The sequence below is a fragment of the Chloroflexus sp. genome (assembly GCF_034434295.1).
Classification (GTDB): domain Bacteria; phylum Chloroflexota; class Chloroflexia; order Chloroflexales; family Chloroflexaceae; genus Chloroflexus.
On the sequence record NZ_DAOTZQ010000055.1, the window covers coordinates 1 to 115,343 of the forward strand.

Consider the following 115,343-nt stretch of genomic DNA (forward strand, 5'->3'; position numbering starts at 1 on the left):
AGCGGTGGCTATGCATTACCCATATGTCACGCTGCGGTAGGCTGGGCTGCACGCGCTCCCCGTGGCGCAGGCTTTCGGCCTGCGTGGAGGCATCATCGCCACCGCCGGCAGGTGCTGGCCGTGGCCGCTGGTGCACAGGCACGAACCTGGTATGACCAAATATCTACGCACAGGTAGCGCCTGCATGCCGGACCGACGCGATGATCGGCAGGATCCCATCCAGCACCCCCGTGACCAGGATGGGGAACGATGCACCACACGCCGGATCGTGAGCGCGGCTAGCGCGGCAGCATGGCTGCCGAACTCCAAACTACGCGACATGCGCATGACGTGCGGGTACGGCAATCCATCCCGCACGTTCCGGCACGGCTGGAGCGGCACACTGCCACCGGGTCAGTCGCCCACAACAGCACTCATGGCGATCATCCCCGCTGATGCGCACGTGGTTGACACCAGTTGTGGGTAATGCATAGCGCTAAGGGTGGGAGAGGGGGGAACAGAAGTTTGATCCAAGGCTTCCTGATAGGGTAGACGTTATGTTAGATCATCTCTCATGTCCTTGCTTGAACTCCGCTCGAAACGGGAACAGGCTCTGATCTCCTCCCCCCAGCGGGGGAGGCTGGGAGGGGGGCCGGAATTGAGGTGATCGGGAACCATGATGGTGCACGCCCTTCCTCACTCCCCTGCTCCTCGCCTGCAATGGGAGCGGAGTGGGGCGGGGAAAGGCTTGCACCCCCGGCCCCGCTCCCGCTGCGTGGGCGAGGGGAAATTAGACGTGCGCTCTCGGTCTCTACACCGCATCACACCGTGAACGAAATGGTAAACGCTTCACCGCGATTGGCAAATGTCGTTCGGCCATTCACAAGCGCCTGGGGCGTCCCATTCACCACCGCCATCGCCGGATTCGCCCCGTGAATGACAAGCGTGAAGGATGTACGGTTACATTCAGCAAAACCATCACCGCCCGTCGAACCGCTGATTGTGAGTTCGTGACCACGGCGTTCGACCCGGAATAGGGTACGGTAATACGCACCCTGTTGAAATGCCAGGGTCAACCCATCGTCCTCGTGTAACTCTGAGGTGTAGACACCATCGTGCGTTGGGATGAAGAGATGTAACTCGATGGTATCCGGGTAGTAGCCCATTGTTGAAGCCGGTACATCCGGCCAGAGCGGAACAATGGCCCCGCCACGTGCGAAGAGGGGCAGGCGGTCGAGCGGTGCAGGCACCACCACAAATTGTTCACCGGCGTACCGCGTGTCGGTGTGCCAGTCGTACCACTCACCAGCAGGCAGATAGAGCTGTCGGGTTGTTGTGCCTGGCGTATACACCGGCGCAGCCAGCAGGTCGCGCCCCACCAGAAATTGATCGTCTATCTCGCGGGTTAAGCGGTCGTATTGATAGGCGAAGACGAGCGGTTGCTGTACTGGTTCACCGGTTTCCACAGTATGCATGAAGGCCGTGACCAGATAGGGCATAAGGCGATAGCGTAATTCAATCGCGTTGCGGGCAATCTGCTCGATAGCCGGCCCAAATGACCAGGGGTACTGATCGACATGGCCGTAGGCGCTGTGATTGCGACAGAATGGCGTCAACGCGGCACACTGCATCCAGCGGGCAAAGAGTTCGGGTTGGGTATCACCGGCAAACCCGCCAATATCAGCGCCGATAAACGCCTGCCCGGACAGCGCTGTTCCCATTGCCATCGGCATACTCATCCAGAGATGATCCCAACGCGCACAATCGTCGCCCATCCAGTTAGCGGCGTACCGCTGAATGCCAGCGAAACCAGCCCGTGACAGCACAAACGTGCGCTGGTTGGGGAACGCGGTGTGTAATCCTGCCACCGTCGCCATCGCCATCAGCAATGCGTACTGATTGTGATAGCGTTCGTGCGGTTCGCGGCCACCGTTGAAGCGCATCGCATACGGTGGAATATCACCGGTTGCTGGCTCGTTCATATCATTCCAGATACCGGCAATACCCAACTGCGCGTGACGCGCATTCTGCTCGCCCCACCAGGTACGTGCTTCCGGTTTCACAAAATCAGGGAACGCCGTGCGGCCGGGCCAGACCTGCCCAATGTACAACTCACCACTGGCCGCTCGACAGAACAGATCGTTTGCCACTCCCTCACGGAACAAGGCAAAATCGGGATCGACCTTCACGCCGGGATCGACAATCGTGATCAGGCGAAAGCCCTGCTGGTGCAACTGGCGAGCAAGGGCTGCCGGATCAGGAAACAATTCGTGATTCCAGGTGAAGACACGATAGCCGTCCATATGCTCGATATCGAGCCAGAGCGTATCGCACGGGATGTGTCGTTCACGATACTGTGCAGCGAGGGCCAGGATGTCAGCCTGACTGTAGCGATGCCAGCGACATTGATGGTAGCCAAGCGCCCAGATTGGTGGCGGTGCCAGCCGACCGGTCAACCAGGTGAATCCTTCGAGAATATCGGCAATCCGTGGCCCGGCCAGCACATACTCTGTGTATTGACCACCCAACGCACAGATGCCGTAGGTTTCGGCAGGCGAAAAATCGACATGCACCCGGTATGGATTGTCAAGAAAAAAACCGGCAGCATTCCCGGTCTGATCGAGATGGTAGAAAAACGGAATAGAGATGTAGTAGGGATCGAACTCGGTGCTGGTATTCTTTGTGCGCGGATCGGCGGGATCGCGACCGACAGCGAATTCGGCTTCACCTTGCGGACTCAACACATCATTATTCCACAAGATAAAATCTCGCCCCTTCCGATTCAGGCGCCCGGTCTTCTCACCCAAACCGAGAAAGGCATCATCACGGGCACAAACTCGATGCAACGCGAAGGCATCATTGAGCGTTGCATACGCCCATGGTCGTCCATCAGGACCAATCGCGGTGCTCATCACTAAACTACCATCGCTCCGTAGGATAGTGATCGTAAACGGATCACGACTGATGATCACCTCCAGACGCGCACTGCGCAACACCAGCGACGTCGTTGTTTCGGCGACGGTAAATGGCGGAATCGGTGTGTGATTTAGATCAACACAAACGGCATACGACGGATGCTCATCAAAATGACCGCCGCGACTGATCTTCAAGCGCACAATATCTTCGCGAATCCATTCCACCCGTAGCCACTCTTGGTCGAGTGCGGCAAGAACACCTCGTTCAATGGACTGGACGTTACCAAGCCGGGATAACGGCATGAAATAGCGGGTATCGGTCAGGCCTACCCGTGCCGGGGCTTGCGACATGGCGAACTCCTCAAGGTGCAAGAAGCGGTATCGAGGGATGATTGTAGCATAATGAGGTGAGTGAGATGGAGAGAGCTATCTTTTGCCAGAGCAATTGCTGAAGAGAGCTACGGCTGTCTGTGTTCGTAGATGGGGCTGAAATCTTGATCGTTCCGCACACTTGACGAGGATGGTCAGACTCAGGTATTCACACCTTCTGGCAGGATGTAGAATGCCCTTTCGACATAGCTGGCCAGATAGTTGACCCTCCTGGCAAACTGTGCTACAAACCATTACAATACTTCATACATCACGTTTAGGGACCTGTGAGGCACAATGACGACGCCAATCAATACCGATCATCTGCAAAATACATTGCGTGCGCTGGAGGCGGCATATGCCATGTATCAGCGTGCCGTCGTGGATCGTGAACCGACGACGCAGGAAGTCTTGCGGATGGCGATCATCAAGGGTTTTGAACTGGCTCAGGAGGTCTCGTTCCGGCTGATCCGGCGCCGCCTGCGCGATTTCGGCTATGGTATTCGCCGACTTGAAGCAACGCCGGTGCGAGAGCTGCTCCGCCTCGCTGCCCAGCATTCTCTGCTCTCTATCCCTGAAGTTGAGCGTTGGTTTACCTATCGCGATAATCGCAACAGCACGGCTCACGATTACGGTGATGCCTTCGTTCAGCAAACGTTGAAACTGTTGCCTGATTTCATCCGCGATGCGTATGCACTGGCAGAACGTCTCCGTACCGGCACAACTATTATCGAAGATGACCTATGACCACGCCACACCTTGATCTACCCGCCGAATATCTCACCCAGGTGCGCACAATTTTGCAAACATACGTCCCCGAATACGAGGTCTGGGCTTATGGCAGTCGGGTGCGGGGTGAGGCATTTGCCGCCAGTGATCTCGATCTGGTGGTGCGAAACCCTCGTCATTTGTCGCAGCCGTGTGACCGTATCGTTGCGCTGCGGGAAGCATTTGTTGCCAGTGATCTCCCGATTCGGGTTGATGTGGTGGATTGGGCACAGATTCCACCGTCATTCCATCATGAGATTGAACGTGGATATGTGGTGGTGCAATCGGCGACGAGTGCCGACGACGTCCGGGAAGATTGAGACGCGGAATGTGGTGATGCTGATGGCTACTCAACTGGTCGGGCGCGTTGGGCAACCTCCAGAATGGCGTTAAGAACCTGCACAATTTCGGCATCGATTGCTGGAAGGGGAACGTGCTGCGCCAAACCGTGAACATTGGTCTTGCTCATCAGATTGGGCCGCTGGAGAATGGCGTAAAACCGTTGGAATAGTGGTGTGAGGAACTCATCACTGGCTTTACTATCGTCAGACCATGGGTCTTTGCCTAACATACGTAGGGCCTGTTCGACATCATTGATCGCCTGTTCCATGGCATAACGCTATGCCTGAGCGAAGAGCGGTCCTGCTGCCCGTTCGCCTTCGGCTAACGCATACGCCAGAAGTGTTTCACGCTGACACACATAATTCTCTAGCTCGCGTTTCCGCCAGGTGTATTGTTGTAGCGACGGGTCTGACGACAACTGTTTCTCAAGACGGTCGTAGATCGCAATCCCTACCAGAGCGGGTTTTGCTTCACGCAAGCCGTAAAAGTGTTCAAGTGCTTTACGTGGCTGATTGGCAACATCATGCACAAATGGCCGGGCCAGATATTCCTGAGTCTGATGGTTGAGTCGTTGGGCAAATGCACTCAGCAGGGCCAGGTCGGTTGAACCTTCCAGATACAGCACCCAGCCAGTCTGCTCGGCCAGATAATAGTGATCGAAACCAATTTCCCGGAGCGCTTTTAAAACCTGCGCACCACGGTCATTGATACGGTGTGGTTTGCCGACGAAGGCAACAACGACATCGCGGTCGGCTGCTTCGGCGAGTAGTACTTCTGAATGACTGGCGGCGATGATCTGACTCCCCATCTTTTCTGCCTGGTCTGACAACACCGTGTAGATCTGCCGTTGACGCAAAAGCTCAAGATGTGCATCAGGCTCGTCCAACAGAAGGATGGCACCCGGATGCACAGCCATATGCGCCAGGAGGAGCAATGTTTGTTGCTGTCCCCGACCACTGGAAGAGATGTCCAGGGTTGTCCCTGAGCGTGCGGAATACTCCATCACAATTTCGCCCCGTTCAGGAATGTATTTTGGTTTATGCAGCGTCGCCCCAAACAAACGACGAATGGAATCGCAAATTTCCTGCCATTTGCTCTCGCCATCGTTACTCTGCAACACCTGCCAGCACAGATTACGCATCACTTCAGCGGTGCGACCCTCTCTTACACGGACGCGAATGGAGCCTATTTCCGGCCGATCTTCGCGGGCAGCCAGGCCGGACATTGGTGGCAGGTAGGCGATCTGAAGATGTTTAAGATTCTCTGGTACGTTCATCCAGACCTTTTCCTGATCTGACAGGGGTGGTCGGCAGTAAAATGACTCTTCGTTTGCGTAGTAAAACTCCAGGCGGCACTACCAGGGAACGTCATTGACGCCTTCAACGCCAATTTCAATCAGCATATTGCGGATCGCTGCTTTATGGTCTTGCCTGACGCTTTCACGAACGTGCAAATCACGCCAGAGGAGATTCGCAGCCGGGGTTGGAATTGCAATCAAATCCTGGCGACTAATGGTAACTCCAGGGCGTTTGGTTGGAACGGTACCACCGCCACGCCGTTCCAGTCAGCGTTTGACGCCAATATCCCACAGTGCCAGCGCCTGTAATGCTGATGTTTTACCAGAGTTGTTGGGACCAATGAAAATAACTCGTTCACTCAGTTCTATCTCAGCATCTGTGAAGAGTTTGAAATTACGAATGGTCAGTTTTGTTAGCATTGTAGATCACCAAAACGGGTTGATGTCGTTTTTATCGGGATGTAAGGGTGTGAGGTATATGCAGTCTATCTCATGCTTACTAACCAAAATGCCGCCCCTCGTTTTACCCGCATATTGACCGGTGCTATGTTCAGGATTCCAGTATCGTTACTGTGCGACACTGTTGCTTGATGAAGATTGTACCATACTGATTTCATCTCAAGCATCTCTCACAATGATGACGAAGAAGCCGTAGCTCATGCCACGTTCCCTGCACCGGCTATGACATTTTCTTCACTACAATCCATTGCAAATCGCGCTATGGTACCATGAGAAATGGATCATTGGTCTGGATACGTTATCGGTATTGCTCGCTATGACACGGCGTCCGCGTCCACGTCTACCACGCTTTCGGCGGCGAAAGCCACTACCACCACCATGGCCGGTTCGGGGCCTGATCTTTGTTGGGCGTTGGCTCAATCGGCTCTTTTTTACGCTGCTGGTGCTGGCATTGATGGGAATGATGGGGCTGATTGGCCTGTATTTCTACTACGGTCGCGATTTGCCGCCACCGGCGCTGATCGATCAGTACCGTAGCTTCGAGAACACGCGCATCTACGCCCGCGATGGCGTTACGCTGTTATACGAGGTGATTGGGCCAGGAGTACGGATGCCGGTAACGCTGGAGCGCATCCCCTGGATTTTACGCGATGCCACAGTGGCAATTGAAGATGCGAATTTCTATACCAATCCTGGGGTGGATTTGCCGAGTATTGTGCGGGCTTTCTGGCAAAATGTGAACGCCGGTGAGACCGTTTCAGGCGCCAGTACGATTACTATGCAGTTGGTGCGGGCGATTTTACTGACGCCTGAAGAAGCTCAGCAACAGACAATTGAACGTAAAATTCGCGAAGCAATTCTGGCGATTCGGGTTGGTCAGGAGTACAGCAAGGAACAGATTCTCGCGCTCTATCTGAACGAAGTATATTACGGTGCGCAAGCATATGGGGTTGAGGCAGCAGCCCAACGCTACTTTGGCAAGCACGTCTGGGAGCTGAGTCGCGGTGAGGCGACCCTGCTGGCCGGTTTGCCGCAGTCACCCTCGAACTACAATCCGTTTGAAAACCTGCCATTGGCCCGTGCCCGTCAGCGCATCGTGCTGAATCAGATGGTTACTGCCGGTTTTATCAGCCCCGCCGAAGCCGAGTCGATCTTTGCCGAGCCGATTCGGTTAGTGCGCCCCACCGTCTCTATCCAGTCGCCCCATTTTGTCTTTTACGTCTACGACCTGCTCGTCGCGCAATTCGGCGAGGAGATGGTGAATCGTGGCGGTCTGCGCGTGATCACCACGCTTGACCCGTTCTGGCAGGCGCAGGCCGAACAGGTCGCCGCTGAACAGATCGCAACCCTGCGCGCCCGCAATGCCAGTAATGCCGGTGTGGTCGTGCTTGCTCCTGATGGTCAGATTCTGGCGATGGTGGGAAGTGTCGATTACAACGCGCCTGATGGTCAGGTGAATGTGACTCTGGCCCTCCGTCAGCCCGGATCGACACTGAAGCCGTTTATTTATGCTGCTGCCTTGCAACGTGGGTGGACAGCGGCAACCGTGCTTTGGGATGTGCCGACGCGCTGGCAGATGAATGGGGTGGTGTACGAGCCACGCAATTATGATGGCCGCTTCCGTGGGCCGGTACGTTTGCGACTGGCACTGGCGAACTCGCTCAATATCCCGGCGGTGAAGGCGCTGGAGTTTGTCGGCGTAGAAACGTTTGTCGATTTGATGAGCCAGTTTGGGGTGAGCAGTTTTACCGATCCCGGCCGCTACGGCCTGGCAATGGCGTTAGGGAGTAACGAAGTTCGCTTGCTGGAGCTGACCGGTGCCTATGCCGGGCTACAGGCAGGTGGGCGTCAGGTGCGACCGGTAGCTCTTTTGCGCGTGACAAATAGTCGGGGTGAGATATTGCATACCTGGCAGTCACCCCCTGCCAAGCCATTACTCGGCCCGCAGAGCGAACAAATTGCGTTTCTGATCAGTGATATTCTGAGCGACAATGCGGCGCGCTGGCTGGTCTTTGGGCGCAATAATGTGATGGAATTGCCCGGCATTCAGGCCGCAGTGAAAACCGGTACCAGTAATGATTATCGCGACTCCTGGGCAATTGGCTATACCAGTGCTGTGGTGATCGGGGTGTGGGTGGGGAATAACGATAATCAGCCCATGGCGGAAGTGGCTGGCGCCAACGGTGCCGGTCTGATCTGGCGCGAGTTGATGTTACGCTACCACGCCAATCGGGAGGCGAAGCCCTTCGTACCGCCTGCCGGGATCGTCGAACAGCCGGTGTGTGCCGAGACTGGTGGCCCTCCTACTCCGGAGTGTCCCCAGGTCATTACCGAACGTTTCGTTGCCGGTACCGGGCCGGTGAGCAATATCACCTATCAAACGGTGCGTGTAGCCGGTGATGGCTCATGTCTGGCAACGACATATACCCCACCCGAAGAGGTGCGCCTGGTGACGTTTCCCATCTATCCAACCGAAGTCGCCGATTGGGCACGCCGCAATGGCCGGACAGCGCCGACCGGGTACTGTCCGCCACCCCGCGAGCCAGATCGCGCCGTTGCCATGCTCGACCTCGCCGCAAATAGCGTGATTACCAATACTCTGGTCTTTATCCAGGGTACCGCTCGCGGCCCCTTTATTCTTGATATTGGCAGCGGTAGCGCTCCAACCGACTGGCAGGTGCTGGGGCAGAGCAGCCAGCCGGTTGAGCAGGGGTTGCTTGGAATGTGGAATGCCGGTGCCTGGCCAACCGGTACATACACTGTTCGGCTACGAGTGACCCTGGCCGATGGGGTTGTGATCGAAGATCGCCGACAGGTGACTTATGCGCCGTGACTGGCGACCAACGCCTGTTGCCAGGCCGCTTCAACCTGAGCACGTGTACGCGCCTGCGAACCGCTGTTGTCGATGATGACATGGGCGCGGCTGAAGCGACTCTCTTGCGGGGGTTGAGCGGTGATCCGGGCCTGCGCTTCAGCCAGCGACATTCCCCGTGTCGTCATCAGGCGCTCAATCTGTTGTTCAGGCGGGCAGGTGACGACCCAGACCTGATCGCACTCGTCGGCCCAACCTGACTCGATGAGCTTGATGGCGTCAATCACCACAATCGGACGTTCGACAGGTCGCAGGCGGGTGGCATACCCACCCGCATTGGCGACCTCGGCCAGAAAACGTTGTATTTCGGCGCGTACTGCCGGATGGACGATAGACTCTAACCGCTTCAGTGCCACCGGGTCGTTAAACACGATGTTACCTAACTTGCGGCGATCAATTGCACCGCCGGGTGCGGTCAAAATCTGGGGGCCGAACGCTGCGATAATGGCCTGATACACCGGTGTCCCCGGTTGTTGCAGACGGTGGGTTACCCGGTCAGCATCAATAGTGCGTGCACCGAGGGCGGCCAGCATCGCCAGGACGGTGCTCTTGCCACAGGCGATGCCGCCGGTCAGGCCGATCAGAAAGATGCCGGGATGTTTCATGCCACCAGCTCCACATATTCCTGCAACACCAGGGCGTCATCGCTGATACCGATCAGTTCCAGCAATTCACTGATCAGTTCTGCTCGTCGCTCGGCATCACGGCGGCTCCAGGTGCGGCTCTTGATTTCGAGGAATGGGCCTCGATCTGCCTGACCGATGAGCGTATCGAGATTGATCGCGAAATCATGATCGCGGTAGAGAATGCGCCAGCGCCGACGCTGTTTCTCAAGCTCCTCGATCCGGTCGGGCTGAAAGTATTCGCGGTAGAAGCGCACCGTGTGATCGGCAGGCGCGGTATACCGCGCCCGTGAGAGCATCATTGCCTTGGGGTGCTCAAAACGATGGGCCTCGGCCATGAGGGTGAGCGTGTACTTGGGCTGGGGGCGGGCACCCGGATCGGTACGGTGATCCTCACGAATTCGAATGCGCTCACCATTGGTGAAGATGAAATAGGTGTCGTACTGGGTGCGTTCACTGGTTTTCGCGACGGTGATTGCCGGATGGTTGAGGACGGCCAGTACTCGCTCGACGTCCGCCGGATGCAGCCGGGCTTTCACCTGTATCTCGAAGATTTCCGCCTGCTGCACACCGCCGAGAGCCAGAATCTTGGCCAACAGATTCCGTTCGCGAGTGGCAAGAAATTCGTTGATGCGTGTCGCAATTGCCTGTGCGCGAGCAATAATTGCCGTCTCGTCAATGGTCTGTAACTGACGATCACGGAGCAGGATGTTGCCATCTACCAGCACATCACGCACATCGGCAGCCCGACTACTGTAGACGAGGTGGGAGTAGATGGCATCGGGAGCGTAGGTGTAGCGGGGTGCGCTGTGCAACCGGTGCAGCTCAACAACGGCAATATCGGCGCGTTTCCCTGCTTCCAGTGAGCCGATCAGATGGTCAAGGTGAATCGCACGAGCACCCCAGCAGGTGGCCAGCGCGAAGGCTTCACGTGCAGGAACCGCCGTTGGATCGCCGCTTAAGCCTTTCGGAAGAAGCGCCGCCAGTTGAATCTCGGTAAACATATCCTGGTCGTCATTGCTCGCCGGGCCATCAGTACCGAGACCAACCCTCACCCCGGTTTCGATCATTCGACGGAAAGGTGCCACGCCACTCGCCAGTTTGAGGTTACTGGTTGGGCAAGGCACGGCTCCGGCCTGAGCTTCGCGCAACAGGCGCAGATCATCTTCGGTGGCGTGAACACAGTGGGCTGCAATGCAGGGTACATCGAACGCGCCCACCCGCTTGGCATATCGAATTGGAGTCACTTCACGATCACGGATGCTCTCTTCAACCTCGCGTGCGGTTTCAGAAAGATGCGTAATCAGTGGTGCACCAAACTCAGCACACAACGCTGCCGCCTGGCGGTAAATCTCATCGGTGCAGGTGTACGGCGCGTGGGGGGCAATAGTCGCAATAATACGGGGATGACCGCGCCACTCGGCCATAAAGCGCCGCGCCCGCTCGATCCCGGCGTCGAACGAATCGGCATCAGGGGTGGGTAGACGCATCACCGTCTGACCACAAATCGCTCGCATCCCGGCCTGATCGGCAGCCCGGGCGACCTCTTCTTCAAAATAGTACATATCGACAAAGGTCGTCGTCCCGCCACGGATCATCTCGGCGCAGCTCAAGAGGGTACCGGTGAAGCTAAACTCGGCGTCAACAAACTGACTCTCGACCGGAAACATATAGCCGAAGAGCCAGACATCGAGCTGCTGGTCGGCAACCAGGCCGCGTAAAAGGCTCATCGGCACATGGGCGTGACCATTGATCAGCCCCGGAATGATCGCACAATCGCGGCAATCAATCGTCTCAGTAGCCGTATACCGTTGGTTTAGTTCAGCGGCTGGCCCCACCTCTACAATAACCCCATCACGAATAGCGACGGCACCATCGGAAAAGATACGCCAAGCTGCGTCCATCGTAACGACTGTGCCGCCGGTGAGTAGGGTGTCAACATGCTCCATGAAAATGCCTCCTTTGTCACTCACCTTATTCCTTTCATTGTACGAGAAATCGGGCAAAGGTGCGATCCACCAAAGTACCGATGTCGGGTATACTGACGGAGATGCAACCAGACATGCTTTCAATCGAAAACGAAGAGACCACAATCCATCATGCCCCGTCGCACCCCCAACTGGAGAAGCGCGTCTTACGGCTGGCATGGCCGGTCATTGGCGAAAACCTGCTCCAGACCATGCTCGGTGTCGTTGACACGATCCTGGTCGCCTCGTTAGGGGCCGTTGCTTTGGCCGGGGTCGGCGCGGCATTGCAGGTCATCTATGTCACGACAGGCGCACTGAGCGCGTTATCGGTTGGCGTGGCGGTGCTGGTCGCGCAGGCATACGGCGGCGGGCGTCTGAAAGATGCCAGCTTCCTGGTGCGCCAGGGATTGCTCTGGAGTGTACTCATTGGCTTACCGGTGACCGCCATCGGATTGCCGCTTACCCCCACGCTGATTGGCCTCTTCGGCCTGGCTCCCGATGTCAGTCAGGTTGGGATTGATTATCTGGCAGTGACCATGAGCACCATCACCACACTGACGATGATGTTCCTCATCGGCGGTGTCTTACGCGGAGTCGGTGACACACGTACCCCCATGATCATCACTGCGTTTGCCAACGTGATCAATGTTATTGCCAGTGCAGCGTTGATCTTCGGCTGGCTGGGCTTACCGGCGTTGGGGGCGGTTGGTAGTGCCTGGGGATCGGTCATTGCCCGCTTTGCCGGTGCCATCCTCCTGGTCGGTGTGCTATGGCGGGGACGCAATGGTGTGCGGGCCGGTGGACGTGGTGGGTGGTGGCCACGCATGCATGTGTTGCGCAATATGTTGCGCATCGGAATGCCGGCAGCACTGGAAGAGGTGCTAATCATCGGTGCGATTGCCACATTGACGCCGGTGGTAGCCACGCTGGGCACGGTGCCACTCGCGGCCCATCGCGTGGCAATCAATGTGCTTTCGCTCTCCTTCCTGCCCGGCATCGGCTTTGGCCTGGCCGCGACGGCGCTGGTTGGCCAGGCGATTGGTGCGCAACATCCGGCAGAAGCCCGTCGCATTGCCCACATCGCAATGCGCTGGGCCTTGATCTGGATGGGTGGACTGGGCGTCTTATTCATCATCTTCGCCGAGGGGCTGGTACGGCTGTTCAACAGCGATCCGCAGTTGGTTGCCGAGGGAGCTGCTGCGGTGCGCGTGGTCGCCCTGACGCAGCCGGCGTGGGCGATTACCTTTGCCCTCGGTGGTGCCCTGCGTGGTCTGGGTGATACCCTCTCGCCACTGGTGATCAGCGGTTCGGCGATCTGGATTTGTGTCGGGCTGGCACTGGTGATTGTGTTGTGGTGGCTGCCGGCGTTGTGGGGCATCTGGCTGGCCTTCCTGATCGTCGGGCCATTCGAGGCGATGGTCTTCTGGCGGCAATGGCAGCAGCGGATCGCATCCTGGCGGCCAGGGTCGGCCTGACCTGCCTGCAGTGCGCACGGTGATTGCGAGAGCGTCGTAACCGGGGAGACCTGGCTGAGCTTCCGGGTCATGAACCATTCGAGGCGATGGTTTTCTGGTGGAGATCGCAGCAGCGGATCGCATTCAACCTGGGAGCGCGAGCCTCCGGCTCGCTTATCATCTGCCACAGCCCGCCATGTCTGCGTCTTGCAGGGCATTCCCACCCTGAAGCAGGGTGCACAAGCGGGAGCCATACTATACTGCCGGTTCCCGCCCCCAGCGGGGGCGGGTGAGGGTGGGTGCGTGTCGCCGTGCATTGCTGGACGTAGTACCACCGTCACGTGCTCACCCCATTACGCTGGCACTGCTCCTGCTACCAACCGCATTTGTTCGTCTGTGCTGGCCCATCAGCGCCTCACCGGTGGCACGCATAGTAGTGCGCCGGTAAGGTTCTGATAACCTGAATGGCACACAATCTAAGCCGGGATTCGCTATAAGGTGTATCATCTGGCAGCGTGCGATCCCGCATTTCGTGCTATGAGTGTATACGTAAATCAGAGTCGCAACGGACGTTTACTCATCAGAAAGCGTTATACACCAGGTTTGTTACACCTGCTCTGCTGACGTATGGCGAGGAGCTTGTCTGAAACTGGATAGATCTCGCCCTATTATTGCCATATAATGGGGCGCCACTTGCCCGCCGGGCAGCATGGTTCTCTGTTCACGGCCAAGGCAATCTTGTTTGGATGCACACAATCGGTGCTTTGAAGTTTGAAGTCAGGGAATACAGACTATGGATCATTTTGTTATTGAAGGCGGTCATCGTTTAGCGGGTTCAATTCGACCGGCTGGCAACAAGAATGCTGCACTACCATTGCTTGCAGCCAGTCTATTGACCAGTGAGCCTGTAACGTTGCGGAATATTCCTGATATTGGCGATGTTCGTACCAAACTGGCACTCCTGGCACATCTCGGTGTATATGTTGATCGACCAGAGGCAAATGTTGTTCATCTGCGCGCCGATCAACTGGTGGCGGGTGAACCGGATACCACGTTGGCCAGGCGCATCCGCACCTCGCCGCTGCTCGCCGGCCCACTCCTGGCCCGGCGAGGGTATGTCACCCTGCCGCGTCCTGGTGGCGATGCCATTGGCAGACGCCGGCTCGACACACATCTGTTAGCACTTCAGGCGCTGGGAGTGCAGGTAGAGGTTACGCCCGCCAGTTATATCCTGACTGCTAAAAGGTTGCGTGGGGCCGACATCTTTCTTGACGAGATGAGTGTCACCGGTACCGAACAGGCAATTATTGCAGCCTGCGTTGCCGAAGGCCATACTACAATTGCGAATGCCGCATCTGAACCACACGTCCAGGATTTGTGCCACTTTTTGAATCGTATGGGCGCACGGATCAGCGGTATCGGCACCAATCTGCTTGAGATTGAGGGGGTGACCAGCCTGCACGGTGCCGATTACACGATTGGTCCTGATTTCATGGAGGTAGGTTCGTTGATTGGCCTGGCCGCCGTGACCCGTAGTGAATTGCGGATTGTTGGTGCCCGTCCACGCGAGCATCGCATGACCAAAATTATGTTTGGCCGGTTAGGAGTTACCTGGCACGAGGAAGGTGATGACATTTTTGTTCCGGCTGATCAAGAGCTGGTGGTGCGCCATGATCTGCACGGTGCAATCCCCAAGATTGACTCGGCGCCGTGGCCTGGTTTCAACCCGGATTTGATCAGTACGGCGATTGTAGTAGCAACGCAGGCGCGTGGTACAGTGCTCATTCACGAGAAGATGTTTGAAAGTCGGCTCTTCTTTGTTGACCGGTTAATCGGCATGGGAGCGCGCATTGTGCTCTGCGATCCGCATCGAGCAGTGGTGGTCGGGCCATCGCAACTGTACGGCGAACCCGATGGCTTGCCCAGCCCTGATATTCGGGCTGGTATGGCGTTGGTGACGGCGGCGTTGTGTGCAAAAGGGCGTAGCGTCATCTACAACATCGGGCAGATTGATCGTGGCTACGAGCGCATTGAAGAGCGGTTAGCAGCACTAGGTGCACGGATCGAGCGGGTGCGGGCTTCGTAGCGGTTTCCAGCTACCGACTCACAAAAGATCCTCCTGACAGCGTATAAGCCCCTGTGGAGCAGTGATCATGGACGAGCGGGAAGTAAGTGCTACCGGAGTCTGATCAGTCTCGCAGGGTCTTACTGTCTCTGACGGGCACCTTGCCTGACCAGCATACACGCCCCACCGGGATGTATATCAAATCTTGCGCGATACAGTGCATCACGGCCTGTTACCAGATATGCGGTGCACCGTGACCATTTGTCTCCGCCTCGACGGTAGGGGCGGGTTCAAAACCCGCCCCTACCAGTTCACATTGCCATACGAGAGATACGACAGAGGGAGCGAAAGGGTACGTTTTGGATCGCCTGCCGGGCATTGGTCATAGTCGGATTCACGGCATCGATGGTGATATGATCGTGATGTCAGGCATGTGCGTTGTCCTGGCGGACATTAGAAATCGGACAAACCGATACGAGTCACCCAATTCATTGCCCCTTCCTGGCGATCACTTATATTGTGCTTCTTCCTGTATTTATTGCCGCAACGAAGAGCCTTATCCCAAAGTGACGCTACTGTACGGCTGAATTAACGCCTCGCTATCGTTACGCACTTGATTCACAGCCGGACTAACCGGATAGCAGTGGAGAGCAACCGGCGGTGGTGTGCGACAGAGATCATAAAGCTGACCGATATCCGCTGCCGGATCGAGCCAGAGTGCATCGAGATCGGGAGGGAGAATCACCGGCATCCGTTCGTGAATGGGCGCAACGATCTCGTTCGCTGCCGTTGTCAGGATGGTACAACTCTCCACCACCGTGCCATCAGGCGAGCGCCACTGTTCCCACAGACCGGCAAATGCCATCAGATCGTCATCGCGTAACGTGAAGTAAAACGGCTGCTTCCCGGTCGGTAACGACTGCCATTCATAGAACCCGGAAGCGGGGATCAGGCAGCGGCGCTGCCGAAAAGCAGTCCGAAATGAAGGTTTCTCCAGCACCGTCTCGCTGCGAGCGTTGATCATTCGGCTACCGATGCTAGCATCTTTCGCCCAGGACGGGATCAAGCCCCACCGCAGCGTAGCTAACTGGCGTCCCTCTATTGTCTCATGTACAGCAATGACTGACTGCGTTGGCGCAATGTTATAGCGTGGTTGGAGATCGAGTGGCGGGGTTACGGAAAAACGGGTCGCCAGTCTGGCCGGATTCACAGTCAGGGTATACCGTCCGCACATAGCTGCTCCCTGCCGGTGCAGCGTTGGGTATGGGGCGATAACATGAATACCCGACGCTGCCGGCGCTTGTTAAGACTCGTCCTTGTCGAGTCGAGTGGTTTCGCCGGTAGCGGGAGGCGGTGACTGCATCCGCTTGATGAGTTCGGCAAGTTGTTCATTAAGCTGAGCAATTCCCCTGGCCAGGGTTTGTTGCAGGTCGTGGGCAGCCTGACTCTGCTGAAGCTGATGCAGCGCCTGTTGACCACGTTCGGCCAGCTCTTGCACCCGTGGATTTTCGGCAATCATTTTGGTGGCTGTTCGTACCTGCTCATTGACTGCCCGCAGTCCATTCAGCAATTCCTGCTGTAACTGTCGTGCCCGCTCACTTTCGAGTGCGCTCCGCAGGGCAGCCTCGATCTGTTGCCCCAGTTCGCGCAGTTCTGCTGCCAGGTCGGGTGTTTGATCGGGTTTTTGTTCCGGTTGACTCATCGTCTTCCTCCTTACAGGTTATGGATATACACTGCCAGCATTCGACAGTGATAAGACGACCATTGGCGGGAGAATGTTGTAGATCGAGGCCACGAAGCTGGTGATGGAAGATAGCAACCTGTTTTCGGGGTGCTGCCGTTGTACTTATCGTAAGAGCTGATATGACTACCGACAGTGGCAGATCAGCCAGAGATGGGCGGTTCCGCGGTATAACCACCTCTCGACATTACCGTACCGTTTCATCAGTGCCTACCGTCGGCGGCGGAGAAGTAGCCAGAGACTACCGATAACGGCCAGGACACCAAGCGTAGGACGTGCGCCACGGGCCGGACCTTGCCCGATGAGGGCTGCCAGATCGGCGAGACTGGTACGATGGGCAGCAGTACTCTGCGCAGGCAATGCGATCTGATTGATCACATACCTGCGCCGGCGAGCAGCGGCATACAGGTGCGCCAGCGGTGGAGCCAGTTCACCGTCGCCGGGAAGCAAATCGATCAACTCGCTGCGAAAGAGAGCTAATGGCAAGAGTGGATCGCTCTGGTCACTACCCAGCACCTGCCGGAGGAGGGCCGTGTGCACCTGTTGGAGCATATCGGTCGGGACAGGTGTACGTACTCCCACCAGCATATCTTGATTGTTGTACGCGGCCAGCAATCGTTCAAGCGCTAACGCTGACATTGGACTGGTTGCGTCTAACGCCAAAACCAGATCGCCGCTTACCAGCGTACAGGCATCGCGGAGCAGATAGGACGTGCGGCGGGGTTGGGAGTGGTAGGTGGCGCAGACCAACGGGCGGGTTGCGGCAAGACGGGCAGCACTATTTGTGGCAGCAGGGCCGGCAGCGATGATGATCTCATAACTGGGGCTATAACGTGTTGCTGCGATCTGAGCAGCGTTGAGTGCCTGTTCAAGGTGGTTGTCGTTAGGAGCGCAAATAACGACTGATAAGGTATTGATTGTAGACACTGGAATCCTCCACCGTGAGTGATACTGTACATAGTATAGCATAGAGTAGATCCCAGCACCGAACCACATCGTTTAGAAGAGGTACAGCTCCGGATAACGTACCGCTAAAGGGGGTAATATGAGAAGTTTTTCATCTGGCGGTTTAAAAATATAAATGTTTTGTAACCTGCTGCCTGCGATAATTTGCTTGACAGATTCGTTTAGTCGGCTTAATCTTTTGCTCGCAAGCTTCCCGACAACCTCAGCTCATCCTACCAGCATCGTCGCTGCTGAGAAACAACGCACCTGACACGCTTCAATGCGTAAGTGTTCGCCTTGTTCCCATCACTCTGCCTGCGCACCGATGTTGTGGGAAGCCTGATCGTGTTTGAGCGGAAAGGAGGAGTGTCTGGTCTGAAGATTGTCGTGACGGAATAAGGTGCTAACTCTTTGTTCAGTCACAGTACCGACATAGTGTATTATGAGCTGAGGAGTCTATGAGTTTACCAACAAAACGTCACTTCCTTGCTGTTATCATCAGCATCGGTCTTACGATTGCCTTGATTGCGCCATCGGCTGCGCAACCTCCACGTCCACTTCCGAACCTGGAATCGCTGCGCCTTGCGGAACCGGTAACGCTAACAAGTGCTCCTTCTGCCCTCTCACCCAGTTTGATGGGAGTGAGTGGCCGGCAACAAGTCGTGATTCGGCTGAGCGAGAATCCGACGGCACGGGTACCTGAAGGTGTTGCCCAGGTAGCCCAACTGCAACGGATTACTCAGCAACAGGATCGGGTGTTGAGTCGGTTGCGGGCTATTGATCCAACCCTGGTTGAAGTTGCCCGCTTGCGGGTCGCTTTGAACGCGGTGATCGCTGAGGTTGATGGCACTGCATTACCTGCCCTGGCCCGCGATGCTGAAGTGGTGCGGATCAACCCGGTTGTGAATTACGAACGAGCAACCCAACCACCGATGGAGACGGTACCGTACATCGGTGCGACCCCCGATGTGCAGGCCGCCGGCTACCGGGGGAAAGATGTTCGGGTTGCGGTGCTTGACAGCGGGATCGATTATACCCACGCTGCGTTTGGTGGACCTGGCACGCTGGAAGCATATCAGGCAGCTTACGGAACAAGCACCTCCGATCCGCGTAATACGACCCTCGATGGTCTGTTCCCGACTGATCGGGTGAAGGGTGGCTACGACTTTGTAGGTGAGGTCTGGCCCAACGGCCCGCTGGCACCTGATCCAGACCCAATCGACTGTGGTGCACCTGGCTTGAGCAGTGGTACCTGTGCCGGTGGTCACGGCACGCACGTCGCTGACATCATTGGTGGCGAGCAGGGTGTGGCACCAGAAGTCGATCTGTTTGCGGTGAAAGTTTGTTCGGCGGTGTCGTCGTCGTGCAGCGGTGTGGCAATCCTCCAGGGGCTGGATTGGGTTGCCGATCCGAACGGTGACGGGATGACCGATGATCGGATGCATATCGTCAATATGTCGTTGGGCGCATCGTATGGCCAAAACTACGATGACGACTCGGCAATTGCCGTAGATAACCTCCAGCCGCTGGGTATTCTGGTGGTAGCTTCGGCAGGTAATAGCGCTGATCGGCCTTACATTACCGGCACGCCAGCCGGTGCCCGCACCGCGCTTTCAGTTGCCCAGACGGCTGTGCCTAGTGATGCCTCGTATCCGATCACGGTACTAAGCACCACGGTGTACGGTGTTGCCCAACCCTGGGCACCAATTCCCAATACCCCAGTAAGTGGAACGCTGGTCTATGGTGCGTCGTTGGGTAATGCGCTTGGATGCACAGCGTACTCGGCTGGCTCATTGACCGGGCAAATCCTGCTGGTTGATCGTGGTACCTGCGCAATCAGTATCAAAGGCTCGAACGGTGCTGCTGCCGGCGCAGTAGCGGTGATTGTTGCCAACAACGTGGCTGGTGCGGTACCACCTACCTTTAGCTTCGGTGGCGGGACTCCCACTGTGCCGGTGCTGTCAATTACGCAGGCGGCCGGTAATGCGCTGAAGGCGCTGGTTGGCAATGCCACGACCATCGGTTTCGATACGCCAGCGACAAACGCCGGTAGTGTGGTAGGTACGTCATCACGTGGGCCGACGCTGGGGCAGATGACCTACGGCAACCAGATTATGTACGGGCAGATTATCAAGCCCGAAATCGGTGCACCGGGTGCCTCACTGTCTGCGGTGGCCGGTAGTGGTACCGGCGTTGAGCCGTTCGGTGGCACGTCAGGCGCTGCGCCGATGGTGGCCGGTGCTGCAGCCCTGCTCTACAATGCGGTTGACTGGAGCTTTGCACCGTGGGAATTGAAAGCGCGTCTGATCAATACCGCCGAGACCAATATTTTCAACGGGCCACCGGTATTCGTTGGGCCGGCATTGGCTCCGATCACACGGATCGGTGGCGGTGAAGTACGCATTAATCGGGCGATTGCTGCACAGGCCAGTGCCTGGGAACTTTCGAACGGTACGGCCACGATCTCGTTTGGCCTGGTTGAGGCGACCCGTAATCCGACTACGCTTCGCCGCACAATCGTGATTCGGAACTATGGAAATTCGCCACTCACCTACACGATTACGCCTACCTTCCGCTTCGCCAATGATGCAGCTACCGGCGCGATCACTCCCAGCACCTCGGTGACAACGATCACGGTGCCACCACGCAGCCGACGTACCTTCACACTGACGCTGCGCATCGATCCGACGAAGTTGCCGGCCTGGGTATTGAATTCAGGGCCAAATGGCGGGAATGGAGCAGCACTGACGGCGGTTGAATTTGATGGCTATCTGGTGCTTGATGCACCCGGTACCACCAACGACCTGACGATGCCGTGGCATGTGTTGCCGCGAGCGTCGGGCAATGTGCGGGCACCAGCCTCGGTACGAGCGACGACCAGCACTCCGGCAACAGCCCGTCTGACGAATAACGGTGCCAACCCGGTTTCGGTTGATCCATTTACACTGATCGGTGAGAACCCGTTTGTCTCCGCCTCGCCAGGTGCCGGTATGCAGATGCCGCCAATGGATCTTAAGTACGTTGGTGTGCGTGCCTTTGATGGAACCGGTTTCTGCCCGGCTAATAGCCCTGTCATTCAATTCGCTATCACGACCCATCAGCAGATCACCCATTCCAACTATCCGGTCGAGATCGATCTGCTGTTTGACACTAACCGTGATGGTACGCCTGACTATGTCGGCTTTACGGCTGAGCTGAGTCTGCCGTCGGGTGCATTCGCGGCTGATGGTCGAAACGCTTTCTTTGTTGGCCCGCTGAGTGGCCCGTACAGTGCCTTCTTCTTTACCGGCCATGCTACCAATAGTGCCAACACGGTAGTGACTATGTGTGGTAGCCAGATCGGGGTTAACACCATCGGTCAGCAAATCAATGTCGATGCGTATACCTACGATAACTACTTCACTGGCTTCGAGCTGAGCAAGATCGAAGGTATGAGCACCGTGTTGGGTGCGCCACGCTTCGATATTGACGTTGGCAGTGGTGTGGTACCGGCAAATGGATCGCTCAACACGACGATCTACCGCTTCAATGCACCGGCTGACGTGACCGACTTCGGCATTCTGCTGCAATACTCCTTTGCGCCGGGTGGTCGCGAGGCCAGTGCGATTATCGTCCGCTAATCGGTTGTCTGTTGCATAACTGCCATAACCGGTTGACGGCAGGCAACAGATTGCCTGCCGTCAAGAGTTTTGGTGAGGCTGTGTCTTTGTATATGATGTCAAAACAGTAGGGGCGACGCATGCGTCGCCCCTATACCGACGGCTACCTAGCGACTTTTGATGTCAAAACAGTAGGGGCACGGCATGCCGTGCCCCTACCGCCTTGCCGGTGGCAAACCCGAACAATCCACATTCTCGAAGATACAGTATTACTCCGGCCAGCGGTAACGCACTCCCGGCGGTAGGCGAAGCGTCTCATCACCCAACCGCCCCAGGCTAAAGGTTGTTCCGTCAGGGCTGCGTTCGAGACGGGCAAATTCCGTCCATTGTACAATCCAACCGTTGCGCCGGATTTCGCCGCTGAGTGCCTGGCCCAGTGTCGCGCCAAACGCTTCCGGTACGATAAAATCGGTACAGATAGTATACGCCGGGGAACCTCCCTGACACTGCGTGCTGCGTAGGGTTTCCGCCAGGTATAATTCAGTACCGAGCGGTCGCATATGGACGCTCCCGTCCCGCCATTCCAGGCATGTCCGTTCAAAGCATTGAAACCAGCCCCAGGCGAAGGGTACCGCAGGTGTAAGCGGGAACCCACTCCGTTCGAGTGCACCTGTCTCGGCCCAAAAACGCATAAAGGTTGCCGGGACGAAATAGCCGGTTTCGGTGAAGAACATGCCTCCCTGGGGTTCGACATACAGGCCGGCAACCGGTTGGGGTGGGAGTACCTCATTGCCGTTCTGGTCGCGCAGTCCCACGGCGATCTGATAGTTGCCGGGCAACAGTTCTACCGGTAGTTCGATTGGTTGCAGGTGGTCGATAGGGTTGACCGCCGGCCAGCGCGATGGCGGCAGGGCGCCGTAGATCAGACGACGCTCACTCTCGATTGCCACCCGATCACCGGCAAAGCGTAGTTGCACCACCACACTGAGATCGTCAGTAGGACGGGGATCGAACCGTGCCCATCGCAGATTGATCACCACCAGGTCGCCCGGCTCGTACTGCGCACCGGGTGGTGGAGTAAGTTGCACGCCAACCAGTTGGATACCACCCCCGCTCAACGGCTGCAACGGCGGATGGGTGGGGCCGGTGGCAATTGGGCGGTAGCGGTCAATGATCCCAATCGAGCCGTCCTGGGCATAGCGATGGCGAATAATGGCGATCATCTCCGGCGTCAGCCAGTTGCCGAGATAGTCGAGCAGGATGAGCGGCGGATTACCGTTGGCTAGCTCGTACAGAATGGGTGTCTGATCGGCTAAACCCTGGTCGAGTAGCTGCCGAAATTCAAACACCGGGATGCGGGCCAGCCTCCCCGCCCCGCTGGCCAGGCCGGGCAGATCGGTAAAGATGACGTCGCCCGCGGCCTGGGCTTCAGCAGCCAGCACCGAGTTGGTTCGACTCAATGCTGCCAGCACCGCAGTCTCACGTTGGGCATCGTCCCACAGCCCGTAGCGCCCTATCGCCAGGCGCGGTGGGGATGGTTCGAGTAATCCCGCCGGTCGCAGGCGATTGGCATCCCAGCGTGGTGGATAGTAGAGGAGACTGATGATCATCAGGACGGGCAGACTAAGCTGGAGCAAAGGTTGTTGCGTAGAGCGGGTGGATACGACTGACCAGCTCAGGCCGCTTAACCAGATCAGCCCCGCATACCACTCGAAGAAGTAATTGGCATAGGCACCAACCTTACCGACGCCGATAGCGCCGACGGTGCCGGCGAGGAGGTAGGCCAGCGCCGGCAACACCTGTCCCCGTTGGTTGCTGTGCCATGCCACACCACCACCGATGAGCGCAGTGATGAGGAGCGGCCAGCGTAGCGTCAATTGCTGACGCCAGAAATCGGTAGCCAGGGTTGGTTCCCAGCGGTTAGCATTCGCGGCAATAACGTGCAGGAAGAACCAGCCATGGGTTAGCCACAACAAACCGACAACGATACCGCCGCCAGCTATCAGCACCGTCGCGAAAAAGGTGATTGCTGCTCGAACGGTGGGTGCTGTTGGTTGGGAACGATGCCGAATCCATTCAGCGACGAAATAGACCCCGGCAGCGGTCGGCCCGGCGATCAGCGATGGTTTGGTCAAGAGGCATCCAACTACCAGTAAGCCGGCTCCTATTCCACGTGCTACTGCCGGAAGGCGCTCGTGACGGGCCACCCACACTGCCCACAAGCCTAGCGCCACCCCAGGCAAATCGACCCGCATAAATGGCATCCATTCAATCACCACCGGAATAGTCAACCAGATCAGAGCCATCCATGCGCCGCGGCGCCCGATCAACGCAGCCAGCGCAGCCGTGCCAGCCAGGGCACCGCCGAGCGCAACGAGACGCCCGGCCAGCAACGGGTCGTTGGTGACCCATGCCAGCATAGTGCTGAGGATCAGGAAGAGTGGTGGATAATTGACAATCAAAAATGGTTCCTGGCCCGGATCGGCGTACAACTGCCAGATCGGTCTGCCGGCTAGAAGCTGATCGATCTGGGCCAGCAATGGCCCCTCGCCGTAGTCGATAGGGAAGGGAAAGCCAAACAGCAGGCGTACATGATCGAACGCATACCAGAGGTACACCACGACCAAACCGATCAAGATTATCATCAAAAGCCGGCGACCAATGAGCAACGTAGAGCGCATATGGTAAGATTAAACACGCTGAGCAATGGCGCTCAGACATGTCACAAAAGGAGAACTATTATGATCAGCCAACGCATTGCTCGCCGCATTCGCGCCGTCCCACCATCAGGCATTCGCCGTTTCTTCGATATTGCCGCCACCATGCCCGATGTCATTTCGCTCGGCGTTGGCGAGCCTGATTTTATCACGCCTGACCAGATTCGTGCTGCCGGTCAGGCATCGATTGACCGTACAACGGCTTACACCTCAAATTCTGGTCTGCTGGAGTTGCGGATTGCCCTGGCTGAACATCTGGCCCGCCGCTATGGTGTGCAGTACGATCCCGAAACCGAACTGCTGATTACCGTCGGTGTCAGCGAAGCGATGCTAGGGGCGGCTCTGGCGCTTCTCGACCCTGATGATGAAGTGTTGGTGCCTGAACCTTGCTTTGTGGCGTATCCGGCCTGTGTCACCTTTGCCGATGCGCATGTCGTCTATGTACCGACGAATGTAGCCGATGGCTTTCAGGTGAGTGGATCAGCACTGGAAGCGGCAGTGACACCACGCACCAAAGCTATTCTGATCGGCTATCCCAACAATCCAACCGGTGCTGTGCTCAGTCGTGAACGGTTGCTGGAAGTCGCTGCGGTTGCCGAGCGGCACGATCTGATCGTCATCTCCGATGAAATCTACGACCGGTTAGTGTACGGCGTCGAACACACCTGCTTTGCCGCCTTGCCGGGTATGCGTGAACGGACGGTCTTGCTAGGCGGCTTCTCGAAGGCATACGCCATGACCGGTTGGCGACTGGGTTGGCTGGCGGCGCCGGCTGAGATCACCGCTGCCGTGCGCAAATTCCATCAATATGCGATTATGTCAGCCCCGACAATGAGCCAATATGCCGGGCTGGAAGCATTACTGCACGGTGAAGAAGCGGTGCAGGCCATGGTACGCGAATATGATCGGCGGCGAAAAGTTATCGTCTCCGGCTTAAACAGCATTGGTCTGCCGACATTTGAGCCACAGGGAGCATTCTACGCCTTTCCCCAGGTTGGGCATCTTGGGCTAAGTAGTGAAGCCTTCTGTGAACAATTGCTGCACAGTGAACAGGTTGCTGTTGTACCGGGTGATGCCTTTGGGCCGAGCGGCGCCGGCTTTGTACGTGCCTGTTATGCTACTGCACTCAACAAGATTGAAGAGGCACTCGAACGCATCGAGCGCTTTGTGCGTCGTATTGCCTGAGGAGACAGGTTATGTCATTGCACGAGAATGAATCAACAACTGAGCTGCGCTGTGCACTGACCGGACGCCCACTAACACCCGAAGAGGCGTACTGGGCACCGCCGTTGATCACGGCGCGTCAACTGATTACTGCGTTCTTCAAGACCCTGTTTACCAATCCCGCCGCATTGGGTGCTATCTTCCTGAGTGAATTGCCCAACGTGCCCTACGCTCCTGAAGCCCGGCCACTGCTTGCCCGGCGTCGTTCGGTTGAGCAGGCAAAACTGCTCGGTCTCCTGCTGGTGATTGCGGTGGTCGTCGTTGGTTTAATCTTCTGGCTGGTGGGTTAGGTTGCGAGAGGCTTCGGCAGGGAGATGAGCAGGTAATCAGTAAAGCGCCAGCGTCATACGGATGCTCAGAACGCTTCAACTGAATCAGGGAGATGCGCGTCGCGTCTTACGAAGTGCGGAAGCCATCCTTCCGCACTTCCCTTGCCTGGCACTGCCGGTATGAAGGAGCAACAGTCTATTCATCACTGGCGGGTAGTGTGTACTCATACCACATCTGGTAAGATGCAATGAATAGCACCTGATTCTCCGTTTCCTGTGCTTATGAAAAATCCGCGTTTATCCGTGTCCCGTATGTGATGACCACGGATACGTGCGGATGCGGCGGATGCACCCGGATGACCTCATACCCGGTGATATGCTGTAATGCACCGTATTGTTCAAGAACAGAAGCCAGGTTTCTACCTATAGTCTGATTCGAGCTAGCCACATGGTTCACCAGGAATAGCTATGCGGATAAGTATCACCTCACCCGCCAGTCTGCTTGCCCGCTGTTCAACCGGCCAACTCTGGTTGATCGGTATGTTGAGCGCAGCGTTGATAGCAGGCTTTTTTCCAACCGGTAGGGTGATACTGGCAACCGGCTTTTGGTTGATGGTTACGGGGTATCTGCTTGAACGTCGGATGCCTGGAGAGCGTCCGCACTGGCTTCTGCGTATCGCTATCTGGAATGGCCTGGGCTTGAGCCTTGTGCCGCTGCTCTATCTGTGGGTAACGGCGCTCGGGTCGGCGATACCGGTATGGCTGCTGATATGTGTGGGGATACTGCTGGCCGTTGTTGCGCTGTACGATGCCTGGCGTGATCTGGCCCCCGTTCAGGTGCATCCATCGGTCACAGTCTGGTTGTTGCTGAGTGTCCTGGCGATCAGTGCCTGGCTGCGGGCTATGCAGATTGCCGATCTGGTATTTCCGGCCTGGGTTGATTCGGTTCACCACGCCCTAATGGTGCGGGTTGCCGCCGAAACCGGACGGGTACCCTGGACGCTGACTCCATATTTGCCGGTTACCGAAATGCCATATCACTGGGGCTACCACGTACTGATCGCGGCAGCATGGCATCTCGGCGGGAGTGACTTACTGGCAATGATGTTGTGGAGCGGGCAATTACTCAACTGGGTACAAGGGTTGTCTGCTGCGGCACTGGCTTTCCTGGTTTGGCGGCGACCGCTGGCAGCAGTGATCGCCGCCGCAATCGTGGGCTGTATTTCGTGGATGCCGGCATACTACGTCTCGTGGGGGCGGTATACACAGTTAAGTGGGTTATTACAGATTGTCGCGCTGGCAATAGGCTGGCAGCAATGGTTGGATGCCAATACGCGCCGTGAACGTTTGGGCTGGCTTTTCCTGAACATGCTGATCATCACCGGGTTAAGTCTAGTGCATATGCGCATGTTTGTGTTTGGCGGTGCGCTCATTGCTGTGCAGTTCACAGTTTGGGCATCACACCAGGCACGCCCGGCAATTGTTAGCCGCATGGTCGAGGCGATGGGAACCGGTATGGTCGCCCTGATCCTCGCCGGGCCGTGGTGGCTCGTGCTGGCGCGGCGGATCTTGCTACCGGCAGCAACCGGTGCGCACAGTCTAACGAGTGGTGGCTCGTATGTTCAACTGAGCGACAGTCTGATGTGGATCGGCCCGAACGAATGGCTGGTGGCGCTGGCGTTATTTGGTGGCGCGATAGGGGTGCTGTATCGGCAACGGGCTGCTACAGTGATAGTGCTTTGGGTGGGGTTGTTGGTTGTGCTGTCAAACCCCTGGTTGATCAGCTATCTGGCGCCACCTGTCGGTCTGGTGTTGATCTTATACGCCGTTGTGCAGCGCACGTGGTTTGCAGGTGGCGTGGGTATGCTATTGCTGGCTGTAAACCCATTGACAGTACGCCTGCCCTTTCTCTGGCTACTACCGGTTGATATTACAGCGATAAGCCTGTTTTTGCCACTCAGCAATCTGATCGGTGGTAGCGTTGCCCTAATCTGGCCGCGGCCTCGTTGGTCGCAGATGGCCGCTATCGCGGTGCTGCTGGGGTGTACGCTGTGGGGGGCGTATCAACAGCGCACAATTGTGAACCCGGTAACCGTCCTGGCAACCGCAGCCGACCGGGTTGCCCTGGAGTGGATTGCCGAACAGACACCTCCTACGGCCCGGTTTTTGATCAATGCTGCGCCCTGGTTGCCCGGTGTGGCGCGGGGAACAGATGGGGGGTGGTGGATTTTGCCCCTGACCGGACGCTGGACAAGTACGCCGCCGGTACTCTTTGTTCATGGTGAGGCGGAATATGTCCAGGCTACACAACAACGCAGTCAGCGCATCATTGACTTCGGTAACGGGCAAGCAGTTGATATAGCGAGTCTGATTGCTGCCGAGCGGATTGATTATATCTACACCTCACCAAAGGGGCCATTGCGTCCTGAACAGTTTGCCGGACAGCCAGGTTATGAAGCGGCTTTTGCCCACGATGGTATTGTTATTTATCGGGTAATCCGATGATCAGATGCCGGGTGAGGGTAGCCAGGCGATCCGCCAGGGAATATACTTCTGAGTAATTGTCGCCTCTCTCCTGTAATACAAGAAGCGATGTTATGGGTGGAGTAGAGCGAATTGCGAGTCCGTCTTCTCGACGGGATAATATCAAATCTGAAACATACAAAATGTATGGTACGCGATCCGGGACGTGTCCTTTCGCCATACCCTCCTTTACTACATCCTTCGTATGGCAGGGTGAATCGGCACATGCACCGTTCGTAGGGGCGGGTTCCAAACCCGCCCCTACACACACATCTGCCTAGCTCCTCTCTCCTACCCCCTATTTTCTCCCTTCTAACCGTTCAACGTAACGCTGCACTCCACCATTCACGTTCCGAAAACATCACCATCAGATAAACCACCAGTCCAATCAACCAGAACGTATCAAAGCGTTGCCAGCGGCGGGGCAAGGGACGGGCAAGAAAGCTGGTCAGACCAAAGATTAGCCATCCCACAAGACCGCTGCCGGCCAGGTAAGGTTGGTGCAGCGGTACAGTTCGCTCGATAGCGCCGTGGGTGATCTGGAGCAGCATATCCAGGTTATCTGCAATCGGTCCATCGAGCGGGAAGGCTGGCGCCAACGGTGCGACCAGGGCAGTCAACGGGTTGAAGGCTGCGATCACCCGTGCCGAAGCAGGGGGGACAGCGTTAGTGGCAATGAGCAGAATCGGCACGATCAACCATACCAGAGTCGTACCGTATGTTGCAAACAAACCTGCCGGTGGTGTTCGGGCCAGGGTAAGCCAACAGATGCATATCGTACAAAGCAAGAGATTCGTTACTACGATCACGATCAGCACCCAGATCATCTCGGCCAGACTCAGACTCCCAAAGAGAGGTAGGATGCTGAGGAAAGGCATGGCAATGATGATGATGATCAACATCATTCCCCATAACGCCAGTACGTGAGCCAACAGTTGCACCGGTGATACAGGTATCGGTTGCGCAAATACCGGATACAGCCGTAATGCAAGCGATGGGGTGATCGTGAGCAACCAACCCTGTAAAACCAGACAGAGACTGGTAGCGAGGAGCCGACCAACTTGCGCGTTGCGCAGGGGTAACTCAATGTTGATGCCGATATTCGTGAGTTGGATAGAACTGAGCATTGCTAACCACATCACGAATACGGTACCCATCACGCATACGCCCACTCGTCGGCTTTGCACGAGCTGCTGCCATGCATTCTGGAATGCTGCTATCACGGCACAACCCCCTGCACCCCACCGGTGACAACAATGCACGTTGGTTGATCAAAAGAATTGCTGAAACGTAAGCGCAATTCACCATTGCGCAGGTAGGCAGCCGCCGACTCGATAGTAAAACGAGTCGGGTCGGTAGCCATTACCGGGTTCCAGTTCGCAGTCTGCCAGTTATAGGCCTGAATAACAAGTTGGCGATCTGCAAGAGACTCAACCGTTTTCACTTGTACCTGAATCGTTTCTGCCTGTAATTGAGCCAGATTGGCGGGTAGCCGAAGATGCACATCATCATCAGCACTGCTTATCAGGATGCCATTATCATTCAAACAACCGGTGGTTTGTGTACTCTTCGGATCAATGCGCAGCCAGCCCACAGGTAAAATCAATTGTCCCTGACCGACAATGCGGGGGCGCATTACCAACAAGGTTTCACTCCAACCATCTGGTATGGTTGATGTAGTCGGATCACGATCAAGCCACGCGATAAGAAAAGGTCCTGGATCAAACTGTTCCGACACCGGTCTGACTGCGGCATCGATGAACGTTGTGCGCAGAAAGGCAAGCTGTTCGATGTTGCGATTCGGGAGTAATCCGTTTTCGCGTAAATCATTGATGATAAGCTGGCCGGGTGAAGTATTTACCGGTACTTCGGCGAAAACGTCCGGCCAACGGGCTACCGAACGGGCACCAGGCCGAAGAGTACCGAAGAAGATTAATTGGTCTCCATACATAATGTAGGAGTCGCGCAGTGTCACTGAACTGTCATTCTGCAGATCGACCCGCAAGCGCTCTTGATCAATGACCAGCGTTGCCTGGACTGGCAGCGCTGGGATTTCCATAGACGCCAGCAGGCTTTGCCGCTCCCACGGTGACAGTTGCACCGCAATCTGCGTTGTCTCCTGAAACAGTGGATTATTCAGTACCATTGCATCCCCGTTCGGTTCAGCATCGGTACTCAGTGGCCGCAGAAAAGCCGGACTGGTAAATGACAACGTCTCAGCCCGTGGCATTGCCGATAGCATCACCAGTGCAGTACTGGCAATCGCCTGTCGATTATCAATTTGTTCGATTAGAGTCAGGCGTAACGATGTATAGGCTGGCGCAGCGTTGGCATTAGCCCACCAGAGGCCACTCCCACTGCTTATCACCGCTACTAGAAACAGGATTGTCACCGGTAGAACGCGATGACGCCACCACCATATGCCGACCAGAAATGGGATAACAACCAGAGCGTAGATGGTGAGGGCCAGGAAACTCTGCCCGAAAACCGGGAGGTCGATAGCCGGCAGGATGCTTAATGCCGGACGCAACACCTCAAGCTGGCGGCTGGTAAGCTGAGCACTACTGCCAATAGTTGTTTGTGCCAGCAGTACCGGTTGGGCTAAGGCCGACCAGAACAGGTCACGTCCGGCCCAGGTGTTCAGGCTATCTGGGGAAAATGCGAGTTGGGTGACCCGTCCGTGACCGACTGGATGCTCGATCCAGGGTGGTTTTATCGGGTCACCAATCGGGTAAGCGCCATTAACCGGTTGTAGTTTGAGGCCGATCAAGGGGTTGGGCAGTTCCACTTCAGCAAGTTCTGCCAGTGGTTGCTGACCAAGGGCAACCACTCCGGCAATCTGTGCCGCCTGCAATGTCGATGGGAGACTGGTTTGCAGCGTAATGGCATCTGGGCCACCGCCGATAATTAGGTGCCCACCATCGTATACCCATCCCAGCAATGCCGCCTGTTGCGAGGGTGACAATGGTTCACTCAATGTAAAAAGAGCCAAGACGCTGAGATTGCTCAGACCGAGCGCGTGATCGGGAAGATCGGCTACTTGCAGGCTACCGGTAGCAAAAAGGTCGCCACTGACCGGCGATTCTCCTACCACAGCCCGCATACGATCAGTTGGCCGTAAGAGAAGCGGTAGCTCCTGCTGGGCCAGGATTACATTATTGGCAGTCACCGTGATAGTGACGGCGCGAGTCGGTTGACGGATCCAGACGTAGAGCCAGATCGTTTCCTGTCCACCAGTTGGGATGCGGATAACACGAGCGTACTGCGCCGGATCGTCTGCCGGGCTAACGGTGATTGTTGCCGTGATCGTGGCACCGGCGTTGCGCACAGTTGCTCGTACCGGTAGCCATTCACCAACGACATACTGACCTGCGAATGGCGTAAACACTTCAAGTGAAACACCTGATTGGGCATATATTGGAGATGACCAGACCCACTGAATTATGTGCAAACTCAGTGTGGCACACAAGACGAGGATAGCAAGTCGCAATCGGCCAATCATCATAGAAGCTGTTACAACGCAGGGATAACTATCAATATATTATACGGGAACCTCCCGGTTGCTGTCACAGATCATTCGTATCATGAACGAAAGCAGGCAGAAAATAATGATTTATGGGTAGAAGCTCTTTTGCACATGTATCGCACAATCACGCGCCGGACAGGAAACCGTTCATGTCCGGTAATGCCCATGTGGTATTGTCTGGAGCGCGGAGGCCATGCTTCCGCATCGTCCGTGCTCTGTTTCGTAGCTCAATCTACCGATCAAAGGTACAACGTGCGTTCACGTCGCGATTACCTGGCTTTTCAATGATCACAAGTTGAACATTGTTACCTACCTCTTCCGTGAGCATAACCGTTACATGACGCTTTCGGGCATGTGTTATGATCAACGTGAAGCAGTTACGATCTGGTATATCGCCATATGACGAATGAGTCTCAGATCAGTGAGCGCGAGCGCGAGATCCTACGTCTCGTTGCCACGGGTGCCACAAATCAGCAGATTGCGATTGCGTTGAACATTAGCGTCAACACGGTCAAAGTTCATCTGCGCAATATCTTCGCGAAGATCGGCGTTGAGTCGCGCACCGAGGCAACCGTTTATGCTATTCGCAACGGGATTGTGACCGTTGGCGAGACTGGTCAGAATGCTATCGACGAATCAAAAGCAACAGCACAAAGCGATGAGTTAACAGCGGTAACGTCTCCTCCTGTATCTGATGTGGCAGCATCAAATGTGGAGTCGACTGAACCGCTTGTTCTCCATACCGAACCGCCAACCGGATCAGAATCAGCAGATACTGTGTCCGCTACTCTGGTTGAGGAACCTGTTGCCAGTACAGCACCCTTGCCCGTCCCATCGGCGGCAAAACCGGTTTGGCTGCAATTACTCCTGTGGCTAATCGGTGGGATTGTGGTTATCGCTATTGCAGTAGCAACTCTGGTTATCAATGCACGATCCGGCACGACACCGGTGACTGCTGCGCCAACCTCGTCGCCGATTATCAATGCTCAGCAGCGCTGGTTTCTTCGTCAGCCACTGAGCGAACCTCGCGATCATTTCGCGCTGACCGGTTATGACCTTGAACGCAGATTGTACGTCATTGGAGGACAGCGCAACGGCGTTGTTAGCGCTGCCGTTGATCGCTACGACCCTGAGATTAATCGCTGGGTGCGACTGACCGATAAGCCGACCGCTGTGAGTCATGCACGAGCTGTTACGCTCCGTGGCCTGATTTACGTGCCTGGAGGTGAAGATAGTAATGGTACCGTGCTTGATCGGCTCGAGATCTACGATCCCCGTGAACAGCGCTGGTACTCCGGGCCTTCCCTGCCAGCTCCGCGCAGTCGCTATGCACTCACAGCCTGGGAAGGTCAGCTCTACCTGATCGGTGGCTGGGATGGCACCTCAGTACGGAGCGATGTCTTTGTCTACGATCCGGTACGTGAGCGTTGGGAGTCGGCACCCGCACTCCCGCAACCACGGCGTGATGCAGGGGTTGCGGTTGCCGGTGGTCGCCTCTTCGTTATTGGTGGCGAAGGTGAACAGGGGCCGCTGCGCGATAGTCATCGTCTCGAACCGGGGAATGATCCTAACCGCCGCTGGGCGGCAATAGCTCCACTCCCACAGGCGATTGCCCGTCCCGCAGTGGTTGGACTAGCCAGTACGTTGCTGATCTTTGATAGCGAGCGGCGTGAGGGGTTGACTTACGACATTGTGGCCGATGCCTGGAGCAGTACTCCACTGCCGGCGGAAGCGAATATCGCTACCGATGCTGTCCTCCTCGATTCCAACATCTACTTCGTCGGTGATAGTCGTACACAAGGTATGTTGAGCGAGTATCGGGCGCTGTACGTCATCTTTATTCCGGGGCAGTAGTGACCTCTTCCAGTATTCGCTGCACCGATCCCTCTCACCCCAATGATAATAACCCAAGTTGCTACCTATGCTATGAGCAGGCCACGTGAGGCTGACTGTCAGGATGAACAGCAAGACGCTACACGCAACATCGTGCGATATACCTGTATGAACGATGTGCGTAGCAGCCAGTTCCGTAGCCGCACTCCGTCACGCACGCCGCAAGGTAGCAACTCGGGTTACACCCATCCTCTATGTCCTCCGTGCCTCTGTGGTGACAGAGGGAGCAACTTGGGTTAATATTATAGTTCTGGCTACGGGGTGCGTGATACCAGGTCATAGATCGTTGCCCAACGTTTAGACAGCAGCTCCCAATCGTACCGTCTTGCCTGTTCCAAAGCTGCGGCAGCCATTGCTGCCCGGCGCCCTGGGTCGGCCAGTAGTTCGGTGATGCCTTTAGCCAGTGCTGTGACATCACCCGGTGGTACCACGATCCCGGCTGCACCGTAGCCCAGGATTTCGGCTCGATCCCCAACATCACCGGTCACTACCGGTACACCCAAGGCCAGACTTTCCGCGATCTTGAGTGGCCAGCGAGCACGCGCAACGGCATTATCGTACACGGGATCAACACTGAGATCGGCTAATGCCAGTAAAGCGCGTACCGTCCGATGCGAAACATGACCGGTAAAAAGAACCTGTTTGCACCAGGGTTGTTGTGATACGAAGTGTTGAATTACCGGCAAATCCTCACCGCCACCGATGATCAATAATCGTGCCGTTGGATACTGGACGATGATCTGAGCAAATGCCTGCAATAGAAGATCAACTGGATGGTTGTGGAGGGCAAGGGTTCCTGCATAGGCAATCACCGGCCCTGCGGGTAATTCCAAGGCGTGTTTGAGTGCTATACGGATTGGTTGTGGTGGCGGGGCAAAATCACGAGCCACACCGTTGGGCACAATGACGCAGGGACGTTGCAGTTGGGCCATTTGATCTGCCAGATAGCGGGTATTGACGGTAATGCCGGCGGCTAGCCGCGGTAACAGCCATTGCCAGAAGGCAAAAACGGCTCGTTGCCAGTGTGCAGTAAAACGGTTGGCCGTTACCTCATCATCGTCGCAATCGACAAGAAATCGCTGGCGCCGCCAGAGACACACTGCAAGTAGCGCCGCCAGGCCATTAATCGGTTGTGGTTTTCCCAGATGATACCACTCTGCTGGCGAGCACAGCACCCCCCACATCATGCCGAGTGTTGAGGAGAGCAGCACAAAGAGTAGTCCAAGAGGAGTAAATCGCACCGGTGTACTGCCGACCTTACGTGCGTGCATCTGGCCAACATACCAGACCTCAACACCATCGATTACAAACCGGCGTTGGGTACAACTGGCGAGATCGGGATGGAGGGCCAGGATGCGCACCTGAAACCCTTGCTGAACCAGACCATGCGCAATATTGAAATAGCGCCTCCCGGAAGGACGTTCAATGCCCATTGGTAAGAGAAAAACGATTCGTCGTTTGTTGAAGAATTCTTTCTGCTGAAGGCAAGAATGTGCGAATAGTGTCATAACAGGCACTTGTTCTGCATTTATCTCTGGTTCAGTTCACGTGCCAGATCGGTAATGATTGATATCAATCGAGACCAGGACTCGGCCCGTTCGCTGGCCGATGCCCGTACATTAGCTGTGAGGCACGATACCAGATCTTCTTGAAAATAGCGCACAATGGCTTGAGCAAGCGCATTCGCATCCTGTGGCGGCACAATCAGTCCGGTAACGCCATCCTGCACGACTTCTGGTAGCCCACCGACATTGGTGGTAATCACCGGTTTGCCAAAACCAAACGCAAGCTGGACTACTGCACTTTGCGTGGCCGAGACGTAAGGTAATACAACAACATCGGCCATACCGAAGATTGCCGGTAATTCTTCATTTGACACATAGCGATCAACGAATGTTATTGCCTCGGTCACCCCAAACTCGGCTGCGTAGCGCTGATAGTATGCCGGTGCCCCCCAGATTTCACCCACGACGAGTAAATGAACGTCAAGCTGTTGCCGAACCTGAGCCAGGGCCTGAATCAGATATTCTAACCCTTTGTAGGGACGAACAAATCCGAAAAAGAGCAATATCCGACGCTGATCAGGCACTTGCCACTGGTGGCGCAGTGTGGCATTGACAGAAGATGCTGCATTGATCAAGATAGGCTCATACGTGGGCAGGAATGCCTTCACGATCCGGGCATGAGGGAGCAACGCCCGCGCCCGGTAGCGATCTGGTTCACTGTGTACGATGAGGGCATCAGCCCGACGCAGCACTGTCATCGCCAGCCGTCGATCAATCACGCCGCCGCCGTCGTGTGGTAGGACGTTGTGACAGATCATGGCAATCTTCGTTGCTGGTGGTCGTTTAAGCAGACTCGAAATAACGGTCAAGCTGGGCGTCCAGTACGGAACCCACCACTGTAATAAAAGGAGGTCAGATTGATCGGCACGTACCCGGCGCACCAAACGCCACCAGGTAAAGGGATTTATCGGATCAAGCAAGTACTCGCACTCAACCCGCAGCGGTGCAGCACTTGGATCGCGATCACTACGGCCTGGAAAGAGCCAGGTCGGGTATTGGCGAGTGAAGGAGTAGAAAAATGTGGTATGCCCGGCTGCCCGAAGGTGGTGAACCAGCATGGTGCTGTAATGGGCAATACCACCGCGAAAAGGATAGGTTGGTCCTACAACTGCAATACGCACTAGCGAATCCTCCAAATACTTACTCCGTCCCGACGGTAAATAAGCTCGTAATAGGGAGATTGATCGATTTGGCTCGGATCAAGGTATTCGTTCGCCGGATTGGCGGCTGGTCCATTGTAGAGAAACGTGAAGCCATTTGCACGGAGTGCCGCCGCAGCCTCAGCACTATCAATTGGATATTGTTGGATCGATTGGTTCAGTTGGGCGATATTGCGTAGGGTGTCAGGTGGATCGACGGCTTCAAACCCTACCGCCATCGGCAACAGATTAGTGCGACGACCGGTGAGAAAACTCAACCACCAACCGCCATCATTGCCGGCATAGACATATCCACCGTAAGCCGGGAAGCCGTTCACATAAATTGCCGCATCCTCTGGCAGGTTGGTTTTAATCCATTGCGCTGCCGCCAGATCAGCCGGTGTCGCCAGTTGGTATGCCGGATCAAGGATGGTTGCCTGCAGGTGTGTACCCCAGCCGAGGATTGCCAGACCTGTGGCAAGCTGCACAGTTATGATCGTACCAACGCTATGCCGCCAGTTCACCGGCAGTAACCGGGCCAGACTACGCAGCAGACTAACCCAACCGGCACCGGCAGCCGGAGCGATCGCCAGGTATGCGCCGATTAACACAGCAAATGCCGTAATCATCCCCTGCCCGTTTAGTCCAAGCAGTTGCGGGTTGGCTACCAGCCATACCAGGACGGCCCATACCGCCAGGACGATGCCACTACTCTGCCGACGCCAGAGCAAACTCCCCAGTCCCAGTGCGGCGAATGGAAAGAGGCCGGCATGAAATGCAGCGCCAATCGTCTCGAATGCGATAGGGTTACTGGTTTCAGCGTTAGTATTGAGGAGCGCAGAAGCCAGGCGCGTGATCTGGCCCTGCTGCACACGCCATAGCCAGGGAGCGGCCAGTAACACCGATCCCAGCGCACCAATTGCCCCCACAGCACCCAGACGGAACAATATCTGCCATCGCAGCGAGGTGTGCAACCCAACACTAACAATCGCATAGGCGATAACGAAGCAGATTGCCAGCACCGCCACCCGATAATGACTCAATGCCAGTCCGGCACTCGTTAGCCAGACCAGCAACAATGACGTGCGTAGGTCGCGCCACGAACGATGTGGCTGCAATGTCCGGTCAACCAACGTCATCCAGGCGATGGCCGCTGCTGGCAAGACGGTCTGTCCGGCCAGTTGGGTGTAGCGCCCCCAATTGACATAATATGCCGGGTAAAAGCTGAGGAAGCCAACGACCAGGGCAGCCCATACACCGGTCAGGCGCGAATGGGTCAGACGGGCCGTCAATAGATACAGCAATGGCACCGCCAGACCGTTCATCACCTGCCCCACCAGAATAACCCCCTGCGCGGCTGAGATACCGGTGAGCCAGTGCCACCATGCGGCCATGGCGTGAAAGGCATAGTGGTAAGTGAAGGTTGTCGCCGGTGCGTATGGTTGCCATGAGTGAAACAGACCACCGTGATCAATGAATAGCTGGGTGATGACAGTATGATGGTATGAGTCGCCGAATAATCCCACCGGGATCGTGCGGACGACAAAGAGGCGCACTGCCAGTGCAGCGACAGTGAGCGACACCACAATCCATCCGATCAGATGTCGGTGCGAATACGTTGCTAATCGGTAGGGTTGCGGTGGCCAGCACACTACAACAGCCAGTACAGCCAGCAGCACCCAGGCCGATCCACTGTGCCAGCGCCAGCCGATCAGTTCACTGAACAGTAGCAGGACAGGCATGACCACACAACTGAGGCTGGTGGCAAGTGCTAACCGTTCAAACCAGAGGAGTGGTACAGGATACAGCCAGCGTAATACTGCCAGTCCTGGAATGATGAAGAGCAGCAACCCGCCACCGATGGTCAACGGTACCTGGAGCAATGACTCTGTCATCCACCAGAGCAATCCTGGCGCTGCCATGCTGATAACCGCCGCCAACCAGATGATCGGTAACCAGATTTCCAGGCGGGAAAAGATATATGTGCGAGTGGTTATCACAGGTAGACTCTACACCCATAGTGCAACATTGCCGAAAGGCGTGCTTATTGTAGCACGCCTTAGTGTATGATTTGCGGCGGCTATGTTGCAATCTATCGCCAAGCAGAGGGGGTGATGTCTTCTCTACGCTGACAGTGTTCAATGCTTGTTGGACGAAAGCGACATTTCCTTTCTACGTGCCACGCAGCACTGCTCACTGTAAACCTAAACGATCAGATAAGAAGTCTGTCGATGCACTCCGTATCGCGCAATGCTTGAAAGGCTCTGCCTCCAGGATATTAGAACCTATTTCAAAAAACATTTACTAGAGCGTTTCTCATTCAGGACCGACAGACTCCATGATCGTCACAAGAACACCCATCACCCCCGTGACCAGCAGGGTGGCTGGCGTGATCCGCGCCCGATCGTGAGTACGGCCGGTGCGGGCGTGGTTACCGCCAAACGCTGCGACGCACGCATGCCGGGCGGGTAAGATAACCAATCCAGTGCGTAATTGCACCGGAGATGGTCGGCAGCCCTCCTCGCTGTCATACCGGCAGACTGGAATCAGAATATGCTATCGTTGGCGATTGGCAAGCGTTCATGTGTCTGGGCGACGGTCTAACAGCACAGCTTTCATGAAATCAGTTCTAAGCTACGTATTAAATTGCCGCCAGAAGAGTTGCTCATACTCTCGAGCCGCTTTCTCAACAGCTTCCTTCGACATCAGATGCATCTGCACAAGAAGCTGACCCAGGCTATAACGCTTGCCTTGCTGATCCAGGCGAATCTGTTCGGTGAGCACTGCTTCCAGTTGGGCAGCAGTGATATATCCCTTCTCAACCAGATATTCACCTAACACCTGGGGTGCTGTGCGTGCCCGACTCCGTTCTTGCTGCTGAATGATCAAGGCTTTGGCGAGTTTGGCAGGTGTGATCATGCCGCGCCGTAAAAGCAATTGCCCGATCCGCCGATCCGATACCAGCAGACTACCACGACGTTGCTCAGCCAGCACTTCATTGAGTTCCGCTTCGCTAATCGCTCCTATCGAGACCAGGATGTCACCGATTAATCGCGGCTTTGGTGCTTCGTGAAAATAAGGTGTCTTTACGTCTGAAAGCAATCGCATGGTGCGGATTTCGTTCAGCCGTTGCTGGGCAAACATGTCAGCAGGATCAACAGTCAATCGTGCTTCCAGATACGCAATCTGTAGCTCCTCATCGTCAGGCGCCAGAATTGAGGCCCGTTCCAGGCAATCCTTGCGCTGGCGTGCATCTTGTACTAGCGTGCTCAGGGCTACCCATGCGTCACGACACTGGTGACCTTCAAGTAAGTGTTTGCGAATACTTGTCATATCCTGGCTGTGTAGTGCGATGAACGGGCACGGAACCTGACACTGCTTCATTTGGTAGACCCCGTCGTATACCCTTTGCATAGTTGCTGCGACGCACATGTTGATTTGCTTAACTGCTATGTGTGAATTTATATTATACACGCTCAAGTCCTGATTGTATAGGAGTACTTAAGTACTATGGAAACCGTTTCTGTTCTTCTTACCGGTCTAGGGAACATTGGTCGCACCTTCCTTGAGCTGTTAATCGCCGATCCTGAGCGTTTACCGCGTCGCTATGGCTTCCGTCTCACCATTATTGGTGTTGCCGACTCTACGGGTGTCGCCCTCGATCCATCTGGGCTTGATCTGGCGGCGATTGTTGATCTCAAGCGACGTCGGCTCGGAGTACGAGAGTTGCCGACATTTCGGCCTGATCTCGATCCGGTTACGCTGGCACAGACGGCCGCATATGACCTCTTGTTAGAAGCAACACCAACCAATCTTCGCGATGGTCAACCTGGCCTCGACATCGTTCGCGCAGCGCTCCAACGCGGCAGAGCTGCGGTTCTGGCCAGCAAAGGCCCGCTGGTGCTGGCATTTCAAGAGCTGGCGACGCTGAGCGATTGGGCTGATGATCTTTCGCCCCATAGCCGGCGTCCGCCGCTGCGCTTTTCTGGTGCGGTTGGTGGTGCGTTACCGACGATTAATTTTGGCCGACGTGATCTGGCTGGTGCCCAGATCGAACGTGCAGAACTGGTGGTGAATGGCACGACCCAGGTCATTCTCGAACAGATGGCTGCCGGTGCCGATTTCGCTACTGCCCTGGCTGAGGCACAGCGGCAGGGCATCGTCGAACCTGATCCCTCACTCGATGTTGACGGCTGGGATGCAGCGAATAAACTGGTTATCTTCGCCAATGCGGTGCTCAATCAGCCGACGACACTGGCCGATGTACAGGTGCGCGGTATCCGTGAGGTGAGCACCGACGATCTGGCAGCGGCCTGGCGGGTTGGTGGACGCATCTCGTTGGTTGCCTCTGCCGTGCGTCAAACGGATGGAACGTATACACTCTCGGTTGCGCCAACAGTGTTGACAGCCAACCATCCGCTATCCCGATTAGCACACGGTGAAATGGGTTTTGTCATCTACAGCGATAGTGCTGGTCGTTCAACTGTCAGTAGTCTCGAAGATGGTCCCCTGGGTACCTGCCAGGCTATGCTCCGTGATGTGATTGATATTCGTCATCGCCTGAAGCGTCGTTAAGGAATCAGACCGAGCCGTCGCCCGCGTGCTACCGCTTGCGTGCGCGAGGCGACACCCAGTTTACTAAAGATGTTGTTAATATGCGATTTTACCGTGCTGATGGCAATGATCAGGTGACCGGCAATCTCCTGGTTGCTGCGCCCTTCGGCCATCAGCCGTAGGACCTCAATTTCACGCTGGCTGAGCGGTTCGGTCAGCGCATCAGATGAGGGTGTGCTTAGAACAGCAATCGGCGAAGGTTCGTAATCGTCAAGGAGCGAGAGCAGGTATTCGCCAAATGGTGGCAGTCGTTGCCGACTCAAAAGCTGGTTGAGAACTCGGTGTAGCGATTCACCTGCTTGTTGAAAAGGGGCAACAATCCGTTCACTGGTCGCCAGATCGAGCGCGGTCAGGATGGCCTCGGTGGCATCGTCACCGGCTGACGCCAGAGCTAATCCGCGCAGCAATGCTGCATCGAGTGGTGAGAGGCTTTGCCAGAGTTCTGTATCTGATGGTGTGCTCAATTCCATTACCATCTCGCGCAGCGCCTGACAGTCGCCGGTGGCCTGATAGCGAGCTAGCCGCCATTCATAGTGAGCACGGGTTATATGTTCACGAGCATAGAAAGCCGCTGTTGGCAGATATTGAAACTCACTTGACGTGGTCACGATGTTGGTGATGAGTTGGCCGGCTGCTTCCAAATCACCTTGCTCGACCATAATTTGAGCCTCTAAACCATCCAGTACAGCGCGTACCCAGCCGACTCGCCGCTGGCGTGCCATAAAGCGGGCCTGCCGGATGATCCGTAGTGCCCCGACGAGATCATTGCGGGCGCGAGCTACCCGCGCCATGACGATCAGTAGACAGAGATAACTGGTGGTATGTCCTGACTTGATCGCACTTTCTGCTTCGGCCAGGGCCGGTAAGGCACCGGCAAATTCGTGGCGGATCGTATGCAGGTCGGCCAGGGCCAGGAAGGGTAGACCAATACCAGGAACGGTTCGATTACGCTGGTGATGCATCATTTGCTCGATGGTGTCGCGGCAGGCATTAATTGCGTTCGTGTATACGCCACGCAGCATGAGCGCATAGGCGTAATCAATGGTTGCCATCGCTGAAATGTATGGTAGGCCAACGTGAAAACCGTTAACCATGGCTTCGCTGAACGCCTGCTCTGCCCGTACCAGATCGCGCTGGGCAATACAGGCGTAACCCAGGTCTTTAGCGATTCGCATGCGTAGTGATTGGTAATCGTTCTGCAACCAGTTCAGCGCTTGCTTACCTTCTGCTATCACCTGATCGGTATCACCCTGTAAAGCCGCCAGACGCACCCGAACTGCACTCAATTCACCGCGCAAATTCGCAATTGGTCCGATGGGTGTTGCTGCGCCACTGGCGACGCCGGCCAGGGCGTGTTCGGCAACCGCAATCCAATGGGCAGCCTCGTCAACCTGATAATCTGCCGTCGCCAGCCAGGCTCGTAAGAGGGCCAGTCGTGGATGACGCTCAAAAGCCTCTGTAGGTAGAGATGGTAACCATCGCCGGAGCGTTACCTCGCCGACCTGCGAAATGACCGCTAAACCAATTGGTTCCAGCATGGCAACGACATCGTCAAATGCCTGGGCCTGCAACGCATGATTGACAGCTTGCGTCAACATACCATGCGCTGCGTACCAAGCCCCGGCCCGACGATGCAGGATCGCCACCTGTTCCAGTGAGTAACTTGCCATCAGCCGATCCCGTAAAACCTCGGCGAATAGATGATGATACCGGTACCAGACCCGCTCACTACCGAGCGGAAAGAGAAAGAGATTGTTACGCTCAAGTTCGGTCAGGATTTGTTGACTTGATTGAACTGGCGTTCGTACCTCTGTTTTATCATGGACACCGATAACTGCATCGCATAGCGCTCCACATAACTGATCGAGGATGGATGTCTGAAGGAGAAATTGTTGTAACTGGTGTGGTAAATGGTTAAAGACATCTTCAATTAAATAATCTGCAACGTAGCGATTACCACTGATCAATTCATCAATCAATTCACCACGGTTCACCCGATCACGGATCGCCAGTGCAATCAGTTGTAAGCCGGCCGGCCAGCCCTCAGTACTTTCCAGTAATGCCACGATTTGATCACGACTCAAGGGCAATTCCATCGTTTCAAGCAGAAAGGCTGCCGTCTCTTCAGGGTTAAAGGCCAGATCAAAACTACGCAACTCGGTGAGGTGGCCACGGGCGCGCCAGCGTGCGAGAGGCAGTGGTGGATCGCGACGACTGGCGATCAGTAAACGACAACGGGGTGGCAGATGATCAACGAGAAAAGTAATCGCGTTATGAATGAGTGGATCGTTGATTAGATGATAGTCATCGAGCACAATGACTGTCGGCCCGGCTGTCTCGGCCAGATCGTTCAGCAATTCGGCACACCATTGTGTCGTATCAATCTCAGAGTCTTCGCTTAACAGTGCCTGCAACTGTGCACGTCGCTCAGGCGGTAAATTACTCAACGCCTCCAGCAAGTAGGCCAGTAAACGGCGAATATCATTGTCGGTCTCGTCAAGACTCAACCAGGCAATGTGTGACCATTCTTTGTGAGCCTGAGCAATCCATTCGGCCAGCAACGATGTTTTACCGTAGCCGGCCGGGGCCGCAATCAATACCAATCGACTGTGCAGGGCAAGCCGTAGCTGTTCGTACAAGCGGGGACGTGAAAGCAACGAAGGCCGCACTTCCGGCGGCTGCAATTTGGTGCGCACAAGTGGCATCATATGCCGTCTCCGTGCAATGATGGAATGTTGGTAGTTGGTTTGGAACACCGTTGCACTATCTAGTCTACCACGGCTGATGCCCGAATGGTAGGTCGGTGTTATGCAAGATAGCTTGCGCTTATCGGCATACGCTCTACTCTATGTGTACATAAAGTTATGCAGGGAGTATGTTGCGGAAAGCTTCCTGCCACACGCGAACATACACGTATCACGTTGTGCGAAGGATGTCTGTTCCAGGAGCGTGCCGTCTGCATATATGAGATAGCTTCCGCCGGCAGCCCCCTTTTCCTGCTAGTCTCCTACTACGTCCAAAGACAAATAAGCCTGACCGACTCTAGGGGTTTTCCCCTAATGGGCGACTAGGGGTGATCCCCCACCGTTTTTCAGGGTGAGGCGACTGGGCAATCCGGTGCCGTTATGTTTCAATAGCGGTATCTGGATACTGCATCGTTATGCGCACAAGGAGGTGTACCAGCAGTAAATGATTTCTGCGTGTTGTGATCAGTGTTGTTCGCAATGAGTTGGGATGTTTGTATTCAAGGAGGACTTTCATGTCGAAGAAGACTCTTGGGTTGTTGCTGTCTCTGTTGACAGCCATCGCGTTCCTGTTGTCTGCATGTGGTAGCAGTGGCAGCACCGGTGGCAACACTGGTGGGAGTACAGGCGGTAGCACCGGTGGTAGCACCAGCAATACGCAGCAGCTTGCGGTTGGGATTGTCCTGCCTACTAAAGATGAACCCCGCTGGATCCAGGATGAGACCCGCTTCCGCGAAGCATTGCAGCAGGCCGGTTATCAGGTTGAGATTCTCTTCAGCCAGGGCTCGTCGGCTAAGGAGAAGGAGAACGTTGAGGCATTGATCGCCAAGGGCATTAAGGTCCTGATCATCTGCCCTCACGATGGCACGGCGGCGGCAGCGGCGGCTGAAGCGGCGCGGGCGGCTGGTGTGAAGGTGATCTCCTACGACCGCCTGATCCGCGAGACTGATGCGGTTGATTACTACGTTACCTTCGATAGCATTGCCGTGGGTGCCCAGCAGGCGCAGTATCTGGTTGATCACGCCAGCGGTACCGGTAATCCGCTCTACCTGTACGCCGGTGCAGCCTCAGACAACAATGCCTTCCTCTTCTTCGAGGGTGCCTGGAAAGTCTTGCAGCCCAAGATTGCCGATGGCACGTTCGTGATCAAGAATTCGAGTGAGGCGGTTGCTCTTCAGAACAAGCTCGATCTCACCCGCGACGAAATGGCGAAGATTATCGGTCAGGTGACCACCAACTGGGATTTCAACACTGCCAAGAATCTGGCCGAGGCAAACCTGACTGCGGCGACCGCTGCTGACAAGGGCAAAGTCTACATCCTTGCCCCGAACGATGGTACCGCCCGTGCAATCGCCGATGCCTTCGCGGCTGATAAGGATGTCACCGAGTACTTTGTCACCGGTCAGGACGCTGAGAAGGCTTCTGTGCAATACATCATCGATGGACGCCAGTCGATGACCGTCTTCAAGGACGTGCGCACGCTGGTGCAAGACGCAATCAAGGCAGCGGTTGCACTGCTTCAAGATCAGCAGCCTGAAGCTCGTGGTGCTTACAACAACGGCAAGAAGGACGTCCCCGCCATTCAATCGCCGGTAGTGACGGTCAGTCGTGACAATGTGCGCGCAGCCCTGATTGACTCCGGCTACTACAGCGCCAGCGACTTCACCAATCTGCCCTAAACGAATTTCTCTTCACGAAGACCGGGGTTGCCCGTTGCAATCCCGGTCTGTTAAATGATGCCAAAATTGCGGTAAACTTATGAAACACACTACGGCAAAAAGAACACACAAGGCGGTGTAGCATGCAGACCCCGATCCTGGAGATGCGTCAGATTACCAAAGAGTTCCCCGGTGTGCGCGCACTTGATAACGTCACTTTCAGCGTGAAACGGGGTGAAATCCATTGTCTGGTAGGTGAAAATGGGGCCGGGAAATCGACGTTGATGAAGATTTTGAGCGGTGTCTATCCGTATGGCTCGTACAGTGGCGACATTCTGATCGATGGTCAACCACAGCGCTTTTTCAGCATTGCTGACAGTGAGCGGGTTGGGATCGGCATCATTTACCAGGAACTGGCCCTGGTACCAGAAATGACCGTCTACGAAAATATCTTTCTCGGCCACGAAATTAGACGTAACGGGATTATCGACTGGAACGAGACGATCCGTCGGGCCGATGAGATGTTGCGAAAGGTGCGCCTCTCGGTGAATCCGGCTGCCAAAATCCGGGATTTGGGTGTCGGTAAACAGCAACTGGTCGAAATTGCCAAGGCGCTGAGCCGTGAAGTAAGAATTTTGATCCTTGATGAGCCGACGGCGGCGCTGAATGAAGATGATAGCGAGAACCTGTTAAACCTTTTACGCGAATTACGCGATCAGGGCGTGACCTGCATTCTGATTTCACACAAGCTGAAAGAGGTGTTATCAGTTGCCGATACAGTGACCGTTCTCCGTGATGGGAAGACCGTCTGTACCCTCGATGCTCGCAAGGGCGAAGTGAGCGAGCAGGCACTGATCCGCAATATGGTTGGGCGTGAAATTACGAATATCTATCCGCCACGCAATCATCAGGCTGGTGACGAGGTGGTGCTTGAGTTACGCAACTGGACGGTCTATTCCGCAGAAGCAGGTCGTTATCTGTTGCGCGATGTCAATTTACAGGTACGACGCGGTGAAATTGTTGGCCTGGCCGGTTTGATGGGGGCCGGTCGTACCGAGTTGGCGCTTAGCCTGTTTGGCAATGCACCGGGCTATCGCGTGAGTGGAGAATTGTGGCTTAAAGGTCGTAAACGTGAGTTCAGGCATCCCCGTGAGGCGATTGCTGCCGGGATGGCTTATGTCTCGGAAGACCGCAAAGCAAAAGGCCTGATCCTCATCCAGGACGTGCGCCAGAATATCACGCTGGCGAACCTGCGTGCGCTGGCGAACAAGGGCGTTATTGATCGAAACGCTGAGATTCAGGTTGCTGAAGAATACCGTAAATCGTTGAATATCAAAACTCCTACCATCGAGCAACAGGTTGTCAATCTGAGTGGTGGTAATCAGCAGAAGGTATGTCTCGGTAAATGGCTCTTCGTTCGTCCTGATGTCTTGATTCTCGATGAACCGACTCGTGGCATCGATGTGGGGGCCAAGTATGAAATCTATCAACTTATGAATCGGTTGGTCGAAGATGGCATGAGCATCATCATGATCTCATCGGAATTGCCTGAAGTCCTCGGTATGAGTGACCGGGTCTACGTCGTTTCCGGTGGTCGGATCAAGGGCGAGCTACCAATTGCCGTGGCAACCCAGGAAAAGATTATGGCCCTGGCCGTCGATTATTAACGGTATATCCTCAACGAGGAGTGATGATAGGTGTTACATCGAGGTAAGGAGTTGGCATGGCTACCAGAACCCAAGTGAAACAGGCAACGTTTCTGGCTAACTTACAATATGTGCTGGGGCAGAATATCCGTCAATATGGTATGTTCATCGCCCTGTTCGTCATCATGATCATCTTTTCAATCACGACGAACGGTATCTTTATTTCGTCGCGTAATCTGAGCAATCTGATCAACCAGACCGGTTATATTGCGGTGCTGGCGGTCGGTATGACGCTGGTGATCGTCATTCGCCATATCGATCTGTCGGTCGGTTTTCTGGCCGGTTTTCTCGGTGCCGTCGCCGCAATTGCTTTGCGCTTCTGGGAATTACCCACCATCGTGGTCGTGCCGATGGTGCTGGTGATGGGCGCACTTGCCGGTTTGCTGACCGCTCTTCCGGTAGCCGAATTGAAGATTCCGTCCTTCGTTGCCTCGCTGGCCGGCTGGCTGATCTACCGTGGTGCCTTGCAATTGGTGACTGCCGGTACCGGTACGATTATCATCGAAGACGAAACATTTAATGCGATTGGTAACGGTTTTATTCCTGATGTGCCTTTCAGTCTGATCCCCGGTTATCATACGCTGACCTTACTGCTGGGTGTGGTGGCAATTGTGGCTTACGTTTTGAGTGAGATACGCACCCGGAGCAAAAAGCTGGCGTATAACTTCGAGGTGTTGCCCCTCGATATGTTTGTGCTCAAGCTGGTCTTCATCTCGACGCTGATCGGCTTACTGGCCTGGATCATGGCCGGCTACAATGGTCTGTCGTGGACGATGGTTATTGTGCTGCTGGTAGTGGCAGTTTATCACTTTGTGACGACCCAGACAGTGCTGGGACGGCATATCTATGCGGTTGGGGGTAACCCTGAAGCAGCCGAGTTGAGCGGGATCAGTGTCAAGCGCATTACCTATATTGTGTTTGCTTCGATGGGGATGCTCTCAGCCCTATCGGGAGTGCTGTTTGCCTCACGGTTGCGATCGGCGACCACAACTGCCGGTACGCTGTTTGAGCTGGACGCGATTGCCGCCGCCTATATCGGTGGTGTCTCGGCTGCCGGTGGGGTCGGGAATGTAATCGGCTCAATCATCGGTGCCCTGGTGTATGTTTCGTTGACCAGCGGTATGAACCTGATGGGTATTGATATTGCATATCAATACATCGTGCGCGGTCTGGTGCTGGTGGCAGCAGTGATCTTCGACGTCACCACGCGCCGACGCGGTCGTTCGGCGTGATGGACGGTGATTATTTCCACTGGGTGATGGTTCAGGGGGCGGGTTCGCAACCCGCCCCGCTCTTTGTGTAACGGTGTCTGCTGCGCAACCTTCCGCATTTGTGATCAGTGCAACGCAGTACAGTCCTCATCTTTTCACCTACACCGGCTATGAGCAGGATGTTGGTTTTCCTGGCTCGCAGTGTTTGCATGGTGTACCCGGTGCCGGTGATGCAACATTGCTCCGAGCTACCCCTGTTTGCCTCACAATCCTTTTTCGGGGATAATATCCCTTATCTCAATGAACAACTTCTGGCAATGAAGCAGGAATAATCGGGGATTGTAGTGAGGCATTGGCAATGGGAACAACGCGCGTTGTGGTGGCCGATGATCACGCGGTAGTGCGTGCCGGATTGCGGAGCGCGCTGACCAGTCTACCGGAGTGTGAGGTGGTTGGCGAGGCGGCTGATGGGCCGCAATTACTGGCCGTGCTGGCGCAGCACCAGCCTGATTTGCTGGTCGTTGATGTCGCTATGCCTGATTTTGAGCCGATTGCCACAATTCGCCAGATTCACGCCACCTATCCAGCAATGAAGATTCTGGTTGTCAGTGCCTACGATGATCAGTCCTATGTGGTCGGTCTGCTGACGGCTGGTGTGAATGGTTATCACCTCAAGGATCAGCCCCTCAGTGATCTGCAACTGGCGGTACAGCGCATTATGGCCGGTGGGAATTGGATTTCCAGCCCCCTCTTGAACCGTATTATCCAGGCCGCTCCTCAGCTCAACCGCTCGCCGCATGTCACGCTGACCAGGCGCCAACGCGAACTCTTGCGCCTGATTGCCCAGGGCTACGACAACCGGCGGATGGCGCAAGAAATGGATTTGAGTATCAAGACTATTGAGAACCATCTGACAGCACTCTACCGTGCTATTCGTGTGAGCAGTCGGCTTGAGGCGTATCAATTCGCTATTCATCACCCTGAACTGCTGGCTGAAACCGGTTACGAAGCGGCCCAAAACCGTGAGTCCGCAGGTAGCGGTGCCTCACCGTTAACCGTTCTGGTCGTTGACGATAACGAACGGTATCGTGCCCAATTGAAGCGGATGATCGGCAAAGCCTGTGGCGAAGCTCAGCTTTACGAGGCCGAAGATTGCCATCAGGCGATTCGATTGCTTAAGCAGATCACGCCCGATCTGGTGTTTGTTGATGTTATTTTGAATGACGGTGACGGGATTCAATGTCTGCGCCGTATCAAAACGACCCTGGCCGACGTGCGCGTGATCCTGATCAGTGCCTACCCTGATCGCGAGTTTCGCCGCCTGGGACTGGAGGCGGGCGCTCTTGCATTTCTCGACAAAAAAGATCTCGACGCCGCCACGGTACGTCAGGTGGTTGAGGATACGCTGCGCCGTAAGCGGAAAGTGACCTAGAAGTTACCTCATTAATTACTGACAGGCTACCTGATCGTGACGAGAGCACACACGATACCCGTGACCAGCAGGGTGAACGGTGTGATACGCGCATGGCACGAAGCACGGCTGGCGCGGCAGCATGGCTGCCGCACGCCAAACTCCGCGACACGCACATGACAGGCGTGCAACGTAACCAATCCAGCGCATGATTGCACGACCGGAGCTGTGCTCTTTCCCACCAACGGCTTGGGAGCAGGATAGGCCGTCTTTGGTGACTGGCAAGCGTGCATGAGTTCTGTGCAATGGTTGGGGAGCACGACGGCACAGCTTGATGAGATAGGTTCTAAACCACCCCAATCCCTTCGGTTGTCGGGAAGGGTGCTGGATTGGGGATTTCAACCTGTAACTCTAATCCTCCCCATGCTGAGGGGCCGATCCGCAGGGTGCCGCGTAAAAGGGAAACTCGTTCGCTAATGCTGATCAGGCCAAAGTGTTTTTGCTCTGAAAGGCTGCGCAGATCGGGTGGGGTAGCCATCCCTTTGCCATTGTCAGCTAAGCGAACCATAATCCCCGCTGCTGATGTCCGGCGCACCTCAAGCACAACCTGCGTCGCACGGGCGTGTTTGCGCACATTGTTCAGGCCCTCTTGCACAATCCGAAAGACGGTGAGTTCGATGGTCTCTGACCAGCGTTCTAACGGTTCAGCGATTTTCAGCTCGACGCGAATACCGGTCTGTTCACTCCACTGACTCACCAGGGAGCGGAGGGCAGCCGCCAGACCATGACTATCCAGGGTAGGAGGACGCAGATCGCTGCACATCTGGCGCAGCATGGCGACAACTTCTCGAATGCCCCGCCGGATATGCTGCAATTCTTCCAGGATGCTTTCCTGGTCAATCTCCTCTTCGACGTGCTCAAGCTGATAATTGAAGCTGAGCAGGTCTTGAATGACCTGATCGTGCAGTTCACGGGCCAGGGCTTTCCGTTCGGCTTCACGTTCGTCAATCAGGCGATGATTTGCCTCTTGCAAAGCCCGATTGAGCTGATCCAGAGCGATCATTTGGGTTTGTAATTGCCGTACCAGTTCTCGATTCAGCGAGTCTTGTTCGTCCAGGTTGTGTTGCAATTGTTGCTGGCGCTGACGCAGTGTTTCGGCCTGTTGCTGAGCCTGATAGTAATTTTCAAAGGCCCAAATCAGCGGTGTGACTCGTTCCTGGCGTACCGAACCGACCATCAGCTCGACAATATCGCGCGGGGTCGTATCACCGGTCGTTCGCAGTGCGGCCTGACGCCCCTGATACAAGACCAGGATGCGGTTGGTGATGCTGAAAATGAGATTAAGGTCGTCACTACTGAAGATAATAGCGACGCCGGTTGCCGCCAGTTCGCGCAGATATTGCAAGACGGCTTGCTGGCGCATGAAGCTCAGTGTCGAAAAGGCTTCATCGAGGATCAACAGCCGGACAGGCCGCACGAAAGCCCGGATAAGCGCGATCAGTTGCCGCTCCTCTTCGGTCAGGTCAGCCGTTTGCTGATGGGCCAGTCCTGGCGGTAAACCAAACCGGTCAAGCCACTGATACGCAAGGGTTGCCATCGTAGCCTGATCGAGCCGACGATTACCTCGCTCGCGCCCGAGGAAGATGTTGTTCAGCACCGGCATGATCTCGACTAATGGCGGGGTTTGCGGGACGAACTCAATTCCCAAACGTTGCGCAGATTGGGACTTCCAGGCCAGTGGTATACCATCAATCTGAACTTCACCGGTGGTTGGCGGGTAGATACCGGCCAGGACTTGTAAGAGAACTGACTTACCGGCGCTGCGCAAGCCGACCACGCCCAAAATCTCACCTGGCCGTAAATCAAACGTGATCCCGCTCAAGATCGGTTTGGCGGCGAAGACCACATGTAATTCGCGCACGCTCAGCAGCGGCAACATAACTCGACTCCGGTACCTGTACTCTCTACCGGTGCGTGGCTGTCTGGCAGAGAGCGAGCATTGGCTTGCGCCATCGATTCATCCGCTGATACCAAATACGTCAGGATATGATCGAATCTGTTCCTCCAAATCGCGATCATACCGGATAACGATGACCCGATAACCGTGTGCGCGGAGATCGCGTCGAATCTGACTATCAAGCGCCTGTTGGGTTGGTTCGTCGTGAACGCTGCCATCGCAAAAGATGCAGATGTTTGGGTCGTAAAAGAAATCGGCAACGCAATTCAGTTCAGCGATCCGTTCTTGTGCATTGTCAGGAAGACGGGCGTTGTGTGCCTTGAGTGTCTTTAAGAAGCGGCGCTCCAGGTCGGATTGCGGATCGATGCGCGATAGTAAAAACTCCAGATGTTCACCATACGAACGCCGGTTGCTTTCGCGCCGCAGTTCGGCCTGACTCAAGGCCACCAGGAGATCACGAATAGCATGCCGGTTGATCTGTAAAATCTCGTGTTGGTTCGAGAAACTGAGCAGGCAGTCGTAGCACGCCGCCGTGCATTCCGGTTTCGTATCCTGACCGTCTACCGTAAAGTGGCACAGCTCCAGGGCAGCACGAATCATCCGTTGAAAAGCGTCTGATTCTTCGATCAGCCGTCGTAGCACGCCAACGCCACCTTCACTCTTCTCGATGAACAGGAGCGATTGCCATTGGTCGCGGCCAACGACTTCGATCCCAATTTCGTCAGCATCGAGTTGGAATGTCTCGACCAGGCCAAAGCGTAACGCATGCTTCAGGCTAATCCAATCGGGCGTGGCGATACCTGTCTGCTGACCGATAAACCGCATCATCAGAATGTTTTGCGTTTCCTGGGCGCTGATAAAGACTCGCTCACCCGGTGGTTTCGCACGCGGCGGCCCATTATCGTCCATCAGGTCTTGCTCGCTGACGATGTCGCCGGTGTCGAGATTGACGAGGAAGCCAGACTCTTTGCCGGCTAACCAGCCCCGATTGATGGTGAGGATGGTTGCTGCCGGGGCATACGTCAGCTCAAACAGATGATCGGTGGCGTTGACAATATGCGCCTTCATCTGCTGGGCATTGTTGGGCGCAAAACGGAAGGTGGTCAGAATATCAAAGCCGCGCCGTCGCCGCTCTTCCTCTTCAGACGTGATACGCTCACGGCGCCGGGTTGTCACATTCGGCATATCGAGTAGAGTTGCCAGGTAGCTGTTCTCGCCATCAAACAGCGTTTCACACACCGGACAGCGATCATCACCGGGATCGGTAAACGTTCCGCACGTGTAACAGAGTTTGCGTGCTGAGCGGCGATTGTGCAGGCCATCAGCCGTGGTGCGAAAACTGACCACTTCCCATTTGGCGCCTTCGTGGTAGATGTAGTTGTGCGGCGCGAATTCGCGTAGTCCGAGCACCCGTGGGCGCGGGATGAATTCACCATCACCACGTTTGATCCACGCACGTACCGGTAGAGCCGGGAAGTTGTAGCCGGGCAGGAAGCCTTCGGTAGCCAGGTAGCGGTAGGGGTAGAAATCGCTTTCCTCGCTGGCAACATTGTCTTGCAGGAGCAGATTGCGCTGGCGCAGCGCTTCATCCAGGAGCCGTTTGCCTTGATCCTGCACTTTTTTATCGCGGCTGTACAAGAGATTGTTCGCTTCATTTGATTGCCGCAGGGCGATACGGTACAATTCGCGCCAGCGATCAAACGCCCGATCAAACCGCTCTGGTGCTTCGTTGAGGGCATCTTCCAGCCAGCGTTCACTGTACCACGGTGCGATACGTCTGAGGTCATCGCTCAACAGCGCCGACTCAATCTGTTCGCGCACGTCACGCAGGCGTGCCGGTGATAGCTGAATCTGGTGGAGCGTGTTCGGGGTGAGGGGCAGGTCTTGCTGGTCGAGATCGATTATATCGCCAATCGAATGCCCCAGCGGTAGACGGACTGCGGCCAGCCAGATTGCGTGCAGATGGGCACGTACCAATGCCTCACTCGTCAGATCAATGCGCGGTGCCTGGACACTACCGGCTACCATCTCGTGACGGCGACGAAAGAAGTACTGGTCGTGGGGACGGTTGGCACGACAGTAGGTGATAATCAATCCTGGCTGGCCCTGGCGTCCGGCCCGTCCACTACGCTGGGCGTAGTTGGCCGGGGTTGGTGGCACATTGCGCAGATGTACCAGTTCCAGGTCGGCGATGTCGATGCCCAGTTCCATCGTTGGTGAACAGACCAGGAAGGGGAGAGGCCGATTGATGCCTGGATCGTTTCGTTCCGCTTCCGTCCAGCGGAAGCGCTTCTCACGACGCTCGCGTTCACCCGGCGCCACGACCTGCGCCGTATGCTCGCGAGCTTCCAATGAGGCCAGTGATTGCGCCTTTTGCAGGTAGAACTGACGGAAGAAACGATTGGATCGCTCTCTTTGCTGACCGCTCTGATCTGAGGATGGGTGATCTGCCGGCATTTGTTGCAGACTATCACCCTGGCACCAGCGTAGACAGGCTGCGTTGAGCTGAAAGCGCTCGTGATCGGCGATTGGCTCCAGGCGAACGACTAGTCCATACCCTGCCAGCTCATTAAGGAGTGCTTTTATCAACGTGATGTATTCATCTGGTTGCAGATTGAGCTTCTTGCGCATGTCCCGCCCGAGGCGGCTACGAGGGCCGAGCGAGATGCCATTGACTGGCTTGCTGGACTGTCCGCGTACTACGGCACAGGTTGCAGGCTGGAGACCGCTCGCATCGTCAGCATCAAATCCCCAAAATTCATTCAGGTGATTCGTTATCCGTCTGGTCAGCTCACGCTGATTCTCTTCTTGCAACCAGTGCGCATGGATCGCCCGCCGCTGACGCATAGTATCAAGCACCATGTTCACAATCGTCGTCCGTTGATCCTCTGGCACGCGCTGCAACACACCCTGCCAGATTGCGTTGTCGGTGCAAAATTCATCAAGGCCGTTGTAAGCAATCTTGAGCAGCTTGAGTTGCTCAAGATTGGGTTGAACGATGCTGCGCCAGCCGCGTTGCAGGTCTTCGTATAGCCAGTATTCCACCAGATCAGTGAAGGTCTTCCATACCTCCTTTGCCATTGGCGTATTATTACGCAGCTCACTATTCCTGGCAATATCGGAGAGCTTTAGAGTGGTGTATTTGACAACCTCTTCCGCAACCTTGCTGTCTCTCAGTTCACCACGGGTTTGCAACGCTTCAACCAGTGCTGCCCTGATCACAGCAATATGGATAAGGTCGTTAAAGTGACCGGCCTGCAACGCGGCGTCCTGACGGTTGTCAACAAACGAGAGCAAGCGGTCGCTGGCGGCTCCGGTACGTTGCGCGTTCTGCAACAGCGAAATGGCGAGGATTGAGGTTGCACTCGATACATTCTCGCTGGAGAGGGTGCTGAGTTTGGTATACTCTGTCGCCCGTCCGTCATACCATTCACCGCAATTCAGGCAAATGGTAAAGGGCCGCTCTTGAAACCACATGGGCTGGCCGTTGGGAAGTGGATGCTCGCTACAATTACCATCAGGTTGCACCCACATCTTTCTCGGCGCCCGCGATTTCCATTTCTTGTCCAACTGGCCCCTGGCATTGAACCACTCGTCAGGTAGTTTTTCCTCGCTCCAGTCATCAGATTCGCGAGCCAGCATCACATATCCTGGACGGGCGCTGCGGTCGTCCTCATACGTCCGTAAGTCAAGGAGTGGGACTACCTGCCGTTTCTCTTTCAACACAATATCGTAATACTCCTGACCACAATGACGGCAGAAGACGAGTGGGAATAGGAGCTGGCCCTGTTGATTGCGCAGTACACCTTCGAGCTGAATCTGGCGGGTTTGGCGATCTTCCAGGCTGGCATAAACCCGGTGACTTTGGGCGATAAACTGGTGTAACTTAAAGGCAAACGCCCGGCGACCGTCAGGGCGCTGAATGGCACTCCCCTCCTCTAGCATGTGCTGGATCGCCTTGCGGCTCTCTTCGGGAGTGCAACCAGTCATTGCAGTCAGTTCACTGGCCGCGTCGCTCAAGGTACGCGGCGGGCGACGTACCAGCCGGCCATCGGTATCGGTCTGGATACCCAGTGCGTATTCGAGCCAGCGGGCAAGCGGATGGCGGCGCAACGCTTCCCAGCGCAGCAGATTATCGCCTGCCGGGAGTGGTTCGGTCAAGGCTGTGCGTAACTCGGCTTCCGTCGGTTGACCACCAATCGTCAGTGGCTCAAGGGTCTCTTCAATCACCTGATCGGCGCTGATCGGATGGGCAAAGAAACGGGAAGCGAATTCGGCCACCACTCGCCGTCGCTCTTCGGCAGATGCCTCTGGGCCGGCTACCATCGTTGCCGATGTCCCGATATGGCGAATGTCGGGGGCGGCGCAGCGCTGTTTGAGGCGACGGATCAGCATCGCAACATCGGCACCCTGGCGGCCACGGTAGGTGTGCAGTTCGTCGAAGACCAGGAAGCGTAACCCCTTCATCGTCTCGCCGATCAGCTTCTGGTCGTCAGGGCGCACCAGCATCAACTCTGCCATGACATAGTTCGTCAGCAGAATGTGGGGTGGGTTACGGCGTAGTTCTTGTCGCAGTTCTTCGCTGGTTTCACCGGTATAACGGGCAAAGCGGATCGGGAATTCACGTCCGTACTGCACGCGATACTGGTCGGTAAGGCGGCGCAGGGCTTGCTCTTGCGAGTTGACCAGTGCGTTCATCGGATAGATGATCAGCGCCTGCACGCCGCTGACAGGTTTGGTCTGGCACAGCAGATCATCAATAATGGGCAGAAAGTAGCAGGTACTTTTGCCGGAACCGGTGCCGCTAGTCACCACAAAACTCTCGCCGCGAGCAGCGCGTTCAACCGCCTCGTACTGGTGCTGATAGAGACGAAACGGTGCATTCGAGGCTGTACGAAAGAAATGGGCAGTTTCTGGTCTGATAATCCCCGTCCGCGCCAGATCATCGACGGTCTGCGCCATCTTGTAGGTTGGGCTAAGCTGAACAAGCGGCTCTGGCCAGAGTTCCTGTCGGGCAAGTTTCTCCTCAACAGAAGTCCGAATCCGATCATCAGCAATGCGGATAAACGACTCGACAAATGTACGATAGTCGTCAATGACTGCTGCATGGAGATCGAAGATCGATGAATGATGCATAACTTCCTCCGCTAGCCAGAGCGCGGTATGTGCAAGACGAGGTGTTCAAGCGCCAGTTGCGGGTTGACGTTTTCCAGCAACTGCCGGCTCACCGTCATGATCTGTTGGAGAAAAGCAAACGCCGTTGCCGGCGTTATCCGACCGGCCATGGCTGCTAATTCAGCCCGCCGATCAATGTTGGTGATAGCCTCATCACAGCCGGCAGCAACATACATCACGTCACGCCACCAGCTCTGCCACAATTCGAGCCACATCAAGACAGTTGCCTGATCGCCGGCCCGATATTCTTTGGCCCGTTCTTCAGCCCATTGCAGGCCGGTCGTGATTGGGGTGGATGATAACGCGATTAACGCATCCAGACACTCACGACGTGCAGTCTGTGCCGACGGATCGTTGAACAAATTGATTGCCCAGCCAATCCGTCCGTTACTCCAGGCGGCCAGTATCTCAGCCTGGTCTTTAGATGCACCCTGATCGCGGAGTGCACTCGCTACCTGCCCCCGTGGCAATGGTCGTAATCGCAGCACTCGACAGCGCGAGACGATGGTCGGCAGCAACTCATTGCTATGCGCCACCAGCAGCAGCGTGGCGTAATCTGGCGGTTCTTCCAGGGTCTTCAACATCGCATTTGCTGCCTCTTCGCTGAGCCGGTCGGCGTCGTGGAGGATCAGAACGCGGCGCGGTGCCTCGTATGGGCGCAAGGCCAGATCACGTTGCCACTCGCGGATCGTAGCAATTTTCAGCTCTTTCTGACGAGCGGCATCTTCGGCTTTGGCGGCTGCGGCCTGGATCTCCATCCCGGCAATGCGGACATCGGGATGGCTGCCGTGATCGATACGGCGACAAGAACGGCATTGCAAACAGGGATCACCGGTCTGCTGTTCGCACAGCAACGCCTGCGCCATACGCAACGCCAGCAGTGATTTACCGAGTCCTTGTGGCCCGGCAAAGAGGTAGGCGTGGGCTACCTGTTGGCTGCGGATGTTGCTGCGGAGCTGTTCAATGGCCCATTCGTGACCGTACACATGCCACATATCAGGTAATCATCGTTTGCAGGCGACTGGCAACAGATCGCACGGCAAGCGGATGCCGTGATCCATCTATACCATTGTATCCACTCACGGCATTTTGCGGAAGGCCAGCACCGCATTCACCCCGCCAAACCCGAACGAATTCGAGATCGCAACCTGAATGGCTGTCTGACGGGCAACATTCGGCACATAATCGAGATCGCATTCGGGATCGGGATGTTCGAGGTTGATGGTGGGTGGAATTTGACCGTGGTGCAGCGCCAGAATGGTGGCTGCTGCCTCAACTGCGCCGGCAGCACCGGTGAGATGCCCGATCATCGATTTGATCGAACTGATCGGCACACTGTACGCATATTCACCGAACACCTGCTTGATCGCTCTGGTTTCCGCAATGTCACCCGCCGGTGTACTGGTGGCGTGGGCGTTGATGTAATCAACCTGTTGCGGTGCCAGTTGAGCCTGTTGCAATGCCCGCCGTATGGCCAGTGCCGCTCCTTCGCCATCTGGATCGGGAGCAGTGACGTGATAGGCATCGGCAGAGACACCATACCCGATCAGCTCTGCCAGGATCGGTGCGCCACGCCGCTGGGCACTGCTCAGACGTTCAAGCACCAGCACGGCTGCCCCTTCGCCGGGAACAAAGCCATCGCGCAGCGCATCGAACGGGCGCGATGCCCTGGTCGGCTCGTGGTTACTGCGCGTACTCAAAGCGCGCATGACACAGAATGCTCCCAGGCTGAGGGCAGTAATGGGAGCTTCGGTGCCACCGGCCAGCATCACTTCGGCATCGCCGCGCCGAATAACCTCTGCCGCCTCACCGATTGCCTGCGCACCGGCAGCACATGCGGTACAGATCGAGGTTGTGTAACCACGTAAACCGAAGTGAATGGCGACCTGACTGGATGGCATATTCGGCAGGGCTGCCGGAATGAAGAAAGGACTAATTTTCATGCCACCACGCTGGATCAATGTGGTGACTGCCTGTTCTACATCGGGCATTGAGGTAGTCCCGCTGGCGATCAGAACACCAATCTCATCACGTGCCATACGTTCGAGAGGCAGGCGTGCGTGGTCAAGGGCCATCCGGGCGGCGGCTACGGCCATCTGACTGGCGCGGGACATCCGGCGCGCCTCTTTCGCATCCATAAACTCCTGTGGATGAAAATCGTTTACCTGGCCCGCCAGTTGACAGGGATAATCACTCGGATCGAAAAAGGTGATGCGACCAATCGCACTGCGTCCGGCAATGAGGCCGGCCCAGAATGGCTCAACACCAACCCCAAACGGCGAGATAACGCCCAGACCGGTCACCACAATGCGCTGATCAGGGGGAAGATGATCGGTTACAACCGGCTGTGGTTCGACAACGGGTTCTTCAGCCAATACCTCGGCCAACAGTGCTTCGATCTGCGCTTCAATAGCTTCGTCGGGCACATGCTCTCGCACGAGACCGAGCAGTTCGGCCCGCAACGCTGCGCGCCGATCCAGTGCTCGTGGGGTCATTGCTTCCTCCCTCAATTCAACTATTCAAGGCTTGAATTATACCACGTAGCTGTTGTGTCTGTGGTATCATACTCGCTGGTATGCGCTCCCTCGTCACTATGGAGTTACTATGATGTCGGTTCTGCCTGGTCTGATACGTCCTGAGATTGCCGATCTGGAAGCATATACCCCGATTGTACCGCTAGAAGTGCTGGCTGATCGCCTTGGCCTGCCGGTAGCACAGATTGTCAAGCTCGATGCGAATGAAAACCCCTACGGCCCGGCACCGGCAGCGCTGGCTGCACTTCAGGCGACGGCAACTTACCATATATATCCCGATCCTGAGCAGACGGCGCTGCGGAAGGCGCTGGCCGATTACACCGGTCGATCACCGGAGGAAATCCTCTGCGGAGCCGGTGCCGATGAACTGATCGACCTGGTCTTACGCCTGATTATCAGCCCCGGCGATGCGATTATCGATTGTCCACCAACCTTCGGCATGTACCGGTTTGATGCCGGTATTTGTGGTGGGCGGGTGATCAGCATTCCGCGCCGTGCCGATTTCAGTCTTGATCTGCCAGCCATTGCACAGGCAGCAGCGCAGGGTGCCAAAGCCATCTTCCTTACTTCGCCTAACAATCCAACTGGCAACCCACTGCCTCGCAGCGAGCTACTTCAGATTCTTGAATTGCCCCTGCTGGCGGTTGTTGATGAGGCGTACATTGAGTTTGCTGAGCCAGAACACGCACCGGTCGGTGCGAGTGATCTGCTCGACCGGTATCCAAATCTGGCTATTCTCCGCACATTTAGCAAGTGGGCCGGTCTGGCCGGGCTGCGCGTAGGCTATGGTCTGTTCCCGCGCTGGCTGAGTGAGCAACTCTGGAAGATCAAGCAACCGTACAATGTCTCGGTTGCTGCCCAGGCCGCCGCTGTGGCATCACTGGCTGTCGCCGACGAATTGCGGGCGCGGGTGCAGGCTATTGTCGCCGAACGTGACCGTCTGTTTCAGCATCTCACCACGTTCCCGTTTTTAACCCCTTTCCCAAGTGTGGCAAATTTCATCCTCTGTCGGGTCGAAGGGCGTGATGCCCGCGAACTCAAACTGGCACTCGAGCGGCGCGGTGTGTTGGTGCGCCATTATCAGACGCCGCTGCTTAATGGCTATATTCGGATTAGCGTCGGTACTCCTGCTCAGACAGATGCGCTGATCACGATGCTTGCTGAGGTGACCCGATGAGCACATCACTTGCCCGCATGCTTGACTTTGCCCGCCAGATTGCTTACGAGGCCGGCCAGATCACGCTGCGCTATTTTCAGCGTGGTGTCACTGTTGAACACAAAGCCGATGAGTCGCCGGTGACCATTGCTGATCGGGAGGCCGAGCGTCACCTGCGCGCCGCTATCCAGGCGGCCTACCCTGATCACGCCGTTCTCGGTGAAGAAGATGGTCTGACCGGGAGTGAACACGCTACCTACCGCTGGGTGCTCGATCCGATTGACGGTACGAAAAGTTTTGTGCGAGGCGTGCCACTCTACGGAGTGCTGATTGGATTGCTGCGGGAAGGTGAACCCGTGCTCGGTGTCATCCATATCCCTGCGCTGGCTGAAATCGTGGCCGCCGCGCAGGGTTTGGGTTGTTACTGGAACAATCAACCCTGTCGGGTATCGTCTGTTTCCAGCCTGCGTGAGAGTCTGGTCGTTGGGACGGTGGCTCATGGCTACGAACGCTACAACCGATCAGAAGCCTTTCAGCGTATTCTGAACCGTGCCGGCCTGTTCCGCACTTGGGGCGATTGCTACGGCTACGTTCTGGTAGCCACCGGTCGCGCCGAAGTTGCGCTCGATCCGGCAATGAACGTCTGGGATGCCGCAGCACTGCTGCCGATTTTGAGCGAAGCTGGTGGTACCTACACCGACTGGCAGGGTGTGCCGACCATTTACCACAACGAAGGCATTGGCAGCAATCGCCATGTTTTACCCGAACTGTTAAGCCTCATTGCTGGCGAGGAGTCGTCATGAACGCCGATCACTATCAAGAACTGGCAATGCGCACGCTGGCTGCCGGTCCAACACCGCGTGAGCGTCTGACCAATGCGGCGCTTGGCCTGAGTGGCGAGGCCGGCGAATTTGCCGACACCGTGAAAAAGCATCTCTTCCATGGTCATCCACTCAATCGTGAGGAATTATTGAAAGAGCTGGGCGATATTCTCTGGTATGCGGCTCTGGCCTGCGCTGCACTTGATGTGCGATTGAGTACCGTCATGGCGGCCAACATCGAGAAATTGCAACGGCGTTACCCGGAGGGATTTAGCAGTGAGCGAAGTCAGCAGCGTAGTGAATAGCATCCGTCGGGCGACCATTGAGCGGGTAACTGGTGAGACAAACATTACCCTTACCCTCACCATCGATGGCAGTGGACAGGCTGACGTGCAGACCGGTATTGGCTTTCTTGACCATATGCTGACGCTGTGGGCACGCCATGGCTTGTTCGACCTTCAGGTGCGGGCGCAGGGCGATCTCCACATCGATGAGCATCACACTGCCGAAGATGTGTGTATTTGCCTGGGTCGGGCAATCGATCAGGCGCTCGGCGAGCGGGCCGGTATTGTACGTACCGCACACAGCTTCGTGCCGATGGACGAAGTACTGGCGCTGGTTGCCGTCGATCTTGGTGGCCGGCCGTACTGTGTGGTACAGGCTGATTTTGTCACAATGCGCGTAGGACAGCTCGGTACCGATCTGGTGGCCCATTTGTTTGAGAGTATTGCCTTCAACGGTCGTTTCAATCTCCACTCACAGGTGATGTACGGGCGGAACGACCATCACAAGATCGAGGCCCTGTTTAAAGCGTTCGGGCGGGCACTCGATGCCGCTACCCGCATTGATGTGCGTTTGGGGGGAACCATACCGAGCACAAAGGGTGTCCTATGATCGGGTTTGTCGCTGCTGCCATCCTCAGCTTTGTACCGGCATTCATCTACGCCGCAATTGCCTACTGGCTCGACCGGTTTGAGAAGGAGCCACGTCGGTTACTGTTTGGGGCATTCATCTGGGGTGCATTTGTCGCAACTCTTGGTGCCATCGTCTGGACAGGGCTGGCGCAGGTCTCGCTAGCCATCTTCATCGGGGAAGCCTCTGCTGAAGTTGCCGGCACAACCCTGCTGGCGCCGCTTGTAGAGGAGAGTCTGAAGGGGATTGCCGTTGTCATTATCATGCTCGCCTTCCCCGAAGAGTTCGACTCGCGGCTCGATGGAATGCTGTACGCCGCCATCACCGCATTAGGCTTTGCCGCCACTGAAAACCTGCTCTACCTCTACTTCATGGGCTATCAAGAGAATGGGGTGGGCGGTTTAATCTCACTCTTCATTTTGCGCGTCATTCTCGGTGGATGGGGCCACGCTGCGTATACTGCCTGGATCGGCCTGGGGCTGGCGATGTCGCGGCTGCACCCGAACCGGTTTATTCGCTTCATTTCACCCCTTGCCGGCTGGCTACTGGCAGTCTGCCTGCACGCTCTCCACAACACCATGGCCGTATTCCTGGCCGGTGAGTTTGGTCTCACCGGACTCGGCCTGACGTTACTGGTCGACTGGTCGTCCTGGATCGTCGTGCTCGGCCTGGTGATCTGGGAGATTCGGCGCGAGCAACATCACATTGCCACCTATCTGGCAGAAGAGGTGATGGCCGGCATTATTGCACCGGGTCATTACAATGCTGTGAAATCATTCAGTGGTCAGCTCCGCAACCGGCTGCGTAACGCCACCGCCAGCCGTTTCTACGAAGCCTGTGCAGAACTGGCGCATAAAAAGCATCACTTGGCAACTGGGGTTGGTGACGAGCGCAACACGATTGCCCGCATCAACCAGCTCCGCCGCGAACTGGCCCAACTGGCGCCGAAAGTGCCGGCAGCCTAGCAGTACGTCATCCGCCTAAATGACTCGCAATTCGCTGTCGTGTCCGGCGGTACGAGCGATGGCACAAATCGAGCAACAGGCGCTGTTCAGCCTGCACCCGGCGACGCTCTTCTTCACACTGTTCGGCGTGTCGAATAGCAGCTTGCAATTCGGAAGCTATTGCCTGAATGTCGGCCTGTGCCTGCTCACAGAAAGTAGGCACAGGCTGCATCAAACTAAGCACAACGGCCAGACGGCGCAAGCTATTCAGCAAATCGGTTGCAGTCAATGCGCTGGCTGCCGAGTCTGGTTCAAAGAGTTGTAAATATCGCGTATCAGCGCCAACAACATCGATCACCTGTTGTCGCACATGCGCATAGAGTCGCTGGGCACGCACCTCGCACTCCCAGCGGATTGCCAGGGCCGCACGCCATGCAGCAAGGGCTGCTGCACTCCGTTCCTGTTGCTCGGCGAGAATAGCACGTAACTGGGTGTGGCGTACCAGCTCCTCTTCAGCGAATGGTAGACGATTGCGAAGCTGCTCAAGCAGCGTAATGATCTGGTTGAGCGGATCAAGAGGAGGGGTTTGGACGATGACGGCTGTCACGGCAGACCTCACAGCTTTCAGGATGATGTCACTACAAATCATCGTACCGAAAGTGATGAGCGTCGTCTATAGTACAACAGGTTGATTTTCGGTTAGGACTACCTGTGACGCAGCGGAGGGCGGAAGCATGACCGGCTCCTGTGTAGCACAGTTATGCGGCACTATCGGCAGTCATGTGCACCCCTACTGGACGTTCAGAGACAACCGGCATCACCACAGCGACTCTGCTGCCGGTGGTATAATTGCGCCTGTGAAGGTATCATCCACCGCGACGGAAAGGATATGCTATGACCGGCGAACGCGCCGCAGAACTGATTCAAGCCGATCACCAATATCTGTTGCAGAGCTATGTACGCGCCGATTTCGTCATTGAACGTGGCGAAGGGGTGTATCTTTACGATAATGAAGGTCGGCGGTATCTCGATTTTGTCGCCGGCATTGCGGTGAATGCGCTTGGCTATGGTGATCGTGATGTTCTGAAAGCGATCAATGATCAGGCTGAACGCCTCATCCACGTTTCCAATCTCTACCACACGCAACCGGCCATTGAACTGGCAAAGCTCCTGGTGCAGAGCAGCCCGGCGTTTGCCAAGGTGTTTTTCTGCAACAGTGGTGCTGAAGCGATTGAGGGGGCGATTAAGTTCTCACGGCGCTACGCCCGTGCCCATGTTGGTGAAGGTAAGACGACGATTGTTGCCTTCGACGGTAGTTTTCACGGGCGTACCATGGGGGCAGTTGCCATTACCGCTCGTGAGAAATACCGTGAGCCGTTTATGCCGGTCATGCCCGGTGTGCGCTTTGCCCGCTACAACGACCTGGACTCACTGGCAACCGTGATGGGTGATGATGTCTGCGCCGTGGTGGTTGAGCCGGTGCAGGGCGAGGGTGGCCTGCGTGCCGCTGAACCTGCCTTTATGCAGGGAGTGCGCGAGTTGTGCCAGCGCTATGGCGCACTGCTGGTCTTCGACGAAATTCAGTGTGGCGTTGGGCGTACCGGTACGCTCTGGGCACATGAACAGCTCGGTGTTCAGCCAGACATCATGACGGTAGCCAAACCGTTAGCCGGGGGACTACCGATTGGCGCAGTGCTTATGGGCCAACACGTTGCCGATACCATTCATCCAGGCGACCATGGTACAACCTTTGGCGGTAATCCGCTGGCAACCGCAGTTGGCACCGTCGTGTTCCGCAAAATTAGCGATCCGGCCTTCCTGGCCCATGTCCAGCAGGTAAGTAATTATCTCGATGAAGCGTTGCAGGATTTCGCTAATGAACACGCCGATCAGGTGCTTGAATTGCGGGGACGCGGCCTGATGCGCGGTGTGCGCATTGCCGGTTCTGCGAGCGCTGTACGTGAAGCGGCTCATCGCCACGGTCTGTTAGTCGCTACGGCTGGTGAAGATGTTATTCGTCTGCTCCCGCCTCTGATTATCGAGCCGCAGCACGTTGATGAAGCATTGTCTGGTCTGCGAGCGGCACTGCGCGCTTGATCAGAATGATCAGCGATAACGTTACCAGAGAATGTCTGGCGGGGTCGAAGAGGAAACGAGCCGGTGAGCAGAGCCTGACTCGGAGCAGAATCTATCTTTCAGGAGAGAGGCGATGCCTGTAGTTGCATTAATCGGCGCTCAATGGGGCGATGAGGGTAAAGGCCATCTGGTCGATCTGCTGGCTGCGCGAGCGCGGCTGGTCATTCGCTACGGTGGCGGCAATAATGCCGGACATACGGTTGTCAACCATCTTGGTACCTTTAAACTGCATCTGGTACCTTCTGGCATCTTTGATCCTGGCATCGTCAATGTCATCGGTCCTGGCGTGGTGGTTAATCCGGAGGTACTTATCAAAGAGATTGAGGACCTTGAAGCACGGGGTGTTTCCACGGCCAAATTGTTTGTCAGTGATCGTGCGCATGTGATCATGCCGTATCACATTCAGCTCGATCAGTTGCAAGAGGAAGCACGCGGTGAAGGACGGATTGGTACCACCGGTCGAGGTATTGGTCCAGCGTATGCCGACAAGATGAGCCGCTCCGGGATTCGGATGGGCGACTTGCTGCACGAAGAGACGCTGCTGAACCGGTTGCGCACAGTACTGGAAGAGAAGAATCGCCTGCTGACCAAACTCTACAATGCCCGTCCGCTCTCGTTGCACGATACCTATTTGACCTATCTGGAGTATGGGCGACGGCTTGCCAATCATATCACCGATGTTCATCCGATCATTCACCGGGCATTAGAGAAGGATCTGCCGGTACTGCTCGAAGGTGCGCAGGGGGCGTTGCTCGATATTGATCACGGCACATATCCCTTCGTGACTTCCTCGCCTCCAGGTGCTGCCGGTGCATGTCAGGGCAGTGGTATCGGTCCGACGCATATCCATTCGGTGATCGGGGTGGTAAAAGCCTACACAACCCGTGTCGGCGAAGGGCCGTTCCCTACAGAAGTTGATGGGCCGGTGGCTGATGCGCTACGTCAGATCGGCACACCCTGGGCAGAAGTTGGCACCACAACCGGTCGCTTACGGCGGGTAGGCTGGTTTGATGCGGTAATGGCGCGCTATGCGGCGCAGGTGAACGGCGTCGATACCCTGGCAATCACGAAACTTGATGTGCTCGATGGTCTGGAGTCGCTCAAGATTTGTACAGGCTACAAGCTGCACGACGCCCTGTTGGAGTATCCCCCTACTACGACAGCTCTGTTTGATCAGATCGAACCGGTTTATGAAGAGCTGCCGGGGTGGAGCGAACCGACGCGGCATGTGCGTCGCTTTGCCGATTTGCCCGAAGCTGCTCAGGCGTATGTGGCCCGTATTTGCCAGTTGGTTGGTGCCCGCCTGGGCATTATCTCGGTTGGCCCAGGTCGCGACCAGACGATTATGGTGGCTGATGTGTTTTAAGGGGTGGCGTTGGGGTAAGAGGCTGTTATGTACAGCTCGTATCAAATCTGGTAGCAGAGAAAGCCGGACATGCAATCCCCACTCCAGCGGGGTATCGTTCAGATGCCCCGCCGCGCCTGAGACTGGTATCCCCTTGGGTCGCGAGCCTCCGGCTCGATCATATCCTGGCACAATACCGCCACACGCTGCACCGTGACTCCCGCCCCGCTGGATGGGTTGGGGTGGGGAGATGTCTTGGATTACCTCTGAGAGCAGTAATCGCGTGATACCCTATCCGATTATGCAGCGCACCTGAGCACGGAAGTGCTGAACCGATGCTCCTGCACTATGCTGATCCACCAGCGAGCCGCTAATGTCGCCTCAGTGCAGGGTAACACCTGAACAATGTGCATTGTTGAACAAGCGTTGGCATGACCTGGCGTTCTTATCGGCAGCTTATCAATCTCAACCTGCAAAGTGCTGTGCCGCTGCCCAACCCGCAGGTGTTCCAATATCGAGTGCTTTACCGTCGGTAAAGGTAACGCCTTCAACACGCAAGCCACGGGTAATAGCGGCCTGGAAGACGGCACCAATGTGTAATTCCGGGCACATCTGTCTCTGAGTACGTGCCGTGCGGTCAGCAGCTACGACCTCGTGCAAAAGGGTGGTTACTGTCGGTGACCAGATAGCCGCCATCCACGTCCACCGTAAATCTGTTTGCGCAGGTTTGATCTCGATGGCTGTAACCCGATAACTGTCAGCCGTTAGCGCGACCATATCTGCTGATTGAGGGTGTGCGCACGGAAAGAGACCGAGGGTGAGATCCGGTTGCGCTGTGCTATGGTGAGTCAGGAGGGTGGCATAGGCATCTTCTGGTGCTAGAATGACGTCAGGTAAACCGAGGACAACAGTATGATTCTGAATGAAAGGGAGAGCGGCGGCTAGAGTATAGGCTGCACCGTGCGGTTCGTGAACGGTCAGATAGGCGAGGCGCGGCCCAAAGGCACTCCCATCACCCAGATAGGTGGGGATGTCCCATTTGCCCGGTCTGACCACGATCAGCGCCTGACCAATACCAGCCCGTTGCCACTGTGCGAGGAGATAGGTAATGACCGGTCGTGGACGCAGGCCGTCTGGGGTGTGGAAGGAACCAACTGGCAAGAGTTCTTTACTGCACGGTAACGGCCCCAGGCGGGTTGCCATCCCACCAGCCGGAATCAAGCCGATTACAGGTGTGTTCATCACATCAACCGATAACTACCGAGTGCAACGTAGATTAGCACGCCCAGACACAAGTAGGCGCCGTAGGGCAGATATTCCGGGGTCTGGCGTCCGAAGCGGCGAGCGATCAGGATACCAGCCGCCACCAGACCGGCCATGAAGACACCGTAGATCAGCGCCGGGCCGAGGTGACGTAACCCAAGGGCGGCACCGATGAAGATAGCCAAGTAGACATCTCCCAGACCGAAAGGTGCCGATTTAGCCGGGAATAAGATCAGTGCCAGCAGGTACAGAAAGAAAAACCCAACCCCACCGATCAGTCCACCAAGCAACAATTCGCGCCAGCCAGCACCAACCAGCGAACCCCAGATGAAGGCGATCATCGCGCTACTCAGGATGACAAATGTATAGATCCAGCGATAGAGCCAGTCAACCACGCCGGTCACGATCAAGACCGCCCCAACGAAGGCCAGATACGCAAAGAGTGGCCCAAAACCGTAAAGTTCGTAGAGGCGCCACAACCAGAGTGCACTACCAATCTCCACCAATGGATAGATGAACGGCAGGGGACGACCATCGGCAGCGCGACCACGCTGGAGTAGCCAGCCGATCACCGGTAATAACTGCCACCAGCGCAAGGGCTGGCCGGTGCGGATACAACGTGGCCAGCCGATGAGCCGTCGCTCTCGTGGCAGGCGAATGATCATCACATTCAGCAGACTACCCAGCACCAGACCGATTACAACAACGATGAGATCCATCATGGCCCGTGCTCCACCCCAAAAGCGGCTTGCCACATAATTTCACGTGGCGCCGGACGGCCTGTCCAACGCTCAAAAGCCAGTGCTCCCTGCTCAACCAGCATCCCTCGCCCATCGCGCACCCGTGCTCCACGGGCCGCCGCGGCGCGTAAGAGAGCTGTTTCCCGATAGACCATATCGTAGACCAGGCAATGTGCCCCTACCGGCGGGTCAGGAATCGGTGTCTCGTTATCGTGCCATCCCAGGGCGGTGGCATTGATCAAGAGTGTACAACGTGCAATAACATCTGCTACCGCCGGATCGTTTAGGGATAGGGCACGAATCCGCAGAGCCGGCTGATTAGCGGCTGCGGCGGCGGCCAGATCAATAGCACGCATCAGGCTCCGATTAACAATCGTGATTCCGTTCACCCCGGCATCAGCCAGTGCGAAAGCGGCAGCACGCGCTGCCCCTGATGCACCCAGGATGACAACCTCTTGGTCAACCGGTGTCCAACCGGCAGCCGCCAGATCGGCCAGTAAACCGGGCGCATCCGTGTTCACACCCAGCAACCTGCCATCAGGCTGGCGCACAATCGTATTCACTGCCCCAATCCGCGCTGCTGCCAGTTCGATCTCGTCGAGAAAGGGAATGACTGCCTGTTTGTGCGGCAACGTCACGTTCGCTCCCAGGAAGTGAGGCTGACGTAGCGCGGTGAGGCGATCCGCCAGGTCGGCAGCAGTAGTTTGTACTGCCCGATAGCGAGCCGCGATCCCTAATGCTGCCAGTGCCGCATTGTGCATCGCCGGTGAACGTGAGTGTGTTACCGGATCGCCGATCAATAAAATCTCTGCTGTGGTGGTTGATCCTACTGACACGCTAGCCACTCCGCTTCATAGACACGAAATTCCTCGATGGTCGTGGCGAATTTATGTGAACCATCGCGCTCACAACTGGCGACGAAGAAGAGATACGGTGATGATTCGTCGGGCTGGGCAGCCGCCGTCAGTGCAGCCAGGCCAGGAGCCGCAATTGGCCCTGGGGGTAGGCCAGGTGTAACCCGCGTATTGTACGGGCTTGGCACCGCCAACTCGTCAACCGTCAGTTCGCGTTGCCACCAGGTTCCCTCATTGGGATCGTACCCCAAGGCATACTGTACAGTTGCGTCAGCACCGAGCAGGCCGCCGCCAAAAATTGGAGCGTACTGGGGCTTAAGCCGATTCCAGAATACTGCACTGATTTGGGGCATTTCACTCAACAAAGCAGCTTCACGCTGGATGATCGAAGCCATCGTCACGATTTGATGGACAGTAACGCCGGGAACTCGTACTGAGCGTTCGATGGTACTGTACTGCTCGACAAACCGGTCGAGTAGTTTGCGTACAATCGTTTCAGCATCTGCCGATGGCGCAAAACGGTAGGTGTCCGGGAAGAGGTATCCTTCGAGGGTTGCACCCGCCGGCAAACTGTTAAGCAAGAAGTAATCAGCGCGGAAGCGCTCGCCATCACGGGCAACCGCCAGAAATTCCTCTTCGCTGACCAGACCTGCCGCAGCGATGATAGCCGCTATTTCCTCAAGCCGCAATCCTTCTGGAATGGTGATTTGAATGTCATTGACCACCTGACCACTCTGCAACACCTTCAAAATATCGCTCATGGTCATCGTCGGACTGAGGATGTAACGTCCAGCCTGAATCTGCTGATCAAGGTCACGCCAGCGTACCAGCAAGCGAAACAGCGCCGGTTGACGGATCAGACCGGCTTCACCGAGGCGGGTGGCAATATCGTCGGCAGTTTCACCGGGTGCAACAATAAACTCAACCGGTTCGCCGGTAGTCGCCGGGGTTGCGCGCAATTCACCGAGAAAGATGTATCCCCCACACGAGACTACCAGAGCCAGCAATGAAAGACCTAACAGAAGTGCGCGGACATGCCGCATTGATCAATCCTCCCTGGCATTGGCAATAGCTGCCAGTGCAGCATATATATTTCCTCTGCAAGTGTGTGATTGTAGACCATGTACAGTTTACAATCTACATGGCAATTATAGCAGACCGTTGTGTTGCAGAATGTTCTTCTGACAGCATCTCATCTCATGCCGCAGAGAGATGCGGTTTCGGGCTGAACGTATCGTACCTATCGAACAACAAGGTTCTTCCCATCCCGAAGTCAGTGTCCTCGTGATACACACGGCGCATCCAGCCCTGTCTTTTGCCGGTGTGATCGGGCCTGTCCATGTGCAGTGACATGTCTTCGCGCTTGTAGTGGTGGGGTAAGGTGGGTCAGAGATAGGGTTGCTCTACTCCATACGACGTGGCCTATGCACTGCCTGGTAAAAAAAACTGCCTGCTGTATGAATCCCGGTTACGTTCACGCTCTGCTCACAGATAGTGTATGATAGACATTCGAGAAATATACTCCTCTGCACAGCAGCATTGCAGGTCGGAGAAGGTCATGAGTGAAGCGTCCCTCCCATCGTTCTGGCAACGGTTACAGGCCGGTTGGTGGTATCTGTACGGTTTGAGCCTGTGTCAGATTGGCTTACGAACCGTTGATCGCGATGTGTATCGACAGGCCGTCCGCGCCTTTGATCGGTCACTGGCTGCGTGGCCAGATCTGGCGATTGCCCTCTACCGACGTGGTCTGATCCGGGGACGCGAGTTAGGCGAGTATCACGCCGCAATCCGTGATCTGGATGCAGCAACCCGCATACGTCCCGACTGGCCTGATCCCTACCTGCAACGTGGTCTGTTTCATCGGTTTAATCATCATAGTCGGGCTGCTATTGCCGAATTGACCGAGTATGTGCGGCTAGCCCCACCCGGATTTTGGCGCACCGAGGCTGAACGGATTCTGGCCCAAATTCAGGCTGAACTGGAATAGGTTGCAGGAGCGAATGATATGTATCACGCATGGTTTGCTGCCCAGGATGATCCAAACGAACGTTATCCCCTGACCGAGATCGTGTACTACAGCCGGTCAGGAGGCTTACTCGAAGTACAGCACGATATGGCAGCGTTGGCCCAACGTAGCCCGGAAGAATGGAAGCGCCTGTTTGATGAGCGTTGGATGCGGACAGCCTGGCCCTACGGTAGTGGGGTATGGGGAAAGAAAGAGTGGGTCTGCCCGATTGTATCTGACGACAACGTGGTCAGTATGTTTGAGGGTGGAACCAACCTGTTTTGGGCCGAGCGTTTTGGGCGCGAAATCGGGCTGGAAGACCTCTGGATCAAGATGTGTGGCAATTCCCACACCGGTTCGTTCAAAGATCTCGGCATGACGGTGCTGGTCAGTGTGGTCAAGCAGATGATCAGCGAGGGCAAGCCGATCCGGGCAATCGCCTGCGCCTCAACCGGCGATACGTCTGCGGCACTGGCGGCCTACGGAGCAGCAGCCGGCATTCCCACCATCGTCTTCCTGCCGAAGGGGAAGGTAAGTGTCGCCCAACTGGTGCAACCGGTGGCCCATGGTGCGCTGGTACTGGCACTTGATACCGATTTTGATGGCTGTATGCGGATCGTGCGCGAGATTACTGCCAATCCTGACAACGGTATCTACCTTGCCAATTCGCTCAATTCGCTGCGGGTGGAAGGGCAGAAGACGGTTGGGATCGAGATTGTACAGCAATTTGACTGGGAAGTCCCAGACTGGATCATCATTCCGGGCGGTAATCTTGGCAACACCTTCGCTCTGGGTAAGGGTTTGTTGATGATGCACGAACTGGGCCTGATTGATCGATTGCCACGGATCGTCACTGCGCAGGCCGCCAATGCCAACCCACTCTACCGCTCGTACCTGACCGGTTTTCGCGAGTATGAGCCAGTCAAGGCTCAGCCTACTGCCGCCAGTGCAATTCAGATTGGCGATCCGGTAAGCATCAATCGCGCAATCAGCATTCTTAAACGTTTCAACGGCATTGTCGAACAGGCTACCGAACAGGAGCTGGCTGATGCTGCGGCTCGCGCTGATCGAACTGGTGCCTACGCCTGTCCACATACCGGGGTCGCGCTGGCAGCCCTGATCAAACTGGTGGAACGGGGTGAGATCAAGCGAAGTGATCGGGTTGTTGTTATCTCAACTGCTCATGGCCTGAAGTTCAGCCGCTTCAAAGTAGAGTATCATGAAGGTACGCTCCGCGATGTTGTCGGGCAGTATACCAATCCCCCCCTGGAATTACCACCTGATGTGGATGCGGTGCGCCGGGCAATTGCCCGCCGGTTCGGGGATTGAGCGAGAACTATCGTAAGAATGTTGGACAATCACCGGCGATGAGAGCAACAGAGGTGTGATAGTCATAGTCATCTGCCTTGCTCTTCATCGGTGCGGTGAGGATAAGATGATAAAGACACTGGCGAGCGGATTACTCATTGATATGGGAGTAACACGATCTTCAGTCTGTATGTCCGCGAGGTACGCGAAGCGGTCACTGTTGGTGATGGTTCGGTAGCAAGACGAAGAGATGTTGTTCAAGCACATCCTGGAGCATGATGGGGAGGCTGTGTGAAAATCGATCAACGGCAACTGGCATTTGTACTGATGGGCGGAATGGCCGGCTATACGCTGATCCGTGGTCTGATTAATCTCATTGTCGGCGATCCAGTGCGGACGATTGTCTTGACCCTCCTCGTCTCGGCGATTTTTGGTGCTGCAACCTGGCTTTACTGGCGTGGTTGGGAAGGTGCACGCTTCTTTGCCACCACTGGTGTGGCGCTAGTGGTTGCCTTTGGATTACTGCTTGATGACCAAACGATAGTTCTCTTCACTCCCCTGGCCTTTGCAGTCGCGATTACCAATACCCGCTGGGTAGCCGGTATCGGTCTGGCAATGATCGGTATCTTGTTGGGGCGTGATGTCTTGAATGACGGCCTATTCAATAGTGTCTATGCCGATATTGCTGTGCTGGCGAGCTACCTGGTGCAGGTTGCTGCTTTTGCCGCTGCTCGATTTGCACTTGATGGGGCACGGGTTGAGGCCGAACGAAATGCGGCGCAGGCAGAGGCTGCCAGGCGTGAGATAGAAGAGCGCGCACGCGCAATTGAACAGCAGCGTCTGGAATTGCAAGAGCAAAATCAACGCCAGCAAGAGCTGCTCGAACTGGTAAGTCAGCTTGAAACACCGGCTGTACGGATCGCCGATGGTGTGCTGCTAGCACCCCTGGTTGGTGGTATTGATAGCCGTCGGGCCGGTAAGATTACCAGCCGTCTACTGGAACTGGTCTATGAACGACGGGTTAATCTGGTGATTATTGACGTGGCCGGAGTACCGGTCATCGATACCGCAGTTGCCAATGCGTTGACGCAGACGGTGCGCACCCTGCGCTTGCTCGGTTGCCGAGTCTCCCTCACCGGTATTTCATCACAGGTGGCGCTGACCCTCACCCACATCGGGATTGAACTAAGTGAGCTTGAGGTGGCAGCATCACCTCAAGAGGCATTGCAGCGCTGGATGGAAACCCAAGTCTCGGTTATCCGTAACCGGCGCAACGGTGGTGATGAATTGTTGAATTAACCCAAGTTGCCACCTACGCTGTGAGCAGGCACGTGAGACTGATAGCGATAATGAACGGCACGACGTTGTCCCCAACACTGTGGAGCGTAACCGTATGAACCATGTGGGTAGTAGCCAATCCCATAGACGCACTATGTCACGCCCTGAGGTAGCCACTCAGATGATGCCCATCCTCTGTGTTCTCCGTGTCTCTGTGGTAATATTAAGCTGGCAACCTGGGTTGGAGTAAGGACAGGTAGACGGAGACAACCCATTATGCTCCCGCTGCCTTACCATGACCAAACAACGTCTGGCAGAGGTTAATGGGTACGTCACGTCTTAACGTTACAGATCGAGTGATCCATTACCTTAAACGATGAAAGAGCCGTAGCACTCTGAAACCCGTGCTACGTTGGTATCTTTTTGCAGATGCGACTCTTTCTGACATCTGCATCATCGTGCTTAACGAGTAATATCGTTAGGACGCGCTGGAGAGAACCTCACAACAACTCGTATCGCCAGTTGTGTCGTAGAGGGGAAATATTGAAGCAAGGCTTCCGTACTCTGGGTAAAGCTGCGTATACACGCCCGTCAGCGTGAGTGTATTGTCCTGAGGGCGATGTTTGTGAATGTAAACGTTGTGCTACTCGATCCCTGTTTTGAAACCGAATGCGAAGTACGCTTGATATATGCCACCTTTTACCGCTAAAACCCTCCGCAAAGCAATCGTTGATCGTGTTCTGGCGGGGCAATCTGTGACGCTGCTGTGCCCACATGCTCGTGAATGTGGTGGCTGTGCTTTTCAGGATCGCACTTACACAGATCAGGTTGCGGCAAAAACAACGATCCTGCGCACGTTGTACTCAGAAGGTGGCATTGATGCCTCCGCTTTCGAAGTCGTTGCTTCACCCGATCCCTTTGCCTATCGTACCCGCATGGATTACGTTGCCACCAAGGGGCGTTTCGGGCTGCGTGCTCACGGTAAATTCAACTACATTATCGAATTGACGACGTGTCATCTGATTCCGCCAACAGCCTTCGCTGCTGCCCAGGCAGTCTGGCGGCGTGCACTTGCCCTGGGACTACCTGATTACGATGTTCGCACCCATACCGGTTTTTTGCGCTACATTGTGGTACGGCGTAGCCCTGATGATGAGTTGTTACTCGCCGCCGTTACCGCTGGTGGTGATGAGGCAGTGATGGCAGAGCTGGCCGCTACAGCCCTGGCCCAACCGGGGGTGGTCGGTTTTTACTGGCTGGTCAATGACACGCTTACCGATGTCTCGTTTGGTGAGGTACGTCGACACTGGGGAGCTGATCGGTTAGCTATGCGGGTTGGACACTTTACCTGCTTTATCGGGCCAAATACCTTCTTCCAGAACAATATTCATCTGACCGAACGGCTGATCAATGACGCAGTTGCCGCAGCCGCCCCTGATGCTACGATGCGGGTCGCCGATCTCTACGGCGGCGTTGGTGTCATCGGGTTGCATCTGGCTCAGTCAGCCGCACGAGTTGATTGTGTCGAGTCAGTAGCTGAAAGTGTGCAGCTTGCACATCAGAATGCGCTGCTGAATAAGGTGTCGAATGTACATCCGATCTGTGCGGATACGCTGACCTACTTGCAGGAACAACCAACCGGCAGCCTGCCGGTCGTGGTGGTTGATCCACCACGTACCGGGTTAGGACTGCTGGTTTGCCAGGAATTGCTTAGAATCGCCCCGCAGCGGATTGTCTATGTCTCGTGTAATCCATTGACGCAGGTCAACGATCTCCAACACTTACAGTCGGCGTACCGGATTGTCGGTTTACGCGGCTACGACATGTTTCCGCACACACCACACGTTGAAGTCATGGCAGTGCTGGAACGTCGTGTAAACGACTAGCCGCAACCGTCGGCATCAGAACATCGCTACTGCGTCACCGTCAGGGTGCCCTTCATTCCAGCCAGATAGTGCCCAGGGAAGGTACAAATGTAAAGGTATGTACCCGGTGCTGGAGTACGGAATGTAACACTGCCACTCTGACCAGCGTTGAGCATCGCTGTCCAGGCCAGCGCATTTGGGGTGTCAGGTGGCGGCACGAAGAGGGCATCGGCGTTATTTTGAGCGGCAGTATTGACAGCGGCGGCTACATCATCGCCACCATTCACCAGCACCTAGTTGTGTTGGACACCCAGGTTATTCTGATTGACGAAATCGAGGCGCACGACCGTATTTGCCGGTAAGGAGAGTGATGTTTGGGCAAACGCCAGGGCATCTGGAGCAGGCCGTATCTCAACCGTTTGGGCTGGAGTTTCATTGACGGCATTCAAACCACCCGGTGCATTGGTGGCTTGCGTAGCCGGAGCAGTGGTTGGTTGAGCCGCCGGGGGCTGCGTTGGGGCAGGTGCGGCCGTAGGGCGTGGAGTAGCGGTTGGTCGCGGGGTTGTTGCCACAAAGCCACCAGCAGTTGCGTTGGATGCAATCATGACAATCAACATAATCAAACCAGCACCGAATGCCAGACCGATCATCACAATCAACGGTGGCCCACCGGCGCTTCCTCCCGAAAACGTCGAACCTCTACTGCTGCTGCGCGAACGGAAATTGCTTCTGCCAGAACCTCGCCAGCTCATCTGCGACCTCCTCTGTCAGGTTCATATCGTGACATCCGGCACATAGTCTAGTGTAACATAAAACTCAATCTTCGATGGATAGTAGTTTTGCAATGCTGAAAAAAGGTATGTATGAAAAGCCAAACAACTACATCACTGCTCGCCAATATTGCTCCACTACTCTTCGTGTTACTTTGGAGTACCGGTTTTATCGGTGCACGCTATGGTCTACCCTATATCGAGCCATTCACGTTTCTTAGCATTCGTTTCGTGCTGGTACTGATCCTGCTGGGTGCGCTGACAATCATGTTTCGCCAGCCGTGGTTGCGTCAGCCAGTTGCGTATGGACACAGTGCGATTGTCGGGGTTTTGCTCCATAGTGGCTATCTGGGTGGGGTCTTTTTTGCTATCGATGGTGGTATGCCGGCAGGATTAACCGCGTTAATTGTCAGTCTGCAACCTGTCCTGACGGCACTGTTCAGTCAGTGGACATTGGGTGAACAGATTACTGCCCGGCAGTGGCTAGGGCTGGCGTTAGGGTTGGTGGGCGTAATGGCAGTTGTTGGTGACAAGTTGCTGTTTACCGACACATCGGTTGTGACGCCGATAACATTAGCCAGTGCAATCGTTGCTTTGCTCGCGACTACGGCTGGTACTCTCTACCAGAAACGCTTTGGTGTGGGTTTGCCGTTGTTGAGCGGGACCTGGGCACAGTATCTGGGTGCGCTGGCATTGATAGCACCATTGGCACTACTCTTTGAAACCCAGGAGATCGAATGGCGACCAGAGCTGATTGGCTCTTTGCTGTGGCTCACCCTTGTGCTGTCGATAGGTGCTATTCTGCTCTTGATGGTCTTGATCCGGGCACGTTCAGCAGCCCGTGTGTCAAGCCTCTTCTACCTGGTACCGCCGGCGACGGCGGTTGAGGCGTGGTTGTTATTCGGCGAACGGTTAGGGTTGCTGGCAATCGTGGGGTTGGTAGTGGCCTCTATTGGGGTTGCCCTGGTTGTTGTGACCCCACCATCCCAGGCTGAGTCGGGTCGCTATCGCGTATATATTGATACAATCGGACACGCGCTGCAACACAGACAACCGGTGTTTTCGTTATTTGGTGTACATGCTGGCTGGATTGTACCCCGTATCTAATAAAGACGTAATATACATGAACTATAACGGATGCGACTTGTGATTGTTGGAGTGGCCGGGTCGGTTGTTGTGAAAGCCTACACATAACAGCTCGAACCAAAAGTAAGATTAGACTGATCTAATACAATACTCCAGGTATCACCGACCCGCTCAACATCACAAGTCGTGGATTTCAAACATGGTGAAATTGTTCATCCCGGTACTAAACCGGTTAGCAATCTGATAATGATTGGCTACCCGAATCGTTGTATTTTGAGGTAGAACAATTATTTATTTTCATCATTTCGTAACAAACGATGGTGCTGATCAAAGGTCGATACAGATTGCAGAACACGTTCAATTGAGTAGATAACAAAAGGTCATCAGTGTCGCCTATTGTCGGACGTGACCGGTACCATTGGCGACTGAGGGAGCAATATACCGTATGAGTCGAAACAATAATGAAGCCCACTCCCTCTTTGTCGAGTTGCAGCAACAATACCTTCATCAACTGGATGACAAGATTGCGCACATCTCCGCACTCTGGGAGCGATGGCAGTATGATGCTCTGCAACGCGACGATCTGGTTGCTTTGCAGCGTATCGCCCATAATCTGGCGGGTTCGGGAGCTACGTTTGGCTTGCAGGCGGTAAGTGATGTTGCCCGTACCCTTGATACCGCCCTACAAACCTGGTTGTCTACTGATCGGGATTTACCAGCACTATCTGATCTTGAACCGCTAGTGACAGGCTTGCTGAATGCACTGCGTGAACGCAAGCTACAATCTCAGGTAGCCGTTCAATCAACGCAGGTGGCAAGTGACTCAATTCTGGTCTATATTGCTGGTCACGATCCCGAAGAGACTACTGAGTTGATGCGCCAGATTGCGTATTTTGGTTATGTTGCTGAGAGCTTTCTAAGCAGCACCGATTTGTTTGCAGCGGTTGAACGTCGGTTGCCAAACCTTATTGTGCTCGATGTCAATTTGCAGGATGGTGTTCAGAGTGGCATTGCTACGGCAGCCATCTTGCATGATCGGTATGGGGACACGATTCCGATCATCTTTACTGCCACTTCTGCCGATTTCCATCTGCGTTTGGCGGCTGTTCGGGCCGGTGGATGCGGGTATTTTACCCGTCCTCTTGACGTAGGTCTGCTGATCGATCAGATCGATCAGTTGACCCAGCGCACGAGCAGCGAGCCGTATATGGTTCTCATCGTTGACGACTCGCCATTAATGGCCGAGGTGTATGCATTGGCGCTCCGTGCGGCTGGAATGCGGGTTGTGTCTACAACCAATCCTATGGAAGTGCCAGACCTGCTCGCCGAGGAGCAACCCGACCTGATCTTGCTCGATGTATATATGCCCGACTGCAATGGACAGGAACTGGCAGCCGTTATTCGTCAGCAACCGGAATATCATAGCGTACCAATTGTCTTTCTTTCCGGCGAGACTGATCGTTCAGTGCAGTTGGCGGCACTGGCCCGTGGTGGTGATGATTTTCTTACCAAACCGATCAATCTGGAGCATCTGATCGCTGCGGTCAGCTCGCGTATTCGACGGGCGCGGACGATGCGGAGCCTGATGGTACGTGATGGTCTAACCGGGCTGTTCAATCATAGCGTTACCCAAGACCTCCTGATGCGCGAGGTAGCACGGGCGCGGCGCAATGCACGGCCGCTCGCGGTTGCCCTGCTTGATATCGATCACTTTAAGCAGGTCAATGATCGCTACGGTCACCAGGTGGGTGATCGGGTGTTAAAGAGTCTGGCCCGTCTCTTGCGCCAACGGCTACGGGCAACGGATGTTATCGGGCGCTACGGTGGTGAAGAGTTTCTCATTGTGATGCCAGACACTCGTGCCGGTAGTGCAGCGATGGTGATTGATAGTCTGCGTGAGCGGTTTGCCCATATCGAGCACCAGCGTGAAGGTGAACCGTTGCGCGTGACCTTTTCGGCTGGCGTCGCCGAGTGGCAGATGGGGTTGGATGCCGGTGCGCTGATTGAAAAGGCTGATGCAGCTCTCTACCAGGCCAAACACAATGGACGCAATCAGGTGGTTGTGGCCGATGTGTCTCTGACTCAGCCGCCACAACGACACGCCCTACCGCTCACACCGTCTCGCCTGAGTCAGGCACCGCTTGTACTGGTGGTAGATGATGACCCCGATATTTGTCGACTCTTGCAAATCTGGTTAATGGATGCCGGCTATCGGGTGGAAGTCACTCAGAGTGGTATGGATGCTCTTCAGCGCATTGCTCAGGGTGGGGTAGATATTGCGCTCATCGATATTCTGATGCCGGAAATGAGTGGAATTGATGTGCTCGACCAGGTGCGGCGCAATGGGGCAGAGCCGGCAGTAATTATGACAACCGCCTTTGGTTCCGAGCAAATCGCTGTCAATGCTATTCGACACGGGGCCGATGATTACCTGCGCAAGCCAATTGATCGGCAAGAACTGCTGGTCGTACTTGATCGGACGATGACCAATCTCAGATTACGACGTGAGAATCTGGCGTTGCAACGGCGGCTCGATCAGAAGCGACGTGAGCTGGAAGCAGAGATTAAACACGCTGCTCAGATTCAGGCCGACATGCTGCCGCAGCAGATGCCGCGCTTACCAGGGTATAGTATCGCTGCGCACTGCATTCCGGCGCGTGATGTCGGTGGTGATTTCTACGACTGGCATTTTCCGGCTCCCCATTTGTTGAACCTGACCTTCGGTGATGTGATGGGGAAGGGGATGTCGGCGGCGTTGTTGATGACCACCACGCGCGCTGTTATCCGTTCGGTTGCTCGTGATACGACGCCGGAAGTCAATATGCGTTACGCCGTCAAAGCTCTACACGCCGATCTGGATCGCACCAGTAGTTTTGTGACCCTTTGTCACTTGCAGTTGAATCTATTGACCCATACCCTGGCCTTCGTTGATGCCGGTCATGGCCTGAGCTTCATTCGTCGTCACGGTGGACAATGTGATCGTCTCGAACCTCGTGGGGCGCCACTCGGTATCTTTTCGCACGAACTGTATCGCCAGGGCGAGACGATGCTTCATCCCGGTGATGCCCTGGTGTTGTTTAGTGATGGTCTGCTCGACCCATGGCCGGCGTTGGCCCGCGATCCGCTCCAAATTAACGATTTGCTCAATGATGGTATGTCGGCGACCGCAATTGTGAATCGTTTGCTGGCAGTGCCAGCATTACTTGGTCCGCTCACCGATGATCTGACGGTAGTCGTCCTGGTACGAGATATGGTTGCAGGGGCGTAGCCATATGGTTGTGAAGCAACTGCTGCGATGGACGTTGGGGCTTTTTCTGTGTCTTCAAGGGCTTGCGCTCCCGGCGCCGCTAGCGGCCCAGGGTTCAGTCCATCGGTTTGCCGACCTGGGCTACGGTGATCGCACCGCTTTTGGCATTGATGCGGTGCTGGATTACTATTTTCCGATTCCGACCGGCTTACGTCCACGCAGTAATGGTGTATTGACCCTACACTTCACCCATTCACCTCTTTTGTGCGCTGATCGCTCTACCATCACTGTCGTGCTTAATGGCCGTTCGTTGGGTAGTACCCGTTTAACTCCTGACAACGCCGAAGCTGGAGTGCTGTCAGTCGTTTTGCCAATCGCTGGATTTGACGGGCCTGGCCTGTTTTTTCAGGTTCGTCTGCACATGCGACTGACCGATGATATTTGCGAAGAAGTGCAAAACCCGGCTCTGTGGACGGTTGTGAAGGGTGACTCAACTCTGCAACTCGATCTCCAACCGGTTGAGGCTGGAACCTTAGCCGATGTCGCTGCGCTCTTTGCGCCATTACCACTCAGCTCACCAGAGGTGCGGGCGCCGCCAACGATTGTCTTGCACCCGACAACTGACCAATCTACGCTGGCGGCTGCCGGACAGGTCGCTTTCGCCATTGGCCGCTGGGCTGCATCGGCGCAACAAGACCCGGTATTGACAATAAGTGATACTGTTCCCGAACAGCTTCCGACCATCGTGGTGGCATTGGCTTCATTGCCGGAAGGTAACTGGGGTTCTGTGCGCTGGAATGGCGGAGCGTATGAAGTGGATGGTTAGGAAGTACCGCCTGATCATGGGTTGTTGATGTTGGCATCAGCCTCACCACCACGATTACTGGTAGCTGGAGCGACGCCGACGGCACTGCGCCTTGCTGCTCAGGCGCTGAGTACTTCGTTACCGCCAGCAGCGGTGCTGGCCGTAACCCAACCACCACCACAGCTCCCTGCGGCAGCCTGGCGTAATGGGGCCGCCAGTTTTGCTCAGCTCGGCGTGGATCGTCGGCAGGTGGTGGGCGCCGGTGAACATCAGATCGTCTTCGCCTTCGAGCGGCCAGCCGGCTGGGATGTTCGGGTAGGCGGTACGCTCGATCTGCATATTGCTACGGCGGCCGGCTTAAGAGCACCAACTTCATGGGTGACGGTTGCCGTCAACGGGATAACCCTTGGCTCACAGCGTTTGCAGGTTGAAACGAATGGCCCAGTGCAATATCGGTTTACCTTACCGTCAGATCTGCTCAACAGCGATCTGGAAGGTACGCCGATCCGTCGGCTTGATCTCCAGATTCGTCTCTACCTCGATCTCCCAAATAGCGGTTGTGAGGAAGTAGACACTTCGGCTGCATGGGCTGTGATCGAGCCGACATCGGCCTGGCGTTTGCCCAACGATCCGGCAGCGGTTGATGATCTTGGACGTTTTCCGGCAGCGCTTCTCGCCGATACAAATGCCCGGTTGGTGTTACCACCCCAACCGGCCATACAAGATGTTCAGGCTGGATTAGAACTGGCCGCTGCGATGGGGCGTTGGGTAACGCTCAAGGACGTGCCACCACCCATCCTATTGACGGCGAATGACATTGGCGATGATCGTAACGGGCCGCTGGTTATTCTGGGTAGTCGGGAACGACATCCACTGGCTGCAATGCTCAATGCGTCATCCAATACGCCGTTTGTGTACCAGCCCGGTCGGAGCGCACAGGCGACCCTGAGCATCGTACCATCACCGTGGCAGTCAGGTGCGCGTGTATTACTCATCGCTGCGGCTGATAGTGAAGATCTGCGGCTCGGAGTACGGGCTTTACGCGAGTGGGCATTGTTGCGGGTGCTTCGTGGTAGTCAGGCCCAGATCGCTGCCGATCCTGACCCGACAGTGGTGTCATTGACGAATCCTCTACAGACACCGCCGCAAACCCTGACCCCACGCATTGAAGTGATCCTGCTCGAACGTTTTCCGGCCTGGCAGGTGGTTGGATCGATCTTGTTGATTGCTCTGGTAGCAACGGCAGTGCTAGTGATCCGTATCCGTTGGTTGCGGCGGAGGTAAGAGGCAGGCGATGAATTCGTCCTTCACCCTTACAACCTTAGAGCGGGTTGTTGGTTGGGGCGCTGACCAATGGGCGATGTTTCGTCGTGGTTTGATCAAAATCCTCGTGGTGACCAATCTGGTATTGGGCGCATATTACCTGCTCTGGCGCGGTACGGCTTCGCTCAACTGGGATGCGTGGCTCTTTTCTCTGGCACTGTTTGGGGCCGAACTGTACAGTTACATTAGTAGTTTTTTGTTCGGTCTTACCGTGTTTCGCCTGCGGGAACGGGGCGAGCCGCCACCTGCACCTCCAGGCTTGCGGGTTGATGTCTACATCACTTGTTACAATGAGCCAGTCGAACTGGTACGCAAGACGGTGCGTGCGGCGCTGGCCATATGTTACCCACATCAGACGTATCTCCTGGATGATGGCAATAGTCCGGCGATGCGCGCAATGGCTACTGAAGAGGGGTGTGGTTACGTCACCCGTTCAGCCGCCTGGGTAGGATTTGACCGGCACGCTAAAGCTGGAAATCTGATCAATGCGCTTGAACATACTACCGGTGATTACATTCTGATTTTGGACGCTGATCAGGTGCCTCTCCCCCAGATTCTGGATCGTACCCTGGGATATTTTAGCGACCCAAAGGTGGCGTTAGTCCAGACACCCCAGTATTTTGTCAATGTGCCGCCCGGTGACCCTTTTGGTAGCCAGGCTCCACTCTTCTACGGGCCAATTCAACAAGGCAAAGATGGCTGGAATGCTGCCTTCTTCTGTGGCTCGAATGCCGTGCTGCGGCGTGAAGCACTGGCGCGTACCGGTATCCGCTTCTTCGTGCGCGATGTTGAGCGACGCATCCGGCGGGCATTGCGTGAGGCAGATACGGTCATCCGGCGGGCAGAGCGGCAACTGGCACCATCCGAACGAACACAGATCGCACCTGCCCTTCAGTCCCTACGACGGGCCGTGAAGTGTGCCCGCCAGGAGCTTGATCGCGGTGACACCTTTCAAGAGGTCACCGAACGGTTTCAGCACCGTGCCGAAGATGCGGCGCGGATGGTGGTTGCGGCTAATTTGCGGCAGATTATGGCCGATCTGGCCGAGATTCAGGCAGTGGAAGCCGCCGAGATTATGCAATCACTGCATGATGAAGCAGTGCTGGCAGAGCTGACCAGGCGGGATCGTTCTCCCCTGGCGGCCATCGAGACAGTCCGGCAGCTTATTCCACTGTTGGTGAATGAGGCCATGGATTATCTTCCCATCTCTACCATTTCAGTCACCGAAGATATGTCAACGTCGATGCGCCTGCACGCTACCGGCTGGCGTTCGGTCTACCACGACGAGATTCTGGCTCACGGTCTGGCACCGGAAGATTTACGGAGTGCGTTGCAACAGCGTTTACGCTGGGCACAGGGAACGATCCAGGTCTTTTTACGCGAGAATCCTCTGCTGTTGCCAGGGCTGAGCATCGGGCAACGGCTGGCCTATCTCGATACCATGTGGAGCTACTTTTCGGGTCTGCCAACGATCATATACCTGATCTCTCCTGTGCTGTTCCTGATCTTTGGGTTGCTACCGGTCAATGCGCTCTCGGCAGAATTTTTCTGGCGCCTGCCCCCATACTTGCTGGTCAATCAGTTGCTCTTTGCTGTGATCAGTTGGGGACGACCGACCTGGCGCGGCCAGCAGTACAGTCTGGCCCTTTTCCCCATCTGGATCAAGGCTGTGGTTACAGCCGCAGCGAATGTCTGGTTTGGTAAGAAACTGGGCTTTATCGTCACGCCGAAGACCAGGCAGGCGGGGCGTTATTTCGGGTTGGTGCGCTGGCAACTGCTGATGATGGTTTTGCTGGCAATTGCAATCGGCGTGGGTTTACTACAACTGGCGCTGGGATGGCGTACCGATGGTATGCCGGTACTTGTCAATGTCTTCTGGGCCGTGTACGATCTGGTTATGCTCAGCGTGGTCATCGATGCCGCATTGTACCAACCTGCAGAGGAGTCATTGTCAGAGTATGCTTAACGACGTTATCAAAGAGGTCACTATGGAGATTACCGTCAATCCGGTAAGCGAACAGGCAGCAGTTGTGCAGTTGCGCGGGCGACTCGATCTGTTAGTGGCAAATGATGTGAAACAACGCCTGGTCAAAGCGGTCAATGAAGGTTTTCGGTTACTTGTGATTGATATGAGTGAGGTGAGCTTTGTCGATAGCTCAGGGTTGGGGGCGCTCATCGGTGGTTTGAAAGCTGCACGACTGGCCGGGGGTGATTTGCGACTGGCTCAGCCTGGCGCACAGGCACTGGCAATGCTCGAATTGACTACGCTCAATCGGGTGTTACGTCCGTTTCCCAATGTCGCTGAGGCGTTGCAGGCCGGTTAGTAATGGTCAGGCGGATACAGAAGGTAGTACCAGGTGCGGGCATGGTGAAGAGACAGGTTATGCATTGGATCGAACACGATTACGAATTGAATGCGAATCTCCCGGAAGGGATTGAACAATTGCATACCGCACTGGCTACGTTCTGGGCCGCTACTCACCTCAGCGCAGAGACACGCATGCGGTTTGGAACAGCCCTGGCTGAAGTGATTGCCAATATTTTGCAGTACGCCGTCGTGCCTGGTGATCCACCGATCAAATTGCGGTTACGCTGCACACCAACCATTCTTGAGGCACAGATTGTCGATCAGGGTCTTTCCTGGACAATGCCACGCACTACGATTGCTATGCCCGAAGATTGGGAAGAGCACGGACGTGGCCTGGCAATTGCCCAGACCATTCTCGATAAGCTGCAATACCGCCGCTTTCGTAACGTGAACTGCTGGCGATTAGTGCTGCTGCATAAAACAGCCTGACCGCGTTCGGTGGGTTAAAACTCTGCCTCAATCCATAAAAGCCTCTGTGGGGCTGGCCTGGGGGTGGGGAGTGGGTGCCCTTTCAGCCCCGTCGGGGCTTTCACGTCGTCAGGGGGGCTCAGCCCGCCTGACACCCTCGCACCCCAATCGCCACCTTCCAACTACGGTGTTGGTGTGGTTGTTGGGCGTGGTGTAGCGATCAACGATGGGATAAGCAGGGTCTGGCCGGGTTGCAGAAAATTGGGATCGGTCAGATTATTAGCCGCCACCAGTTCGTCGACCGTGACGCCGAAGCGCTCGGCAATCGCACTGAGCGTGTCGCCGGCCTGCACCACATACAGCGCGGCAATTGTCGGGGTCGAGCGTGGCGCACTGGCGTAAGCTGTCGCTGTGGCATCAATATCAAGGGTTGGCGCGGGCGTAATATCGAGAATGACCGGCATTGTTGGGATGTTGCGTGGTGGTGGTTCGGGCAAGCAGGCGGCAAGCCCTATACTGCTCCCCACCATGAGCAACCATAGTATGCCAATCCATAAACGGCGTAGCACATTTCCCCCTTCGATAATTACAACCTGGTAGTAATGTCGCTCTAACCCTGTTTTCTGTTCGATGTTTGCAACCCAAGTGTAGGTGAATAGATTCGTCGCCAGTTCCCCAAGACAAATGCAACGAATCCCACCGCTTCGAGCGAACGGGCCAGGGTGCTCGACCAGGGCCATGGGCTAAACGGCGCAGTCATCGCAACGAGCAGGCCAACATTGATCAATATCAAAGCGACCCAGCTCCAGCGTTCATCCCCGCGCGGCGCATCTCCTGGCAGCCTGGGTAAAATCCAGAACGCAACGCCCAACGCCAGTTGACTCATCCACCCCACAAACATGGTTTCGATATGCAGGGGGAGTAAGACCCAGACCAATGGCGCAAAAAGGATGCCTTTGTTGGCGAGGATAAGTGCACCAGCGGTGAGTCCCAGCAACAGATATATCAGCGAAGCACGGATGAAATAACGACTCAGGTGTGGCATCTACTTACCCCTCACCCGTGGCCAAATATTGATGATGAAACCAACCCCTGCCAGCCATTGCAAGAGAGCGGAAAGCACCAGCATCCAACCCCCGATAATGGATGGTGCCAGTCCCTGCAACGGCTCGAAGATTAGGCGTAACAACAGCCCAAGATTGAGGCAGGCAAAGATTGTCCATCCCAGCCATGCCGGGCCGCGTGGTTGTTCTTTTGTATACACCGGAAACATCCAGAGTGCGACCCCAAAGATCAACTGGGTCAGCCAGCCAAATGTTAGCAGGTGAAGGTACACCGGCGACAGGCCAGGTATACCGAAACCGGGTATTTGTTGCCAGATGCCAATCAGCAGTCCCACCACCAGGGTGATCAAGGATGCTTTGACAAAGCTACGTGTTAAAACGGGCATATATCTCTCATAACGTTTGAGAGAGTATCTGTGATTACAACGAGTTATTGTAGCAGCCGCCAGAATCGGTGTCAATCACTTTCTCAACAACGCTTCAACACTTGCCAACACCTGTGCCGGCGTGATTGCAGCCATACATTCTGGCGGGTTGGTGGCGCGTGGGCAGGTGGCAAACACCCCACACGGACTACACGGCATGCCGGCACTCAATACACGATGGCGGGCAGGATCGCCCCACGGCCCAAAGCGCAATGGATCGCTGGGACCGAAGAGGTGAATGGTCGGCACTCCCTGACTGACGGCGATATGCAGTGGTCCACTGTCAACCCCAATTACCAGTCTGGCGTGAGTAAACAGGGCCGCTAGCCGGTCAATTGTCAGATCGTTGCTGAGTACGAGTAGTTCAGGAGGACAGGTAGCCGCGATTGCGGTCAGTTCTGCGGTTTCTGCCGGGCTACCTGTCAGGAGAACTCGCTGTCCTGGTTGACGTAATTCTTGTGCCAGTCTAACCCAGTACTCGCGTAGCCAGTGTTTGGTCGGCCCACCCGTGCCGGGGTGAATGATGATCAGGTGTTCATCTGGTTTAAGATGCTGTTGAATCCAGGCGATAGCCCACGTTCGGGCAGCATCGGTTGGGGTATAGCGCAACGCAGTGGTAGTGGGTAGAGTATTGGTAAGCGCTGCGACTATATCAAGTGCCTGCTGGGTGACGTGTTGGCGAGGCTGGTATGGTAATGCGGTACTCAGCAGCGACTTGCACAGCGGATGGGCAAAGCCGATACGCTGCGGTATCCCGGCCAGCAGGGCCAGGGCTGCGCCCCACCAGTGATCATCGCGCAAGATGAGTGCAGTGTCATAAGCCTGCTGGCGGAGCCGACGTGCCGTCTGGTAGAGCAAGATATACGGCTCCCACGGCAGTGGTTTTGGTGCATCACGATTAAAGCCCGGAAAAGGGAGTGTCTCCAGGGTATCGATCTCACGCATCTGCGCCCACATCGAAGCTGCCCATGGCCCGACCAACGCTGTTACATGTGCGGTCGGTAATGCAGCCCGCAGTGCAGTGAGTGCCGGTGTTGCCAGCAACAGATCACCGAGATGATCGGGTTTGATAATGAGAATCCGTTGGGGTGGGTGCACCAGTGAACGTCGAACCAGTGGACGGGCAGTGATTGCCAGCAGATGGAGCAGTGTCGTGCGCATGGTGGGATGGATAACCAGAGGGTAGTGAAAAACCCCCTCTGGCATGGTTTAGAACAAAAGTGCGTTGACTTCACGGGCGAGTTGCCGTAAGCGTTCGGCATTGGCCTGCTGAGCGCGTTTTTCTTCCACCTCGGCCCGCTCATTGAGCCGGCGTGCCAGTTCGGGGGTGATTTTCGTCATGTTCTTGCGCAGCAAGCGCGTCGCTTCTGCCGTTGTCTCTTGCATCAGGAGTTCGTTAATAAAACGATCTTCCGGGGTTAGTCGTGAGTTGATAATTTCTTTGATTGCGGTTGTCAATCGTTCGAGCTGTTCGAGCAACGCTTGATCACCGGCATACCGGGCAGCCGCAATGTTTGCCGATAGCACGACCAGCAAATCATCAGTCACTTCATCAGCCCGCGCTTTCAACGCGGCAACCGGATCAGCGGCTGCCAACACAGCATTAATCAGGGCCGTCCCGCGTTCAAACAGCTCTTGCGATGTCCGATCAATCTCCTCGATCAGCTCCAGGATGCGCGCCCGGCGTTCGGTCAGACGCTGTGCCGTCTCAGTATCACCGGCAGCAGTAGCGGCCTCGATCTGCTCAGTCCACATCTGGAAAAAGCCATAATCGATGAGCAATCGAAGTTCGCTGACCAGATCGGGTAATTCATCATCGCTGGCGGCACGCAACTGCTCGATAGCCTCTTTCAGCTCGGCAATCGCTGCCTGCTCGGTGAGGCGTTCGAGTTGCACAAGGAGCTTTTCGCGAACTTTTACGAGCATAGCCCGCATCTGCGCCTGAGTCTCGTTGGTAGCGCCGATAAATGCTTCAAGGGTCGCAAGGAATTCCGACGTCAATTCCTTGTGATACCGCTGCACCGCAGCCGCGAACTGCTCATCATCCTCAACCAGATTGACAAGATCGGTAAGGATTTCGACGTAGCGGTTCTGTCGGCGTATATCTTCTGTTGAAACACCATCCGCTTCGTAGATAGCCTCGATGAGCGATTGCAGGCTGAGAAAACGACGTGGTGCCAGCAGATAGCCGCGTGGCGTGTCGGGTGGCAACGAGCGGAGGAAAAATGCGGATGCATCACCGATAAAGCGATCAATCTCTTGCGGTTGACTGTTGAGTTCTTGCGGAACGTACACCAGAAAAAGCTGTTTTCCGGCGTCGTGATAAACGAGTGGTGCGCTGAGGACGCTCGCCACACCACAGCGGGGACAGGCTGCGATGTTGAGTTGGCCGGTCAGCAGTGCTCCCTTAAGCTCTGGTTGATCACCACCATCAACTAATGTGAAAATAAACGAACGAAAACGTGTCCCGCAAGCAGGGCAGGTAAGTTGAACCGGTTGCGGAGGTGCCGAAGGCATTGATTTTCTCCAGTGTCTAATCACTTCACTGATCGCTGATTATACCACTCGTTGCCCGACAACGGCGTAGAGTGGATCACTAAGCCAGTGATGAGGGGATCGATCAAGACAGCGGATATTCGTGAAGCCGCCGGCCAGTTCAAAGTAGCAACGCACCAGTTCCAGATGTTGACGGTCGTTGGTTGCCAGCCAGATACGTACCGCTTTACTGGGAAAGCAACGGTTGGAAAAAGTAACGATGAAGGGGCCACCCGGTTTGAGAATACGGGCGACGTCGGCAAAGACTTCGACAGGTCGCGTCATGTATTGCACAGAGACGGTGCAAATCACCCCATCGAAGGTAGCATCGGAGAATGGTAACCGTGGCTGAGCATTGAGGTCGTGAATGACATACTCGTGGAGTTGTGGGTTGAGCCGCATCTCCTCTTCGTTGAGGCCAAGCCCAACCACCCGATTCAGCGGAATATCAGTCGGTAGATGACTGACATAGCTGCTCATCAGATCGAGCAGACAACCACCCTGAGGGAGTTCCTCGCGAATCAAATTGGTGACAGCCCGGCATGCCGCTTCATCGATGTGGGCTGTCAGGCGGGGGTAAAGATAGAAGAGGCGATCATCGCTCTCATCATAACGTTCAAAGTACTCAGGTGGAAGACCGCTCTGCCGCACTATTGCCCCCATCTCGTATGTAGACACTGATAGTCGATGTTGTCCTGAAATCTTGTATGATCGCAGCGAGGAACCGCATATCTGGAGTGAGTGCAAAGAGACTTCTTCAACGTTCAACCAGTATGTCTACTCGTGCTGTTCATGTGATTTGACGTAAACGCTATAACATCGAAGTGATCGCACTATGTTATAGTATAGGTCGGTTTTCGATCTGAGCGCAAGGGTGAGCTTTCAGCGAGGTGCGTCATGCGGGCGATCCAGATTCATCAGACCGGTGGGCCAGAGCAGTTACAGATGGTTGATATTCCTCTTCCCGAACCTGCCCCAGGACAGGTGCGGATTAAGGTGGCCGCTGCCGGGGTTAATTTTATCGATATCTACCATCGCACCGGTCTCTACCCCCAACCATTGCCGTTTACCCTGGGATTAGAAGTGGCCGGTACGATTGATGCTCTTGGTGAAGGGGTGAGTGAATGGGCAGTTGGTGACCGGGTTGGTTGTACGACCGCCATTGGCGGTTACGCCGAATATGCCCTGGCCGCAGCCGATAAGCTGGTACGGGTGCCCGATAATGTCGATGTGGAGACAGCAGCGGCAGTGCTCCTGCAGGGCATGACGGCCCACTATCTGACGTTCAGCACCTTTCCGCTGAAAGCGGGTGATACCTGTCTGGTGCATGCTGCGGCTGGAGGGGTGGGGCTATTGCTAATACAGATTGCCCGGCGTTTGGGGGCGCGGGTGATTGGTACAGTTTCGACTGCGGAAAAAGCCGAACTGGCCCGCGCAGCCGGTGCCGATGAAGTGGTGATCTACACCCGCGAGTCGTTTGTCGAGCGGGTGCGAGCATTTACGAATGGTCGTGGCGTCGATGTGGTATACGACTCGGTCGGTGCCAGTACGCTGGAAGGTAGTCTCGATAGCCTGCGTCCACGGGGGATGTTCGTTACCTTTGGCAATGCCAGTGGCCCCTTGCCGCCGATCTCACCATTGTTGCTGAGTAGCAAGGGGTCGCTGTTTATGACGCGGCCCACCCTCTTCCACTACATTGCCACGCCTGAAGAGTTACGCTGGCGCGCCAATGATCTGTTCACCTGGATCGGTGCCGGCGAGTTGCAGGTTCGCATTCACCGGCGGTATCCGCTGAGTGAAGCGGCTGAGGCGCAGATTGCCCTGGCCAGTCGGGCCACTACTGGCAAGTTGTTACTGATTCCGTAATTGGCCTGTTGCCATACAGTCGGGATTTCTTCCTGGTATCTACGTCGCGGAGATGCGCAGCATAGCGCTCCGCGACGTTTTTTCATAAGTAGAGAGGAGACAGATCCATGCGTCTGGTGATGAAGTTTGGTGGTACTTCGGTTGGCAGCGCCGATGCAATCCGGCGTGTGACCGAGATTGTCGGTACGTATGCCCGTGAACACGAGGTGGTCGTGGTGGTGTCGGCAATGAATGCCCCTGATCTGCGCACGACCGATACTCTAATTGCAGCGGCAAAAGCGGCAGCAGCGGGTAATGGTGATGCGACTGCGCAAATCGCTCCTCGTCTGCTCGATCTGCATATGCGCACAGCAGCCGAGGTGGCATCGCCAGCGGAGTGTGCGGCGCTCGAACCGCAGATCCGTTCCATGCTCGACTACATGAGTAACCTTTCCCGCAGTATTGCTGTGTTAGGGGAATTGACTCCGCGGGCATTAGACCTGTTTAGTGGTCTCGGCGAACGGCTCAATGCGCGTCTGATCGCTGCTGCGCTGCGTAGCGCCGGGATTGATGCCGAGGCGATTGATGCAACCGAACTTATTGTGACCGATGATCGGTACGGGAATGCCTCGCCTATCGAACCGGATACGCGCGAGCGCAGCCGGGCCAGGCTCTTGCCGATGCTGGCCGATCGAAAGGTGCCGGTTGTCACCGGTTTTATCGGCGCGACCCGTGCGGGTGTGCCGACGACATTGGGCCGTGGTGGTTCGGATTACACCTGTGCTATTTTGGGTGCCGATCTCGATGCCGATGAGGTTTGGTTCTGGAAAGAAGTTGACGGTGTCCTTTCAGCCAACCCGAAGGTGGTGCCGGAAGCCCGAACGTTACCTCGCCTCTCGTATGCCGAGATGGGTGAGATGGCCTATTATGGTGCCAACGTTCTCCATCCGAAGACGGTTCAGCCGCTGGTACACCGGCGTATTCCCATTCGCATTCGCAATACCTTCAATCCGAGCCATCCGGGAACGTTAATCGATGCGGAAGGTGATGGCGAAAGCGTGCGGGCAATCACTGCTATCAGAGGTCTTAGCCTGATTACGGTAGGAGGGCCGGGTATGCTGGGCCTCACCGGTGTGGCGGCCCGTATCTTCAGCGCAGTTGCCCGTGTTGGTGCTAACATTCTGCTCATCTCGCAGGCTAGCAGCGAGCAGAGCGTCTGTTTTGCCGTCCCAGGTGATGAGTCAGAGCGTGTGGTAGAAGAACTCCGTCGCGAACTGGCGCACGAATTCGCGGCCCACGATGTCGATCACATCGGCACCATTGCGCCGGTCGTAATTGTCGCAGTGGTCGGATCAGGGATGCGGGGCACACCGGGCATTGCCGGACGGGTGTTTGGTGCGTTAGGGGCAGCCCGGGTTAACGTAATTGCGATTGCGCAGGGTAGCACCGAGAACAACATCTCACTGGTGGTTGCCGACGCCGACGCCGATGCTGCTGTGCGGGCAGTGCATGCGGCTTTTGTTGGGTAAGTGATCTGTTCGATGACAAAGCGTGGCGCGGGTATGATGCCCGCGCCACACTGTTTGCCAGCCTCAAGCCCGCTCTACAGAGTAGGCGGCTATGGCAGGATTGACACATCTTTAGCAAGGAATCCTGTTCATACCACCCACTACCTGCGCGAGAGTGCCAGATGTGCTTCGTGCAGGAGCCGTTCGGTGGTATCCCAACCCACACAGCCATCGGTGAGCGAGACGCCGTAACGGAGCATGCTCCGGTCGGCAACCAGCGGTTGCTTGCCCTCGAAGAGATTGCTCTCCAGCATCATGCCGATGATCGGCAACGGTTCCTCTACCATATACCCCAGCACCGTTTGCCAGACGGCCTCCTGCCGGCGAAAATCACTGCCGGAGTTGGCATGACTACAGTCAATCATCACTGCGGGCTGGCGCTCGGCTTCACGCATCAGGCGGGTGGTCTGGACGATATACTCCAGGTGATAGTTCGGCCCATGCCGCCCACCGCGCAGGATGACAAAGCTATCGGGGTTGCCGGTTGTGCGCACGACGGCACTGCGCCCGTCTTCATCGATCCCCAGAAAGCTGTGCGGTACTGCCGCAGAAACGCAGGCATTGACGGCAACCTGAATCCCGCCGTCGGTGCCATTTTTGAACCCGACTGGCATCGAGACACCGCTGGCTAGCGCCCGATGAGTCTGCGCTTCACTCGTGCGGGCACCAATAGTTGCCAGGCTGATCTGATCGTCGAGGTACTGTGGACTGATCGGATCGAGCATCTCTGTCGCAACCGGTACCCCTAGCTCATTGATCGCTAGCAGCAGTTGTCGAGCAATACGGAGACCAGCAGCCATGTCGAAGGAACCATCGAGGTGTGGGTCGTTAATCAGGCCGCGCCAGCCTACTGTCGTTCGTGGTTTTTCGAGATAGGCCCGCATCACGATTAATAACTGATCGCCCAGTGGCTTTTGTAGTGCCTGCAAACGGCGGGCATATTCAAGGGCTGCTTCGGGATCGTGGATCGAACACGGGCCAACGACCATGATGCGGCGCTGGTCTTCACCGCGTAAAATGCGCCGAATGGTCGCACGGGTTTCCGCGACCGTATGTGCTGCCGCCGGTGTGATCGGTAATTCGTTTTTCAACGCTCGCGGTGGTTGGAGAGGGGTTAACTCGCGAACGTGCAGGTTAGCTAAAGGTGTCTGGTTCATACCGTTGCCAGTTTTCAATGTGTGCTCGTTACAGGTAGTATAACGCGAGTCAAGGGTTGGCTTGCCTCATGCGGCTACTGGCCGGCAATCAGGACATTATACCGGCCATGATTCGCTCGTAAGCAGCGCGGAGGGCAGCGGCCTCCTCGTTACTCAAGGGCAGCAACGGGAGCCGCAGCGCCGTTTCCGGCAAGTCACTTGTCCAGGTTAATGCCGCCTTAAGCGCTGGTGGTGTGTTGATCGGGTTCACCAGATCGCGTACAGCGCTCAGGCGAGCCTGGGCTGCCGCCACATCACCACCCTGATAGAATGCATCGAACACTGCACGGGCCAGTTTCGGGAAAGCACTGGAGAGTGCCGTAATGGCGCCGGCAGCGCCTCCGGCCAGAGCACGGGCAATCAGGCGATCACTACCGGTAAAGATACGTAATTGCGGATAGCTGTCAATTAACATCTTCGAGTGTTCCCAATCGCCACTACTGTCTTTCAAACCATAAAACTGCGTGCCGTGGCTCGCCAGCAAGCCATCGATAATAGTCCTCGTAATCGGCACCCCGGTCACCTGCGGAATATGGTACAGCATCACGCGCGCATCAGTTGGTAACGCATCGCACAGCGCCCGGAAGTAGGCCAGAATGCCGGTTTCGTCCGGTTGCTTGATGTAGAACGGCGGCATGACCAGAATCGCATCAACACCCAGATCAATCGCTGCCCGGCTCAGCGCAATCGTATCGGTCAGCGCAGCACAGCCGGTACCGGCAATCACGCTCAATTCCCCCCGGTGCGCCATAATGATCTCAAGGGTGCGGATTCGCTCGGCCACACTCATCGACGGCCCTTCACCGGTGGTGCCCAGCGCCAGCACACCGTGGAGTCCACCATCAGCCAGAAAGCGCAGGTATCCCGGCAACCACTCATAATCCACCGGGCCAACATCACTGGTGAAGGGGGTAAGCATTGCGCTAATAATCCCGTGCGGCTCTGCCATAGGAATGTCTCCTTCCTGTTCTCATGTCCTCCGTTGACTCTACCATAAGTTGCCGTTTCCGCGACATGGTGTAGAATCAAGCAGCAGCAAGCGTGATCGGATTTGACCATAGAAAAGGCGGTTTATGAAAGGTCTTGTGCTCAGTGGTGGTAAAGGAACTCGACTGCGACCGATTACCTATACCAGTGCGAAACAGCTTGTGCCGGTTGCCAATAAGCCGGTGTTGTTTCGGGTAATCGAAGCGATCCGTGATGCCGGGATTACCGACATCGGGATCGTTATCGGCGACACTGGCGATGAGATTCGGGCGGCAGTGGGCAATGGTCGGCGCTGGGGCGTGAAAATTTCGTACATCCCGCAAGAAGCTCCCCTGGGTCTGGCCCATGCAGTGAAAATCAGTCGTGATTTTCTCGGCGATGACCGGTTTGTGATGTTTTTGGGCGATAACTGCATTCAGGGCGGGATCAGTCCGCTCATCGAGCAATTTGGGCGGAGTGATTACAATGCCCAGATTGTGTTGAAAAAGGTAAGCGATCCGCGCTCGTTTGGTGTTGCCGAACTTGATGATGAGGGTCGGGTCGTGCGTCTGGTTGAGAAGCCGCGTGAGCCGAAGTCGGATCTGGCACTGGTCGGCATCTATATGTTCGATCACCATATTTTTGAAGCGGTTGAGGCAATTAGACCGTCAGCACGTGGTGAGCTTGAGATTACCGACGCTATTCAGTGGCTGGTGAGCAACGGCTACAACGTATATCCCTACGTACATGAGGGCTGGTGGATCGACACCGGGAAGAAGGATGATATGCTGGAAGCCAATCGCCTGGTGCTCGAAGAGCTGGAACCTTCGGTGCAAGGGTATGTTGACCGCGACTCGCAGTTGATCGGCAAGGTGATCATCGAGCCAGGTGCAGAAATCATCAATAGCACGATCCGTGGCCCGGCAATTATTGGTGAGCACACCCGGATTGTAAACGCCTACGTCGGCCCGTTTACCTCAATCTATCACCACTGCCACATTGAAGAATGTGAGATCGAGCATAGCATCGTGCTTGAATACTGCACAATCCGTGGTCTGCCACACCGATTGGAAGATAGCCTGATCGGGCGGAATGTCGAGATCGGGCGTAGCCCATTGCGGCCAAAGGCGTATCGGTTTATGCTGGGTGATAACAGTTCGGTCGGCGTATTGTGAGATCGATTCTACGCCGTCTCATCGGTGGCGATCTCCAGCCAGATCGCGTAGACGGTATTTTTCGCCACATGCAGATCTTGCGCAGTCTGACGAACTGCGGCGCTGGCACTCAGTCCCTGAGCACGCAGGCGCCTCAGGTGGGCCGCAATGGTTGCCGGTTCAGCCGTTGGAGCTGCTGCACGTAGCCGGTGTCGTTCGCGTTTGCGGCTCTCTGTCTGCGCGGCACCGGCGATCACGATAGTGAACTCTCCACGTGGTGGCTGGTGCGTAAAGTGATCGATCAGCTCACCCGCTGTCCCGCGCATGATCATCTCGAATCGCTTGGTGAGATCATTGGCAATGGCGATCTGGCGGGCACCAAGAACATCGCCAATATCGGCGAGTGCATCCAGCAGCCGGTGTGGGGTCTCGAAGCAGATGATCGTCAGCGTTAGATCGGCAATGTTGCTCAGTAACTCACGGCGCTCGCGTTGCTGGCGGGGAAGAAAACCGATAAAGGCGAACCGGTCAGTTGCCATGCCCGACGCGATTAAAGCGGCCAGTGGTGCACTAGGGCCTGGCACTGGCACGATGGTGTGGCCGGCGGCCAGACAGACCTGCACTAGCTCCTGACCGGGATCGGCAATGGCCGGCGTACCCGCATCAGAGACGAGGGCAACATCGCCGGTCTGGAGCGCAGCCAGCAACTCAGCCTGACGTGCCAGCTTATTGTGCTCGTGGTACGAGATACAGGGAGTCGTGATCTGGTAGTGATCGAGCAAAATACGGGTATGGCGCGTGTCTTCAGCAGCAATCAGGCGTACCTCGCGCAGGATGCGTAATGCGCGGAGCGTGATGTCTTCGAGATTGCCGATTGGCGTGGCAACAAGGTAGAGTGTTCCCATACCTCAGCTCTGCATGCGCCTGTCGCTGCCTATCTGTTGACGCCAGTAATCAAGCACTTCAGCCACAATCTGCTCGATCCCGATTTCGGGTTGCCAGCCGGTAGCTGCTCGCAGTTTGCGGTTGTCACCCTGGAGGATCGGCTCATCGACCGGGCGCAGGCGGGCCGGATCGACCTGTACCGTCACCGGTACGCGCCCCATTGCTACGACCATCTCTACAATATCGCCAATGCGCATAGCCTGCCCTGAACAGAGGTTGTACACTTCACCTGGTGTACCGTGTTCAAGCAGTAGCCAGAGTGCCCGGGCGACATCGCGGGTATGGGTAAAATCACGTTTGGGTGACAAATTGCCAACATACATAACCGGTTCCTGCTGCCCGGCCTCGATCAACGCCATCTGGCGACAGAAGGTTTGGATCGAACAACGATCTCCCTGGCGGGGGCCGACGTGGTTAAACGAACGGGTCACCACCACGTGCAATCCGTAACTGGCATGGTATTGCAGGCCACTCAATTCAGCGGCAACTTTGCTCACCCCGTATGGACTGGCCGGTCGTAAGGGATGCTCTTCGCTGATCGGCACCTCATCAGGACGAACCGGGCCATATTCGGCACTGGTACCGGCAATATGAATACGCGCCTTCGGTACATGCCGGCGTGCTGCTTCGAGCAGGTTGATGGTGCCTTCTACATTGGCCCGCATCGTCAGGATCGGTGCGTCCCAGGAAGCACTGGGGTAGCTCTGCGCTGCCAGGTGAAAGATACGATCTGGACGCGCAGTAGCAATGGCCCGATCTATCGCAAACGCATCTTCAATATCGCCCTCATGAATGGTGATCCGTCCGATCAGATGTTCAATCGGACGCGGATCACTACGCCAGCGCTTGAAGGCGTGAATGTCCACTCCAGGTATTGTCAACAGATAATCGGCCAGAAAACTGCCGACCGGCCCGGTAATACCGGTAATAAAGACCCGCATAACGCCTCCTTGTTACAGCCATCGCCTATCATACCACGTTTGGCCGGCAGACAGGCGCAGGAGACGGTCTGAACAGGTTGTAAGGGTTGTGGGCTACGAAGGCGACTTCCTGATCTACAGCATATCTTGATGCTACATTTCTGGTGTGATGGACGTGCTATCTACCATCGCCCTGACTCGCCATCTCAGCGCTGCTATCCCCTGGGAACGTGAGCCTCCGGCTCACCTATGCCCTGGGAACGCGAGCATCCGGCTCGACGAGAGCGGGTTGGGGTGTGGGCAAATAAGGTAGTACCTTGGGTTATCCATCCTCTGGGTCCTCCGTGTCTCTGCGGTGGATAGGTTCACCACAGCGGCACCGAGAGTATAGAGGGTGGTAGAGGATACATAAGGCAACAACTTGGGCTACACAAGCGCATTCCTCACGCTATCCTGTGACCTGCCGCACACCGACACCTTGCCAATCTCTGCTATACTAAAGAAGAGTTGTTTGAGCAACCATTCTCGTGAATAATGTCACGATTGCAGATAACAGCAGGTTGAAATGAAAGGTAAAGCGGAATGAAGGCGCGTGAGATCATGACCAAAAATGTGGTGTGCGTCACTGATGATGCTGCCGTAGAGGATGCCGCCCGTTTGATGACACGCAATCGGATCAGTGGTCTACCGGTTGTGAACCCCCAGGGTATGCTGGTAGGTCTTGTCACCGAGCACGACCTGATCGCCAAAGAGGGGCGTACCGTTAAAGAAATTATGACCCGAAGCGTAATCAGTGTTAGCCCCGACACCGAAGTTGAGCAGATTCAGCATCTGCTTACCAATCAGCGCATTCGGCGGGTACCGGTCGTTGAAAACGGTAAGGTTGTCGGCATTGTCAGCCGTTCCGATCTCGTGCGCCAGATTGCAATGCGTTGGGTCTGCGGCGTGTGTGGTGAGATTGTCCGTGCGCTTGAAGCACCCAAACACTGCCCGCGTTGTGGGGCCGATACGCATGCCTTTACCCACGAGGTGGTTCCGCCAGGGATGTAATCCTGTTCAGCGTGTATGTGTCTCTGGTGAACCTGCGAGTGGGAAGATGCCCGGCATCAATTGTCACTCTTCGTCATTGTGTACGCGCTGTAAGTGACACATAATAGCAACAGGTATGCCATTTCATATCGTCTATCTCGCTGCCAGACGGTGTGAAGATGTCCGGGCTTGAGACTATCTGTTGGCATATACCTCACAAAAGATGTATCACGCCAACTGACCTGTTATTACCTGTGTTATTACGCTGTAAGCACTTCTACAACCAAAACGATGTATGTGCATCACAGCTACACAGGGGCTATCTGCTTGCCTGAGCTGATGGCTATGCAAATTCGTGCATAGTACGTTTTGCAAGTGTCCCATCAGTCATGTACCAATCTGGCATCGCAACCTGACTGTTCAGCATTAACTAACATCGGGCGCAATCCCAGACCTGCGGGTCGGGTGAAATATAGAGCGCAATGCACGCTCGTGGGAGCGTGGTACAGGGATCAGACGGCGGACCAACACGGCTAAAATAACCCAACCCCTCAGCAAGCCGGAACGGAACGCCCAGCATACGAGAGGAGTTCTCACTATGGCCGAAGTAGCCGAGACGGCTCAACCCCTACTTGAACGCGCCACCGCCGACGAACTTAAGCATTACTACTATCAGATGCTGTTGATACGTCGGTTTGAAGAGCGCGCCGGCGAGATGTACGTAAAAGCCAAAATTGGCGGATATTGCCACCTCAATCTCGGTGAAGAGGCAACCATCGTTGGTTTGATGGCTGCTTTGACTCCAGACGACTACATCTTCACTAATTATCGCGAGCACGGTTACATCATCGCACGCGGTGTTTCCCCTGGTCCGGTGATGGCCGAATTGTTCGGTAAAGAAACGGGTGTCTCTGGTGGTCGTGGCGGTTCGATGCATCTGTTCGACCGCAAGACTAATTTTATGGGTGGCTATGCCATCGTTGGCGGTCAGGTACCGCTGGCAGTTGGCGCAGCCTATGCGCTGCGTTACCAGAACAAGGCCGGTGTGGTTGTTGCCCAGATGGGTGACGGTACGACAAACATCGGTGCATTTTACGAGTCGCTGAACCTGGCGAAACTCTGGAAGTGTCCGGTGCTCTTCTTCATCGTTAATAACGGCTACGGTATGGGCACCTCGGTCGAGGCCGGTTCATCAGAGCCGGATTTGTGGAAGAAAGGCGCTTCGTTCCGCATCCACGGCGAGCGTGTTGATGGTACCGATGTCCTGGCAGTGCGCGATGTTGTTCGCCGTTTGCGGGCACGCGCCGAAGCCGAAGGTGAGCCGGCGATTATCGATGCCGTGAGTTTCCGCTTCCGCGGCCATTCGGTGATCGACGCGGATCGCTACCGTGACCCGGAATCTGTACGACGGGGGCGTGAGTTGTACGACCCGATTCGGAAGTTTGCTGCCCTCCTGCTCGATCACGGGGTTATTGACGATGCCTGGTTGAAGAGCATCGCTGAACAGGTTGAGCGTGAAGTACAAGAGGCCATCGATTTTGCGAACAATAGCCCTGATCCGAAATTCGAGGACCTCTACAAATATATGTACGCCACACCGGTACCCAACACCCCAACCGCCGAAGATGCCATTCGGGCGGTGAAGATCAATCACGGCGAGTTTGATGTGTAACAGTGTGAGAGTACGTAACGCATGTATCTGAATCAATAAGTTCCGCGACAGCCGGCCATACGCCCGGCAATTGTTGAGTGCAAAGAGGTTTCTATGCCTGTGATTACCTATCGCCAGGCTCTGAACGATACGCTTGGTGAGGAATTAGCTCGCGATCCGAACGTGCTCTTGATGGGCGAAGAGATCGGCGTCTTTCAGGGTTCGTACCGGGTTACCGAGGGTTTATTGGCCGAGTTCGGCCCGAAGCGGGTGGTTGATACACCCATTGCCGAAGAAGGTTTTGTCGGCGTGGCGATTGGCGCAGCGATGCTGGGGCTGCGTCCAGTTGTCGAGATTATGACTATTAACTTTATTCTGGTCGCTATCGACCAGGTCGTCAACCATGCTTCAAAGATTCATTATATGTTTGGTGGCCAGGTGAGTGTGCCGCTCGTGATCCGTACACCTTCCGGTGGTACCGGTCAGTTGGCTGCGACGCACTCACAGTCCTTTGAGAACTGGTTTGCCTACTGCCCTGGCCTGAAAGTTGTGGCACCGGCAACCCCCTACGATGCGAAAGGCTTACTGCGTGCCGCCATTCGCGATGATGACCCGGTCATCTTTATCGAGTCGCTGGCCCTCTACGACACGAAGGGCGAAGTTCCCGAAGACGATGACTATGTCGTGCCAATTGGGGTCGCTGAAGTCAAACGTCGGGGGACTGATGTCACCGTGGTTTCCTATTCGCGGATGACGGCGGTAGCTCTCCAGGTGGCCCAGCGCATGGAACAAGAGGGGATTAGCGTCGAGGTCGTAGATTTGCGCTCGCTTCGGCCACTCGACCGCCCCACAATCATTGAGTCGGTGAAGAAGACCAATCGTGCGGTCGTTATCGCTGAAGACTGGTATTCATACGGGGTGACGTCTGAGATCGCGGCGACGATCCAGGAAGAGGCGTTCGACTATCTCGATGCGCCGGTCTATCGGGTGGCCGGTCTCGAAGTACCGCTGCCATACGCCAAGGATTTATCGGCTGCTTCAAAGCCGAATGCCAACAGCCTGATTTACGCTATTCGACAGGTAATGCGCGGCACAAAGCGCATGCGATAACTGTTCTGTAATGAATTACAGGAGGCTCCATGGGTGAAGTAACCATGCCTCGTCTCTCCGACACAATGTCGGAAGGTACTGTGGGCCGCTGGTTGAAGAAGGTCGGCGATCAGATCGCGGTGGGCGATATTATCGCTGAAATCGAAACCGATAAGGCCACGATGGAACTGGAAGCGTTTGAAGCCGGGGTGTTGCAGCAGATTTTGATCCCGGAAGGGCAGACGGTGCCAATTGGTCAGCCGATTGCTATTATTGGTGATAGTGCGGCCCCGGTCGCGGCTGCGCCCGCACCGACACCTGCACCAGCAGCCGCACCAGCTCCTGAGCCGGCAGCCGCATCGACTCCTGCCCCAGCCCCCGCACCGGTGACGACCGCAGCGGCTCCCGGCGGTGGTGATGAAAATGGTCGGATCAAGGCCTCACCGGTCGCACGTCGGCTGGCTGAAGAGTTGGGCATCGATCTCCGCCAGGTTGTTGGTACCGGTCCCGGCGGGCGGATTATCAAGGAAAACGTGGAAGAGTTTGCTGCCCGGCGTGGTGCTGCCACTCCAGCTGTTGCTCCGGCGCCGGCTCCTGCCCCAACCGCCGCACCGGCCCCGGCTCCTACTCCAGCACCAGCACCTGCTCCAACCCGCACGCCGGTACCGACTCCAGCTCCGGCAATGGCCGGTGCTGAGCCATTGGGTCGGATGCGCAAAGCGATTGCCCGGGCAATGACCGACAGTAAGCCGGGCGTACCGCATATCTATCTCACTATCGAGGTGGATGCTGATGCGCTGATGGCGCTACGCGAACAGATCGCAGCCAGCGGTACCCGCGTCTCTGTCAACGATCTTGTGGTAAAGGCGGCGGCAAAGGCGCTTGCAAAGGTGCCGGCGGTGAATGTCAGCTTCAGTCAGACTACTGACGGCCAGCCGGGTATCGTGCGCCACAACCAGATTAATATCGGTGTTGCGGTTGCGCTCGACGATGGCTTGATGGCACCGGTTGTGCGTGATGCCGATAAGAAGAGCATTAGCGTGATTAGCGCCGAAATCCGTGATATGGCGTTGCGTGCTCGCGAAGGGAAGATTAAACAAAACGAACTCGAAGGGGCAACATTCCAGGTTACTAACCTCGGTATGTTCGGCATCGTTGAGTTCGGGTCGATCATCTCGGTGCCCCAGGCTGCCTCGCTGGCTGTTGGTGCCGTGCGTAAGGTGCCGGTTGTGCGCGACGACCAGATCGTGATCGGACAGGTGATGAATCTCACGTTAAGCGCCGATCACCGGGTGATCGATGGTGCCGTTGGTGCGCAGTACCTGCAAGAGCTGCGCAAGCTTCTGGAAGCACCGATGAATATCATCGTGTAACGGGTAGAAAAGACCCGTTACTGCCAGAACACACTCTGTGTCTCTGTGGTGTCGTATTGTGTTAACCACAGAGACACGGAGGACACAGAGGGAACTAGAACTTATTTTGTAACAGCTATGCTGTTATGCTCCCAGACTGTCGCACAGGTTCATGGAACGCTTGCCATCGCCAACGACAGTCTATCCTGCTCCTGGGCTGCCGGTATAACAGCAAGGAGGACTGACACCATCTCCGGTGCCATCACACGTTGGATGTTGCCTTGCCCGCTCGTCATGCGCGTGTTGCGCGGTTTGGAGCGTGGCAGCCATGCTGCCGCAGCAGCCGTACACACGATCCAGTGCGTGGCACACCGTTGATCCTACTGCTCACGAGGATGCTGTGGGTGCTCGTCACGATCATTTCATAGCGTCTGTCAGTCATGAATGAGATTACTTTTAGTAGCTGTTCTTTGAAATAGGTTCTATGCTCTGTGCGCTCTTTGCCTCTGTGGTGTTACATGCGTAATCACAGAGACACGGAGGATACAGAGGTGACTATTTCTCTGTGTTCTCTGTGCCTCTGTGGTGCAATGATCCACCAGTGTACTGATACAAAGAGGGATCGTATGAGCCTGGAATTACCATCAGGGCCGCTCGTCGAAACCGACTGGCTGGCCGCCCATCTTGGGCATCCCAAACTTCGCATCGTTGACATGCGCGGTACCGTTTTGCCTCCCTCTGCCCCTAAACCGCACTACTTTGCCCGCCACGACGACTACGCCGCCGGACATATTCCCGGCGCTGTCTACATTGATTGGACACGTGATATTGTTGATCTTGACGACCCAACCCCCGTGCAGGTAGCACCACCTGCCAAAATCGCTGAAGAATTGGGAAAGCGCGGTATCGGTGACGATTGTGTGGTGGTTGCCTACGACGACTGGTACTCGATGTTTGCCGGGCGTCTGATGTGGGTGCTCCGGTACTACGGGTTTGATCGGGTACGCGTACTGAATGGTGGGATGGTCAAATGGGTTGCCGAAGGCCGACCTCTGACGACCGAGGTGCCAGACTATCCGCCGGCGATCTTTACCCCGCGCCCCCAACCACACCTGCGTAAGACCGCTGACCAGGTGCTGCAAGCCCTGGGTAGCGATCTACTCTTGATTGATGCCCGTCATGAGCGGGAGTATCAAGGCTTCGAGTCGCGTGCCGCTCGCGGCGGCCACATCCCCGGTGCACGCAATGTCTTTTATCAGAGCCTGGTCAGCGGGCCGCATCAAACCTATCTCTCACCTGATCAACTCCGCGAACGCTTTCTTGCCGCCGGCATCGATCCTGACGCCACGACTGATCGTGAAGTCGTTGCCTACTGCAACGGCGGTGTTTCAGCGACACCTACGGCCATCGCCTTTGAGCTGGTGAGTGGTCGCCGGGTCGCGATCTACGATGGTTCGTGGAATGAGTGGGGGAACGATCCAATCAAACCGCTTGAACGAGAGGAAGCGTCACCGGGTAAGTAGAACTTATTTCATAAAAGCTTTGCTGTCGTGCTTCCAGACGGTTGCACAGGCGTATGAATACTTGCCAATCGCCAACACCAGCATCCTGACCAATGCTGCTAGTATGGTAGCAAAAAAGGCTGATGACCATTGTCGGTGCCATCACATGCTGGATTGGTGGACTTACCCGCTCGTTATGCGCGTGTCACGTCGTTTGGAGTGCGGCGGCCATGCTGCCGCGCCAGCCAGGCTCACGATTCGGTGCGTGGCATGCCGTTAACCCTGCTGGTCACGGGGGGGCTGGATGTGCCCGTTTCGATCATCGAGTCGGTCAGGCGTAAATGCGATACCTGGGCGTAGACGTGTTGTGGCAATAAGTCCTCGCCTGCGCACCAGCGGCCACGGCCAGCTCCTGACGGCGGTGGCGATGATGCCTGCACGCGGGCTGGAAGCCCGTGCCACGGGGAGGCCGCGCCACGTGGCGTACTTACAGCCCGGTCTAACGCAGCAGTATGCCGTTGATCGCCTGACCATACGGTGTGTGTGACGTATGGCATCGTAATCCATGACGATGTGATATGAGGTATCGCACCGGTTTTGGTGTGACATGCAGGCAATGCATGTGGCTGTATGGACGGGTTCTGTTGGGGCGGGTTCTGGGGGGAGCGGGTTTAGAACCCGCCCCGACAATTCGTCCATTATTCTCCGCGCTATCCAAACCTCACCCTGACACCGCATCTGATGCGGATGCGCGGATCCAACTCTCTCACCCCACGGCGACCACCATGCGGGCTGCCGGTGGCGCACCAGGCAGCGGTTCAGTATGGGAATGGATAGCCAAACCGGCATCACCCCATCACCCAACCTATACCCGCTCCAGTACACTTAAAATCAGGTTGGGAAAAATACCCAATACCAGTACGCCGATCACCGCAATTGTCAGCGCGGCGCCAATCCCGCGTGGCATAGCGACCGGAGCCTCATCACGTGCCGGCTCGATAAACATCGCTTTCAGCAGCCGGAGATAATAGTAGAGGCTCACAATCGTCATCACGACCGCGATCACGACCAGCCAGGTCGCACCACTCTGCCAGCCGGCCATGAAGATGTAAAACTTGGCGAAAAAGCCGCCTAACGGCGGAATTCCGGCCAGCGAGAGAATACAGACGGTGAAGAGGAGGGCCAGCGGCAAGTTGCGGCGCGAGAGACCGCGCAGGTGATCAAGATCATCGCCACCGGTCTGCTGCCCAATCAACGCTAGCGCACCGAACGCTCCCAGGTTGGTCAGGCTGTAGATAATCAGATAGTACAGCAGTGCGATCAGTCCCTGTTCACGATCAAACGGTTGCGCAGCGGCCCAGGCCAGCAACCCCAACAGCACAAACCCGGCGTGCGCGATGCTCGAATAGGCCAGCAGCCGCTTAACATTCGTCTGCGGGAGAGCGGCCAGATTTCCGATCACAACCGTCAGCAGGGCCAGCACTGCCAGCACGGCTGTCCACCCCCCGGTCTCATCGTTCAGGGTTGGTGCGCCTGCCATCGCCGGGAATGTCTCTGTGAGTAACCGGAAGAGCAGGATGAAACCGGCGGCCTTCGAGGCGGTTGAAATGAAGGCGGTAATGGGTGTCGGTGATCCTTCATACACATCAGGCGACCAGCCGTGGAACGGAACTACTGCCAGCTTGTAGCCCATACCGGCCACAATGAAGAGCATCGCCAGGGTGAGCAGACCGCCGCTCGATCCGGTGAACGCACCGATCCGATCAAAGCGGGTGAGGTCGTTGAAGTTGGTCGCTCCGCCTACTGCATTGAGTGCGGTGCCAAAGGCCAGACTCATGCCGTACAACAGGATTGCCGACGAGATTGCGCCGAAGAGAAAGTATTTCAGCCCCGCCTCTGCCGAACGTGGATCGTTGCGGAAGTAACCGGCCAACAGGTAGAGCGGGATTGACGTGAGTTCAATCGCCAGATACGCCAGTAACAGCTCATTGGCACCGACCATTAGGCACATGCCAAGGGTGGCAAAGATGATCAGCGCGTAAAACTCACCCGGATGGGCGTTTGGCCGAATGTCGAGGCAGAGCAAACTGGTGACCAGGGCGGCACCGATGATCAGCAAACGGGCAATCATCGTGAGATGATCGGTGGCAAAAACGCCGATGATCGGATCACCACCCGGCCCGCCACTCTGCAGGTTGCGAATGATGTTGGTAAAGAAATTGACTGGAGCTGTTTCAGGCAATTGATACAGATAGCCGCTTTGCAGAAGCGCCACCACCAGTACCATCCCCAACCCAATCGCAGTCAGCGAGGCCGATGATTTTACACGCTCAAGTTGTGCCGCCGGCGTGCGGCCCCACCGCTCCAGAATATCCGATCCCAGTACCAGCAGCGCCAGCACCAGTAGCAAAATTTCAGGTAACAGGCGCGGGATGTCGGTCAGTTGAAACATACGACCCTCTTCGTCTCTCCCAATCAGCGCAGCGCCACCATAACTTCACCGAGACGCGCCACTAATGGTCGCACGCCGGTATCAATCAACTCTGTCATCCACGCCGGATACAGGCCCAACCCTATCAGCACCAGCGCCAGGATCAGCGCCCCGCTGTACTCTTGCCAGGTGAGTTTGGGTAAATGCAAGAATTCGGGGTTCTTGACCTCGTCGTAGAACACGGCCCAGACCGCCCGCAGAATATAGGCTCCGGTGATCGGGATGCTCAATGCAGCAATCACCGCGACCAGCGGGTATCGTTCCCAGACACCGATGAAGATGTTGAACTCCGCCCAAAAGCCGGCCAGCCCCGGCATGCCCATTGATGAGAGACCACCCAAAATGAACATCGCAGCCGCAAAGGGCATCACCCGCCCCAATCCACCTAATTCAGGCAATTGTCGGGTATGGGTTCGGTCGTAGATCATGCGCCCGACCACGGCAAAGAAGAGTGCCGTCATGATGCCATGCGCAAACATTTGTAAGACTGATCCCATCACGGCTATCTGCGTTCCGGCAGCCAACCCCATCACCACCAGACCCATATGGCTCACCGATGAATAGCCGATGATGAACTTCGCGTCGCGCTGAACCATCGCAATACTGGCACCGTACACCACGTTGAGGATGGTCAGGATCACGACGATTGGCAGCCAATCACGCGCACCAATCGGCATCAACCACATGGCTGCCCGTAGACATCCGTAGGCCCCCAGTTTCATCAGCACGCCAGCATGCAACATACTGACTGCCGTCGGCGCCGCCACGTGTCCGGTTGGACTCCAGGTGTGAAAAGGGAACATGCCGGCCAGCACTCCAAAGCCGACAAACAGCGCCGGGAAGAGCAAGCGTTGCAGATCGCCGGCAATGAAGCCTTGTTCGGCCAGTACCAGCATATTGAAGGTGCGCAAGCCACTGCCGAAATAGAGACCGATCATGCCGATAATCACCAGCGCACTGCCCGCCATCAGGAACAGGGTCAGCTTCATCGCCCCGTACTCTTTGCGCGTGCTTCCCCAGATGCCGATCAGCAGGTACATCGGCAGCACTGCCAGCTCGTAGAACACAAAGAAGAGGAAGAGGTCGAGCGCACTAAACACCCCATAGACGCCGGTCGTTAGCAGTAACAACCAGACCCAATATTCTTTGGTGCGCTCTTCAATATTCCAGCTCATCAGTGCGCCAGTGAAGATCACGATACCGTTGAGGAGTAGCATCGGCAGATTGATACCGTCCGCCCCCAACAGGTAACTGATCCCAAGTTGCGGTATCCAGTCAAGATACTCAACAAACTGAAAACCACCGCGCACCGGATCGTAAGCCAGGAAGACCAGCAGTGACAGGATAAGCGAGATCAGCGCAAATCCTGTCCCGACCCAACGCATCAGATCGGGGTAACGATCAGGAATAAACGCAATAATGATGGCCGGCACCAGCATACTAAGCCAGATTAGGCTCAACCAGGGTATGTCGGCGGAAAGTGTTATCAGCCCCATGCGGTCACCGTTCTCCAATACATCCGCTTTGCCAGATGACAATCTTCGCGTCTAACTCAGGGCACGGACAAAAATAGCGACCAGTTGTCCGGCAGCAGCATTGCCCAATCCAATCAGCGGGCCGGGATAGACACCAATCAGCAGCGACAGCACCAGAATCGGTACGATGGCCCAGAATTCTTGTGGGCGTAGATCGGGAATAGAACGCGGTGTGCCGGTTGCCGGCCCCAGAAAAATGCGTTGGAACATGAGCAACAGTGCCAGTGCCGTCACCACCAGCCCGATCACGGCCAGCGCCGTAAAGAAGGGTAAGGTTGCCCACGCCCCTCGGAAGATGAAGAATTCGCCCACAAAGCCGGCCAGTCCAGGCAAACCCAGATTCGCGAAGAGCGCAATGCCCATCACGCCGGCAAACGTTGGCGCACCGGTGCGCAATCCACCTAGACCACTGAGTTCCCAACGCCCGGTGCGCTCATACAATACCCCGGCAAGGTAGAAGAGTGCCCCTGTGCTGAGGCCATGGGCAACCATTTGCACCAGCGCACCGTTGATTGCACTGGCCCGTGCATCGATTCCGGCCTCCCCTGCCGCTGCTGCACCGGCAATTGCCAGCATCACATAGCCCATGTGATTGATCGAGGTATACCCGATCAAGCGCTTGATGTCACCATTCACCTGACTAAGGGCGCCAAATGCACCAGCAACGACGCCAACGATAGCCAGTGCAGCCAGCATCGGGGCAAAGTACTGGGCGGCGTCGGGCGTAAAGGGTAGCAGGAGACGGAGCATGCCATATGCTCCCATTTTGCTCATCACCGCCGAGAGTAGGATACTCGCCGCAGTTGGCCCTTCGGCGTAGGCGTCGGGGAGCCAGGTATGGAACGGCCAGACCGCCAGTTTGATCGCGAACGCTATGAAAATAGCCCACATCGCGATACTGCTGTAGAGCAGGGGATAGCGCCCCAGAGCATTGGTTACACCGATCTGTTCAAGATAGGCGAAGAGAATATCGCGCAAGGTGCCTTCGACGCCAGCTACCGGCAATCCCTGTCCCAGCCGCCCCAGTGCAATCAGATCAAATGTAGGCATACCGACCTGGCGCATCGCCAGATAGATCACCTGGAAAAGCAGGAGCATGCCTAACGAGCCGGCCATCGTGTAGACAAAAAACTTGAAAGCGGCATAGCGGCGTTGTTCGCGCCCCCAGCCCTGGATCAGGAAGAAGGCCGGAACGAGGCTGAATTCCCAGAAGATGAAGAAGAAGAAGAAATCGAGCGCGACAAAGTAGCCGAGCATCGCTGCTTCGAGCAAGAGGAGCAACGCCAGGTGCGCATGCAGTCGCTCACGTACACCCCAACTGGCAATCACAGCCAACGGTGTCATGACTGCCGTCAGGATGACGAGCGGTAGACTCAGCCCATCCACGCCGAGAAAGTAATCAACCCGGATCGCCTGAATCCAGGGGATACGCTCAACCAGTTGCACTGCGCCCTGCCCGCTCGCCACAGCCAGCGGGTCGAAACGTGCCCAGACCATACCGGCCAGCAACAACGGCACACCCGTCCAGGCCAGCACCCCAACTTTCACCGTCTGCTCATTGAGTCTGAGCAGCCATGCCAACCCGATAAGCGCAATACCGGCCAATGGCGCCAGCACCAACAGGGTGAGCCATGGAATACCATCAGCAGCAGGAATAAGATACTCTGGCAGATTCATACGCTACCGCCCAACTACATACAGCCAGAACATCGCCAGTGCGAGCAAGCCACCAAAGACGTAGATCAGATAATCCTGTGCCTTGCCGGTTTGTAAACGGTGCGCCTGTCGGCCACTGCCCTGTGTGCCACTTGCCAAACCGTCTGGCCCATCGTTCAACAGTGTGTCATCGATGATGAAGTTTACTTTGCCTAAACCGAAGGTAAAGCGACCCATCCCGTCAACCAGGCGGTCAATAAGCTGTCGGTCGATCAACGACCAGGCCACGGCCAGACTACGGGTCAGTCTGCCGAAGGTTGCGGCATACAATTCGTCGATGCGGTATTTAGTATGGAGAACTGCGAATAACGCCGGGAAGCGGGCGGCCAGCGGATCGGTGTCATCGGCAGAGGCAAAGGCGTGCCGATAGCCCAACCAGCCGGCGACGATCCCGGCTACGGCAATCAGCAGTGAGAGACCGGCCACCAGCGGATCGAGTTTCGCTGCCTCTTGCCCCCACACATCGGCCAGCCAGTGACCGACGGGGAGATCGAACGGCAGATTGAGTGCGCCAGCGGTCAGCGCAAAACTAGCCAGTATTACCAGCGGCGCAATCATGCGCGGATCTTCGTGCCAGTGCTCATCGTGGTCGTGGGCATGCTGATGATCGTCGTGGTGATGATCGTGGTCAGATGCCGATGCCGGTGCATCGGGATTAACGAACACCACCGGCTGCGTACCACGGTACTCTCCGAAGAAGACCAACCACCACTGGCGGGTCATATACACGGCGGTCAGGAATGCAGCCGCGCTGAGCGTTAGGTACACGGCCAGATTGTGCTTGAACGCATCGAGCAGAATCTCATCCTTGCTCCAAAAGCCGGCGAACGGCACGATCCCCGCCAGCGCCAGATAACCGGCCGTATACGTCCAGAACGTCCACGGCAGGCGCGTGCGCAGGCCACCCATATTGCGAATGTCCTGGGCAGTCTGCTGAGCAGCATACTCATCGCGATGGTGAATCTGCCGGATCGCAGGTTGTTGTTCCATGGCGTGAATGATCGAACCTGAACCGAGGAAGAGCAGGGCTTTGAAGAAGGCGTGGGTGATCAGATGGAACATTGCCGCCACCCATCCCCCTACGCCGAGTGCGGCCACCATAAAGCCGAGTTGCGAGAGCGTGCTGTAGGCCAGAATGCGCTTGATGTCGAACTGGGCAATAGCGATGGTGGCGGCAAACAGAGCAGTAAAGGCACCAATAAAGGCCACCACTCCCAGGGCCGTCGGAGCGGCAGTAAAGATGGGAAAGGTTCGCGCCACCAGGAACACGCCTGCCGCGACCATCGTTGCCGCGTGAATGAGGGCTGACACCGGGGTCGGACCTTCCATTGCGTCAGGCAACCAGACGTGGAGCGGGAATTGAGCCGATTTCCCCACCGTACCGCCAAACAGGAGCAGCGCAATTCCGGCGGCGTGACTTAAGCCCAGGGCACCGGTTTCTCTTGCCAATCGTTCCAGCAGTGGCGGAAAGAAGATACCACCTTCATCGTTGCCAAACCCAATCCCACCAGCCTGGGCATAGAGGTAGACAATACCCAGCAGCAGCAGCACATCCCCGATCCGGGTAGTGATAAAAGCCTTCACTGCTGCCCGCGCTGCACTGGGTCGCTCGTAGAGAAAGCCGATCAACAGGTATGAACAGAGACCCATGATCTCCCAGGCCATGAAGAAGAGCAGCAGATTATCGGCCATGCTCATCAGCAACATCGCCGCCGTAAAGAGAGCGATAAAGCTGAAGAAGCGGCTCTGCCGCGGGTGAGACGCCATGTAGCCTATCGAAAAGAGATGAATGCAGGTCGAGGCAATCGTGACCATCGCCAGCATTGCGGCAGCAGCGCCATCGATGTAGATACCCATCTGTAATGCGGTATCACCGGTTGGCGCCCATACGAACCGTTGCACGACATTTGGTTCGGGAAAGGTGAAGGCACCGTGTTCGCCGTGATGGCCGGCAAGTTGCACCAGTTGCCCGTCGTGCAGCGCCCATCCTCCGGCGACTGCGGCCAGAAGACCCAGGGCCAGAACCGTTGACCCCATCATCAGCCCGGTTGCCAGCCACGCACTTGCCAGCGCAGCCCGACGCAGCGGGGTCAGCGTAATGAGCGCACTGGCCAGTAACGGCAGCAATGGAATCAGCCACGCATATTGCAGAAAAAACGCCATAGTACGATTCCCGTCGTCTCAACTCGTACCACGAGTGTACGTGCCTGCCACCCAACTGCAATCCTGTTCTGAATGTTCTGTGTGTATCAGAACCTGTTGCTACTTCCTGAGAACCTGTGCTGCCGGTGTTACTTATCCGCGCAGTTGATCCACTTCATCGGCGTGCACCGTCACATAATGGCGATAGACAGCAATCACCATCGCCAGGCCGACAGCAGCCTCGGCAGCCGCGACTGCAATAATGAAGATGGCAAAGCTCTGACCGGTGATATAGCGCGGCTCGAAGTAGCGCCAGAATGCGACCAGATTAATGTTGACGGCGTTTAACATCAATTCAACACCCATCAAAACACCGATCAGATTGCGGCGCGAGAGTGCCCCGAACAGGCCAATACAAAAGAGCGCAGCGGCTAATGTCAGGACTGCCGGTAATGGAACTGCATTTAGCATGATCACCTCTCACTGGTCGGTTGGATTGTCTGCACGACCGGCTCTTCTTCAACCGGCTCTGCCGATGGTGGTGATGCTTGCTCACGCAAACGCTTCAATTCCAGCTCTTCGGCCAGAGTCAGCACCTTACGCCGCCGTGCCCGTTCTTCATAGGCAATGACAATTGCCCCGATCAGGGCCACGGTCAACAGGACGCCAACTACCTGGAACTGGAGTAAAAACTCATTCACAAAACCGCGCCCCAGTTCAGCCGGGCCGGCAATCGGTTCCGGAGTACCGATTGGCGGTGCTGGCGGTACATTCCACTGCTGGTTGATTAGGGTTGGAGCCATCACTGTGGCAAAGAGCAGGGCCGCAATCGCCAGCACAATCGGCCAGCGCGTCGTAAGCTGGCGAATCCCTTCACCGGTAATCTGGCGGGTGAGCATAATCGCAAACAGAATCAGCACCGATACGGCACCGACATAGATCAAGACCTGTACCACGGCCAGAAATTCGGCTTCGAGCAGCATGTAGAGTGCGCCAACGCCAAAGAAACAGGCGATTAACCACAGTGCGGCGTGGATCACATTCCGCACCGAGACGACCATCGCTGCCGAAACCAGAATAAAGAGGGCTATCACCCCGAATACAAGTTGGACAACGATTTCCATCACGCTTCCCTATTCCAGCACTTCGCTGTTTTCATTACCGGATTCGCTGTTTTACAGCGTGGCACTCAATTCCTCTAGCTCTGCTCGTCGTCGTTCGGCCTGCGATGCGGCGTAGACCTGTGTCAGCCAGAGGTAGGCCCCCAGATTAATGGCAAGGGTTATCACAAAGGCCGCCAGCCAGCGCAGCACCGGTGACCAGCCCGTTGTCAGCAACATCCCCTCTGCCGGCCCCCAGCGTGTGAAGGCAACCCACAACGCGGCGCTGAACAGATTGATCAGTGTCAATGGAATGAGAAACTTCCAACCAAAGTCCATCAATTGATCGATCCGCAAGCGGGGCAAGGCACCACGGAGCCAGACCATGACGAAGAAGAAGATGTAGGTCTTGAGCAGGAAGTAGAAGACGCCCAGCATGCCGGCCAGTACATTAAATAAGCCATTACCATTCGGATTGGTTGGCGTGATTGCCTGCGCGTAGAGCCAGTTCACCCCCGGCCCCTGCCAGCCACCCAGAAAGATGATGGCCGTGATGGCACAGAGCAGGAAGTTCAATACGTATTGAGCCAGGTAGAACAGGCCGAATTTCATGCCGCTATACTCAGTCATGTAGCCGGCAACAATCTCTGAGTCGGCTTCAGGAATGTCGAACGGAGTACGCTCACCTTCGGCCAGCGCAGCGATGAAGAAGGCAACAAACGCAACAAAACCGACCGGGGTGAAGACGAACCAGCCCAGACCGAGGTCGGGAATGCCGGGCAGATCACGATTGCTGATCAGCAGACCAGACTGATAATTGATGATATCGTTGATCGAGAGCGAGCCGACAATGATCACGATGACGATCAGCGAGAGGACTGCCGGAATTTCGTAAGAGACCATCTGGGCGACCGCCCGCATCGCTCCCAGCAACGAAAACTTATTGTTGCTGGCCCAACCGGCCATCATCAATCCAACCGCACTGATCGATGATACGGCAAAGAAGAAGAGGAGACCGGTTGGCAAATCAACCGGTGTCATACCTGGTCCCCAGGGTACAACCGCAAACATCAGGACTGTCGGCGCAACGACAACACACGGGGCAAGAAAATGAACGATCCGGTCAGCCGCTGCCGGTACGATGTCTTCTTTGGTGAACATCTTGACACCATCAGCTATCGGCTGCCAGATGCCCTCTGGTCCAACCCGGTTGGGGCCGATCC

84 protein-coding genes and 1 pseudogene (1 of these 85 running past the window's edge) are annotated in these 115,343 nt (G+C 56.0%); 40 read left to right on the plus strand and 45 right to left on the minus strand.

The annotated features are described in order from the left end of the window. Window positions 1-800: 800 nt before the first annotated feature. Complete coding sequence (locus VAE57_RS08315; protein ID WP_322821420.1) at window positions 801-3,245, minus strand: glycoside hydrolase family 31 protein; 2,445 nt, start codon at window positions 3,243-3,245, stop codon at window positions 801-803. A 315-nt stretch (window positions 3,246-3,560) separates the two neighbouring features. Between VAE57_RS08315 and VAE57_RS08320 the strand changes: the two genes are divergently transcribed. Both VAE57_RS08320 and VAE57_RS08325 read left to right on the plus strand, forming a co-directional pair. After that, on the plus strand, window positions 3,561-4,010 hold the full coding sequence (locus VAE57_RS08320) for a nucleotidyltransferase substrate binding protein (protein WP_322821421.1): 450 nt from the start codon (window positions 3,561-3,563) through the stop codon (window positions 4,008-4,010). Then, complete coding sequence (locus VAE57_RS08325) at window positions 4,007-4,351, plus strand: nucleotidyltransferase domain-containing protein (RefSeq protein ID WP_322821422.1); 345 nt, start codon at window positions 4,007-4,009, stop codon at window positions 4,349-4,351. The genes VAE57_RS08320 and VAE57_RS08325 overlap by 4 nt, the downstream gene beginning before the upstream one ends. Before the next feature lie 26 nt (window positions 4,352-4,377). Here the strand turns inward: VAE57_RS08325 and VAE57_RS08330 are convergent, their stop codons facing one another. From VAE57_RS08330 to VAE57_RS08340, 3 genes are all read right to left on the minus strand, one after another. Continuing rightward, window positions 4,378-4,641, minus strand: a complete 264-nt coding sequence (locus VAE57_RS08330; protein ID WP_322821423.1) for a hypothetical protein — start codon at window positions 4,639-4,641, stop codon at window positions 4,378-4,380. Window positions 4,642-4,650: 9 nt separating this feature from the next. Then, window positions 4,651-5,649, minus strand: coding sequence for an AAA family ATPase (locus VAE57_RS08335; RefSeq protein ID WP_322821424.1), 999 nt, complete (start codon window positions 5,647-5,649; stop codon window positions 4,651-4,653). A 288-nt stretch (window positions 5,650-5,937) separates the two neighbouring features. Further along, window positions 5,938-6,090, minus strand: coding sequence for an AAA family ATPase (locus tag VAE57_RS08340; RefSeq protein WP_322821425.1), 153 nt, complete (start codon window positions 6,088-6,090; stop codon window positions 5,938-5,940). Window positions 6,091-6,445: 355 nt separating this feature from the next. Between VAE57_RS08340 and VAE57_RS08345 the strand changes: the two genes are divergently transcribed. Continuing rightward, window positions 6,446-8,962: a PBP1A family penicillin-binding protein gene (locus VAE57_RS08345; RefSeq protein ID WP_322821426.1), complete on the plus strand. Its 2,517-nt coding sequence runs from the start codon at window positions 6,446-6,448 to the stop codon at window positions 8,960-8,962. On the opposite strand, the gene coaE is transcribed toward VAE57_RS08345, so the two are convergent. After that, complete coding sequence (coaE, locus tag VAE57_RS08350) at window positions 8,950-9,606, minus strand: dephospho-CoA kinase (RefSeq protein WP_322821427.1); 657 nt, start codon at window positions 9,604-9,606, stop codon at window positions 8,950-8,952. The genes VAE57_RS08345 and coaE overlap by 13 nt on opposite strands. Next, window positions 9,603-11,573 (minus strand): amidohydrolase family protein, encoded by a 1,971-nt coding sequence (locus tag VAE57_RS08355; protein ID WP_322821428.1) that lies wholly within the window; start codon window positions 11,571-11,573, stop codon window positions 9,603-9,605. Before VAE57_RS08355 ends, coaE begins: the two co-directional genes overlap by 4 nt. 113 nt (window positions 11,574-11,686) lie before the next feature. On the opposite strand from VAE57_RS08355, the gene VAE57_RS08360 reads away from it, so the two are divergent. Both VAE57_RS08360 and murA read left to right on the plus strand, forming a co-directional pair. Beyond that, complete coding sequence (locus VAE57_RS08360; protein WP_322821429.1) at window positions 11,687-13,066, plus strand: MATE family efflux transporter; 1,380 nt, start codon at window positions 11,687-11,689, stop codon at window positions 13,064-13,066. A 772-nt stretch (window positions 13,067-13,838) separates the two neighbouring features. Further along, a complete protein-coding gene (gene murA, locus VAE57_RS08365; RefSeq protein ID WP_322821430.1) occupies window positions 13,839-15,131 on the plus strand; it encodes a UDP-N-acetylglucosamine 1-carboxyvinyltransferase in 1,293 nt (430 codons plus the stop codon). 535 nt (window positions 15,132-15,666) lie between these two features. On the opposite strand, the gene VAE57_RS08370 is transcribed toward murA, so the two are convergent. From VAE57_RS08370 to VAE57_RS08380, 3 genes are all read right to left on the minus strand, one after another. Continuing rightward, entirely contained in the window at window positions 15,667-16,344 is a 678-nt protein-coding gene (locus tag VAE57_RS08370) for an SOS response-associated peptidase (RefSeq protein WP_322821431.1), read from the minus strand. A gap of 69 nt (window positions 16,345-16,413) precedes the next feature. Further along, a complete protein-coding gene (locus VAE57_RS08375) occupies window positions 16,414-16,812 on the minus strand; it encodes a hypothetical protein (RefSeq protein WP_322821432.1) in 399 nt (132 codons plus the stop codon). 249 nt (window positions 16,813-17,061) lie between these two features. Beyond that, on the minus strand, window positions 17,062-17,778 hold the full coding sequence (locus tag VAE57_RS08380) for a hypothetical protein (RefSeq protein WP_322821433.1): 717 nt from the start codon (window positions 17,776-17,778) through the stop codon (window positions 17,062-17,064). A gap of 476 nt (window positions 17,779-18,254) precedes the next feature. On the opposite strand from VAE57_RS08380, the gene VAE57_RS08385 reads away from it, so the two are divergent. Beyond that, on the plus strand, window positions 18,255-21,416 hold the full coding sequence (locus VAE57_RS08385; RefSeq protein ID WP_322821434.1) for a S8 family serine peptidase: 3,162 nt from the start codon (window positions 18,255-18,257) through the stop codon (window positions 21,414-21,416). A gap of 248 nt (window positions 21,417-21,664) precedes the next feature. Here VAE57_RS08385 and VAE57_RS08390 read toward each other — a convergent pair whose 3' ends face one another. Beyond that, complete coding sequence (locus tag VAE57_RS08390) at window positions 21,665-24,076, minus strand: hypothetical protein (protein WP_322821435.1); 2,412 nt, start codon at window positions 24,074-24,076, stop codon at window positions 21,665-21,667. A 60-nt stretch (window positions 24,077-24,136) separates the two neighbouring features. On the opposite strand from VAE57_RS08390, the gene VAE57_RS08395 reads away from it, so the two are divergent. The 3 genes from VAE57_RS08395 to VAE57_RS08405 all read left to right on the plus strand — a co-directional run bounded on the left by VAE57_RS08395 (window position 24,137) and on the right by VAE57_RS08405 (window position 28,110). Next, entirely contained in the window at window positions 24,137-25,297 is a 1,161-nt protein-coding gene (locus tag VAE57_RS08395) for an aminotransferase class I/II-fold pyridoxal phosphate-dependent enzyme (RefSeq protein WP_322821436.1), read from the plus strand. 11 nt (window positions 25,298-25,308) lie between these two features. Further along, entirely contained in the window at window positions 25,309-25,626 is a 318-nt protein-coding gene (locus VAE57_RS08400) for a hypothetical protein (RefSeq protein WP_322821437.1), read from the plus strand. A gap of 447 nt (window positions 25,627-26,073) precedes the next feature. Then, complete coding sequence (locus VAE57_RS08405) at window positions 26,074-28,110, plus strand: hypothetical protein (RefSeq protein ID WP_322821438.1); 2,037 nt, start codon at window positions 26,074-26,076, stop codon at window positions 28,108-28,110. 338 nt (window positions 28,111-28,448) lie between these two features. Here VAE57_RS08405 and VAE57_RS08410 read toward each other — a convergent pair whose 3' ends face one another. Both VAE57_RS08410 and VAE57_RS08415 read right to left on the minus strand, forming a co-directional pair. Then, window positions 28,449-29,255 (minus strand): hypothetical protein, encoded by an 807-nt coding sequence (locus tag VAE57_RS08410; RefSeq protein ID WP_322821439.1) that lies wholly within the window; start codon window positions 29,253-29,255, stop codon window positions 28,449-28,451. Between the two features lie 92 nt (window positions 29,256-29,347). Beyond that, window positions 29,348-31,516 carry a hypothetical protein gene (locus tag VAE57_RS08415; protein WP_322821440.1) on the minus strand — a complete coding sequence of 723 codons (2,169 nt, stop codon included), beginning with the start codon at window positions 31,514-31,516 and terminating at the stop codon, window positions 29,348-29,350. A 537-nt stretch (window positions 31,517-32,053) separates the two neighbouring features. Here VAE57_RS08415 and VAE57_RS08420 point away from each other — a divergent pair. Next, window positions 32,054-33,508 (plus strand): LuxR C-terminal-related transcriptional regulator, encoded by a 1,455-nt coding sequence (locus VAE57_RS08420; RefSeq protein WP_322821441.1) that lies wholly within the window; start codon window positions 32,054-32,056, stop codon window positions 33,506-33,508. 293 nt (window positions 33,509-33,801) lie between these two features. Here VAE57_RS08420 and VAE57_RS08425 read toward each other — a convergent pair whose 3' ends face one another. From VAE57_RS08425 to VAE57_RS08440, 4 genes are all read right to left on the minus strand, one after another. Then, a complete protein-coding gene (locus VAE57_RS08425; protein WP_322821442.1) occupies window positions 33,802-35,055 on the minus strand; it encodes a glycosyltransferase in 1,254 nt (417 codons plus the stop codon). Window positions 35,056-35,075: 20 nt separating this feature from the next. Continuing rightward, entirely contained in the window at window positions 35,076-36,233 is a 1,158-nt protein-coding gene (locus VAE57_RS08430; protein WP_322821443.1) for a glycosyltransferase, read from the minus strand. Then, complete coding sequence (locus tag VAE57_RS08435) at window positions 36,233-38,251, minus strand: hypothetical protein (protein WP_322821444.1); 2,019 nt, start codon at window positions 38,249-38,251, stop codon at window positions 36,233-36,235. The genes VAE57_RS08430 and VAE57_RS08435 overlap by 1 nt, the downstream gene beginning before the upstream one ends. Window positions 38,252-38,885: 634 nt before the next feature. Further along, on the minus strand, window positions 38,886-39,584 hold the full coding sequence (locus VAE57_RS08440) for a hypothetical protein (RefSeq protein WP_322821445.1): 699 nt from the start codon (window positions 39,582-39,584) through the stop codon (window positions 38,886-38,888). 177 nt (window positions 39,585-39,761) lie between these two features. Between VAE57_RS08440 and VAE57_RS08445 the strand changes: the two genes are divergently transcribed. Continuing rightward, entirely contained in the window at window positions 39,762-40,826 is a 1,065-nt protein-coding gene (locus tag VAE57_RS08445; RefSeq protein WP_322821446.1) for a homoserine dehydrogenase, read from the plus strand. Here the strand turns inward: VAE57_RS08445 and VAE57_RS08450 are convergent. Next, the gene (locus tag VAE57_RS08450; RefSeq protein WP_322821447.1) at window positions 40,823-43,573 is read right to left on the minus strand and encodes a LuxR C-terminal-related transcriptional regulator; all 2,751 of its coding nucleotides are present in this window, start codon (window positions 43,571-43,573) and stop codon (window positions 40,823-40,825) included. The genes VAE57_RS08445 and VAE57_RS08450 overlap by 4 nt on opposite strands. A gap of 551 nt (window positions 43,574-44,124) precedes the next feature. Between VAE57_RS08450 and VAE57_RS08455 the strand changes: the two genes are divergently transcribed. From VAE57_RS08455 to VAE57_RS08470, 4 genes are all read left to right on the plus strand, one after another. Then, the gene (locus VAE57_RS08455; protein WP_322821448.1) at window positions 44,125-45,288 is read left to right on the plus strand and encodes a sugar-binding protein; all 1,164 of its coding nucleotides are present in this window, start codon (window positions 44,125-44,127) and stop codon (window positions 45,286-45,288) included. A gap of 122 nt (window positions 45,289-45,410) precedes the next feature. Then, window positions 45,411-46,934, plus strand: a complete 1,524-nt coding sequence (locus tag VAE57_RS08460; RefSeq protein WP_322821449.1) for an ATP-binding cassette domain-containing protein — start codon at window positions 45,411-45,413, stop codon at window positions 46,932-46,934. 56 nt (window positions 46,935-46,990) lie between these two features. After that, window positions 46,991-48,205 (plus strand): sugar ABC transporter permease, encoded by a 1,215-nt coding sequence (locus VAE57_RS08465; protein WP_322821450.1) that lies wholly within the window; start codon window positions 46,991-46,993, stop codon window positions 48,203-48,205. A 337-nt stretch (window positions 48,206-48,542) separates the two neighbouring features. Beyond that, a complete protein-coding gene (locus VAE57_RS08470) occupies window positions 48,543-49,616 on the plus strand; it encodes a response regulator (protein ID WP_322821451.1) in 1,074 nt (357 codons plus the stop codon). A 325-nt stretch (window positions 49,617-49,941) separates the two neighbouring features. Here the strand turns inward: VAE57_RS08470 and VAE57_RS08475 are convergent, their stop codons facing one another. From VAE57_RS08475 to fabF, 4 genes are all read right to left on the minus strand, one after another. Further along, entirely contained in the window at window positions 49,942-51,534 is a 1,593-nt protein-coding gene (locus VAE57_RS08475) for an ATP-binding cassette domain-containing protein (RefSeq protein ID WP_322821452.1), read from the minus strand. A 78-nt stretch (window positions 51,535-51,612) separates the two neighbouring features. Next, window positions 51,613-56,688 carry a DEAD/DEAH box helicase gene (locus tag VAE57_RS08480; protein WP_322821453.1) on the minus strand — a complete coding sequence of 1,692 codons (5,076 nt, stop codon included), beginning with the start codon at window positions 56,686-56,688 and terminating at the stop codon, window positions 51,613-51,615. An 11-nt stretch (window positions 56,689-56,699) separates the two neighbouring features. After that, on the minus strand, window positions 56,700-57,722 hold the full coding sequence (gene holB / locus VAE57_RS08485; protein WP_322821454.1) for a DNA polymerase III subunit delta': 1,023 nt from the start codon (window positions 57,720-57,722) through the stop codon (window positions 56,700-56,702). Window positions 57,723-57,806: 84 nt separating this feature from the next. Further along, window positions 57,807-59,222, minus strand: coding sequence for a beta-ketoacyl-ACP synthase II (gene fabF / locus VAE57_RS08490; protein WP_322821455.1), 1,416 nt, complete (start codon window positions 59,220-59,222; stop codon window positions 57,807-57,809). Between the two features lie 109 nt (window positions 59,223-59,331). Here fabF and hisC point away from each other — a divergent pair, with 109 nt between their 5' ends. The 5 genes from hisC to VAE57_RS08515 are packed head-to-tail and all read left to right on the plus strand — an operon-like array spanning window position 59,332 to window position 63,115. Beyond that, window positions 59,332-60,438: a histidinol-phosphate transaminase gene (gene hisC / locus VAE57_RS08495; protein WP_322821456.1), complete on the plus strand. Its 1,107-nt coding sequence runs from the start codon at window positions 59,332-59,334 to the stop codon at window positions 60,436-60,438. Next, window positions 60,435-61,220: an inositol monophosphatase family protein gene (locus tag VAE57_RS08500; protein ID WP_322821457.1), complete on the plus strand. Its 786-nt coding sequence runs from the start codon at window positions 60,435-60,437 to the stop codon at window positions 61,218-61,220. Before hisC ends, VAE57_RS08500 begins: the two co-directional genes overlap by 4 nt. Continuing rightward, entirely contained in the window at window positions 61,217-61,543 is a 327-nt protein-coding gene (locus VAE57_RS08505) for a nucleoside triphosphate pyrophosphohydrolase family protein (RefSeq protein ID WP_322821458.1), read from the plus strand. Before VAE57_RS08500 ends, VAE57_RS08505 begins: the two co-directional genes overlap by 4 nt. Then, entirely contained in the window at window positions 61,515-62,132 is a 618-nt protein-coding gene (hisB, locus tag VAE57_RS08510) for an imidazoleglycerol-phosphate dehydratase HisB (protein WP_322821459.1), read from the plus strand. Before VAE57_RS08505 ends, hisB begins: the two co-directional genes overlap by 29 nt. Then, window positions 62,129-63,115, plus strand: coding sequence for a PrsW family intramembrane metalloprotease (locus VAE57_RS08515; protein WP_322821460.1), 987 nt, complete (start codon window positions 62,129-62,131; stop codon window positions 63,113-63,115). The genes hisB and VAE57_RS08515 overlap by 4 nt, the downstream gene beginning before the upstream one ends. A 7-nt stretch (window positions 63,116-63,122) precedes the next feature. Here VAE57_RS08515 and VAE57_RS08520 read toward each other — a convergent pair whose 3' ends face one another. Continuing rightward, window positions 63,123-63,701 carry a hypothetical protein gene (locus VAE57_RS08520; RefSeq protein ID WP_322821461.1) on the minus strand — a complete coding sequence of 193 codons (579 nt, stop codon included), beginning with the start codon at window positions 63,699-63,701 and terminating at the stop codon, window positions 63,123-63,125. 287 nt (window positions 63,702-63,988) lie between these two features. Between VAE57_RS08520 and VAE57_RS08525 the strand changes: the two genes are divergently transcribed. Both VAE57_RS08525 and VAE57_RS08530 read left to right on the plus strand, forming a co-directional pair. Beyond that, window positions 63,989-65,191, plus strand: a complete 1,203-nt coding sequence (locus VAE57_RS08525) for an aspartate aminotransferase family protein (RefSeq protein ID WP_322821462.1) — start codon at window positions 63,989-63,991, stop codon at window positions 65,189-65,191. Between the two features lie 112 nt (window positions 65,192-65,303). Then, window positions 65,304-66,596 carry an adenylosuccinate synthase gene (locus VAE57_RS08530; protein ID WP_322821463.1) on the plus strand — a complete coding sequence of 431 codons (1,293 nt, stop codon included), beginning with the start codon at window positions 65,304-65,306 and terminating at the stop codon, window positions 66,594-66,596. A gap of 444 nt (window positions 66,597-67,040) precedes the next feature. Here VAE57_RS08530 and VAE57_RS08535 read toward each other — a convergent pair whose 3' ends face one another. From VAE57_RS08535 to mltG, 4 genes are read right to left on the minus strand one after another with little or no spacing between them, the layout of a single operon-like run. Further along, window positions 67,041-67,817 (minus strand): nucleotidyltransferase family protein, encoded by a 777-nt coding sequence (locus VAE57_RS08535; protein ID WP_322821464.1) that lies wholly within the window; start codon window positions 67,815-67,817, stop codon window positions 67,041-67,043. Continuing rightward, window positions 67,817-68,560, minus strand: coding sequence for a prepilin peptidase (locus VAE57_RS08540; RefSeq protein WP_322821465.1), 744 nt, complete (start codon window positions 68,558-68,560; stop codon window positions 67,817-67,819). The genes VAE57_RS08535 and VAE57_RS08540 overlap by 1 nt, the downstream gene beginning before the upstream one ends. Beyond that, a complete protein-coding gene (gene aroE, locus VAE57_RS08545; protein ID WP_322821466.1) occupies window positions 68,557-69,414 on the minus strand; it encodes a shikimate dehydrogenase in 858 nt (285 codons plus the stop codon). The genes VAE57_RS08540 and aroE overlap by 4 nt, the downstream gene beginning before the upstream one ends. Further along, a complete protein-coding gene (mltG, locus tag VAE57_RS08550) occupies window positions 69,405-70,475 on the minus strand; it encodes an endolytic transglycosylase MltG (RefSeq protein ID WP_322821467.1) in 1,071 nt (356 codons plus the stop codon). Before mltG ends, aroE begins: the two co-directional genes overlap by 10 nt. A 515-nt stretch (window positions 70,476-70,990) precedes the next feature. Between mltG and VAE57_RS08555 the strand changes: the two genes are divergently transcribed. The 4 genes from VAE57_RS08555 (at window position 70,991) to rlmD (ending at window position 75,909) form a co-directional block, all read left to right on the plus strand. After that, window positions 70,991-71,419, plus strand: a complete 429-nt coding sequence (locus VAE57_RS08555; RefSeq protein ID WP_322821468.1) for a hypothetical protein — start codon at window positions 70,991-70,993, stop codon at window positions 71,417-71,419. 18 nt (window positions 71,420-71,437) lie between these two features. After that, entirely contained in the window at window positions 71,438-72,766 is a 1,329-nt protein-coding gene (thrC, locus tag VAE57_RS08560) for a threonine synthase (RefSeq protein ID WP_322821469.1), read from the plus strand. A gap of 270 nt (window positions 72,767-73,036) precedes the next feature. Then, window positions 73,037-74,044: an STAS domain-containing protein gene (locus tag VAE57_RS08565; RefSeq protein ID WP_322821470.1), complete on the plus strand. Its 1,008-nt coding sequence runs from the start codon at window positions 73,037-73,039 to the stop codon at window positions 74,042-74,044. 668 nt (window positions 74,045-74,712) lie between these two features. Next, window positions 74,713-75,909, plus strand: coding sequence for a 23S rRNA (uracil(1939)-C(5))-methyltransferase RlmD (rlmD, locus tag VAE57_RS08570; protein ID WP_322821471.1), 1,197 nt, complete (start codon window positions 74,713-74,715; stop codon window positions 75,907-75,909). 26 nt (window positions 75,910-75,935) lie between these two features. On the opposite strand, the gene VAE57_RS08575 is transcribed toward rlmD, so the two are convergent. Continuing rightward, on the minus strand, window positions 75,936-76,175 hold the full coding sequence (locus VAE57_RS08575; RefSeq protein ID WP_322821472.1) for a plastocyanin/azurin family copper-binding protein: 240 nt from the start codon (window positions 76,173-76,175) through the stop codon (window positions 75,936-75,938). Between the two features lie 6 nt (window positions 76,176-76,181). Next, complete coding sequence (locus VAE57_RS08580) at window positions 76,182-76,640, minus strand: hypothetical protein (protein WP_322821473.1); 459 nt, start codon at window positions 76,638-76,640, stop codon at window positions 76,182-76,184. A gap of 111 nt (window positions 76,641-76,751) precedes the next feature. Between VAE57_RS08580 and VAE57_RS08585 the strand changes: the two genes are divergently transcribed. From VAE57_RS08585 to VAE57_RS08610, 6 genes and pseudogenes are all read left to right on the plus strand, one after another. After that, entirely contained in the window at window positions 76,752-77,765 is a 1,014-nt protein-coding gene (locus tag VAE57_RS08585) for a DMT family transporter (RefSeq protein WP_322821474.1), read from the plus strand. 424 nt (window positions 77,766-78,189) lie between these two features. Continuing rightward, window positions 78,190-81,012, plus strand: a complete 2,823-nt coding sequence (locus VAE57_RS08590) for a response regulator (protein WP_322821475.1) — start codon at window positions 78,190-78,192, stop codon at window positions 81,010-81,012. A 4-nt stretch (window positions 81,013-81,016) separates the two neighbouring features. Continuing rightward, a pseudogene (locus VAE57_RS08595) lies at window positions 81,017-83,080 on the plus strand (cellulose biosynthesis cyclic di-GMP-binding regulatory protein BcsB). Window positions 83,081-83,090: 10 nt separating this feature from the next. Further along, window positions 83,091-85,085: a glycosyltransferase gene (locus tag VAE57_RS08600; protein ID WP_322821476.1), complete on the plus strand. Its 1,995-nt coding sequence runs from the start codon at window positions 83,091-83,093 to the stop codon at window positions 85,083-85,085. Continuing rightward, the gene (locus tag VAE57_RS08605) at window positions 85,078-85,443 is read left to right on the plus strand and encodes an STAS domain-containing protein (protein WP_322821477.1); all 366 of its coding nucleotides are present in this window, start codon (window positions 85,078-85,080) and stop codon (window positions 85,441-85,443) included. The genes VAE57_RS08600 and VAE57_RS08605 overlap by 8 nt, the downstream gene beginning before the upstream one ends. Before the next feature lie 59 nt (window positions 85,444-85,502). Next, on the plus strand, window positions 85,503-85,916 hold the full coding sequence (locus tag VAE57_RS08610; protein ID WP_322821478.1) for an ATP-binding protein: 414 nt from the start codon (window positions 85,503-85,505) through the stop codon (window positions 85,914-85,916). Between the two features lie 161 nt (window positions 85,917-86,077). On the opposite strand, the gene VAE57_RS08615 is transcribed toward VAE57_RS08610, so the two are convergent. From VAE57_RS08615 to VAE57_RS08640, 6 genes are all read right to left on the minus strand, one after another. After that, complete coding sequence (locus VAE57_RS08615) at window positions 86,078-86,464, minus strand: LysM peptidoglycan-binding domain-containing protein (RefSeq protein ID WP_322821479.1); 387 nt, start codon at window positions 86,462-86,464, stop codon at window positions 86,078-86,080. A 41-nt stretch (window positions 86,465-86,505) separates the two neighbouring features. Continuing rightward, complete coding sequence (locus tag VAE57_RS08620; RefSeq protein WP_322821480.1) at window positions 86,506-86,940, minus strand: hypothetical protein; 435 nt, start codon at window positions 86,938-86,940, stop codon at window positions 86,506-86,508. Then, entirely contained in the window at window positions 86,941-87,345 is a 405-nt protein-coding gene (locus VAE57_RS08625; protein ID WP_322821481.1) for a hypothetical protein, read from the minus strand. Between the two features lie 75 nt (window positions 87,346-87,420). After that, entirely contained in the window at window positions 87,421-88,545 is a 1,125-nt protein-coding gene (locus tag VAE57_RS08630; protein WP_322821482.1) for a glycosyltransferase family 9 protein, read from the minus strand. Between the two features lie 48 nt (window positions 88,546-88,593). Continuing rightward, on the minus strand, window positions 88,594-89,901 hold the full coding sequence (locus VAE57_RS08635) for a CpXC domain-containing protein (protein WP_322821483.1): 1,308 nt from the start codon (window positions 89,899-89,901) through the stop codon (window positions 88,594-88,596). A 39-nt stretch (window positions 89,902-89,940) separates the two neighbouring features. Further along, entirely contained in the window at window positions 89,941-90,582 is a 642-nt protein-coding gene (locus VAE57_RS08640) for a class I SAM-dependent methyltransferase (protein ID WP_416208439.1), read from the minus strand. Between the two features lie 234 nt (window positions 90,583-90,816). On the opposite strand from VAE57_RS08640, the gene VAE57_RS08645 reads away from it, so the two are divergent. Next, window positions 90,817-91,785, plus strand: a complete 969-nt coding sequence (locus VAE57_RS08645) for a quinone oxidoreductase (RefSeq protein WP_322821485.1) — start codon at window positions 90,817-90,819, stop codon at window positions 91,783-91,785. A 107-nt stretch (window positions 91,786-91,892) separates the two neighbouring features. Next, entirely contained in the window at window positions 91,893-93,293 is a 1,401-nt protein-coding gene (locus tag VAE57_RS08650; RefSeq protein WP_322821486.1) for an aspartate kinase, read from the plus strand. Between the two features lie 140 nt (window positions 93,294-93,433). Here VAE57_RS08650 and VAE57_RS08655 read toward each other — a convergent pair whose 3' ends face one another. Both VAE57_RS08655 and VAE57_RS08660 read right to left on the minus strand, forming a co-directional pair. Next, a complete protein-coding gene (locus VAE57_RS08655) occupies window positions 93,434-94,489 on the minus strand; it encodes a 3-deoxy-7-phosphoheptulonate synthase (RefSeq protein ID WP_322821487.1) in 1,056 nt (351 codons plus the stop codon). A gap of 88 nt (window positions 94,490-94,577) precedes the next feature. Continuing rightward, the gene (locus VAE57_RS08660) at window positions 94,578-95,477 is read right to left on the minus strand and encodes a dihydrodipicolinate synthase family protein (protein WP_322821488.1); all 900 of its coding nucleotides are present in this window, start codon (window positions 95,475-95,477) and stop codon (window positions 94,578-94,580) included. Between the two features lie 124 nt (window positions 95,478-95,601). Between VAE57_RS08660 and VAE57_RS08665 the strand changes: the two genes are divergently transcribed. Further along, window positions 95,602-96,669, plus strand: coding sequence for a glucose-1-phosphate thymidylyltransferase (locus tag VAE57_RS08665; RefSeq protein ID WP_322821489.1), 1,068 nt, complete (start codon window positions 95,602-95,604; stop codon window positions 96,667-96,669). An 8-nt stretch (window positions 96,670-96,677) separates the two neighbouring features. Here the strand turns inward: VAE57_RS08665 and rsmI are convergent, their stop codons facing one another. Both rsmI and VAE57_RS08675 read right to left on the minus strand, forming a co-directional pair. Continuing rightward, window positions 96,678-97,553: a 16S rRNA (cytidine(1402)-2'-O)-methyltransferase gene (rsmI, locus tag VAE57_RS08670; RefSeq protein WP_322821490.1), complete on the minus strand. Its 876-nt coding sequence runs from the start codon at window positions 97,551-97,553 to the stop codon at window positions 96,678-96,680. A gap of 3 nt (window positions 97,554-97,556) precedes the next feature. Further along, window positions 97,557-98,534, minus strand: a complete 978-nt coding sequence (locus tag VAE57_RS08675) for a GDP-mannose 4,6-dehydratase (RefSeq protein WP_322821491.1) — start codon at window positions 98,532-98,534, stop codon at window positions 97,557-97,559. A gap of 561 nt (window positions 98,535-99,095) precedes the next feature. Between VAE57_RS08675 and VAE57_RS08680 the strand changes: the two genes are divergently transcribed. From VAE57_RS08680 to VAE57_RS08700, 5 genes are all read left to right on the plus strand, one after another. Then, window positions 99,096-99,563 (plus strand): CBS domain-containing protein, encoded by a 468-nt coding sequence (locus VAE57_RS08680; protein WP_012257840.1) that lies wholly within the window; start codon window positions 99,096-99,098, stop codon window positions 99,561-99,563. A 577-nt stretch (window positions 99,564-100,140) separates the two neighbouring features. Beyond that, complete coding sequence (pdhA, locus tag VAE57_RS08685) at window positions 100,141-101,214, plus strand: pyruvate dehydrogenase (acetyl-transferring) E1 component subunit alpha (RefSeq protein WP_322821492.1); 1,074 nt, start codon at window positions 100,141-100,143, stop codon at window positions 101,212-101,214. Window positions 101,215-101,307: 93 nt separating this feature from the next. Then, complete coding sequence (locus tag VAE57_RS08690; protein ID WP_322821493.1) at window positions 101,308-102,303, plus strand: pyruvate dehydrogenase complex E1 component subunit beta; 996 nt, start codon at window positions 101,308-101,310, stop codon at window positions 102,301-102,303. Window positions 102,304-102,332: 29 nt separating this feature from the next. Further along, on the plus strand, window positions 102,333-103,655 hold the full coding sequence (locus VAE57_RS08695; RefSeq protein WP_322821494.1) for a dihydrolipoamide acetyltransferase family protein: 1,323 nt from the start codon (window positions 102,333-102,335) through the stop codon (window positions 103,653-103,655). 605 nt (window positions 103,656-104,260) lie between these two features. Next, entirely contained in the window at window positions 104,261-105,157 is an 897-nt protein-coding gene (locus VAE57_RS08700) for a sulfurtransferase (protein WP_322821495.1), read from the plus strand. A gap of 844 nt (window positions 105,158-106,001) precedes the next feature. Here VAE57_RS08700 and VAE57_RS08705 read toward each other — a convergent pair. From VAE57_RS08705 to nuoH, 7 genes are all read right to left on the minus strand, one after another. Then, window positions 106,002-107,588 carry an NADH-quinone oxidoreductase subunit N gene (locus VAE57_RS08705; RefSeq protein ID WP_322821496.1) on the minus strand — a complete coding sequence of 529 codons (1,587 nt, stop codon included), beginning with the start codon at window positions 107,586-107,588 and terminating at the stop codon, window positions 106,002-106,004. Between the two features lie 23 nt (window positions 107,589-107,611). Continuing rightward, entirely contained in the window at window positions 107,612-109,123 is a 1,512-nt protein-coding gene (locus tag VAE57_RS08710) for an NADH-quinone oxidoreductase subunit M (RefSeq protein WP_322821497.1), read from the minus strand. Between the two features lie 51 nt (window positions 109,124-109,174). Continuing rightward, the gene (locus tag VAE57_RS08715; protein WP_322821498.1) at window positions 109,175-110,839 is read right to left on the minus strand and encodes an NADH-quinone oxidoreductase subunit M; all 1,665 of its coding nucleotides are present in this window, start codon (window positions 110,837-110,839) and stop codon (window positions 109,175-109,177) included. A gap of 3 nt (window positions 110,840-110,842) precedes the next feature. Then, window positions 110,843-113,041 carry an NADH-quinone oxidoreductase subunit L gene (gene nuoL / locus VAE57_RS08720; protein ID WP_322821499.1) on the minus strand — a complete coding sequence of 733 codons (2,199 nt, stop codon included), beginning with the start codon at window positions 113,039-113,041 and terminating at the stop codon, window positions 110,843-110,845. A 132-nt stretch (window positions 113,042-113,173) separates the two neighbouring features. After that, complete coding sequence (gene nuoK / locus VAE57_RS08725; protein ID WP_322821500.1) at window positions 113,174-113,491, minus strand: NADH-quinone oxidoreductase subunit NuoK; 318 nt, start codon at window positions 113,489-113,491, stop codon at window positions 113,174-113,176. 2 nt (window positions 113,492-113,493) lie between these two features. Beyond that, window positions 113,494-114,144 (minus strand): NADH-quinone oxidoreductase subunit J, encoded by a 651-nt coding sequence (locus VAE57_RS08730; protein WP_322821501.1) that lies wholly within the window; start codon window positions 114,142-114,144, stop codon window positions 113,494-113,496. 51 nt (window positions 114,145-114,195) lie between these two features. Then, window positions 114,196-115,343: the 3' portion of an NADH-quinone oxidoreductase subunit NuoH gene (gene nuoH / locus VAE57_RS08735; RefSeq protein ID WP_322821502.1), read on the minus strand. It continues 175 nt past the right edge of the window; the window shows 1,148 of its 1,323 coding nt (coding positions 176-1,323); its start codon lies beyond the right edge, outside the window; its stop codon occupies window positions 114,196-114,198.

What these genes read in the sequence shown, in the direction of transcription:
- VAE57_RS08315 (WP_322821420.1), bottom strand. Translation starts at nt 3,245, where the DNA reads ATGTCGCAAGCCCCGGCACGGGTAGGCCTGACCGATACCCGCTATTTC.
- VAE57_RS08320 (WP_322821421.1), top strand. Translation starts at nt 3,561, where the DNA reads ATGACGACGCCAATCAATACCGATCATCTGCAAAATACATTGCGTGCG.
- VAE57_RS08325 (WP_322821422.1), top strand. Translation starts at nt 4,007, where the DNA reads ATGACCACGCCACACCTTGATCTACCCGCCGAATATCTCACCCAGGTG.
- VAE57_RS08330 (WP_322821423.1), bottom strand. Translation starts at nt 4,641, where the DNA reads ATGGAACAGGCGATCAATGATGTCGAACAGGCCCTACGTATGTTAGGC.
- VAE57_RS08335 (WP_322821424.1), bottom strand. Translation starts at nt 5,649, where the DNA reads ATGAACGTACCAGAGAATCTTAAACATCTTCAGATCGCCTACCTGCCA.
- VAE57_RS08340 (WP_322821425.1), bottom strand. Translation starts at nt 6,090, where the DNA reads ATGCTAACAAAACTGACCATTCGTAATTTCAAACTCTTCACAGATGCT.
- VAE57_RS08345 (WP_322821426.1), top strand. Translation starts at nt 6,446, where the DNA reads ATGACACGGCGTCCGCGTCCACGTCTACCACGCTTTCGGCGGCGAAAG.
- coaE (WP_322821427.1), bottom strand. Translation starts at nt 9,606, where the DNA reads ATGAAACATCCCGGCATCTTTCTGATCGGCCTGACCGGCGGCATCGCC.
- VAE57_RS08355 (WP_322821428.1), bottom strand. Translation starts at nt 11,573, where the DNA reads ATGGAGCATGTTGACACCCTACTCACCGGCGGCACAGTCGTTACGATG.
- VAE57_RS08360 (WP_322821429.1), top strand. Translation starts at nt 11,687, where the DNA reads ATGCTTTCAATCGAAAACGAAGAGACCACAATCCATCATGCCCCGTCG.
- murA (WP_322821430.1), top strand. Translation starts at nt 13,839, where the DNA reads ATGGATCATTTTGTTATTGAAGGCGGTCATCGTTTAGCGGGTTCAATT.
- VAE57_RS08370 (WP_322821431.1), bottom strand. Translation starts at nt 16,344, where the DNA reads ATGTGCGGACGGTATACCCTGACTGTGAATCCGGCCAGACTGGCGACC.
- VAE57_RS08375 (WP_322821432.1), bottom strand. Translation starts at nt 16,812, where the DNA reads ATGAGTCAACCGGAACAAAAACCCGATCAAACACCCGACCTGGCAGCA.
- VAE57_RS08385 (WP_322821434.1), top strand. Translation starts at nt 18,255, where the DNA reads ATGAGTTTACCAACAAAACGTCACTTCCTTGCTGTTATCATCAGCATC.
- VAE57_RS08390 (WP_322821435.1), bottom strand. Translation starts at nt 24,076, where the DNA reads ATGCGCTCTACGTTGCTCATTGGTCGCCGGCTTTTGATGATAATCTTG.
- VAE57_RS08395 (WP_322821436.1), top strand. Translation starts at nt 24,137, where the DNA reads ATGATCAGCCAACGCATTGCTCGCCGCATTCGCGCCGTCCCACCATCA.
- VAE57_RS08400 (WP_322821437.1), top strand. Translation starts at nt 25,309, where the DNA reads ATGTCATTGCACGAGAATGAATCAACAACTGAGCTGCGCTGTGCACTG.
- VAE57_RS08405 (WP_322821438.1), top strand. Translation starts at nt 26,074, where the DNA reads ATGCGGATAAGTATCACCTCACCCGCCAGTCTGCTTGCCCGCTGTTCA.
- VAE57_RS08410 (WP_322821439.1), bottom strand. Translation starts at nt 29,255, where the DNA reads ATGCTCAGTTCTATCCAACTCACGAATATCGGCATCAACATTGAGTTA.
- VAE57_RS08420 (WP_322821441.1), top strand. Translation starts at nt 32,054, where the DNA reads ATGACGAATGAGTCTCAGATCAGTGAGCGCGAGCGCGAGATCCTACGT.
- VAE57_RS08425 (WP_322821442.1), bottom strand. Translation starts at nt 35,055, where the DNA reads ATGACACTATTCGCACATTCTTGCCTTCAGCAGAAAGAATTCTTCAAC.
- VAE57_RS08440 (WP_322821445.1), bottom strand. Translation starts at nt 39,584, where the DNA reads ATGACAAGTATTCGCAAACACTTACTTGAAGGTCACCAGTGTCGTGAC.
- VAE57_RS08445 (WP_322821446.1), top strand. Translation starts at nt 39,762, where the DNA reads ATGGAAACCGTTTCTGTTCTTCTTACCGGTCTAGGGAACATTGGTCGC.
- VAE57_RS08450 (WP_322821447.1), bottom strand. Translation starts at nt 43,573, where the DNA reads ATGATGCCACTTGTGCGCACCAAATTGCAGCCGCCGGAAGTGCGGCCT.
- VAE57_RS08455 (WP_322821448.1), top strand. Translation starts at nt 44,125, where the DNA reads ATGTCGAAGAAGACTCTTGGGTTGTTGCTGTCTCTGTTGACAGCCATC.
- VAE57_RS08460 (WP_322821449.1), top strand. Translation starts at nt 45,411, where the DNA reads ATGCAGACCCCGATCCTGGAGATGCGTCAGATTACCAAAGAGTTCCCC.
- VAE57_RS08465 (WP_322821450.1), top strand. Translation starts at nt 46,991, where the DNA reads ATGGCTACCAGAACCCAAGTGAAACAGGCAACGTTTCTGGCTAACTTA.
- VAE57_RS08470 (WP_322821451.1), top strand. Translation starts at nt 48,543, where the DNA reads ATGGGAACAACGCGCGTTGTGGTGGCCGATGATCACGCGGTAGTGCGT.
- VAE57_RS08475 (WP_322821452.1), bottom strand. Translation starts at nt 51,534, where the DNA reads ATGTTGCCGCTGCTGAGCGTGCGCGAATTACATGTGGTCTTCGCCGCC.
- VAE57_RS08480 (WP_322821453.1), bottom strand. Translation starts at nt 56,688, where the DNA reads ATGCATCATTCATCGATCTTCGATCTCCATGCAGCAGTCATTGACGAC.
- holB (WP_322821454.1), bottom strand. Translation starts at nt 57,722, where the DNA reads ATGTGGCATGTGTACGGTCACGAATGGGCCATTGAACAGCTCCGCAGC.
- fabF (WP_322821455.1), bottom strand. Translation starts at nt 59,222, where the DNA reads ATGACCCCACGAGCACTGGATCGGCGCGCAGCGTTGCGGGCCGAACTG.
- hisC (WP_322821456.1), top strand. Translation starts at nt 59,332, where the DNA reads ATGATGTCGGTTCTGCCTGGTCTGATACGTCCTGAGATTGCCGATCTG.
- VAE57_RS08500 (WP_322821457.1), top strand. Translation starts at nt 60,435, where the DNA reads ATGAGCACATCACTTGCCCGCATGCTTGACTTTGCCCGCCAGATTGCT.
- VAE57_RS08505 (WP_322821458.1), top strand. Translation starts at nt 61,217, where the DNA reads ATGAACGCCGATCACTATCAAGAACTGGCAATGCGCACGCTGGCTGCC.
- VAE57_RS08515 (WP_322821460.1), top strand. Translation starts at nt 62,129, where the DNA reads ATGATCGGGTTTGTCGCTGCTGCCATCCTCAGCTTTGTACCGGCATTC.
- VAE57_RS08525 (WP_322821462.1), top strand. Translation starts at nt 63,989, where the DNA reads ATGACCGGCGAACGCGCCGCAGAACTGATTCAAGCCGATCACCAATAT.
- VAE57_RS08530 (WP_322821463.1), top strand. Translation starts at nt 65,304, where the DNA reads ATGCCTGTAGTTGCATTAATCGGCGCTCAATGGGGCGATGAGGGTAAA.
- VAE57_RS08535 (WP_322821464.1), bottom strand. Translation starts at nt 67,817, where the DNA reads ATGAACACACCTGTAATCGGCTTGATTCCGGCTGGTGGGATGGCAACC.
- VAE57_RS08540 (WP_322821465.1), bottom strand. Translation starts at nt 68,560, where the DNA reads ATGATGGATCTCATCGTTGTTGTAATCGGTCTGGTGCTGGGTAGTCTG.
- mltG (WP_322821467.1), bottom strand. Translation starts at nt 70,475, where the DNA reads ATGCGGCATGTCCGCGCACTTCTGTTAGGTCTTTCATTGCTGGCTCTG.
- VAE57_RS08555 (WP_322821468.1), top strand. Translation starts at nt 70,991, where the DNA reads ATGAGTGAAGCGTCCCTCCCATCGTTCTGGCAACGGTTACAGGCCGGT.
- thrC (WP_322821469.1), top strand. Translation starts at nt 71,438, where the DNA reads ATGTATCACGCATGGTTTGCTGCCCAGGATGATCCAAACGAACGTTAT.
- rlmD (WP_322821471.1), top strand. Translation starts at nt 74,713, where the DNA reads ATGCCACCTTTTACCGCTAAAACCCTCCGCAAAGCAATCGTTGATCGT.
- VAE57_RS08580 (WP_322821473.1), bottom strand. Translation starts at nt 76,640, where the DNA reads ATGAGCTGGCGAGGTTCTGGCAGAAGCAATTTCCGTTCGCGCAGCAGC.
- VAE57_RS08585 (WP_322821474.1), top strand. Translation starts at nt 76,752, where the DNA reads ATGAAAAGCCAAACAACTACATCACTGCTCGCCAATATTGCTCCACTA.
- VAE57_RS08590 (WP_322821475.1), top strand. Translation starts at nt 78,190, where the DNA reads ATGAGTCGAAACAATAATGAAGCCCACTCCCTCTTTGTCGAGTTGCAG.
- VAE57_RS08600 (WP_322821476.1), top strand. Translation starts at nt 83,091, where the DNA reads ATGAATTCGTCCTTCACCCTTACAACCTTAGAGCGGGTTGTTGGTTGG.
- VAE57_RS08605 (WP_322821477.1), top strand. Translation starts at nt 85,078, where the DNA reads ATGCTTAACGACGTTATCAAAGAGGTCACTATGGAGATTACCGTCAAT.
- VAE57_RS08610 (WP_322821478.1), top strand. Translation starts at nt 85,503, where the DNA reads ATGCATTGGATCGAACACGATTACGAATTGAATGCGAATCTCCCGGAA.
- VAE57_RS08620 (WP_322821480.1), bottom strand. Translation starts at nt 86,940, where the DNA reads ATGCCACACCTGAGTCGTTATTTCATCCGTGCTTCGCTGATATATCTG.
- VAE57_RS08625 (WP_322821481.1), bottom strand. Translation starts at nt 87,345, where the DNA reads ATGCCCGTTTTAACACGTAGCTTTGTCAAAGCATCCTTGATCACCCTG.
- VAE57_RS08630 (WP_322821482.1), bottom strand. Translation starts at nt 88,545, where the DNA reads ATGCGCACGACACTGCTCCATCTGCTGGCAATCACTGCCCGTCCACTG.
- VAE57_RS08635 (WP_322821483.1), bottom strand. Translation starts at nt 89,901, where the DNA reads ATGCCTTCGGCACCTCCGCAACCGGTTCAACTTACCTGCCCTGCTTGC.
- VAE57_RS08640 (WP_416208439.1), bottom strand. Translation starts at nt 90,582, where the DNA reads ATGGGGGCAATAGTGCGGCAGAGCGGTCTTCCACCTGAGTACTTTGAA.
- VAE57_RS08645 (WP_322821485.1), top strand. Translation starts at nt 90,817, where the DNA reads ATGCGGGCGATCCAGATTCATCAGACCGGTGGGCCAGAGCAGTTACAG.
- VAE57_RS08650 (WP_322821486.1), top strand. Translation starts at nt 91,893, where the DNA reads ATGCGTCTGGTGATGAAGTTTGGTGGTACTTCGGTTGGCAGCGCCGAT.
- VAE57_RS08655 (WP_322821487.1), bottom strand. Translation starts at nt 94,489, where the DNA reads ATGAACCAGACACCTTTAGCTAACCTGCACGTTCGCGAGTTAACCCCT.
- VAE57_RS08660 (WP_322821488.1), bottom strand. Translation starts at nt 95,477, where the DNA reads ATGGCAGAGCCGCACGGGATTATTAGCGCAATGCTTACCCCCTTCACC.
- VAE57_RS08665 (WP_322821489.1), top strand. Translation starts at nt 95,602, where the DNA reads ATGAAAGGTCTTGTGCTCAGTGGTGGTAAAGGAACTCGACTGCGACCG.
- rsmI (WP_322821490.1), bottom strand. Translation starts at nt 97,553, where the DNA reads ATGGGAACACTCTACCTTGTTGCCACGCCAATCGGCAATCTCGAAGAC.
- VAE57_RS08675 (WP_322821491.1), bottom strand. Translation starts at nt 98,534, where the DNA reads ATGCGGGTCTTTATTACCGGTATTACCGGGCCGGTCGGCAGTTTTCTG.
- VAE57_RS08680 (WP_012257840.1), top strand. Translation starts at nt 99,096, where the DNA reads ATGAAGGCGCGTGAGATCATGACCAAAAATGTGGTGTGCGTCACTGAT.
- pdhA (WP_322821492.1), top strand. Translation starts at nt 100,141, where the DNA reads ATGGCCGAAGTAGCCGAGACGGCTCAACCCCTACTTGAACGCGCCACC.
- VAE57_RS08690 (WP_322821493.1), top strand. Translation starts at nt 101,308, where the DNA reads ATGCCTGTGATTACCTATCGCCAGGCTCTGAACGATACGCTTGGTGAG.
- VAE57_RS08695 (WP_322821494.1), top strand. Translation starts at nt 102,333, where the DNA reads ATGGGTGAAGTAACCATGCCTCGTCTCTCCGACACAATGTCGGAAGGT.
- VAE57_RS08700 (WP_322821495.1), top strand. Translation starts at nt 104,261, where the DNA reads ATGAGCCTGGAATTACCATCAGGGCCGCTCGTCGAAACCGACTGGCTG.
- VAE57_RS08705 (WP_322821496.1), bottom strand. Translation starts at nt 107,588, where the DNA reads ATGTTTCAACTGACCGACATCCCGCGCCTGTTACCTGAAATTTTGCTA.
- VAE57_RS08710 (WP_322821497.1), bottom strand. Translation starts at nt 109,123, where the DNA reads ATGGGGCTGATAACACTTTCCGCCGACATACCCTGGTTGAGCCTAATC.
- VAE57_RS08715 (WP_322821498.1), bottom strand. Translation starts at nt 110,839, where the DNA reads ATGAATCTGCCAGAGTATCTTATTCCTGCTGCTGATGGTATTCCATGG.
- nuoL (WP_322821499.1), bottom strand. Translation starts at nt 113,041, where the DNA reads ATGGCGTTTTTTCTGCAATATGCGTGGCTGATTCCATTGCTGCCGTTA.
- nuoK (WP_322821500.1), bottom strand. Translation starts at nt 113,491, where the DNA reads ATGCTAAATGCAGTTCCATTACCGGCAGTCCTGACATTAGCCGCTGCG.
- VAE57_RS08730 (WP_322821501.1), bottom strand. Translation starts at nt 114,144, where the DNA reads ATGGAAATCGTTGTCCAACTTGTATTCGGGGTGATAGCCCTCTTTATT.